Below are 113,007 nucleotides of genomic sequence, written 5' to 3'. Positions count from 1 at the left end.
TGCTGGCCACCACGCTCAAGCGCCTGTCGATGTTCGTGATGCGCGCCAAGGCCAAACTGACCGATGCGTCCGCGGACTTCGCCCTGTATGGCCTGGCGGGCGACACCGTCGTCGCCGTGGCCGGCAGCACGGCCCCGGCCTGGACCAAGGCAGACTTTGGCTCCGCCAGCGTGATCCACCTCTACCCTGCTGCCGGTCAGCCGCGCGCCCTGTGGGTGGCGCCCTCCTCCGAACCCGCTCCGGCAGGTCCTGCGCTCGACCCTGCCCTGTGGCAGTGGAGCGAGGTGCAAAGCGGCGTACCTACCTTGACCCAGCCGTTGTTCGAGGCGTTCGTGCCGCAGATGCTCAATTACGAGTCGGTCGGTGGCGTGAACTTCAAGAAGGGCTGCTACCCCGGCCAGGAGGTGGTGGCGCGCAGCCAGTTCCGCGGCACGCTCAAGCGGCGGGGGTACATCGCGCATGCCGGCAGTGCGGTGGCGGTGGGGGCGGAGGTGTTTGCGGCTAGTGATCTGGAGCAACCTTGCGGGACGGTGGTGCAGGTGGCTGCTGCACCTGGTGGGGGTTTTGACCTGATTCTCTCGATGCAGATTTCTGCGGCTGACAGTCCACTGCAGGTGGGTGCTCCGGAAGGGGTGGCGCTCACACTGCAGCCGTTGCCTTACGCTTTGCTTGACGATATCTGATCAGTTTGTAGGGAGGCATGCCGCATGCCTTGCTTGAGTGCGGAGGCCGGGTCTCGGCCCGGCGGCCGAGGCACTTGTTCTTTGCTTCGCCAAAGAGGGTGTAGAAGAAATCTATTTCAACCGCCCCAACAACATCCGAGCCTGCGCAAGCCACACCCACGCAGCCGCATAGAACGGCTTGCGGTCGTGGTGCATCACCAGCCTGCGGTTGCGCTCCAGCCATGCATGGGTGCGCTCCACGACCCAGCGCTTCTTGGCGATGGGGGCAGGCCGCTCGTCGCTCCACAGCGGCTGCTGGGCATCGTCCCAGCGGTGGCGGGCACTGTGGCGCACGATGCGCACCTGTACGTGGTGCGCCTTCTCGATCTGCTGGGCGCATTGCCCGGCGTACGCGCTGTCGGCCCACAACGTCTTGAACGAGCCATCTGTGCGCTTGCACGCCTGTGCTACCGCTTGCGCGGCCGCGTCGCGGTCCTGCACGGCTGCACTGGTGATCACCACCGCAAGCAGCAGGCCCAGCGTGTCCACGACCAGATGGCGCTTGCGCCCCTGCACCTTCTTGCCTGCATCGAAGCCCAAGGTACCACCCTGAGGGCTGCCCCGGTTGGACTGCGAGTCGATGATGGCCTCGCTGGGCTGCGCAGCGCGCTCCAGGCGTTGGCGCCATTGCTGGCGCAGACGCTCGTGCAGCGCTTCGAACTTGCCTTGGCGGGCCCAGTTGACGAAGGCCTTCTGCACGGACTGCCAGGGCGGATAGATCTGCACCGGCAGGTTGCGCCAGGACGAGCCGGTGCGCAGCACATAGCAGCAGGCATCGACAACGCTACGCCGCGAGTAGGTGGCCGGTCTGCCACGCGAGCCCCGTTGGGGCTCGAACAGGTCCTGCGCCAGCGCCCATTCGGCATCGGTCAGGGCACCGGCAATGGCGTTGCCGGATTGACTGGCGGGCCGATGCTGGGCGGTGTAGCCGTAGCGCGTGCCAGGCTGACCAGGCTGCGAGCGGGACAGCTGCGACTTGGGCCGCGCTCGCTGCAGGCCGGCAGCCTTCAGTGCTGCGCGCAGAGTCACCGTGCTGGGGGCGCTGCGGCCCATGTGATCGGCCCAGGCCAGCGCCAACTCGGGCAGCGTGGCCTGCGGGTTGTCGCGCACCACCTCGCGCAAGGTGGCGTACTCGCCAGGGGGGATCACGGGTGGTCGGCCTGTCTTTGCCATTGCGCTGCTCCTGCTTGGTCAATGCGGCGCTATTATAATTTATTTCTTCTACACCCTCAAAGAAAAGTATCCAAAAGAAAGGCGACCCCGCTGCCCGTGTCCCCACTCGCCCGTTGGGCGAGTGGGGCAGCCTGCGATGCTCGGTCCTGGGGTGACGCCGAAGAACTCCCTGCGCTGCCTCTGCGAGGCAGCTCCGGTCAAACAGCTTCGGCGAGCCAGACAACGATGCGCGTGTCCTTCGGCACGCGCTCACCCCAGGCCCTGCGCTTCTCGGCACGGTCAGAAGGGGGTGGGAGCGGGCTCCATTCGGGCCATTGCTTCGCTCGGCTCGGTGCGCCGTCGCTGCGCTCGGCCAGGGCAGAGCGATCGCGCCCAAATTGTCGGCAGCGCGCATCGCGCGCGTCCCCGACCCCAGGCGCAGCTGCGAAGCAGCAGCCGTGTTTGCCCCCGCTCCCCACCCCTGCTGGCTGCGCCGAGAAGCGCAGGAGCTGGGGTGGGCGTGTGCGCCGAAGGACACACACGCTTCGTCATCTGACTTGCCGCAGCTGTTTGAGCGGAGTTCGAAGAACGCAGCGAGTTCTGCGGCACCACCCCAGATCCGAGCATCGCAGGTTGCCCCCGTTCGCCCGACAGGGCGAATGGGGGACGCAGACTGGGGGCCGCCTTCTCTTTGGTGACTTTCTCTTGGCGGCCAAGAGAAAGTTACTGCGCCGCCGGGCGCACACCCCGGCCTCCGCCCTCACACCAGGCACACGCCATCAAAGCGAAGCGACACCCAAAAAAATCAGAACCGACGCGCCATCAGGACATGCGCAATCCCCGCCTCCTCATAAGGCTCCCCCACCACAGCAAACCCCGCCCTCCGATAAAACCCCTCCGCATTGCCCTGCGCATGCAACTGCACCTCCCGGTCCCCACGAGTACGTGAAGCATCCACCAACGCATCCAACAACTTGCGCCCCCACCGCGTCCCCCGCACCGACCGGTCCACCGCCAACCGCCCAATGCGCCCAACACCCGGTGCCTCCTGCAACAGCCGCCCCGCCGCAATCGGCTGCCCCAGCCGGTTGTAGACCACCGCATGGCGCGCAGTGGCATCGAGCGCATCGGCCTCGATCTCGGCGGGAATGCCCTGCTCCGTGACGAACACGGCAGTGCGCAAGCGGCCCGCATCACGGCCCAGCGCATTCCAGTCGCCGGTCCTGACCTCGGCCGTGTCCTCCCCGGCTTCGAAGGCGGTGATGATGTCGCGCAGCGCCTGGGGCACAGGGCGCGACTTCTGCGCCACCGGGTCGGCGAAAACGTAGACCAGCTCGCCCGAAACCAGCAGCCGGTCACCACTGAAGATACCCGCCTCGAACAAGCACGAGGAATTGCCCACGCGCGCGCAGCGCATGCCCACGTCCAGCGTGTCGTCCATGCGCGCCGAGGCGTGGTATTCGAGGCTCGCCTTCTTCACGAACATCTCGCCGTCGAGCGCGTGCATGCTGGCCTCGTAGGGCAAGGCCAGGGCGCGCCAGTATTCGGACATGGCGTTGTCGATGTACATCAGGTAGTGGCCGTTGAACACGATCTTCTGCATGTCCACTTCGGCCCACCGCACCCTCAGGCGGTGGAAACAACGGAAATCACGGCGTTGCATAGCTTGTGTCTCACTCCAATTGAAAAGCGTTGCGCAGAGCGCGCGCCGCGTCGGCATGGGCCTGGCGCGCCTCGGGTATGGCGCGGCCCATCTTGATGAATTCATGCGTCACGCCGCGGTAGATCTCCAGGTCCACCGCCACGCCGGCCGCACGCAGCTTGTCGGCATAGTCCACGCCCTCGTCCACCAGCGGATCGCACTCGGCCAGTCCCATCCACACCGGGGCTACGCCTTCCACATCATCGGCATGCAGGGGCGCGAAGCGCCAGTCCTCGCGCTGCTCGCGGGTGGTCACGTACTGGCCGAAGAACCAGGTGATGGCCGGCTCGTCGAGCACCAGGCCGCTGGCAAAGCGGGTGTGCGAGGGTGTGTCCTGGTGCGCCGCGCAGCCCGGGTAGATCAGCAACTGCAGCACCAGCGGCAGGCCCGCATCGCGCGCGAGGATGGCGCTCACCGTGGCCAGCGTGCCGCCGGCGCTGTCACCACCCACGGCGATGCGCGCCGGGTCGGCACCCAGGCCAGCCGCATTCGCGTGCAGCCAGGCCAGCGCGTCCCAGGCGTCGTTGGTGGCCGTCGGAAAGCGGTGCTCGGGTGCCAGCCGGTAATCAAGCGACACCACCATGCAGCCCGCCAGCCGCGCCAGTTCCCGGCACAGGATGTCGTGCGTAGCGATGCTGCCGATGGTGAAACCGCCGCCATGGGTGTACAGCAGCACGGGCAGCGGGCCCGCGTCCTGCAGCGAGGGGGCGTACAGGCGCGCAGGCAGCGGATGGCCGTCGCGTGCAGGGATGGAGAAGTCCTCCACGCGGGGCAGAACGGGCTTGGGAATCTCCAGCACATCCGCCCCCGCCGCATAGGCGGTGCGCGCGTCCTGCGGGGTGCGGGTGTACAGCGGCGGGTGGCCCGCACGCGCCATGCGTTCGAGCACGCTGCGCATCTGGGGGGTCAGGCGGTTGGCGTGGATGTGCAGATCGGTCAAAGGGCAAACTCGCTCATTTTCAAAAAAGGCAGGGACGAATCTACCCGAACGCCCTGCACCGTGCCGCAGCGCCCTGAAAAGCCGGCCACGCCGTTGTCACGGAGGTGACGAAAAAAGCGGCATCCATGAGGGTTTGCTTCAGGGCCATGCCGACCCCTGGGTTGTACAGTCGACAACCATCGTCCACGCAACTTCCCGCAACGCCATGGCCTTCATCTACTACGTCACCCAGATCCAGTTCGAGTTCGGCGCCGTGAAGCTGCTCCAGCAGGAATGCGAGCGCGTGGGCATCACCCGCCCTCTCGTCGTGACGGACCCCGGGGTCAAGGCCGCCGGCGTGCTGCAGAAGGCGCTCGATGCGCTCGCGGGCCTGCCCGTGGCGGTGTTCGACCAGACCCCGGCCAACCCTACCGAGGCCGCCGTGCGTGCCGCAGTGGAGGTGTACAAGCGCGAGGGCTGTGATGGCCTGATCGCCGTGGGCGGCGGCTCGGCCATCGACTGCGCCAAGGGCATCGCGATCGCCGCCACACACGAAGGCCCGCTCACGCACTACGCCACCATCGAAGGCGGCTCGCCACGCATCACCGAGCGCGCCGCGCCGCTGATCGCCGTGCCCACCACCAGCGGCACCGGCAGCGAGGTGGCACGTGGCGCCATCATCATCGTCGACGACCACCGCAAGCTCGGTTTCCACTCGTGGAACCTGGTGCCCCGAACCGCCATCTGCGACCCCGAACTCACGCTGGGCCTGCCGCCTGCGCTCACGGCCGCCACCGGCATGGATGCCATCGCCCACTGCATGGAGACCTTCATGTCGGCCGCCTTCAACCCGCCGGCCGACGGCATTGCCCTGGACGGCCTCACGCGCGGCTGGGCGAACATCGAGCCGGCTACGCGCAACGGCAGCGACCGCGATGCGCGCCTGCACATGATGAGCGCCAGCATGCAGGGCGCCATGGCCTTCCAGAAGGGCCTGGGTGCCGTGCATTCGCTGAGCCACAGCCTGGGCGGCGTGAACCCGCGCCTTCACCATGGCACGCTCAACGCCATGTTCCTGCCCGCCGTGGTGCGCTTCAATGCCGGGGCCGAATCCGTGCAGAAGGACAAGCGCCTGGAACGCATGGCCCATGCCATGGGCCTGGCCAGCGCAGGCGACATCCCCGAAGCCATCCGCGACATGAACGCCCGCCTGGGCCTGCCCACGGGCCTGGCGGCCATGGGCGTGACCGAAAGCATGTTCGACGACATCATCAAGGGTGCGATGGCCGACCACTGCCACAAGACCAACCCGCGCATCGCCACGCCCGAGGAATACCGGGACATGCTCACGCAGTCGCTCTGACCCCTTCAGCAGCCCGCCCGGCGGCCGGCAAACCAGGTCCGCAGCCGCCTGCCAGCCCCACGGCGGCCTCCCCCATACGGGCGGGGCACAGACAGCGCCCGTGCAGCTAAACTGCGAGCTGTCAAACAATAATTAACAAAGTAATTAACGGACCGGCGCCGCAGGGCGCCGTGGGCCGTTGCCACTGCTGAGCGAGGCGGCATGCATGGTGGAGTGCATGGCCGGCACGCGGGCCGGGCTGTCGGCTGTGCCACCGGAAACGGGCGGGCGCTCGCCGCTGGCGATCCCGCGCGCTCTTTCATCCAATCCATGAAATGACCGGCTGATCCATCCATGCGCGCAGAAAAATTCAGGGCCTGGCTGACACAGGGAACCATTCCCCGGCTGTATCTCGCGATCCTGGTGATCATCGTGGCGGTCGTGGCCGTGCGCTACCAGCAACTGGTGTCGTTGGAGGAGGAGGAAGCCAACGACCGTGCCGTGGCCGAACTGGCGCGTGTGGGCGACAGCCTGCTGCCCACCCTGGTGGCCCTGGACCCAGCGAACCGCGAGTCGGCCGCCCGCGTGCTGCAGACCACACCCACGCGCTTCGGCCCGGCCGTGCAGTCGCTGCTGTGGCAGGTCCCAGGCCAGGCGCCCCTGCAATGGACCGCGCCCCCCGTGGCCATGCAGGCCCCTGCCTGGTTTGCCCAGGTCCTGGACATCACCCCGCCCACGCAGCGCTTCGGCCAGGCGTTTGCGGACGGTCGCACCGGCGTGCTCACGGTCACCGCCGATCCCGGCATCCTGGTGGACCGGGTCTGGAAGACGGTGGTGGTGCAGGCCCGCATCTCGGCGCTGAACATCTTCACCATCCTGTTCCTGCTGACCCTGATCCTGCGCGCCAACGCCCGCATGCTGCGCCGCCTGACCGAGGCCACGGACCGCTTCCGCCAAGGGCACCTGGACACGCGCATGGACATCAAGGGCACCCTGGAATCGCGGGCGGTGGCCAACACTTTCAACGACATGGCGGGCAAGGTGCAGTCGCTGGTGCACTCGCTGCGCGAGACGCAGCAACTGCAGAGCGAGCAACTGCACTTCACGCGCCAGCTCATCGACGCCCTGCCCCTGCCGGTGTTCGTGCGCGAGGCGGACGGCACCTTCGTCGATGCCAACCGCGCCTGGCAACGGCTGTTCCAGAACGGCGACCCCGGCCTGCCCGGCCAGGGCATGTTCCCGGGGCTCACGGCGCCGCACCTGCTCTCACCCGCACAGTCCCGGCAACTGGCCATGTCGCAGGACAACGAGGTGCTGGTGCAGCCCCCCGGCCAACTGGCACGCACCATGGCCTACTATGAAGCGCCCTTCACCAGCACGAACGGCGCGGTGGCCGGCACCGTGGGCACGCTGGTTGACATCACCGAGCGCAAACGCGCCGAGCAGGCACTGCGCAACGAGAAGGACCGCGCCGAAGTCACGCTGGCCTCCATCGGCGATGGCGTGATCACCACCGACCTGGCCGGTTGCATCGAGACCATCAACGAGGCGGCCCAGCTCATGACCGGCTACACCGCCGATCAGGCCGTGGGTGAACTGCTGGACGACGTGTTCCGGCTGTACGAGGAGCCCGCGAGCCAGGCGGCCGGCCGTGCCACCGGGGAACAGGTCCATGCCAACGCCCATCGCCCGGCCATGCAGGAAGTGCTGCTGCACCGCTCGGGCGAGCGCTACGCCATCGAGTACACCGCATCGGCCATCCGCCAGGGCAGCGGGCGCGCATCGGGCTGCGTGCTGGTGTTCCGCGACGTGACCGAGGCCAGCCACCTGCGCCACCAGATCTCCTGGCATGCGCGGCACGATGGCCTGACCGGCCTGCTCAACCGCGCCGCCCTGGCCGAGCGGCTCACGCACGCCCTGTTCGTGACGGGCCGCAGCCCCACCCTGCTGGCCGTGTGCATGCTGGACCTGGACCATTTCCAGGCCATCAACGACGCCCACGGCCACCGCATGGGCGACCGCCTGCTCAAGGAGGTGGCCCAACGCCTGAACGCCTTTGCCACCGGCAGCAATGCCGCGGCGCGCCTGGGGGGTGACGAGTTCGTGCTGCTGCTCAACCACCAGACCGACGTGCCCGCCATCGAAGAGCATGTGCACCAGCTCATGCAACAGCTTGCCGCGCCCTATGCCATCGACGACCGCCTGCTGCACACCACCGCCAGCGTGGGCGTGGCCGTGTTCCCGCAGGACGACGTGAACCCCGACACCCTGCTGCGCCAGGCCGACCAGGCCATGTGCCAGGCCAAGCGCTCGGGCCGCAACCGCATGCACCTGTTCGACGTGCAGCTCGACCACGCGGTGCAGACCCAGCATTCGCAGCAGACCCGGGTGGCCCAGGGGCTGCAGGCCGGCGAGATGCGCCTGTACTACCAGCCCAAGGTGAACCTGCGCACCGGCGAGGTGCTGGGCATGGAAGCACTGCTGCGCTGGCAGCACCCGGAGCAGGGCCTGCTCGGACCCCAGCATGTGCTCCCCCTGCTGGAAGATGTGGAGGTGGTGGCCGAACTCGGCGAATGGGTGCTCAAGGAAGCGCTGGCTCAGATGCGGCAGTGGAGCCTGGCGGATGTGCAGTGGGAGGTCAGCGTGAACATCGCTGCACAGCACTTTCACCGCCCCGACTTCGTGGACCGGCTCAAGGACCTGCTGCTGACCTGCCCCGAAGTGTCCCCCGCCCGGCTGGAACTCGAGATCCTGGAATCCGCCGCGCTGCAGGACATGCGCAGCATGATGCACAGCTGCCAGGCACTGGGCGTGCGCTTCGCGCTCGACGACTTCGGCACGGGTTTCTCGTCGCTGTCCTACCTCAAACGCCTGCCGGCGGAAACCATCAAGATCGACCAGTCTTTCGTGCACGGCATCCTGCACGACGAGGACGACCTGACCCTGGTCAACGCCATCATCACCCTGGCCCGGGCCTTCAACCGCCACGTGATCGCCGAAGGCGTGGAAACGCAGGCCCATGGCGAGAAACTGCTGGCGCTGGGCTGCGAGCGGGCCCAGGGCTTCGGCATTGCGCCCCCCATGCCCGCGCACGAGGTGCTGGCCTGGACCCGGGCCTACGAGCAACGCCACCTCCAGCAGACTGCAGCGGCCCGGCCGGCCAGCATGGTCACGCCTTCTACCCCCACACCTGCCCGCTGAGCAGACCCGAGGCAGGGCTGGCTACAGTGCCTGCACGGCACCCATATCGGGCCGGTGCAACCACTCGGCCAGCTCATCGGCCAGTTGCTGGCTGGCCCCCGTGGCGGCCAGCCAGGCTTTGGCGCGGCCCGTGCTGTCGGTGCCGTAGTGCGTGAAGTCGTTGCGGTCAGGCAGCTTGCCGTGTGGCAGCGTTCGCACCCATTCGGGGTGCGGCGACAGCACCACCATGGAGTCGAGCGCCGCAGTGGAGCCGTGCCGCCACTTGAGCCCCTTGTCCAGCCAGCCGGGCACCACCTGGTGCTGGAAATGGGGGTACAGCACCAGGCCCCCGGCCCCTGCGGGTGCCAGGTGGTAGCCCATATGCAGGTGGTAGTCGGTGATGCCGCCATCCCAATAGGCGCCGCGCGGGGCGCCAGGAATGTCGTGCACGGCCTGCAGCACGAAGGGGATCGAACAACTGGCCTGCAGCGCGGGCATGAAGTTCTGCGCCGTGAGCTGTACCTGGCGTGTGCGGAAATCCGCCGTGCCGAATGGCAGCGCCGCGCCACCCGGGGCGGGGGCCGCGGCATCAGGGGACGAGAACACCACACGCTCCAGCCACGCGCCCAGGGCCTTGCGATGCACCGTATTGGTCAGAAAGGCGCCCAGGTAACCCAGCGGCGTGCCCACCCTGTGCTCGCGTGCCAGCACATGCCGGCCGCGCGAGGTGACGATGTGCAGGTGGTAGCGCGGGTGGCTCAGCACCTCGGCCACCCGCCCACCATAAAAAGCCTGCAGGTTCTGGCCAAAGCGTTCGCTCACATGGGACGCCGGGGGGCGCTTCTTGCCCGGGGGCAGCTCATAGCTCTGGTGGATGTAGTCGTGCTCCAGCCGCTCGAAGGCGGCCACCGACGACCCCAGGCAGGCCGTGGCCATGCGCCATGCGCCGATGGAGGCGCCCACCAGGTGCACCGGCTGGCTGGAACCGGTCAGCCAATCGCCGAAAAGGAAGCGGTCCAGCGGCCCCAGGATCAGCCCCTTGGGGCCGCCGGCCGCAGCCGGGATCACGCGCACGTCGCCCGGTTGCAGGCCATGTTGTTCGAGGTGCTGGCGGGCGCGCGGGCCCGCATGGATGCGCAGTGCTTTCATGCCCGGCATTGTCCCAGAGCGAAGGCTCAGACCACGTAATCTGCGGCGGCCTCGGGGCGCACGTTCCAGTCGATGGGGTCCTGTTGCAGCACCATGTCGATATCGAGGCCCAGCACCAGCCCCACTTCGCCCGGGAAGGAGACAGCCAGTTCGTTCTCGTTGAGCCCCGCCTCGCGCGCGCGGGCGCGCCAAGAGGCCAGATGGATCACGCCCGCCAGCGGCTCGTAGGCCTTGTTCTCGAAAGGCGCGTCCTGGTACTGCAGGGCGTCCACCACCACCTCGGGCAATTGCCAGCGCCGGGCCAGCCCCGCGGACACATTGGCGTAGCAGTAACCGAAGATGCGCTGCTCCACCTTGCTGCGGCGCATGTCGAGCGGCGGCACCAGGGTGTTGACCGAATGGGCCTTCTCGGGGTCGGCCAGGTGGATCACGAGCTCGCCCAGGCCGTGCAGCAGGCCGGCCGTGTAGGCCGCGATCTGGTCATGGTGCACCAGGCCCGCGAGCGAGCGCGAGAGCTTGGCGGTGTTCAGGCTGTAGCGCCAGAACTGCTGCATGTTGATCCCGGGCACGGAGCGCGAGGTGGTGCCCAGGGGCGCCGAGGTGACCAGCGTGCGCAACTGGCCGGTGCCCAGCAAGGCCAGGGCCTGGGGGATGCCCGCGATCTGGCGCGGCATCTGGAAGGCGGGGGAGTTGGCGAGTTCGAGCAGACGCGCGGCCAGGGCCGGGTCGGTGCCGAAGAGCTGGTTCATGCGCCGCAGGCTGGGCTCGGGCTGGGCCAGCTCGCTCATCAGCAGCGCAACGGTGCGCGGCAGGCTGGGCAGGGCCGCCGGCTGGGCCAGCAGGGCATTCAACTCCATGGGTGATCGGGCGTCTGATGGGACAAGCGGCGATTATGGCGCTGCCCGTACCAACAGCCCATCACCCATTTTGTCCATGCAGTCTTACCTGCACGGGCGGTTGCGGTGGCCGCATCAACGGTCAGCGGCCCTTGGCCTGCTGCAGCTTGGCAAAGGCCGAGGCCATGGCCGACTGCTGCACCGGTTCGGGACCCCGGCGCTGGGGCTGCTGCTGGTAGCCGCGCCCGGCCCCTTCGAAGCGGTTGTCGCGCGCACCGCCCCGGTCGCCGCCTTGGCGCGGGGGCGCATCGCCGAGCTTCATCGACAGGCCGATGCGCTTGCGCTCCACGTCCACCTCCATGACCTTGACCTTGACGATGTCGCCCGTCTTGACCACTTCGCGCGCATCGTTCACGAACTTGTGCGCCAGCTGGCTCACGTGCACCAGGCCGTCCTGGTGCACCCCGAGGTCGATGAAGGCGCCGAACTGCGCCACGTTGCTCACCGTGCCCTCCAGGATCATGCCTTCCTTGAGGTCCTTGATGTCTTCCACGCCATCGTTGAAGCGCGCCACCTTGAAGTCCGGGCGCGGGTCGCGGCCGGGCTTTTCGAGCTCGCCCAGGATGTCCTTGACGGTGATCACACCGAACTTCTCGTTGGCGAACAGCTCCGGCTTCAGCGTCTTGAGCATGTCGCTGCGGCCCATGATCTCGACCACGGGCTTGCCCGTCTTTTCCATGATCTGCTCGACCACGGGGTAGGTCTCGGGGTGCACGCCGGTCATGTCCAGCGGGTTGTCGCCGCCGCGGATGCGCAGGAAGCCCGCGCTCTGCTCGAAGGTCTTGGCGCCCAGGCCCGACACGTCCATGAGCTGCTTGCGGCTCTTGAAGGCGCCATTGGCCTCGCGCCAGCGAACCACCGCCTTGGCCACGCTGGGCGACAGGCCCGAGACGCGGCTGAGCAGCGGCACGCTGGCCGTGTTCAGGTCCACGCCCACGGAGTTCACGCAGTCTTCCACCACCGTGCCCAGGGTGCGGGCCAGCTCGCTCTGGTTCACGTCGTGCTGGTACTGGCCCACGCCGATGCTCTTGGGGTCGATCTTGACCAGCTCGGCCAGCGGGTCCTGCAGGCGGCGCGCAATGCTGGCGGCGCCGCGCAGGCTCACGTCCACGTCGGGCATCTCCTGCGAGGCGTACTCGCTGGCGGAGTAGACCGAGGCGCCGGCCTCGCTCACCACCACCTTCTCGATGGCGCGCTCGGCCTTGGCGGCCAGCTTGATCAGGTCGGCCGCCAGCTTGTCGGTCTCGCGGCTGGCCGTGCCGTTGCCGATGGCGATCAGGTTCACGCCGTGCTTTTCCGCCAGCTTGGCCAGCGTGTGCAGCGAGCCTTCCCAGTCGCGGCGCGGCTCGTGCGGGAACACCGTGGCGGTCTCCACCAGCTTGCCCGTGGCGTCCACCACGGCCACCTTCACACCCGTGCGGATGCCTGGATCCAGCCCCATCACCACGCGCGGGCCGGCAGGCGCCGCCAGCAGCAGATCGCGCAGGTTGTCGGCAAACACCTTGATCGCGACCTTCTCGGCATCGTCGCGCAGGCGGGCGAACAGGTCGCGCTCGGTCGACAGGCTCAGCTTCACGCGCCAGGTCCAGCTCACGCACTTGCGCAGCAGGTCGTCTGCCGGGCGGCCGGCATGGCTCCAGCCCAGGTGCAGGGCGATCTTGCCTTCGGCCAGGCTGGGCTTGCCCGGCTCGGGCTCGACCGGCAGCACCAGCTTGCCTTCGAGGATCTCAAGCGCCCGGCCGCGGAACACCGCCAGCGCCCGGTGCGAGGGCACGCGGCCGATGGGTTCGTCGTATTCGAAATAGTCGCGGAACTTGGAGACCTCGGGGTCGTTCTCGTTCTTGCCGTCCACCTTCTTGCTGCGCAAGAGGCCTTCGGACCAGAGCCACTCGCGCAGCGACTGCACCAGCACCGCATCCTCGGCCCAGCGCTCCGAGAGGATGTCGCGCACGCCATCAAGCACGGCCGGCACGGTGGAGAAGTCGGCGCCGGTCTTGCCGTCGTCCAGCACCTCGGGCGGTTTGGTGAAGGCGGCGGCCTCGGCTGCGGGGTCCAGCGTGGGGTCGGCAAACAGCTTGTCGGCCAGCGGCTCGATGCCGAACTCGCGCGCCATCTGGCCCTTGGTGCGGCGCTTTTGCTTGAAGGGCAGGTAGATGTCCTCCAGCTCCTGCTTGGTAGGGGCGCTGGCAATGGCCACGCGCAGGGCGTCGGTCAGCTTGCCCTGCTCGTCGATGCTCTTGAGCACGGTGGCGCGGCGGTCTTCGAGCTCGCGCAGGTAGGACAGGCGCGCTTCCAGCTCACGCAGCTGGATGTCGTCGAGCCCGCCGGTCACTTCCTTGCGGTAGCGGGCGATGAAGGGCACCGTGGCCCCCCCGTCGAGCAGCTCCACCGCTGCACGCACCTGGGATTCACTGACTTTGATTTCTGCGGCCAACTGCCGGACGATCTGCTGCATGGGTGGGCAAACTCTCTGAAACTCGAAAAAATACGCGAAGCGCGGGAGTTTGCCACAGCCACTTTTGGTAACAGCCCGGGCAACGCCCTGGCTTACCCTCGGAAATGCCGGAGCTTCTTAGAATGCAGGGACCACGCCGCTCGCCAGATCCGCCCCCCCCTCTCCCTCCATGAAGCCTGTCCCCTTCCCCGTCCGCACGGAGTGCCCGCCTGGCGCCTGTGTCTGCGACCGGGACGCCCTGCTCCAGGCCGCCGATGGCGACACGCGCATCCTGCAGCTGACCCAGACCGAGGAAAAGAAGCTGCTCACCCGGCTGGAAAACATCACCAGCCTGTCTGACCTGCGCCGCATGCAGGAGCGCATGGAGCAGCAGTTGGGCATCCGCATCACCGTCACACCGAGCCCCAACGAAGTGCGCACCCTGCGCGGCATCGCCATCCTGGTGCAGGAGCAGCCTGGCCTGTGCCGCAAGACGCGCCAGTCCATTCCGGCCGCGATCAAGAAGGGCATGGACCAGCGCCCCGAGATTGCCTACGAGTTGCTGGACGAGGGCGGCCTGTTCTCCAGCCCGTGAGGGGCCTTCCCCAGGCCTTGCAGGGCGCAGGATGACGCTACCATCTCCTTACCCCGCGTTTCGTTCCCTCTTGTTGTTGTCCCGGAGTCCCCATGGCCGCTGCTGAATCAGGCACCGAACTCGTCAAAGTCGTCGTGCTGCTGGCCGCTGGCGTCATTGCCGTGCCCCTCTTCAAGCGCCTGGGCCTGGGCTCGGTGCTGGGCTACCTGGCGGCGGGCCTGGCCATCGGCCCGTTCGGGCTGGGCTTTTTCAGCGATGCGCAGACCATCCTGCACGTGGCCGAGCTCGGCGTGGTGATGTTCCTCTTCGTCATCGGCCTGGAGATGCAGCCCACCCGGCTGTGGAACCTCAGGCGCCAGATCTTCGGCCTGGGCCTGGCCCAGGTGCTGGTGTGCATCGCCCTGCTCACCGCCACGGGCGTGCTGGCAGGGCTGTCGTCGGCCGTGGCTTTTATCGCGGCCTCGGGCTTTGTGCTCTCGTCCACGGCCATCGTGATGCAGTTGCTCGACGAGAGCGGCGACACCTCCACGCCGCGCGGCCAGCGCATCGTCTCCATCCTGCTGCTCGAAGATCTGGCCATCGTGCCCTTGCTGGCCATCGTCGCCTTCCTTTCGCCCGCCCCGACCGGGGAGGCCGTGTCTCGCTGGGTCACCGTGGGTGTGGCGCTGGCGGCCGTGGTCGGCCTGGTCGCAGTCAGCCGCTGGCTGCTCAACCCGCTGTTCAGCGTGCTGGCCCGTGCCAAGGCGCGCGAGGTGATGACCGCCGCCGCCCTGCTGGTGGTGCTGGGCGCGGCGCTGGCCATGCAGTGGGGCGGGCTGTCCATGGCCATGGGTGCTTTCGCGGCCGGCGTGATGTTGTCTGAATCCACCTTCCGCCACCAGCTAGAGGCCGATGTGGAGCCGTTTCGCGGCATCCTGCTGGGCCTGTTCTTCATGGGCGTGGGCATGGCGCTCGACATTCCGCTGGTGCTGCAGAATTGGCCTCTGCTGGTGGGGGGCGTGGTGGCCTGCATGGCCGTCAAGGGCATCGGCGTGTACGCCGTGGCACGCTTCACCAAGGCTGCGCACGGCGAGGCCCTGCAGCGCACCATGCTCATGGCCCAGGGCGGTGAATTCGCCTTCGTGCTCTATTCGGCTGCGGCTGCTGCGGGCATCGTGGAGGCACAGATGAATGCCGTGCTCACCGCTGCCGTGATCATCTCCATGGCGCTCACGCCGCTGGCCGTGCTCTCGCTGCGCTGGCTCATGCCACCCGAGCCCGCGCAGGACATGGCGGGCATCGACGCGGCCGATGGCCTCAAGGGCACGGTGCTGATCATCGGCTTCGGCCGCTTTGCGCAGATCGCCAGCCAACTGCTGCTGGCGCGGGGTGTCGACATCGCCATCATCGAGAACGACACCGACATGATCCGCGCGGCCGCGAAATTCGGCTTCAAGGTCTACTACGGCGACGGCACGCGCCTCGATGTGCTGCACGCCAGCGGCGCACACCACGCCAAATCCATTCTGGTCTGCGTGGACGATGCCAGGACCACCACGCGCATCGTCGAGCTGCTCAAGCACGAATGCCCGCTGATCCCGGTGCTGGCGCGCGCCTACGACCGCCAGCATGCCATCGAGCTGCTGCAGCTGGGCGTGGACTACCAGATGCGCGAGACCTTCGAGTCGGCCATGGGCTTTGGCATGCAGGCGCTGCAGACTCTGGGTGTGGACGCCGAAGAGGTGGCCGAAGTGGCTGAAAGCATTCGCCACCGCGATGCCGAGCGCCTGCAGCGGGAGCTGGCCGGGGACAAGGACGGCGCGCGCAACTTCTTCCAGGGCAACAAGTGGATTGCCACCCCGCTCACGCAACCCCAGCGCGAAGCCAGGGCACTCAACGAAGAAGCGGCCGATGCACTGGAGCAGCAGCCGCAGCCCGCAGTGGCTCCACAGGCCTGAACGCGAGAGGCGCCATGGGCATGCAGGACGATCTGTTCGGTGGCCCGCCTGAGCCACCGCCGCCGCCACCCGCAGCGCCCGCCGCCGTGCAGGATGAGAAGTCCCCTGCCCCGCCCGCACGCAAGAAAGGCCTGGGCGTCAGCGCGCAGCCGCAGGACGACGCTACGCACGCCCTGGCCGCCAGCCTGTCGACCCACCTGCGCCTGGGTACCTCCACCTGGACCTACCCGGGCTGGAAGGGCCTGGTCTGGGAGGGCGAGCATTCACCGGCGCAGCTCTCCAAGAACGGCCTGCCCATCTATGCCCAACACCCGCTGCTGCGCACGGTGAGCATCGACCGCAGTTTCTACCGCCCGCTCACGGTGAGCCAGTACGAGCGCTACGCCAGCCAGGTGCCCGACGACTTCCGCTTCGTGGTCAAGGCCCCGAGCCTGGTGACCGATGCATTGGTGCGCAGCGAAGATGGCCGGGGCCGCGAGCCCAACCCCGCCTTTCTGAATGCCGACCTGGCACGCACCGAGTTCGTGGAGCCCGCGCTGCAGGGTCTGGGCCACAAGATCGGGGCGCTGGTGTTCCAGCTCAGCCCCCTGCCCATGGACCAGCTCGACCGCCTGCCCGAGGTGCTGCAGCGCCTGCGCGCCATGCTGCTGGCGCAGCCCAAGCTGGCGCCCATCGCGCCCGACGGCATCCTGGCGGTGGAGGTACGCGACCCCGAATGGATCAGCTCGCACTGGATGGCCCTCGACTTCGCGGCCGTGCTGCGCGAGGCGGGCGCCACCTACTGCATCGACCTGCACCCCAAGATGCCGCCGCTGGCCGATCAGTTGCACATGCTGCGCGCGCTGTGGCCCGGCCCGCTGGTCTGCCGCTGGATGCTGAACCCGGTGCACGGCCCCTATGGGTATGAAGAGGCCGAAAAGCTCTACGAGCCCTTCGACAGGCTGCACCACCCCGACCAACAGAACCGCGAGGAGCTGGCGCGGCTGATCGCCGGCGTGACCGGTGCCGGGCAGAACGCCTACGTCTGCATCAGCAACCACGCCGAGGGCTCTGCCCCCATCACAATCCACGCACTGGCAGACCGGGTGGCCGCACAGCCCCCGGCCCGCAAGAAGGCCTGACGGAGATCAGGCGCTGGCTGCGGCCACCGACTGGTCGCTGTGGCCCGCAAGCGTGATCCAGGCCAGCGCCACGCCCACCAGCGCGCCCGTGGCCATGCCGATCACCATGGGCAGCGGCTTGCCGTTGGCGAACAGGCCCACGATGCCCATGGCGGCAGCGCCCGTGAGCATCTGCAGCGTGCCGAGCAGGGCCGAGGCCGTGCCCGCAATGGCGCCGTGCTTTTCCAGCGCCAGCACCGAGGTGGTGGGAATCACCAGCCCCATCAGCGCGCTGGCCACGAAGTACAGGCCGATCAGCACAGCGAGTTCATCACCGCCGAGCAGGTAGTAGCTGAGCATCGCCACCATGACCACGCCCGAGCCCGTGGCGGCGGCCTTGACCAGGCGCACCAGGCCAAAGCGCTCGCCCAGCGTGGCCGTGAACTGCGAGGTGCCGATGAAGGCTGCCGCATTCACCGAGAACGCCAGGCTGTACTGCGTAGGCGTCAGGCCATAGTGGTTGATGAGCACGAAGGGCGAGCCTGCCAGGTACACGAAGAAGCCCGCCATGGCGCAACCGCCGATGAACACCAGGCCCAGGTAGTGCCAGTCGCGCAGCAGCAATCCGTAGGCACCCAGGGCCCCGCCCAGGCTGCTCTCCACGCGGTCCGATGCAGGACGTGTTTCGCCCAGGCTGCCGTACACCAGCGCCAGGCCGGCCACGGCCGCCACCGCCACCACCCAGAACACGCCACGCCAGCCGGCCAGGGCGATCACGCCGCTGCCCGCCAGGGGTGCCAGGATGGGCGAGACGCTGAACACCAGCATCAACAGTGACATGAGCCGCGCCGCATCGGTGCCCGTGTGCAGGTCGCGCACCACGGCGCGCGGAATGGCCATGCCCGCCGCCGCGCCCAGGCCCTGCACGAAGCGCAGGGCGATCAGGGTCTCGATGTCGGTGGCCAGCGCGCAGCCCACGCTGGCCAGGGTGAACAAGGCCAGGCCGAAGTACAGCGGCGGCTTGCGCCCCACCATGTCCGATACCGGGCCGTAGAACAACTGGCCCGCGCCCAGCGACAGAAAGAACGCCGTGAGGCTCCACTGAACGGCCCCCACGGACGCCCCCAGGCTGGCCCCGATCTCGGGCAGCGCGGGCAAATACATGTCGATGGCAAACGGGCCGATGGCCGAGAGCAGGCCCAGGATCAGGGCCATCTTGAAGAAGCGGGAAAAATGCATAGCCTGCCATTGTCGCGGGCACCCGGAAAAACCCTTATCGGCAGACTGGACCGTTTCGAGGTAAGAGAACTGTTCAGTCGACCTGTGGCTCGACCCGGTTGCCGCCGGCCTGCCGTGCCCGGGCCAGGGCGCTGCTGGCGGCGCGCACCAGTTCGTCGGCGCGCTGGTCGCGCACAGGCACCAGCGCGGCCACCCCACCACCCAGGCTGAGCCGGCCCAGGGCCGAGCCCTCGTGGGGCAGTGCCAGCGAGCGCACCGCGACCACGGCGCCCTGCGCCAGGCTGTGGGCCTCATCGAAAGTCGCGCCGGGCAGCAGCAGGGCAAAGGCATCGCCCGCGAACCGCGCCACCAGGCCGCCTGGGCGCTCCTGCACGATCTGGGTGAGCGTGACGGCCAGGGTCTGCAGGCAGGCATCGCCCGCCAGGTGGCCATGGCGGTCCATGAAGTGGCGCAGCGCATCCACCTCCAGCAGCACCAGCGCCAGCGGGGTGGCGGCGCGCTGCGCGCGCTCCCAGGCCTGCTGCAGCACGTGGTCGAACTGGCGCCGGTTGCCCAGGCCGGTGAGGCTGTCGGTGCGGTCCATGGCGTCGATGCGCTGCTGCGCCTCGGCCAGGGCCCGGGAACTCTCCTGCAACTGGGCCTGCAGCACGCGGTGGTCGTTCTGCAGGCGCACCATGGCGGCAGAGCTACCCTGCGGCAAGGGGCCCGAGGGCACCGAGGTGCCGCTGTGCACGATCTTCCACTCCGCGCCTTCCAGGCGGAACACCAGCACCAGGCGCGCCACCGGCACCTGGCCGGCCGGGGTCTCGCCGGCATCGGGGCCACGCACATGCACCAGCGCCGTGGCCGAGACCACGTCCTCGGCCAGGTCCTGCAGGCACAGGTCGAGCACCTCGATGCGCATGTGCTGCGGCACCAGGGCAAAGTCCTGCAGGATGGCGGCCACCCACTCGCTGCGGGTGTGCACGAGGTGGTCGCTGCGGCTGGCGTAGCCGCTGAACTGGGTGCTCAGGCGCCCGATCAGGCGCTCGTCGCGTGTGGAGTACAGCGCGATGTAGTCGTCGAACAATTGGCGGATGAGGGGCTGGCGATCCGGTCGCATGCGTGCGGGTTCCTCGTCAGGGCATCCTGAAAAAACATGCGGTGCACCGCCATGCGGGCCCGCACGGCCCCCGGTCCATGTTCCGGGTGGCGCGCGATGCACTTTAGCACCCCGCACCCAGGGCGGCCATGCATACTGCACGCACTCCCATGCGAACATCGCCTGTATGACGCACATCCCCAACACACGGACGGGCCGCACCGCATCGCTGGTGCTGGCCTGCCTCATCGCCCCCCTGCCCAGCCTGGCGCAGGCACCGAACCCCGAGCCTGCTGCCGCCCTGGTGCTCTCGGCCGATGGCAGCCTCGTGATCGACACGCGCGCCAGGCTGGCCTGGCCGCGCTGCGTCGAGGGCATGCAGTGGACCGGCACCACCTGCACGGGCACGCCGCTGGAGATCGACCATGCCCAGGCCCTGGCCCATGCCCAGGCGCGCTGGAAGGCCGAGGGCCTGCCCTGGCGCCTGCCGCGCGCCGCCGAGCTGCGCCGGCTGGTGGACAAGTCGGCGCGCACGCCCGGGCTCGATGCACGGCTGTTCCCGGCCGCGCCCTCGGGCTGGTACTGGGCGGTCAACGCCAACGTCAAGGGGGGCCTGGCGGGCAACCAGTACAACTATGGCAACGTGGAAAAGGCCCAGCGCCAGGGCCAGGGCGGCGACAGCCTGGACACCACGCGCGTGAACCAGCGCTTTGCCGTGGACCTGGCGACCGGCGACATCCGCAGCGACGCCGCCAAGTTCAGCAAACTCCACATCCGCCTGGTGCGCACGCACACCGACTGACGGCACGGCGGGCACCGCCCGGCGCCACGCCGAGCCTTCTCTTTACGCTTTTTTTACGGCACGGCCCGCAGTCTGTGCCCTGTTTTTACGCGCGGATCCCGAGACTTCTCCCATCGCCCAAATGGAGAAGCAAACCATGGATTTCGTCTATATCGCGGCGGCCGCCGGCCTGTGGGGCCTGGTCCTGCTGCTCGTGCGCGGCTGCAGCCGCCTGGAACAAAAACCCGCAGGAGAGCGCGCATGATCGCCGTTGAACTGCTCTATGGGCTCAGCGGCCTGATCGCGGTGCTGCTGCTCGCGTACCTGGTGTACGCCCTGATCTGCGCGGAGCAATTTTGATGACCGCCGCTGCCTGGGCCCTGCTGGGCTCTTTTCTCGTACTGCTGGTGCTCATGGCCTGGCCGCTGGGCCGCTGGGTGGCCGTGCTCGCCACCGGCACGCCCCCGGCCTGGATGCAAAAGGCCGAATCCGGCCTGTACCGCCTGGCAGGTGTGGACCCGCAGCAAGGCATGGGCTGGTCGCGCTATGCCCTGTGCCTGATGGTGTTCAATGGTACCGGCCTCCTCTTCGTTTACACCGTGCAGCGCCTGCAGGGCCTGCTGCCCCTGAACCCGCAGGCCATGCCCGCCGTGTCGGCCGATTCGTCGTTCAACACCGCGATCAGCTTCGTATCCAACACCAACTGGCAGGGCTACGGGGGTGAAGCCACCATGAGCTACCTCACCCAGATGGTGGCGCTGGCCGGCCAGAACTTCTTCTCGGCCGCCACCGGCATCGCAGTGGCGTTCGCGCTGATCCGGGGCTTTACCGCCCGCTCCAGCGCCGTGCTGGGCAATTTCTGGGTGGACATCACGCGCATCACCGTGTGGCTGCTGCTGCCGCTGTCACTGGTGCTGGCGCTGTTCCTGGCTGGCAGCGGCGTGGTGCAGAACTTCAATGCCTACACCGACGTGGCCACCCTCGAATCCACCAGCTACCAGCAGCCGGCCGTGGACGGCCAGGGTGCTCCGCTGCTCGACGCGCAGGGCCAGCCCATCCTGCAGGCACTGACCACCCCCACCCAGACCCTGGCCATGGGCCCGGTAGCTTCGCAGGAGGCCATCAAGATGCTGGGCACCAACGGTGGCGGCTTCTTCAACGCCAACTCGGCCCACCCGTTCGAGAACCCCACGGCCTGGACCAACCTGGCGCAGATGCTGGCCATCTTTCTGATCCCGGCCGCGCTGTGCTTCGCCTTTGGCCGCAGCGTGGGCGACCAGCGCCAGGGCCTGGCGGTGCTGGCGGCCATGACCGTGCTGTTCGTGGCGGCGGTGCTGGCCATCCTGCCGGCAGAGCAGGCGGGCAACCCGCTGTTCGCACCGCTGGGCGTGGACCAGGTGGCCAGCGTGGCGCAGGCCGGCGGCAACATGGAAGGCAAGGAGACACGCTTTGGCATCACCGCCTCGGGCCTGTTCGCCGTGGTCACGACAGCCGCTTCGTGCGGTGCCGTGGTCGCCATGCATGACTCCCTCACACCGCTGGGCGGCATGGTCCCGATGGTGCTGATGCAACTGGGTGAGGTGGTGTTCGGCGGTGTGGGCTCGGGCCTGTACGGCATGCTGGTGTTCGCCATCCTGGCGGTGTTCATCGCCGGGCTGATGATAGGCCGCACGCCCGAGTACCTGGGCAAGAAGATCGAGGCGCACGAGATGAAGCTGGCCTCGCTGGCCATCCTGGCGACCCCGCTGCTGGTGCTGCTGGGCACGGCCATCGCGGTGTCCACCACCTCCGGCACCGCCGGCATGGTGCAGGCCGGCCCGCACGGCTTCAGCGAGGTGCTGTATGCGCTGAGCTCGGCCGCCAACAACAACGGCAGCGCCTTCGCGGGCCTGTCGGCCAACACGCCGTTCTACAACGTGCTGCTGGGCGTGGCCATGTGGCTGGGCCGGTTCGCGGTGATCGTGCCGGTGCTGGCGATTGCCGGCGCCCTGGCGCGCAAGAAGCGCCTGCCGGTGACGGCAGGCACCATGCCCACCCACGGCCCGCTGTTCGTGGTGCTGCTGATCGGCACCGTGCTGCTGGTGGGCCTGCTCAACTATGTGCCGGCATTGGCCCTGGGGCCCGTGGTCGAGCACCTGATGCTGGGAGTGGCCCCATGAACGCCCCGCGCAACCCCGCCCCTTCCACCCCCATTGGTACCCCTGCCATGCAAGCAACCCCTGCCCTGGCCTTGATGGACAAGGCCCTCGTGCTGCCCGCCCTGCGTGCCGCCTTCACCAAGCTCAACCCGCGCGTGCAATGGCGCAACCCGGTGATGTTCGTGGTCTACATCGGCAGCATCCTGACCACGCTGCTGTGGCTCAACGCCCTGGGTGGCCAGGGTGACCAGGGCGCCGGCTTCGTGCTCGCGGTGGCCGTGTGGCTGTGGTTCACCGTGCTCTTCGCCAACTTCGCCGAGGCCCTGGCCGAAGGTCGCAGCAAGGCCCAGGCCGCGTCGCTGCGCACGCTCAAGAAAAGCAACTGGGCCAAGAAGCTCAAGGAACCCCGCCACGGCGGCACCTGGCTGCCCGAGCAGGCCGAGAACCTGCGCAAGGGCGACGTGGTGCTGGTCGAGGCCGGCGACATGGTGCCCATGGACGGCGAGGTCATCGAAGGCGTGGCCTCGGTGGACGAATCGGCCATCACCGGCGAGTCGGCTCCCGTGGTGCGCGAATCGGGCGGCGACTTCTCCTCGGTCACCGGCGGCACGCGCGTGCTGTCGGACTGGCTGGTGGTGCGCGTGGCCGTGAACCCCGGGGATTCGTTCCTGGACCGCATGATCAGCATGGTCGAGGGCGCCAAGCGCCAGAAGACGCCCAACGAGATTGCGCTCAACATCCTGCTGGTGGCGCTGACCATCGTTTTCCTGGTGGTCACGGTCACCCTGCTGCCCTACTCGCTCTACAGCGTGAAGGCCGCCCAGGCCGGCACCGTGGTGAGCCTCACGGCCCTGGTGTCGCTGCTGGTGTGCCTGATCCCGACCACCATCGGCGGCCTGCTGTCGGCCGTGGGCGTGGCCGGCATGAGCCGCATGATGCAGGCCAACGTGATCGCCACTTCGGGCCGCGCCGTGGAGGCCGCGGGCGACGTGGACGTGCTGCTGCTGGACAAGACCGGCACCATCACCCACGGCAACCGCCAGGCCAGCGCCCTGCTGCCCGCACCGGGCGTCACGCAGGCCCAGCTGGGCACCTGCGCGGCCCAGGCATCCGCCGCTGACGAAACGCCCGAGGGCCGCAGCATCGTGGCGCTGGTGCAGGCCAGCGGCACGGTGGATGCGCCGGCCGGCAGTGTCACCCCGGTTGCCTTCACGGCCCAGACGCGCATGAGCGGGGTGGACATCGCCCAGGTGGACGGCAGCGTGCGCCAGCTGCGCAAGGGCGCGGTGGACGCCGTGCGCCGCCATGTGGAGGCCCTGGGCGCCCACATGCCCGCCGAGGTGCTGCGCGCCGCCGACGAGGTGGCACGCCGCGGCAGCACGCCGCTGGCCGTGGCCGACGGCAGCCGGGTGCTGGGCGTGGTGGAACTCAAGGACATCGTCAAGACCGGCATCCGCGAGCGCTTTGCGCAGCTGCGCCGCATGGGCATCAAGACCGTGATGGTGACCGGCGACAACAAGCTCACGGCCGCCGCCATTGCCGCCGAGGCCGGCGTGGACGACTTCCTCGCCGAGGCCACGCCCGAGGCCAAGCTGGCGCTGATCCGCCAGTACCAGGCCGAAGGCCGGCTGGTGGCCATGACCGGCGACGGCACCAACGACGCACCCGCCCTGGCCCAGGCCGACGTGGCCGTGGCCATGGGCTCGGGCACGCAGGCCGCGAAGGAGGCCGGCAACATGGTGGACCTGGACTCCAACCCCACCAAGCTCTTGGAAGTGGTGGAGACCGGCAAGGCACTGCTCATGACGCGCGGCTCGCTCACCACCTTCTCCATCGCCAACGACGTGGCCAAGTACTTCGCCATCATCCCGGCGATCTTCGTGAGCACCTACCCACAACTGGCGGCGCTCAACGTGATGCAGCTGACCAGCCCGCAGTCGGCCATCCTGGCCGCCGTGATCTTCAACGCCCTGGTCATCGTGTTTCTGATTCCGCTGGCGCTCAAGGGTGTGCGCTACCGCGCCGTGGGGGCCGCTGCCTTGCTGCGCCGCAACCTGGCCATCTACGGGCTGGGCGGGCTCATCGTGCCCTTCATCGGCATCAAGGCCATCGACCTGCTGCTCTCGGCCATGGGCCTGGTCTGAACACCCAAGGACATTTCTCCATGAACAATATTCTTCGCCCCACTCTGGTCCTGTTCGCCGCGCTCACGCTGGCGACGGGCGTGATCTACCCGATGGTCGTCACCGGCATTGCGCAAGCCGCCTTCCCGCACCAGGCCAATGGCAGCCTGGTAGTGAAAAATGGCGCGGCCGTGGGTTCCGAGCTCATCGGCCAGAACTTCACCGCACCCGGGCATTTCTGGGGCCGGCCCTCGGCCACCGCGCCCATGCCCTACAACGCCAGTGCCTCGGGTGGCTCCAACCAGGGGCCGCTGAACCCGGCGCTCAAGGACGCCGTCAGCGCCCGCATCGCCGCCCTGCGCGAAGCCGACCCCGGCAACACCGCGCCGGTGCCCGTGGACCTGGTCACCGCCTCGGCCAGCGGGCTCGATCCTCACATCAGCCCCGCCGCCGCACGCTACCAGGTGGCACGCGTGGCTACGGCCAAGGGCGTGAGCGCCGACAAGGTGGCGGCCCTCGTGGAATCACAGGTAGAGCTACCATGGCTGGGTTTCGTGGGCGAAGCGCGCATCAACGTGCTGCAGTTGAACCTGGCGCTGGACGCATTGCGCTGAGCCATGGCAGGCAATGATGTGCTCGCTGCGCTGTGCGCAGTGGCCGTGCTGCTGGTCCCGCTGGCGCTGGCCTGGCTGCTGGTGGCACGCCGGCCACGCGGCAGGCGGCCGCCCACAAACACATCCCAGGAACCTTGATGGCCTTGCACAGCGACAGCCGACCCGACCCCGACGAACTCCTGGAAAGTATCCAGCGCGACGCCCAGCAGGCGGCGAGCGGCCGGCTGCGCGTGTACTTTGGCGCCAATGCCGGCGTGGGCAAGACCTACGCCATGCTCAGCGCCGCCCAGCGCGCCCACCGCGCAGGCACCCAGGTGCTCGCCGGTGTGGTGGAAACGCATGGCCGCAGCGAGACAGCCGAGCTGCTCCAAGGCCTGCCGCGCCTGCCACCGCGCGAAGTGCCGTACCGGGACCGCACCCTGCCCGAGTTCGACCTGGATGCCGCGCTGGCAGCAAAGCCTGCGGTGCTGCTGGTGGACGAACTCGCCCACTCCAATGTGGAAGGCTCACGCCACCCCAAGCGCTGGCAGGACGTGCGCGAGCTGCTGGACGCCGGCATCGACGTCTGGACCACGCTCAACGTGCAGCACCTCGAAAGCCTGAACGGCGTGGTGGGCGCCATCACCGGCATCCGCGTGCACGAGACCGTGCCCGACACCGTGCTCGACAGCGCCGACGAGGTGGTGCTGGTGGACGTGACGCCCGACGAGCTGCTGCTGCGCCTGAAGGCCGGCAAGGTCTACCTGGCGCCCCAGGCTGAGCGCGCGGCGCAGAACTTCTTTCGCAAGGGCAACCTGATCGCGCTGCGCGAGATGGCGCTGCGGCGCACGGCCGAGCATGTCGAGGACGATGTGCGCAGCTACCGCATCGAGCAGTCCATCACCCCGGCATGGAACACCGATGGCGCCATCCTCGCCTGCATCGGTCCGCAGGCGGGCGCCGAGCAGACGGTGCGCACGGCCGCGCGGCTGGCGGGCCAGCTCAACGTGCGCTGGCATGCGGCCTATGTGGAAACGCCGCGCCTGCAGCGCCTGGCTGCGGCCGAGCGCGACCGCATCCTGGCCGTGCTGCAGCTCGCAGGCGACCTGGGCGCGCAGACCGCCGTGCTCACCGGGCATGACCTGCCCGCAGCCCTGGTGGCGCATGCCCAGGCGCTCAACTGCGCGACCCTGATCGTGGGCCGCCGCGCCGAAGCGCGCCGCCGCTGGCCGTGGCAGGTGGGCATGACCCAGAAGCTGGCCACCCTGGCGCCGGCCCTGGACGTGATGGAGGTGGGCCACACCCCGAGCACCCGGCGCCTTGCCCAGACCCTGCGCCAGGCAGACGGCGAAGAGCCTGACGCCGGCCTGCAGCCAGGCTGGCGACGCTATGCCTGGGCCGTGGCCGCCAGTGTGATGGCCACGGCACTGGCAGCGCCTTTGCATGGCTATTTCGAGCTGGCCAACATCGTCATGCTGTTCCTCATGGGGGTGGTGCTGGTCGCCGTGCGCCAGGGGCGCGGGCCGGCCGCACTCTCGGCCGTGCTCAACGTGGCGGCGTTCGACCTGTTCTTCGTGCCGCCGCGGTTTTCGTTCGCCGTGAGCGATGTGCAGTATTTCTTCACCTTCGCCGTCATGCTGGCCGTGGGCCTGCTCATCGGGCAGCTCACGGCGGGGCTGCGCTTCCAGGCGCGCATCGCGGCCAGCCGCGAGCAGCGTGCGCAATCGCTGTTTGAGCTCACGCGCGACCTGTCGGCCGCGCTCATGGCCTCGCAGGTGGTGGAGCTGGGCCGCACCGCCACCGAACGCAACTTCGGCGGTCAGGCCGTGGTGCTGCCCACCGATGCACGCGACCAGTTGGTGCTGCCCGACCCCGCGCCCGAAGGCTTCGATGCCTCCGTCGCGGACTGGTGCATGCGCAATGCCCAGCCCGCGGGCCTGGCCACGACCACGCTGGCCGCGCACAGCTGGCACTACGTTCCGCTGCAGGCACCGATGCGCGTGCGCGGCGTGCTGGCGCTCCAACCCGCCCAGCCGCGCTGGCTGCTGATCCCCGAACAGGCCAAGCAGCTCGATACCCTGGCGCGCCAGATCGCGATTGCGCTGGAGCGCGTGCACTACGTGGAGGTGGCGCAGGGCGCCGTGGTGGAGATGGAGTCCGAGCGGCTGCGCAATGCCCTGCTCGCGGCGATATCGCACGACGTGCGCACGCCGTTGACCAGCCTGATCGGCCTGGCCGAGTCGCTGCGCGACGCCATGCCGCCCCTGCCCGCGCACCAGGCCAGCGCCGCCGCCGCCATGGTGGCGCAGTCGCGCGAGCTCAACACCCTGGTCAACAACCTCCTGGAGATGGCACGCCTGCAAAGCGGTGCCGTGCACCTGCGCATGGACTGGCAGTCCACGGAAGAAGTGGTGGGCAGCGCCATCCGTGCCTCCGGCCCGGCCCTCGCAGGGCGCGAGGTGCAGGCACGCATCCCGGCCGACCTGCCCCTGGTGGAGTTCGACGCCGTGCTGATCGAGCGCGTGCTCGTGAACCTGCTGGAGAACGCGGCCAAATACGGTGCCCCACCCATCAGCGTACAGGCCCATGCGCAACCCGAGGCCCTGGTGCTGAGCGTGCGCGACCACGGCCCCGGCCTGCCGCAGGGCATGCAGGGCGATGCCGCCCTGCTGTTCGAGAAGTTCACGCGCGGGCAGGCCGAATCGGCCACGCCGGGCGTGGGCCTGGGCCTGGCCATCTGCAAGGCCATCGTGGATGCCCACCAGGGCCAGATCGAAGCCCGCAATGCCGATGGCGGTGGGGCAGAATTCATGCTGCGCCTGCCCCGCAGGCCTCCTCCACCCCTGAAAGAAGCCCCCGCATGGCCAGCCTAGCCCCCGTTGCCGTCGTGATCGAAGACGAGCCCCAGATCCGCCGCTTCGTGCGCGGTGCGCTCGAAGCCGAGGGCTGGCAGGTGCACGAGGCCGACACCCTGCAGCGCGGCCTGACCGAGGCCGGCACGCGCAAGCCCGACCTGCTGGTGCTGGACCTGGGCCTGCCGGACGGCGACGGCCTCACGCTGATCCGCGACGTCCGCCAGTGGTCCACCGTGGCGGTGATCGTGCTGTCGGCGCGCATCGACGAGGCCGACAAGATCGCCGCGCTGGACGCCGGTGCCGACGACTACCTGACTAAGCCCTTCGGCGTGGGCGAGCTCATGGCGCGCGTGCGCGCCAACCTGCGCCGGCCACGCGCCACGGGGACGTCCGAAGAGGAGGACACCACCTTCAGCTTCGGCGAGGTGGCCGTGGACCGCAAGGCGCGCCTGGTACGGCGTGCCGGGCAGGAGGTACACCTCACGCCCATCGAGTACCGGCTGCTGTCGGTGCTGGTGGCCAACGCCGGGCGCGTGCTCACCCACCGCCAGTTGCTGCGCGAGGTGTGGGGCCCTTCGCACACCGAGCAGAGCCACTACCTGCGCATCTACATGGGCCACCTGCGCCAGAAGCTCGAACCCGACCCGGCCCAGCCGCGCCACCTGCTGACGGAAACTGCGGTGGGTTACCGACTGATGCCATGAACCTCATCCGTGGAAGAGCTTGGCCGGCCAGGTCACCAACCACGGGAACAGCACCATCATGAACATGATGGCGAACTCCGCGATCATGAAGGGCACCACGCCCTTGGTCACGTCGTCCATCGACATCCTGCCCACCCCCGCGACCACGTTGAGCACCGTGCCCACGGGCGGCGTCACGAGGCCGATGGAGTTGTTGATGATGAACATCACGCCGAAGTAGACCGGGTCGATCCCCGCCGCATTCACCACCGGCATCAGCACGGGGGTGAGGATCAGGATGGTGGGCGTCATGTCCATCGCGGTCCCCACCGCCATCACCAGCACCATGATGGCCGCCATCAGCAAAATCTTGTTGTCCATGAAGGGCTGCAGCAGCCCCACCACCTTGGACGGCAGGTCGGCCACGGTGATGAGCCAGGCGCTCACCATGGCGGCCGCGATCAGGAACATCACGATGGCGCTGGTCTTGGCCGCAGCGACGAAGATGCCGTACAGGTCGCGCCAGCTTATCTCGCGGTAGATCACCGCCGAGACGAAGAGCGCGTACACCGCCGCCACCACGGCCGCCTCGGTGGGCGTGAACACCCCCATGCGCAGGCCCACGAGGATGATCACCGGCAGCATCAACGCCCAGAGGGCCTTGCGCAGGGCCGTGAGGATCTCTGCGGCCGACTTGCGCGGCGGCGGCACGATCTTCTCGCGCCGCACCAGGAAGGCCCAGGTCAGCCACAGCGCGGCACCGATCAGGATGCCCGGCACGATGGCCGCCAGGAACAGCTTGGAGATCGACACATTGGCCGCCACCCCGAAGATCACCAGGCCGATGCTCGGCGGGATCACCGGGCCGATGACGCCGGTGGCCGCGATCAGCCCGCCGGCACGCGACTTGTCGTGGCCGGCCTTGACCATCATGGGCAAGAGCAGCGCCGTGAGCGCGGCGGCATCGGCCACGGCCGAGCCCGACAGGGCCGACAGCAGGCAGCCGGCCATGATGGTCACGTAGCCCAGGCCGCCCTTGACGTGGCCCACCAGGGCCAGCGCGAAGTCCACGATGCGGCGCGACAGGCCGCCCACGTTCATGATCTCGCCCGCCAGCATGAAGAAGGGCACGGCCAGCAGCGGAAAGCTGTCGGCCCCGCCGATCAGGTTCTGCGCCAGAATCTGCGCGTCGAACAGGTCCAGGTGCCACATCAGCGCCACGCCGCTGGCCAGCAGCGAGAACGCGATCGGGATGCCCATGGCCATGGCCAGCAGCAGCGATCCGACAAAGACGAAGATGGTCATCGCGCGCCCTCCTTGCCGCGCGGCGCATCGGTCCCCGCAGAGCCCAGGATCTGCTGCAGCTGCACGGCTTCTTCGGACTCCTGCACCATGACCAGGTCCTCGTCGGCGATCTGGCCGCTGAGCAACCTGTACAGGTCGATGGCGAGGATCAGCGCCGCGCACACCGCGAACACCAGGCCCGCGCTGTAGACGATCGCCATGGACGCGCCCGTGGTCGGAGCCGTCACGTCCCAGTTGATGCGCGCCTGCGCCAGGCTGCCCTGGAACAGCAGCCAGACGATGTAGAGCATCACCATGCGGCCCAGCGCCAGGCAGATCTTCTTGCCCAGCGCGGGCAGGCGCTGCACCACCATGTCCACCCCCAGGTGGCCATGCTCGCGCAGTGCGACGATGGCCCCGAGGAAGGTCATCCAGATGAAAAGCCAGCGCGACACTTCTTCCGACACGGTGATGCCGGAGTTGAAGCCATAGCGCAGCACCACGTTGCCGAACACCAGCACCACCATCAGCGCCAGCATGGCGGCAATCACCGCCTCCAGCACGCGGCAGGCGCGGTCCATCCATCGATTCATGTTGTATTTCCTGTGATGGCGGAACGGGACTCAGGCCGTCTGGGCGGCTTCGCGCAGGCTTTCCACCAGCGAGCGCAGCGCTGCCAGGTAGGAATGCGGGCCAAAGCCCTGCACCGTGGCCTTGACCGCTGGCGAGATGATCGAATGCGCGCGCCAGGCCTCGCGCGCGGCGATGTTGGACATGTGCACCTCGATCACCGGGAAGGGCATGGCCTTGATCGCGTCGTGCAGCGGCACACCATGCTGTGTGAGGCCCGCAGGGTTCACGAGCGCGCCCTGCGCCGCGTCGATGTGCTCGTGCAGGAAGTCGATCAACGCGCCTTCGTGGTTGGACTGCAGGATGTCGAGTTCCACGCCGAGCTCGGTTGCGAGCGTCTGCAGGCGCTCGTTGATCTGCGCCAGCGTGGTGGTGCCGTAGATGTGGGGTTCGCGGCGCCCGAACAGGTTCAGGTTGGGGCCGTGGAGGACGAGGATTTTCATGGGTGTTCGCGCCGAATGTCTTACTTGCGGATGCGGGCCAGTTCGTCGTTGTAGAGCTTCACGATGGCCGGGTCGTAGGTGGCCGCGAACTTCTCGATCACCGGCTTGGCGATCTGCTGCATGCGCGCCAGTTCGGCGGGTGCGATCTCGTTGTAGGCCATGCCCTTGGCCTGCAGGTCGCCCACCGACTTCTGGGCCGCGGCGCGGCTCACCTGGCGCTGGTAGCCGCGCGCCTCGTTGGCGGCGTCGTTCATCATCTTCTGTTCGGCGGGCGTGAGCTGGTCCCAGAACTTCTTGCTCACCAGCACGATGTTGGCGGCATAGACGTGGTTGGTGGCGCTCACGTACTTCTGCACCTCGAACATCTTGTTCGACAGGATCACCGCATAGGGGTTCTCCTGGCCATCGACCGCCTTGGCTTCCAGCGCGCCATAGAGCTCGGCAAACGGCATGGGCACGGGGTTGGCCTTGAAGGCCTTGAAGGTCTCCAGGAACACGGGGTTGGGGATCACGCGCAATTTGAGGCCGTCGAAGTCATCTGCCTTGGTGATGGCACGCTTGCTGTTGGTCACGTTGCGAAAGCCCAGGTCCCAGTAACCCAGGGCGACCAGGCCCTTTTCGGGCAGCTTGGCGATCAGCGCCTGGCCCAGTGGGCCGTCGAGCAGCGCATCGGCCTGGGCGAAGCTGGCCACGGCGAACGGAAAGTCCACCAGCCCGAATTCCTTGACGATGCCGGCCAGCGAGGTGGTGGCCGGTGCCGACATCTGCTGCACGCCGCCCTGCAGGGCCGACTGCTGCTGCATCTCGTTGCCCAGTTGCGAAGCCGGGAACTCCATGACCTTCATCTTGCCGCCGCTCTTGGCGGCCAGCAGCTCGCCAAAGCGCTTGACGCCAAAGCTCACGGGATGGTCGGCGTTGTTCAGGTGGCCGAAGCGGATCACGCGCTCCTGCTGAGCGGCGGCGGGCAGCGCCATCAACAGGGACAGGCCGGCGGCCGCCAGGATGCAAGCAGTTTTTTTCACGGGACATCTCCATCAAAAGTCGAACCAGGGACATGCAGCCGGAAGACCGGTTGCGCCATGGGGATTGATGGTAGTTAAAAAGTGGAAACACTTTCCATAGTAGAAACCCTTTAACAATTTTTGGTACATTGACGACAGTACAAAGACGATCACCGAAAGAGACCCGCCATGAGCAGCATCCTCGAGCGCAGTTTCAAAGTCCTGGAGCACCTGGCCCCGCACCCCGAGGGCAAGGCCCTGTCGAGCCTGGCCTCGGAGCTCGACATGCCGCTGAGCGCCACCCACCGCCTGCTGGCCGAGCTGGTGCGCTGTGGCTATGTGCGCCAGGACCACAGCCAGGGCAACTACATGCTGACCATCAAGCTGGTGTCGCTGGGCCTGGGCTTTCTGAGCGCCACGGGCGTGGTGGACATCGCCCAGCCGCTGCTGGACCGGCTGGCCGCCGAATCCGGGGAGCTGGTGCGCCTGGCGGTGGTCGATGGGGACGAACTGACCTTCGTGGCCAAGGCGCAGGGGGCCATGCGCGGCCTGCGCTACGACCCGGACATGGGCCTGTCGGTCAACCTCTCATGCAGCTCGGCCGGCCATGCCTGGCTGTCCACCATGAGCGACGAGGAGGCGCTGGCCCTGGTTGCGCGCCAGGGCTTTGGCCAGCCCGAGGACTATGGCCCGAACGCGCCCACCACGGTGAAGGCGCTGCTGGCCTACCTGCGCACGGCGCGCCAGCAGGGTTTCAGCACCATCGTGGAGGTGTTCGCGCCGGCCATGACGGCCATGGCCGCGCCCATCCGCCGGGGCAACGGCACGGTGATCGGGGTGGTGACGATTGCCGGCCCGCTGGTGCGCCTGACGCCTGAGCGCATGCAGGCCCTGGGCCCGGCCCTCTTGAACACCACGCACGAGCTGGCCATGGCGAGCGGCGGGTCGGCTCTGTTGAAGAAACGGGGTTAGTGGCGCGGCGCGAACAAAGCCAGCGTGTCGTGGGCAAACGCGCCCTCGATCTCCAGCATGCGCATCTTGGTGGCGGCACCCCCGCCAGCCGAGAAGCCGCCGGTCTTGCCGCCTGCGGCGAGGATGCGGTGGCAGGGCACCACCGGCGCAAACGGGTTGTGGCCCAGCGCCTGGCCCACGGCGCGTGCGGCGCCGGGTTCGCCGAGCGCGGCGGCCATTTCGCCATAGGTCATGGTCTTGCCGGGCGGTATGCGCCGGGCCAGTTCGTACACGCGCGCATTGAAGGGCGGTACGCCCTCGGTGGCCAAGGGCACGTCGAGCAGATCGTCGTGCGCGCCTGCGAGCAAAGCCACCACGCGGGCCGCCCAGGTGGCCACTTCGGGTGGCATGGCCGACTCGGGCGCGCCCGGAAAGCGCCGCTGCATGCGCGCACGGGTGTGCGCCTCGCCCGCGTCCTCGGGCAGTTGCACACCGACCAGCAGGGGGCCATTCCAGGCCAGGCCGCAGTGCCCCACCGCCGTGGCAAACAGCGCGAAGCCCTGGGCCACTGCAGGCCCGCGTTTTTCAGTCTGCACGCAAGGCGGCCTTGAGTTGCTCGCCGATCTCGGGCTTGCCCGCGAAGGGATCGGTGGGGTTGCGCCCCAGCATGATGTCTTCCATGCGCGTCTGCACCGAGGCAATCGCCTTGGGGTGGCTGTAGATGTAGAACTGGCCGGCCGCAGCCGCGTCGAACACCTTTTGCGCCACTTCGGCCGCCGTCACCTTGCCGCTGCCCACGGCCTTGTCGCTCATGGCCTGGCCAATGAGCTGGCTGCGGGTGGGCTTGCCGGCCGGCAGTTCGCCGGGGCGGTTGCGGTGGCTCTGGGCGATGCCGGTGGGCACGAAGAAGGGGCACAGCACGCTGGCGCTGACCTGGTCGGTCACCAGGGCCAGGTCCTGGTACAGGGTTTCGGACAGGCTCACCACCGCGTGCTTGCTCACGTTGTAGATGCCCATATTGGGCGCATCGAGCAGGCCGGCCATGCTGGCCGTGTTGACGATGTGGCCGCGCCAGGCCGGGTCTTTCTTGGCGGCGGCGAGCATCATGGGGGTGAACAGGCGCACACCGTGCACCACACCCCAGAGGTTCACGCCCAGCACCCATTCCCAGTCCTTCAGGGAGTTCTCCCACACCAGACCGCCCGCGCCCACGCCGGCGTTGTTGAAAACCAGGTGCGGCGCGCCGAAGCGCTGCTCCACATCCACCGCCAGTTGCTCCATCTGCGCGGCGTCGGACACGTCCACCTTGCGCGCCAGCACCTGGGCTCCAGCATCTTGCGCCTCGGCAGAGGCTGCGTCGAGGGCGTCCTGCTGCACGTCCACCAGCACCAAATTCATGCCCAGGCGCGCGCCGATGCGCGCGCATTCGAGGCCGAAGCCCGAGCCCGCGCCGGTGAGAACGGCCGTCTTGCCTTTGAAGTCGTCGATCATGTGGGTTTCTCGGCCTTTCGCAATGTGTAGCCAATCCGGGGGAAGTGCACGTGCAGCGTGCCGGCACGCGGGTCGGTGCGGCGCAGGGTGTAGCGGGTGCGGGTGGCGGCGATCAGCTCGCCCTCCGTGGGTTCGGTGCCGAAGCTCTCGGCGGCAATCGTCACCAGGTTGCCCAGGGCAATGCCGTGGTCGTCCTGGAACAGGTCGTCGGCCAGCGGCAGTGGGTGCAGCCCCGCAGCCACGGTGATGGCGTCTTCGGAGTTCAGCTTTTCCATGCGGCCGTGGCCCAGCGCCGCCACGCGGTCCATCCATTCGAGCACGGCGGGCGTGGCGCTGAAGATGTCAGCCATCACCGGCACGCACTGGCGCGTGAACCACAGCGGGTGGTAGGCGGCAAAGTCGGCCAGGCAAGGCTCGGCGCCGAACAGAAAGTCATGCTCTTCGGCCATGTGCGCGATGCGGCGCAGGTACGAGCGGTAGGCCCCCGTGGCATCGGCCGGTCGCAGGCGCTGCATGCCGGCGCTCATCTCGCGGCGGTCCTCGCCAAAGGCCTGCGCTGCGGCAGGGGGCAGGTTGGCGAACATGGCCGACGCGCCCTTGGGCTGCAGGTTGTAGGCCATGGCGGCCCAGAACAGCGTGGTGTCGGCCCACTGCGCGAACACGCGCGCCACGCCCTTGAGGTGCGGCGGGTAGAGCACCGGCTCGGGCTGCACATGCTCGAGCACGTCGCAGATCAGGGCCGAGTCGCAGTAGATGTCGGCGCCGATCTGCAGGAACGGCGTCTTGCGGTAGCCGCCCGTGAGGGCCACCACGTCGGGCTTGGGCGCGATGCTGGGAATGATCACGGACTTCCAGGCCAGCTGCTTGTAGCCCAGAGCCAGACGGATCTTTTCCGAGAAGGGGGACGATGGGTAATGGTGCAGGATAAGGGGCGTGGTCATCGGGGGTTCTCCAGCAATGCAAGGGTTGTTTGGTGAGGGTCAGGCGGGCAGCGCGCGGTCGAGCAATGCATCGAAATCCACGCCCGCGCCCAGCGTGCCGAAGCTGTAGCCCCAGTCGCCGCCCAGGCGCGATGCGCAGAAGGCGCCGAACACGCTGGCCGGGGCGCTCTTGTACAGCAATGCGGCCTGCACGGCCAGGGCCACATCCTGCGCCAGACGCCGGGCCTCGACCTCGGTGGTCATGGCATCCACGCGCAGCGGCAGCGCGCTGGCCATGCGGTCCAGCGCCGGATGGGCGCCGCGTGCGGGGGCCAGTTCGTCGGCCAGGGCGGCGGCCGTATCAGCGCGGCGCACGGCGCGCAGCAGGTCCAGCGCCATGATGTTGCCCGCGCCTTCCCAGATGGAGTTGAGCGGCATCTCGCGGTAGATGCGGGCCATGGTGCCTTCGCCGCCCTCCTCCACGTAGCCATTGCCGCCCAGGCATTCCATGGCCTCCTGCGCAAAGGCGCTGCCGCGCTTGCAGACCCAGAACTTGGCCACGGGCGTGAGCAGGCGCGCCATCACGGCCTCGTGCGGGTCGGAGTCTTTCTTGTCGAAGGCACTTGCCAGGCGGATGGACAGGGCCGTGGCGGCCTCGCTCTCCAGCGCCAGGTCAGCCAGCACATTGCGCATCAGCGGCTGCTCGATCAGCTTCTTGCCAAACGCCATGCGCTGGCGCGTGTGGTGCAGCGCCAGCGACAGCGCCTGGCGCATGAGGCCGCTGGTGCCCAGCGCGCAGTCCAGGCGCGTCATGGTGCCCATCTCGAGGATCTGGGCCACGCCGCGCCCTTCTTCGCCCACGCGCCAGGCCGTGGCGTCGATGAACTCCACTTCGGAGCTGGCATTGGCATGGTTTCCGAGCTTGTCCTTGAGCCGCTGGATACGGATGGCGTTGAGCGTGCCCTCTGCGCCATCGCCAGGAAGCACCCGGGGCAGGAAAAAGCAGGTGAGCCCGCCCGGCGCCTGCGCCAGCACCAGGAAGGCGTCGCACATGGGGGCCGAGAAGAACCACTTGTGGCCCGTGAGCCGGTAGCGCGCACCCCAGGCGTCGCTGCCGTCGGCCACGGCCTGCGTGGTGTTAGCGCGCACGTCGGAGCCGCCCTGCTTCTCGGTCATGCCCATGCCCATGGTGAGCGCGGACTTCTGCGAGAACAGCGCCAGGCGAGGGTCATACCGGGTGCTGGCCAGGCCGGCATTCCAGTCGGCCCACACGGCAGGGTTGCCGCGCAGCGCCGGGGTGACGGCATAGCTCATCGAGACGGGGCACAGCACCGAGGGCTCGGTCTCGGTGAAGAGCATGAAGCCCGCCGCGCGCTCCACGTGTGCATGCGCGGCACCCGCATCCGTGCGCGACCAGGGCGTGGCGTGCAGGCCGTGGCGCAGCGCCGCGCCGATCAGCGCGTGGTAGCTGGGGTGGAACTCCACCGTATCGGTGCGGCGGCCCACGCGGTCGTGCGTGTGCAGTTCGGGCTTGTGGGTGTTGGCCAGGCGCGCGTGCTCCTGCATCGTGGCCGAGCCCATATCGGCGCCCAGGGCCGTGAGCGCGCTGCGGTCCAGGGCGGGTGCATGCAGTTGCACGGCATCCTGCAGGGGCCGGTTGGTAGTGAACAGGTTCACATCGGCCAGGGGCGCACTCTGGTTGAAGACGGTGTGCGTGGCCGAAACGGGTGCGGACAGGGGGGTCATGCGGGACTCCACAGCATTTCGATATGGGGGATGTCGTCCTCAAGGTACTCGTCTGACACCGCCACGAAACCCAGGCTGCCATAAAAACGCTGCAGGTGCGCCTGGGCACTGATGCGCACACTGCGGCCGGGCCAGGCCTGCGCACAGCGGGCCAGGCCCTCCTGCATCAACAGCCGCCCGGTACCGTCGCCACGGGCTTCCTTCGCGGTCACCACACGGCCGATGGAAGGCTCGGGGTAGTTCACGCCCGGGTCCACCACGCGCAGGCAGGCATGCAGTGCACCGGCACCATCGTAGCCCAGCAGGTGCCAGGATTGCTTGTCGGCCCCGTCCGGGTCCTGGTAGGGGCCCTGCTCCAGGATGAAGACCTTGCAGCGCAGGGCCAGCGCGTCGTGCAGCGCATGCACGCCGAGGTCATCGAAGCGGGCCCAGGTCCAGTGCAGGTTCAACGCCATAGGTGCACATTCCTCATGTCAACTACCCATACCACTTGCACCACCCGCAGCCCATGAAACAGGCGCGCCGAAGCCAGCGCCCCCGCGCAAGGGCCGCCCCGCCGCGCTGGGGGCGTCCCCCTCCCGCATTGCGCAGCAATGCGAGAGAGGGGGAAGGCGCGAAGCGACTCAGGGGGTGCTTCATTTCAGATCAGTTTGACCAGTTGCTTGCCGAAGTTCTTGCCCTTGAGCAGGCCCAGGAAGGCTTCGGGGGCGGCGGCAATGCCTTGCGCCACCGTCTCGCGCGGGCGCAGCTTGCCGGTGCCCACCAGCGTGCCCAACTCCTTCAAGGCATCGGGCCAGACTTCCATGTGCTCGCTGACGATGAAGCCTTCGATCTTCATGCGGTTGATCAGCATCAGCGCCGGGTTGGCCATGGGCAGGGGCTGGCCATCGTAGCCGGCGATCATGCCGCACAGGGCCACGCGGCTGAAGGCGTTCATGCGCAGCATCACGGCGTCCATGATCCAGCCGCCCACGTTCTCGAAGTAGCCGTCGATGCCCTTGGGGCAGGCTTCCTTCAGGGCCTTGGACAGTGCCTTCACGTCGCTGTGTTCCTTGTAGTCGATGCAGGCATCGAAGCCCAGCTCCTCGACCGCATAGCGGCACTTCTCGGCCCCGCCCGCAATGCCCACGGCACGGCAGCCACGGGCCTTGGCCAGTGCGGCGAAGGCGCTGCCCACGGCGCCGGTGGCGGCGCTCACCACCACGGTGTCACCTTCCTTGGGCGCGATGATTTTCACCAGGCCATACCAGGCCGTCACGCCGGGCATGCCCACGGCGCCCAGGTAGTGCGACAGGGGTACATGCGTGGTGTCCACCTTGCGCAGGGCACCGGGCGTGTTGGCGTCGACCACGCTGTACTCCTGCCAGCCGCCCATGCCCACGACCTTGTCGCCCACGGCGTACTTGGGGTTCAGGCTCTCGGCCACCTCGCCCACGGTGCCGCCGATCATGACCTCGCCCAGGCCTTGCGATGCCGCGTAGCTCTTGCTCTCGTTCATGCGGCCGCGCATGTAGGGGTCCAGGCTCAGGAAATGGTGGCGCACCAGCACCTGGCCGTCCTGCAGCGCGGGCGTGTCGGTGGCCACGAGCTTGAAGTTGCCGGCCACGGCCTCGCCCTGCGGGCGGTTGTCGAGCACGATCTGTTGGTTGCGGGCCATGGGGAACTCCTTGAAAAATGGATGGGCGTTGAAGGCTTGGGCCTTCGCAGGAAAAGTAGCAGCGTTCAGTCGCTGGAGATGGTCTTCAGCGACTGCCCGGTGGCAGGGTCCACCGCAGGGCGGCGCACGTATTTGAAAGTGCCGGTGGCATGGCTGCACAACCGGCCCTGGGCGTCATAGACCGACGCTTCGGTGAAAGCCAGCGACGCCGTGCGGTGCAGCAGGCGCCCCTTGGCCACCAGCGGGCCGCGCGCGGCCTGCATGAAGCTGGTCTTCATCTCGATGGTGACCACGCCGTGGTCCGGCGTCTCGCTGCGCGCTGCCGTGGCCATGGTCACGTCGAGCAAGGTCATGGTGGCGCCGCCGTGCGTGACCTCGAAGGAATTGAGGTGCTCGGGCGCCGCCTCGTAGTGCAGCTCCGACTCGCCCTGCTGCATGCGGTGCAGCGTGAAGCCCAGGTGGCTGACGAAAGGAATGGGAACACCGAAATTCAGCACAGGCAACTCCAGAATACAAAGGGGAAAACTGCAAGCATAGCCCCGCTGGAGCCGCTCCGCAGCCGGCCCGCGCACCGCCGGCGCGCAGGCGCGGGCCTCAGCCTCCCGTGACGATGCTCACGCCGCCATCCACCGCCAGCCATTGGCCGGTGATGTGCTTGCCGGCGTCCGAGGCATACAGCGCGCACAGCCCCTTGAGGTCTTCGTCATCGCCCAGGCGGCCCAGCGGGGCGTGGGCGGCCAGGGCTTCCTCGCCCATCGCCTTGAGCGTGCCCACCGTCATCTTGCTCGGGAAAAAACCCGGGCAGATGGCGTTGACGCGGATGTTGTACTGGCCCCATTCGGCCGCCAGCGCACGCGTGAAGTTGATCACCGCACCCTTGGAGGTGTTGTAAGCAATGGTGTTCATGCCCTTGGGGTTGCCGCCCAGGCCGGCGATGGACGCCACGTTGATGATGCTGCCGCTGCGCCGGCCGATCATGCTGTGCTTGGCAATGTGCTGCGACAGGATGAAGTAGCCCCGCACGTTGAGGTTCATGACCTTGTCCCAGGCTTCCACGGGGTGGTCTTCGGCCGGTGCGCCCCAGGCGGCGCCAGCGTTGTTGAGCAGAATGTCCACATGGCCCAGGCGCGCCAGAGTCTCATCGCCCAGGCGGCGGATATCGGCCTCGTTGGAGCAGTCGGCGGCGATCCACTGCGCATCGATGCCAGCGGCCTTCAATTCAGCAGCGGCCTCTTCCAGGTCGGACGCCTTGCGCGAACTCAGCAGCACCTTGGCGCCGGCCTCGCCCAGCGCCTGCGCCAGCTGCAGGCCCAGGCCGCGCGAGCCGCCGGTCACCAGGGCGGTCTTGCCGGTCAGGTCGAACAGTTGTTGGATGGTGCGGGTGGTCATGTTGTCTCCTTGGATGGTCGTTGGTGGGCTGAGCATGGCGTGGTCGCCATGCACATGTGAAATGGCGGTTGCGCAGTCATTGTGCGGCGCAACCAAAGAGGGCCGTGTCGCCTGCGCGATTGGCGCCCTGCAATTCTCAGGCGCCGGGCTGCATGCGCGAGCGCACGCCGATCAAAACCACGCCCACGGCCGCCAGCACACCGCCGGTGAGCCCCAGGGCCCAGCCCAGCGGCTCGTCCGCCGGGGCCGTGGCAATGCCCAGCACCAGCGTGAGCAGGCCGCCGTAGATCAGCGCCCAGATGAGCTGGTGCATGCGCTGCAGGGTGTGCGGTGCGGTCATCAAAATGCGTCCTCAGGGAACACCGCGCAGGTCGCGTCGCGCGTGCTGACGACCTGCAGCCAGGCGCCGATCTTGGGCAGTTCGTAGTGGAAGAAAAAGCGCATGGCGCCCATTCTGCCCACACCCGCGGATTGCTCCAGCGCAGGGTCGGCCTGCAGCGTGGCCAGGGCCACGTCCAGCCACACCCAGGCCAGCACCATGTGGCCAAAGGCCTGCATGTAGGGCACGGCATTGGCAAGCGCATCGGCCGGTTGGCCTGTGGACCAGGCAGCCTTGGTGGCGGCACCCACCTGCTGCAGCGCACTGCCCAGGGCATTGGCGTGCGCAGCCATGGCAGGCACCTGGATGGCGCGCTCGATGGTGCCGTTGATGCGCGCGGCCAGCAACTGCAGGCCCCGGCCGTTTTCCATCAGCACCTTGCGGCCCAGCAGGTCCATGGCCTGGATGCCGTGCGTGCCTTCGTGGATCATGTTCAGGCGGTTGTCGCGCCAGTACTGCTCCACCGGGAAGTCGCGCGTGTAGCCGTAGCCGCCGTGGATCTGGATGGCCAGGCTGTTGGCCTCCAGGCACCACTCGCTGGGCCAGCTCTTGGCGATGGGAGTGAGCACTTCCAGCAGCAGGCGGGCCTCGTCGGCGGCCGCTGAATCGCCGGTGGCCTGCTCGTCCACCAGGCGCGCGCAGAACAGGTTGAGCGCGAGCGCGCCCTCGCCGTACGACTTTTGCGCCAGCAGCATGCGCTTGACGTCAGCGTGCTCGATGATGCGCACCTGGGGCTGTGCCACGTCCTTGACCACGGCGGCAGCCGCAGCGTCCTTGTCCTTGGGGCCCTGCACCGGGCGGCCCTGGGGCCGGTTCTTGGCGTAGTCGAGGCTGGCGTAGTAGCCGGCCAGGCCGAGCATGGTGGCCGCCATGCCGATGCCGATGCGCGCCTCGTTCATCATGTGGAACATGCAGTGCAGGCCCTTGCCGGCCTGGCCCACGAGGTAGCCCACGGCGCCCGCCTGGCCATCGACCGGGTACTTGCCCTCGCCGAAGTTGAGCAGCGTGTTGGTGGTGCCGCGCCAGCCGAGCTTGTGGTTCAGGCCCGCCAGCGCCACGTCGTTGCGCACGCCGGTCAGTTGGCCATCGGTGTCCACCATCTTCTTGGGCACGATGAACAGCGAGATGCCCTTGGTGCCGGGCACCAGCTTGCCGTCGGGGCCGGGGATCTTGGCCAGCACCAGGTGGATGATATTCTCGGTGAGCTCATGCTCGCCGGCCGAGATCCACATCTTGTTGCCCTTGAGGCGATAGCGCGGGCCCAGCGGGTCGCTCTCGAAGCCATCGCCATCGGGCACGGCGCGCGTGGCCACATCGCTCAGGCTGGAGCCGGCCTGCGGCTCCGACAGGCACATGGTGCCCGAGAAGCGGCCCGAGAATTCATTGAGCGCGAACACCGTCTTCTGCGCCTCGGTGCCATGCACCATCAAGAGGTTGGCGTTGCCCACCGTGAGCAGGCCCGAGCCCATGCTGATCGATGCCACGGCAAAGAAGCTGTTGGCCGCCGCCTCCACCGTGTAGGGCAGCTGCATGCCGCCGATGTCGTAATCCTGTGCGGCGCTGAGCATGCCCGAAGCCGCATAGGCCCGGTTTGCGTCATGCGTGCACTGGGGCAGCGTGACCTTCTCGCCGTCGAAGTGCGGCTCCTGTGTGTCCACCGTGCGGTTGAAGGGCGCGTACTTCTCGCGCGCGATGCGCTCGCAGGTGTCGAGCACCGCGTCGAAGGTGTCGCGCGAATGGTCGGCAAAGCGCTCGCGCTCGGGCAGGGTCTGCGCGTGCAGCCACTGGTAGAGAAGGAATTCGACGGTGGGGCGAAGGCTCATGTGTGAAAACCCTGGAGAAAACGCGCGCAGGGCGCAGGAATGAACCACCGGGCCGCACCGCCGCCGCACGGGGCGGCGGTCGCATACCTGGCGGCTGCTACTTCTTGTTGGTCAGCACGACTTCGGCAAAGCACCAATAGTCCATGTCGTCGTCGGGTTTGGGCTGGCAGTTGTTCTCGCCCAGTTGCAGGCGCCGTGCAGTGGCAGGCAGGCCGGGGAACTCGATCTTCAAGGTCTTGCGCGCACCCGGCTTGATGGTGTCCATGCCCTGGTCGCAGGCCTTGAGGCCCGTGGAGCCCAACTGCTTGACGACCTTGCCGGTATCGAGGTCCTTGATCGAGAAGGACTCGGGCCGCGCGCTGGCATGGGCACAGGCCTCGATGGTTTCCTTGCTGGTGTTGCGCAGCAGGATGGTCGCGGTGACGCGGTCGGCCGCGATGGTGATTTCCTGCAGGATGGTGTCCCGGTCTTCCGGCAAGGCTTGGTTGAGCTTGTAGCTCTGTGCGTGGGCAGTGCCCGCAACGCCCAGGGTCGAGGCGACCAGGACGGCCAGTGCTGAGCAAACCTTCGTGAACATAGGTGGATCTCTCTTGATGGATGGTGATTGTTGTAGACCCGGGACGGGGCACGGCACTTGCCGCGCCTCGTCTGCAGGCCGGCCGCCGAAGCAGCCGGCCCGCATTGTCCCAAAGCTCCCTGTGAGCAAACGTAAGCACCACAACGCTTACGCCCCCACACACATCACCGGCGCATCAGAGCACTTCGAAGATGCCCGCAGCACCCATGCCGCCGCCGATGCACATGGTCACCGCCACGCGCTTGGCGCCGCGGCGCTTGCCTTCGATCAGGGCGTGGCCCGTCAGGCGCTGGCCCGACACGCCGTAGGGGTGGCCCACGGCGATGGCACCGCCGTTGACGTTCAGGCGGTCGGCCGGAATCCCGAGCTTGTCGCGGCAGTACAGCACCTGCACGGCGAAGGCTTCGTTCAGCTCCCACAGGTCGATGTCGTTGACCGTGAGGCCCAGCTTCTTGAGCACCTTGGGCACGGCGAACACCGGGCCGATGCCCATTTCGTCGGGCTCGCAGCCGGCCACGGCAAAGCCGAGGAAACGGCCCAGGGGTTTGAGGCCCTTCTTGCTGGCGTACTCTTCGCTCACCACCACGCAGGCACCGGCACCGTCGGAGAACTGGCTGGCGTTGCCGGCCGTGATCAGGCCGCCGGGCAGTGCCGAGCGCAGGCCGCTGATGGACTCGACCGTCGTGCCTTCGCGCGTGCCTTCATCCTTGCTCAGGGTGACCTGCCTGGTGATCAGGCCCAGGTTCTTGTCGGCCACGCCGGCCGTCACGGTGATGGGGGCGATCTCGGCATCGAACAGGCCGGCGGCCTGGGCTGCGCAGGCCTTTTGCTGGCTGGCGGCGCCATACTCGTCCATGGCTTCACGGCTGATGTTGTAGCGCTTGGCCACCTGCTCGGCGGTCTGCAGCATGCTCCAGTAGATCTCGGGCTTGACCTTGTCCAGGGCCAGGTCGCGCAGCATGTGGATGTTCATTTCCTGCTGCACGCAGGAGATGCTTTCCACACCGCCGGCAACATACACGTCGGCTTCGCCGGCGATGATGCGCTGTGCCGCCAGGGCGATGGTCTGCAGGCCCGAAGAGCAGAAACGGTTGACCGTGACGCCCGATGCCGTGACCGGCAGGCCGGCGGCCAGCGCGATCTGGCGTGCGATGTTGGCGCCGGTGGCGCCTTCGGGGTTGGCACAGCCCATGATGACGTCTTCGACGTCGGCGCCGTCGATGCCGGCGCGCTCGATGGCGTGCTTGACGGCATGGCCGCCCAGCGTGGCGCCATGGGTCATGTTGAGGGCACCCTTCCAGCTCTTGGCGAGCGGGGTACGGGCGGTGGAAACGATCACTGCGGAGGTCATGGGGAAAATCCTTTCAGGGGTGGAACGCACCGATGGCCGCCAAGGGCGTGCGCATCCGGTGCGGCTTCACTGCATCAATCAGTAGTTCGCTCAGGCGAACGCCTTGCCTTCGGCGGCCAGCTTGGCCAGCAGCGGCGCGGGCTTCCAGAACTCCGCATCATCGTTGGGGTTCTTGGCAAAGCGGTCCATGGCCTGCACCACGTTGAACAGGCCCACTTCGCTGGCGTAGTGCATGGGGCCGCCGCGGTAGATGGGGAAGCCATAGCCCGTGAGGTAGACCATGTCGATGTCGCCGGACTTGCTGGCGATGCCGTCTTCCAGGATGTGTGCGCCTTCGTTGACCAGTGCGAACACCAGGCGCTGCACGATTTCCTCGTCGGAGATCTTGCGCGGCGTGATGCCCAACTCCTTGCGGTGGTCTTCGATCATCTTGTTGACCAGCTCGCTCGGAATCGCATCTCGCTTGCCGGCCTGGTAGTCGTACCAGCCTGCGCCGGTCTTCTGGCCGAAGCGGCCCAGCTCGCACAGCTTGTCGGCGGTGCGGCTGTACTTCATGTCGGCGCGCTCGACGGAGCGGCGCTTGCGGATCGCCCAGCCGATGTCGTTGCCGGCCAGGTCACCCATGCGGAACGGGCCCATGGCAAAGCCGAACTTCTCGACGGCCTTGTCCACCTGCTGGGGCGTGCAGCCCTCGTCCAGCAGGAAGCCGGCCTGGCGGCTGTACTGCTCGATCATGCGGTTGCCGATGAAGCCGTCGCACACGCCCGAGACCACCGAAGTCTTCTTGATCTTCTTGCCGATGGCCATCACGGTGGCCAGCACGTCCTTGGACGTCTTGGCACCGCGCACCACTTCCAGCAGCTTCATCACGTTGGCGGGGCTGAAGAAGTGCATGCCCACCACGTCTTCTGGGCGCTTGGTGAAGGCAGCGATCTTGTCCACATCCAGCGTGGAGGTGTTGGAGGCCAGGATGGCGCCGGGCTTCATCACGGCGTCGAGCTGCTTGAACACGGTTTCCTTGACGCCCAGCTCCTCGAACACGGCCTCGATGACGAGGTCGGCGTCCTTGAGGTCGGCGTAGTCGAGCGTGGTCGTCAACAGGGCCATGCGCTGCGCGTACTTGTCTTCCTTGAGCTTGCCCTTCTTGACCTGCGCTTCGTAGTTCTTCTTGATCGTGGCCACGCCGCGGTCCAGGGCTTCCTGCTTGGTCTCCAGGATCTTGACGGGGATGCCCGCGTTCAGGAAGTTCATGGAGATGCCGCCGCCCATGGTGCCGGCGCCGATCACGGCCACGGACTTGATCTCGCGCTTCGGGGTGTCGGAGGGCACGTCGGGGATCTTGGAGGCAGCGCGCTCGGCCATGAACAGGTGGCGCAGGGCGCGCGACTCGGGCGTCCACATCAGGTTGATGAAGACCTCGCGCTCGAACAGCATGCCGTCGGCGAACTTGCGCTTGGTGGCGGCTTCGACCGCGTCCACGCACTTGGCGGGCGCGGGGTAGTTCTTGGCCATGCCCTTGACCATGTTGCGCGCGAACTGGAAGTACGCATCACCTTCGGGGTGCTTGCAGGGCAGGTTGCGCACCAGCGGCAGCGGACGCACGTCGGCCACGCTCTGGGCAAAGGCCAGGGCTTCGGCGGCCAGCGCCTCGGCGGATGCGGCCATCTTGTCGAACAGCTTCTGGCCGGGCACAGCGGCGATCAGCTCGCTCTTGACGGGCTCGCCGCTGACGATCAGGTTCAGGGCGGCTTCCACGCCCAGCACGCGCGGCAGGCGCTGCGTGCCGCCGGCGCCGGGGATCAGGCCCAGCTTGACTTCGGGCAGCGCAAGACTGCAGCCAGGCGCGGCGATGCGGTAGTGGCAACCCAGGGCCAGCTCCAGGCCACCGCCCATGGCAACCGTGTGCACGGCGGCCACGACGGGCTTGGACGAATTCTCGATGGCGGCGATCACCGACAGCAGATTGGGTTCCTGCAGGGACTTGTCGGTGCCGAACTCCTTGATGTCTGCGCCGCCGGAAAACGCACCGCCAGCGCCGGTGACGACGATGGACGTGACCGCTGCATCGGCATTGGCGCGGCCGAGGCCATCCACGATGCCTTGGCGGGTTGCCAAGCCCAGTCCGTTGACGGGGGGGTTGGCCAGGGTGATCACGGCAACGGAGCCGTGGACTTTGTATTCAGCGGTCATGCTGTTGTTCCTTGGAGAGTGAAAAAGAACGATCGTGCGTTTTTATTGTAGAGACTTCGCGCGGCCCTGGCGTGTCAATTTGTCCCGGTGGGGACATGGCTCTGGGCCACCAAACCGTCTCCTTGGGCAAAAAAAGAGGCGCCATGAGCTGTTGTCAGGCGCCTCTTTGTCATGCTTTGGCCGGAAGTCGTCAGACTTCAAGCCACTCCTTGCGGATGTAGTTGTCGGCCCGCAGGCTGTCGGGCGTGCCCTGGAAGACGATGGAGCCATGGCCCATCACCAGTGCCCGGTCCGAAATCTTCATGGCGATGGTGAGCTTCTGCTCGATCAGCAGCACCGAGATGCCGCGCGCCTTGATGGTCTGCAGGTACTGCCCCACCAGCTCGACGATCTTGGGCGCCAGGCCTTCGGTGGGCTCGTCGATGATGATCAGGTCGGGGTCGCCCATCAGCGTGCGGCACAGTGTGAGCATCTGCTGCTCGCCACCGGACATCACGCCCGCCTCGGTGTGCTGGCGCTCCTTGAGGCGCGGGAACATCTCGTACATGTCGTCGAACGACCAGCGGCTGCCCTTGCCGCTGCCCTTCTGGCCCAGCAGCAGGTTCTGGTGCACCGTGAGGTTGGGGAACACGTCGCGGCTCTCGGGCACATAGCCCAGGCCCAGGTGGGCGATCTCATAGGCCTTCTTGCCCGTGAGGCTCTGGCCCTTGAACTCGAGCGTGCCCTCCCAGTCCACCAGGCCCATGATGGCCTTGGCGGTGGTGGAGCGGCCCGAGCCGTTGCGCCCGAGCAGCGCCACGATCTCACCGGGCTGCACGTCGAAGCTCACGCCATGCAGCACGTGGCTCTTGCCGTAGTAGGCGTGGAGGTTGTCAATTTTCAGCATAAATCAGTGTCCCGCGCCCTGCTCGTCGGCCACGGCCGATCCCAGATAGGCCTCCTGCACGCGCGCATTGGCGCGCACCTTGTCGGGGGTGTCGAAGGCGATCACCTCGCCGTACACCACCACGGCGATCTTGTCGGCCAGGCCGAACACCACGCCCATGTCGTGCTCCACGGTCAGCAGGGTGCGGCCCTCGGTCACCTCCTTGATGAGGCCGATGAAGCGGGTGGTCTCGCTCTTGCTCATGCCGGCCGTGGGCTCGTCCAGCAGGATCACGTTGGCACCACCGGCGATGGTGATGCCGATCTCCAGGGCGCGCTGCTCGGCATAGGTCAGGTTCATGGCCAGCGTGTCGCGCTTCTTGTCGAGCTTGATCATCTCCATGAGCTCCCTGGCGCGCTGGTTGGCATCGTGCAGGTTCGACAGGAAGCGCAGGAAGGTGTACTTGTAGCCCATGCTCCACAGCACGCCGCAGCGCAGGTTCTCGAACACGCTCAGCTTGGGGAAGATGTTCGTGATCTGGAAGCTGCGCGACAGCCCCATGCGGTTGATCTCGTACGGGGCCAGGCCGTTGATGCGCTGGCCGTTCAGGATCACGTCGCCGCTGGTGGGGGCGAAGCGCCCGCTGATGAGGTTGAACAGGGTGGACTTGCCGGCGCCGTTGGGGCCGATGATGGCCACGCGCTCGCCGGGTGCCACCACCAGGTTGGCACCGCGGATGATTTCGGTCTTGCCGAAGCTCTTGCGCAGGTCACGCAGTTCGAGCGCGCAGGACGCTTGAGGGGTCATGGTATTGCTCACTGTGCCTCCCCCCGCTTGATGGCATGTTCGATCTCTTCCTGGATGGTGCTCCACTGACGCAGGAACTGGCGCCGGCACATCTCGAAGAGCGCCAGGCCGGTGAGGAACACGAAGCCCGCACCGAACCAGGCCGTGAGGCCCTTGGCATCGATCATGGCGCCCATGAACTTGAGCTCGGATCCCAGGGCCGCGTTGAGCTGCAGGTGGTAGGTCATCTCCACCATGCATGCAGCACCCAGCACGGCCACCAGGCCGGTACCGGCCAGGCCCATGTACGACACCCAGAGCTGGCGCAGCTTGCCGTACTTGGCCAGGCGCAGGTTCATCATGATCAGGCTGGCGATGCCGCCAGGGGCGTACATCACCATGAACAGGAACACCAGGCCCAGGTACAGCAGCCAGGCCTTGGATATCTCGGACAGCAGCACCGAGGCCAGCACCAGCAGCACGGCGCCGATGATGGGCCCGAAGAAGAACGTGGCCCCGCCCAGGAAGGTGAACAGCAGGTAGCCGCCCGAACGCAGCACGTTCACGCTGTCGGCACCGGTCACGATCTCGAAGTTGATGGTGGCCAGCCCGCCGCCGATGCCGGCGAAGAAGCCCGCGATGATGAACGCGAAATAGCGCACGCGCTGCGTGTTGTAGCCGATGAACTCCACGCGCTCCGGGTTGTCGCGCACGGCATTCAGAATGCGGCCGAGCGGCGTGCCCGTGAAGGCGAACATGGCCGCCGTGCAGACGAAGCAGTAGGCGGCAATCAGGTAGTACACCTGCATGCCAGAACCGAAGTTCAAGCCGAAGAAGGGCTTGCCGTAGACGCGGTCGGTGGTGATGCCGCCCTCGCCGCCGAAGAACTCGGGGAACATCAGCGCCATGGAGGCCACCAGTTCACCAATGCCCAGCGTGATCATGGCAAACGTGGTGCCCGACTTCTTGGTGGTCACGAAGCCCAGCAGGATGGCGAAGAACATGCCTGCCAGCCCGCCGACCAGTGGAATCAGCACCAGCGGGATGGGCAGCCCCCCCTTGGTCGCCATGTTCATGGCGTGGATGGCGATGAACGAGCCCAGGCCCGTGTAAACCGCGTGCCCGAAGCTGAGCATGCCGCCCTGCCCCAGCAGGATGTTGTAGGACAGGCAGATGATGATCAGGTAGCCGATCTGCGAGAGCATGGTCAGCGCCAGGCCGCTGCGGAACACGTGGGGGGCCACGATCAGCATCGCGGCGAACAGCGACCAGACGACGAAGCGGCCCACGTTCCACGGCTTGAACCGGTAGTGGGAGGTGCCCTGTGGGGCGCTGGCCTGTTGCGCAGCGCCGGAAACGGTGGTGGTGGATGAGGTCATGGCATCAGTCCTCGCGGGTGCCCAGCAGGCCCTTGGGACGGAAGATCAGGATGAGCACCAGGAACAGGTACGGAAGAATGGGCGCCACCTGGGAGATGGTGAGCTTGAGCAAGGGGTAGCCGAAGGTCTGGTCGGTCACCGCCACGCCCAGGGGTCGCAGCACGTGGATCATCGAATAGTCGAGCGCCACCGCGAAGGTCTGCACCAGGCCGATCAGCAGCGAAGCCAGGAACGCCCCAGCCAGCGATCCCATGCCGCCGACCACCACCACCACGAAGATGATGGAGCCGACCGAGCCCGCCATGGCCGGCTCGGTGACGTAGGTGTTGCCGCCAATCACGCCGGCCAGGCCGGCCAGGGCCGCGCCGCCGCCAAACACCAGCATGAACACACGCGGCACGTTGTGGCCCAGCGCCTCGACCATCTCGGGGTACTTGAGCGCCGCCTGGATCACCAGGCCGATGCGTGTGCGGGTGAGCAGCAGCCACACCGACACCAGCATCAGCAATGCGATCAGCATCACGAAGGAGCGCGACCTGGGGAACTGCGTGCCGTACAGGCTGAACAGCGGACCCTGCAATTGCGTGGGCAGACCGTAGGGCACCGTGGCACGGCCCCAGACGAGCTGCACCAGCTCGAGGATCAGGTAGGACAGGCCGAAGGTCACGAGCAGCTCAGGCACGTGGCCGAACTTGTGCACGCGGCGCAGGCAGTAACGCTCGAACGCAGCACCGAGCGCGAAAACGAGGAGCGGCGCCAGCACCAGCGCCGGCCAGAAACCGATGACGCCCGAGATGCTGTAGGCAAAGTAGGCACCCAGCATGTAGAAGCTGGTGTGTGCAAAGTTGAGCACACCCATCATGCTGAAAATCAGTGTGAGTCCCGAGCTCAGCATGAACAGCAGCAGCCCGTAGCTCACGCCATTGAGCAGGGAGATCACGAAAAACTCAGGATTCATTGGAATTTTTCAGGTCAAGGGTAAAAAAAGAGGCCCGAGCCAGGTCGGGCCTCGATACGCAGCAAAGGCCTGGTCAGGCCCCTGTGGGCGCTTATGGGCGCTTCATCTGGCACGAGGTGGGCGTGCTGGCCACGAAGGGCTCGTAGTACTTCACGGGCACAAAGGTGTAGCCGGTGCTTTCCGAGTCGAGCGGGAACTTGCCGCCGGCCTTCTCCCACTTGGAGATGAACAGGCCCTGCTGCAGCTGGTGGTCGGTCTTGCGCATTTCGACTTCGCCATTGAAGCTCTTGAACTTCATGCCTTCCAGGGCCGCAGCCACCTTCACAGGGTCGGTGGACTTGGTCTTCACGAAGGCTTCGGTGAGCATGGAGAAGGCGTGGTACACGGCTCCGGTGTACATATCGTCGTTGAACTTCTTCTTGTAGTCCACCACGATCTTGTTGATTTCGCCCGGCAGGTTGATGTGCGCGTAGGCCACCATGTACACGCGGCCAGCGGCGGCCGAGCCCATTGCGGTCGGGCTGCCGGTGACGGAGCCGTAGTAGGTATAGAAGTTGACGTTGTTCAGGCCGGCGTCGTTGGCGGCCTTGATCAGGAGCGCCAGGTCGGAACCCCAGTTGCCGGTGATCACGCTGTCGGCGCCCGACTGCTTGATCTTGGCGATGTAGGGCGAGAAGTCGCGCACCTGGGCCAGGGGGTGCAGGTCGTCGCCGACGAATTGCACGTCAGGGCGCTTGCGGGCCATCATTTCCTTGGCGTACTTCGAGACTTGGTGGCCGTGCGCGTAGTTCTGGTTGATCAGGTAGACCTTCTTGACTTCGGGCATGTCCTTCATGAAGGTGGTCAGCGCTTCCATCTTCATGGAGGTGTCAGCGTCCAGGCGGAAGTGCCAGTAGCTGCACTTGCTGTTGGTCAGGTCCGGGTCCACGGCGGCGTAGTTCAGATACACGACTTCCTTGCCGGGATTGCGTGCGTTGTGCTTTTCCAGCGCATCCATGATCGCCAGGGCCGGGCCCGAGCCGTTGCCCTGCACCACGTAGCGCGCGCCCTGGTCCATGGCCGAGCGCAGTGCGCTGGTGGTCTCTTGCGGGCTGAGCTTGTTGTCGATGCCGATGATCTCGAACTTCACTCCGGCAGCGTTCTTCTTGTTGAACTCTTCGGAGATGAACTGGAAGCTCTTGAGCTGGTTGGTTCCCACGGCCGCCATCAGGCCCGAAAGCGGGTCGAGCCAGGCGATCTTGACGGTCTCACCTTTTTGAGCGAATGCGGCGCCAGCGCTCGCCAGCAGGACGGTGGCTGCTACAGCCTTCATAGCGAATTTCATGGTTTTGTCTCCTTGTAAATCGACACGACGCAGCGTACCGCGTTGCAACACGACGCCCCTCAGGGATTGCCCCTACCGGCGTCGCCCACGTGACTGGCGGGCACTCCCCCGAGCGCCGCACCAGCCTGGGGCAGCGCTGACAACAGCCCTCGCGACCCTCGCGAAGACCTGTCCAGCGCAGCCCCGGATCACAGGCCCGGAAGCCTGTAATCCTTGAGTTGCTCACGCAACTTTGTCTTGAGCATCTTGCCCGTGGCACCGATCGGAATCGCCTCCACGAACACCACGTCATCCGGGATCTGCCACTTGGCCGTCTTGCCCTCGAAGAAGGCCAGCAGCTCCTCGCGCGTGACCTCGATGCCCGGGCGCTTGACCACGGCCACGATGGGGCGCTCATCCCACTTGGGGTGCGGCATGCCCACGCACGCGGCCATGGCGATGGCCGGGTGGGCCATGGCGATGTTCTCGATGTCGATGGAGCTGATCCACTCGCCGCCGGACTTGATCACATCCTTGCTGCGGTCGGTGATCTGCATGAAGCCGTCGGCATCGATGGTGGCCACGTCGCCGGTCGGGAACCAGCCGCGGCCCTGCGCATCCTTGACCAGCGGGTGGCCGCCCTCGCCCTTGAAGTAGCTGTCCACGATCCACGGGCCCTTGACCAGCAGGTCGCCGTAGGTCTTGCCATCCCACGGCAACTCTTCACCGTCGGCGCCGACGATCTTCATGTCCACGCCATAAATGGCGCGGCCCTGCTTGAGCAGCACCTTCATCTGCTCTTCCTTGGGCAGCGCCAGGTGCTTGTTCTTCAGGGTGCACAGGGTGCCCAGCGGGCTCATCTCGGTCATGCCCCAGGCGTGCAGCACTTCGACGCCGAAGTCTTCCTTGAAGGCGTGGATCATCGCGGGCGGGCAGGCCGAGCCGCCGATGACGGTGCGCTTGAGGGTGGAGAACTTCAGGCCCGCAGGCTTCATGTGGCCGAGCATCATCTGCCACACCGTGGGCACACCGGCGGCGTAGGTGACCTTCTCGGACTCGATGAGTTCGTAGATCGACTTGCCGTCCATGGCCGGGCCGGGGAACACCAGCTTGCAGCCAGTGAGCGCGGCCGAATACGGGATGCCCCAGGCGTTGACGTGGAACATGGGCACCACCGGCAGCACCGAGTCGCGGGCCGACAGGCACATCACGTCGGGCAGCGCAGCGGCGTAGGCATGCAGCGTGGTCGAGCGGTGGCTGTACAGCGCCGCCTTGGGATTGCCCGTGGTGCCGCTGGTGTAGCACATGCTCGATGCGGAGTTCTCGTCGAACTCGGGCCAGGCGTAGTCGGGCGAGTGGGCACCGATCCAGGCCTCGTAGCTCGTGAGGCCGGGGATGCCCGAATCCGCAGGCAGCTTGTCGGCGTCGCACAGCGCCACCCATTTCTTCACCGTGGGGCACTTGGCGTGCACCGCCTGCACCAGGGGCAGGAAGGTCATGTCAAAGCACAGCACCTGGTCTTCGGCATGGTTGGCGATCCAGGCGATCTGCTCGGGGTGCAGGCGCGGGTTGATGGTGTGCAGCACGCGGCCCGAGCCGGAGACGCCGAAGTACATCTCCATGTGGCGATAGCCATTCCAGGCCAGCGTGGCCACGCGGTCGCTTAACTGCAGGCCCAACCCGTCGAGCGCATTGGCCAGGCGGCGCGCGCGCTGACCCAGGTCCTTGTAGGTATAGCGGTGGATGTCGCCCTCCACGCGCCGCGAGACGATTTCGGCGTCGCCATGGTGGCGTTCGGCGAACTCGATCAGCGACGAGATCAACAGGGGTTGGCTCTGCATCAGGCCCAGCATGTGTGCTCCTTGAATGTTGTGGTGAAGTGGGCAATCATCGTAACGCGCGCTGGCCTGCTGCGGGGTCTCCGAAGCGCCCCTTTCGGCTGCGTGCCACGCGGGCTTCCTGGCTGCGCAGTGTGCGGCGTGGGCCGCTTGGCGCCAACACCTGTCGCCCGCCCGACAAAGGCCAAGGGATTACCCTGCATGCCGCTGTGCGCTGCGAGAATTGGCCGCATGCTCTGCCTCGCCCCGCACGCCCAGCGCTTCATCACCGCCCAGCCCTGGTTCGCCGGTCTGCCGGCGGCCATGCAGGAGCGCGTGCGCACCGAGGTGTGCGAGCACAGCGGCGACAAGGGCGAGGTGATGATGCCCGCCGGCAGCGCCGTGCAGGGCTGGCATGCCGTGCTCTCGGGCCTGGTGATGCTGCAGAGCCCCGCCAGCCGCGGCCGCGCGTCGGCCTTCATCGGCGTGCCCGATGGCGAGTGGTTCGGCGAGGGCTCGGCCATGAAGCCCGAGCCCCGCAGGTACCACGTGGTGGCCTTGCGCCCTACCCGCCTCATGTGCCTGCCGCTACCGGTCTTTGCCGCATTGCGCGAGACCAGCCTGGCCTTCAACCAGTTCCTGGTGCTGCACCTGAACATGCGGCTCGGACAGGCCATGACCATCATCGAGGCCGGCCGCACGCAGACCACCGAGCACCGCGTGGCGCTGTACCTGAGCCGCCTGTTCTGGCCCAGCACGCGCCGGCTCAATCTGACGCAGGACGAGCTGGGCCAGCTCGTGGGCCTGTCGCGCCAGACGGTCAACCGCGTGCTGCGCTCGCTCGAAGGCATGGGCATCGTGTCGCTGGATTTCGGTAAGGTGGCCATCGTGGACGACGATGCGCTCGGCGCATACCTCGCCGCCACGGCGGCTGCATGAAAGGACATGGGAAAGGACATCAAGGCCTTGGGCTTTACTGAAGGCCCAGGCGCGTGGCCTTCTGGTCGGCGTCGAAGATGAACTTGCGCGGCCAGGGCTGCCACTCCTGGCCCAGGCCCGCATGGTTGGGGTTGCCGGTGTGCACGAAGGCACGCACGCTGTCCATCATCACGCCCGAGAGCGCCAGCCGGCCCGGCTGGTTGGCCGTGCTGTTGGCTGCCTTGGCCAGCAGCGAAGGGCCGAAGTTGCCGAACACGAAGGGCAGGTCAAAGCCATGGGCCGCTCCGTACACGTCGTTCCAGGGAGCGGGCTGCTGGGCCCAGTTGAACTGGTAGCTCCAGACGTTGGCCTGCTGCGTGCGCAGGGTATTGAGCAGGCTGTCGCGGCTCGGCTCGATGAATACGCTGCCCAGCAGCTTCATGCGCGCGTTGTAGCCCGTGGCAGGGGCTGTGACCGGCAGGTAGGAGGCATCGACGATGTCCGCCACCGTGAGCATGGTGGGCGCATCGGGGTTGAAGGCCTGCGTCATCGCGAAGCGCTCGGCGTCGCTGATCTTCATGCCCGGCTTGCCGCCCAGGAGGGTGAGGAACGGGGCGAAGAGCTTGGCCTCGTCGGCCGTGTAACCCGAGAGCACCGGCACCTTGTGGTAGCGGCCGGCCGCCATCTCAGCGATCGGGTCCACCGGCAGCACCACGCCATCGGGGATGGGGCCCGAGCCCGTGAGCCCGCTTTTCAGCACCGTCTGCAGCACCACGCGGCCGTCCTTGCCACGCAGGTAGCCGGCGGTCTGTGCAGGTGTCCAGCCAGCCACCAGCGCCGCAGCGGCTGCAGCATCGGGCGCCAGGCCATCGGCCAGCGCCAGGGCCGCCAGCAGCGCAGCCGACTGGCCCGCGTATTTGGAGGCCGGGTTCAGCGTGGGGATGGAGCCTGCAGGCAACTGGCTCGCCAGCGAGGTGCCACCGCTGATCGGCAGGGCCTTGTGGAACAGGCCCGCCGCCTGGGGCGAGGTGAGCAGCGCCAGCACGTTGCCTGCACCGGCCGACTGCCCCATCAGCGTGACGTTGCCCGCATTGCCGCCAAAGTTGCCGATATTGCGCTGGATGAACGACAGGGCCTGCACGTTGTCGAGCAGCGCGTAGTTGCCGGTATAGGCCTGCGTACCGGTATGCAGCTGCGGCATCTGGAAGAAGCCCAGCACGTCGAGCCGGTAGTTGGCCGTGACCACCACCGCGTTGGCCGAGCGGGCCAGAGCCGCCCCGTCATAGACCGGGTCGGCCGTGTAGCCCGAGATGGCGCTGCCGCCGTGCAGGAACAGCAGCACGGGCAGGTTGTCCTGCGTGGTCGCAGGGCGCCAGATGTTCAGCGTCAGGCAGTCCTCGTTGCCCACGGGCGTGCCCAGGGTCTGGCCGATGCTGTCGTCAAAGCGGTTGTTGGCCCCGGGGCCATACAGGCGCCCCATCTGCAGGCAGGCATTGCCAAAGCGCGTGGCATCGCGCTCGCCGCTCCAGGCCACAGGCGCCACGGGGGGCTGCCAGCGAAGCTCGCCAACGGGGGGCCGGGCAAAGGGGATGCCCTTCCACGAATAGGTGCCCGTGGTGGCGCTGGCATCCACGCCGCGCACTGAGCCGTACGCGGTCTCACGCACCTCGGGCGCAGTGCCCGAACCACCGCCACAGCCGGCCACCGCCAGCACGGAAAGGACTGCTCCCAGGCATTGCATACGCCAGCGCACATCGACCATGTCTTGTCTCCTTTGGGGTTTTTTCAAAACGGGTCGGGCCTCTGTGTACAGTAACGTGACGCCAGGGCACAACCTCGACGCCGATTGTGGAAAGGAGCAGGCCTTTCGCTACTATCGCAACCTTGCCAAAACACTGACTTCAGCTCCCACCTCGCGTAAACCCTGAGCCCACCGTGACCTCGATCGCAACCCGATGACCCCCCGCACAAGTTCCGCCGCCTGGGTGCGCGGCACCACCGACATGATGGCCGCCGAGGGCCTGCCCGTGGCCGAGCTGTGCAGCGAGGCCGGCATCGACCTGGCGGCGCTGCAGCAGCCCCATGCGCGCGTGGATGTGGACCGGATCAGCCAACTGTGGGAGCTGGCCGTGGCGCGCTCCGGCAAGCTGGACCTGGGGCTGTGCCCCCAGCTCACCGCGCGCTATGGCAACGTGGACGTGGTGGGCTACGCGCTTGCATCGGGCCCGAACCTCATGGTCGGCTTTCAGCACCTCACGCGCCACATGGCGGTGATATCCGACTGCACCGCGTTCGAGCTGGAGCGCGAAGCGCGCGGCTACTGGTTCTCCATCGCGCACATCGGCGGTACGCGCCCGGTTCCGCGCCAGCGGGTCGAATACGCGCTGCTCACCCTGTTCACGCTGTGCGGCTGGCTCACGCGCCGCGAGCTCAAGCCCATCGCCGTGGAACTGACCACGCCGCAGCCGGCGCCTGGCAGCGAGGCACGCTACGAAAAAGCCTTCGGCCTGCTGCCCCGCTTCGCGCAGCCGGCCAGCCGCATCCTGCTGGCCGAGGCCGACATGCTGGCCGACATCCCCACGCACAACCCGAGCCTGTGGGCCATGCACGAGCGGCTGGTGGAGACCGAGCTTGATCACCTGGGCCACTCGCTGGCGAGCACGCGCGTGCGCGCTGAGGTGGCGCGCATCCTGCACAAGGGCGAGCCACGCCGCGACGACATCGCCGCGCGCCTGAACATGACCGACCGCACCCTGCAACGCCGGCTGCAGGCCGAATCGGCCACCTACCAGCAACTGCTGGACGACACGCGCTGCGAACTCGCACGCCAGTACCTGGCCGACCCGCGCCGCAACCTGACCGAAGTGGCCGACCTGCTGGGTTTTGCCGACCAGAGCAACATGTTCCGCGCCTGCAAGCGCTGGTTCGGCATGCCGCCCGGGCAGTACCGGGCGCAGCTGCAACAGGGGGTCTGACAGCTGCACCCGGAACGCACCCCAACGCTCAGGCGTCTTCCGGAATCAGCCCCTTGCTGTTGAACGCGATCTGGCCGTACATGAGTTCATAGACCAGTTGCTTGATCTCGATCTGGTTGAAAGGATCACCCTCCTTGAAACTGGCTTCCCACTCCCGCGTGCCCTCGTCGTTGAGCACCACCGCGTCGGGGCGCAGGCGCACCGCAAAGATGGGCAACCGGGTTCCGGTAAGAGGATTGAGCGTGAGAAACAAGACCCGGCCCCACACCGCCTCGGCACCATCGCTGCAGATCAGCAGGTAAGGCGACGATTCACCCGAGGGCGTGGTGATCACCACGTCCTGCCCCACATCGGCCACGAAGAAGCCCACATCGGGCAAGCCGCTGGCCTGCTTGAGCGAGGCAAGAAACGCGGTATACGCCTGCCGGATTTCATGGCAGTCGCGCGCCCTGCGCAAGGCAGTCTGGCTGTTGGAAGGCATCTTCTCTGTGAACATAGGCAATCTCCGGTAGATCACCGACCGTGGCAGGTGGGGAGGCTGCGGTCAAGAAAATTAAGACCATCGCACAGGCCGCCCTGGGCCAGCGCGAGGGAGTCGGCGCCTCAGAGGCTGGGAGTTTTTTGGCCGTGTCCGAATGGCGCGTCAAAACGCACTGGATCTAGGCGCAAAGCACAGCCATAGCTCGGGCTATGGCGAGCATTTGCAACGACGAGCCGGGGTGTTTTGGCGTGCAAGGCGGGCATGGACGAAAGACTCTTAGCCTCTCAGCCCTTGTGGCCCGGCACCATCTGGATGGTGGCCAGCCCCACCTGGCGGCGCGGTACCAGCCAGTGCACCCACAGGCCCCGCAGCCAGGCCAGGGTGAAGACCACCGCCAGCGCCAGCACACCCCAGTGCTGGGCCTGCCAGGCGATGTACAACGCAAATGGCTGCGCCATCAGCCCGGCCAGGCAGGCGAGACGGCGCGCAGGCTCATGCGCGGACTGGGACAGCCACACGGCCACGGCGCCGAGCACTGCGATGGCCCATTGATCGAGCGTCATGCCAGCGATCTCTGCGCCCGGCATCAGGCCAGGCGCACTTCGAAGTACGCGCCATCGACCTCGCCCAGGCCCTGGTAGCCGGCCTCGCGGGCGGCATTGGCCGCCTTCGTCCACTGGCCGGCCATGGCCAGGTCCTCGGCGCTGACATCATTGCCGTCAGACTCTTCCAGTTGCATCACGGCACGCAGCGCATCGGCCACCACGTCGGGGCCGCCCAGCTTGCGCTCCAGCACACGCAGGTAGCGGGCCTCGGCAGCTGTGCGCTCCTTGGCCGGCAGTTCAGGGTAGTCGCGCAGGGCGACGCTGTAGGTGGTTTCGATGGTGTCCATGGGTGGCTCCTTCTAGATACTGTAAAAATATACAGTATTTCAAAGACAAATGCACCCATGGCGGGCCGGTGTGGCGGCAATGCACCACGCGCAGTGCCTCAGGCCACGGCCATGGCAGCGCGGGCCACCTGGTTGCGCCCAGCCCGCTTGGCCTGGTACAGGGCCTCGTCGGCACTGCCGTAGGCCGCGTCGAAGCTGCTGCCACGCTCGTGCCAGCTCACGCCAAAGCTGGCGGTCACACGGCTGCCGTCCGGCAGCTGGAAATCATGGGCCGCAATCGCCCGGCGCATGCCTTCGGCGGCGTGGCCGGCAGACTCGAGCGAGAGACCGGGCAGCAACGCCGTGAACTCCTCCCCGCCCACGCGCCCGATCTGGGCGATGGAGGGTGCCACGCCCTTGAGGCAATCCACCACGCCGCAGATCACCGTGTCGCCCACCGGATGGCCGAACGAATCGTTGACGCGCTTGAAATGGTCGATGTCGAGCACGATCAGCGCCAGGCTGTCGCTGGCGAGGTAGCGGTTGGAGCGCTCGATGATGGCCGCACGGTTGAGCACGCCGGTGAGCGGGTCGTGCGTGGCGCGGTACTCCAGTTGACCGGTGAGGTCCTGCAGGCGCTGGTTGAGCTGGTTCATCTCCAGCTCGGCCCGGTCGCTGCGCCGCACCATGCGGCGCGTTTCGCGCAGCAGGCGCTCGTAGGAGGTCAGGAGCTCGCCCAGGGCATGGCGGTGCAGCCCCGGGGAGCCGGCCGCATCATCGAAGGCCAGGCGGGCCGCGAGCAAGGCACGGCTTTCGGCGTCGAACAGGTCAGGTGCTTCGGACATCGAAACCCGTCACGCCGATTTCACGGCGTGGTTGACGAACTGGATGGCCGTGAAGTCGTCCTTGAGCTCCTGGCCGAATTCGAAGATCGTGTCGTCCTCTTCATCGTGGAACCAGTTGAGCACCACCTGGTTACCCGCCTCGGCGGCATCGCTGAGCAGGCCGACCAGGTTGAACAGCATCTTGGTGCTGGAGCTGTTGAAATACGCCAGGGCAATGCTGACCTGGATCTTCTGGTCGCTGCGGGCGCCCAGGTAAGCCTGCAGCTGGCGCAGGATGTCGCCATAGAACGCGGCGGCATTCTCGGGGTACGACTCGCCGCGCAGGCTGAGCGTGTTCTCGTCGAACTTGAAGTCCACTTCCGGCGAGCTGGGTGTGGGGGGTATGTAGAGGTTGTCCATCCGGGATTTCAGGGTGTGGGGCCGGGGGTGTGAACCTGGGCCCGAAAACAGAAGAATGTCAGGTCATCGCGGCGCTGGTGGCTGCCTTGCCAATCCTGCAGCGCCTGCTGCATGGCGGCATTCAGTTGCGCGGGGGTCTGCTCGCGCTGGGCGACGATCACCTCCTGGATGCGGCGCTTGCCGAAAGTGATGGCCTTGGGGCCACCCACCTGGTCGATCAGGCCATCGGTAGTCACGAACACCAGGCTGCCAGGCGCCAGGGCCACCTTCTGGTTGGTCCAGGTGTGGTCGAAGTCACTGTCCACGTAGCCCACGCCCTTGCGCTCGCCAGCCACCACCTGCACCGCTTGCGCACCGGGGGCCAGCACGAAGAGCGAAAGGTTCGCGCCGGCAAAACGCAGCTCGCGCGTGGCAGGCTGGTACCAGAAGCAAGCGGCGTCCATGCCGTCGTCGGATCCCGGTGTGTCGTCCTGGCCGTCCATCTGGCCGAGCATCTGCTTGATGCTGCGGTTGACGCTGGAGAGCAGTTGCGCAGGATCGCGCGGCCCGTACTGCTCGATGGCCTTGCCCAGGGTGCTCGATGCGATCAGCGTCATGAAGGCGCCCGGCACGCCGTGGCCGGTGCAGTCGGCCACCATGGCGAACCAGCCGTCGGGCATGGCAGTGAACTGGTAGAAGTCGCCGCCCACCACGTCGCGCGGCTCCCATACCAGGTCGGCATCGGCCTGTGCCTGCACCAGGGCATCGCGCGATGCACGCAGCATGGAACGCTGGATCACGCTGGCGTACTCGATGCTGTGCATCACCTGGCGGTTGCGCGCGGCCTGCAGTTCGGCCACCACGCGCATCAGCTGCAGGCCATGGCCCACGCCGACGAAAGCGCCTTCGCGGGCGACGATGAAGCCGTCCGACAGCGCCTTCTCGCCGTATTCCACGGTCTTGAAGGTCAGTTCCTCGATGCCCATCTCGGCGTCGACGATCAGCGGCGCCTTGTCCATGAAGGCGATGCAGTTCTTGCGCCCGTAGATTTCCCAGCGGTAGGGCTTGCTCATCTCGGACATGAAGATGTCGCGGTTGATCAGGCCAATGGGGCGCCCGCCCTCCACGACCGGCAGGCTGATCAGGTCCTTGTGTTCGCTGAAGATCTCCATGACCTTTTCATTGGTCTCTTCCACCGCCATAAAGGGCACCTCGGTGCACATGTCTCCAGCGCTGGGCTGGCGAAAACGCGGGCGGCAGTCGTGCAGATAGGCGGGGAGTTCGGACATGAAGAGGGTGACCCATGCGGCAGGGAATGACACCAGAGCTTACAAGTCGCATATTGCGATTGCGTGACAAAAAGCCCTGGCCTGGGCGCCATGTCATTCACCTGGCGCCATGCGCGGCACCAGGCGGCCATGCCCTGCCTGCCATCGGCCGGCCAGGGCACGGGCCGGCGCCACCGGCGTGGCGGAGCGCGGATCGCGGCGCACCAGTTGCTGCAGGTACTGTGTCAGCGGCATGGGCCTGGCAATGCCAAAGCCCTGCACATAGTCCACGCCGTAGGCCGCCAGCAGCGACCGCTGGGCCGGCGTCTCGACAAACTCGGCAATGGTCGTGAGCCCCATGGTGCGGGCCACGTCGCAGATGGCCAGCACGATGCGCTGATCGACCCGCGAGGAGAGCACGTCGCGCACGAAGCTGCCGTCGATCTTCACGAAATCGAGCGGCAGCGACTTGAGGTAGTCGAAGGTGGCGAGGCCCGTGCCGAAATCATCGAGCGAGGTGCGCGCCCCCATGGCGCGCAGGCTGGCCAGCAGGTCCACCGCGCGGCTGCGCTGCACGATGCCGGCGGTCTCCGTGACCTCGAAGCAGAACATTGCGGGGTCGAGCCCGCTGGTGGCCAGGCACTGGTCGATGTGGGCCAGCAGCCGCGGGTCCGACACCGACGAGCCCGACAGGTTGATGGCCACCTTGCCCAGGTCCCTGTGGGTGATGCCATGGGCCACGAGGGCCGCGAACACCTGCGTGATGACCCACCGGTCCACCTGGGGCATGAGCCCATAGCGTTCGGCCAGAGGCAGGAACTCCCCAGGCAGGTGGTTCGATCCATTGCCCGACGCCCAGCGCAGCAGCACCTCGACCCCCAGGTCGCCATCGTGGTCGCCGTGCGCCGAGCGGATGGGCTGGCAGGCCAGCCACAGGCCACTGGTCTCGGGGTTGCCAGCCGGCAGGCGCAGCGCGTCCTTGAGCGCCTCGACCTGCGAAAGCTGCCCTCGGCGGATGCGCATCAGGTGGCCCGGCGCCAAGTCACCGCCGTGCGCATGGCGCTCGCTCAATGCGGGATCGCCGTCCACCTCGCACAGCAGCATCAGTGCCGCCAGGATGTCGTCGCCCAGGGCCTGCCCCTCGTCCAGCGGCAGCAGCCCGAGCGCGGCCTGGATGCGCACACTGTGCTCGGCAAAGACATAGCGGCGCCCGTCGAGCGCGGCGCGCAGCTGCAGCAGCCGCGCGTCCACATCCCCCCCTGCCAAAGGCACGGCCACCACGAAGAACCCATCGCGGGGCCGCGCGTAGATGCAGCTGCGGCCCCACTGGTTGCGCAGATAGATCGACATGTCCTGCTCGATCTCGCGCGTGCGGCCCAGGCCGATCAGGCCCACCACATGCTCCAGGTTGTGCAGGCTGATGCCAATCAGGTACAGGGGACCCGGCCCCGCCGCCTGGAGGGCCTTGAGCAGGCCGCGCTCATTGAGAAATCCCGTCAGGCCATCCTTGCTGGCGGCCTCGTGCAGGCTGCGCTCCATCTGCCGGCGATGCTCCATCGTCGCCGAGGCAAAGAAACTGAGTGCCGCCAGGCAGACCATGAGCACGGCCTGGTCCAGCACCGCCAGGTAGGGGCTTTGGCCGGCCACCAAAGGCGGGGCGAAGGCCAGCAGGGTCAGTGCCGAGAGCGCCGTGGTCAGGTGCACGAACAAGGGGCTGCCACGGTAGGCTGCCCAGGCCACCAGCAGAAAGACGATGTAGCGCGCCGACGGGCCCACGCCCATGCCTGCCAGGGAAGGGCCCCAGTGCGCAAGCGACATCACTGTCACCAGCCCAGCCAACCAGAAGGTCTGCCAGCGGGCCCAATGCAGCGGGCCTGCTCTCCAGCCGCCATCCAGGGCATGGGCGGCCAGCTCGGTCAGCCGGCAGAACAGCAGGATGCCGAACACCTCGGACATGCCCATGACCCCCGCCACGCGCAGGACACCGCCCGGCTGCTCGCCCGGCGTGAGCAAAAACTGCCAGCTGCCCAACGCCGTGAGGACCGCCGCCCCTGGCAGCACGGTCAGCGCGTGGAAGCGGATGGCTGTAGCGACCGGGTTGCGCTCGGCCTCGCTGCGCCGGTCACGCTGCACCAGCCACCACACCAGCGACACAGCGGCCACCAGGGCCACCACGCCGATCAGCGATTGCATCACGGGGATGCCATGCAGCGCATGCCACAAGGCCACCGCTGCCCCCAGGTACCACAGCATGCGCAGCCCATACGCCAGCACCAGCCCAATGGCGATGCCATCGGCCGGCCAGATGAGGCTCATGTCCAGGCTGCCAAACGCATAGGCCTGCGAGGCCTCGGCGACCAGCATCCACAGCAGTGCGCCCGCTAGGCCGCGCTTGTCGTCGAACGCCAGGGAATGGGAGGTTGCGGGAAAGGGTTGCGAAGGCATACGGGGCTTGCAGGAAGGAGCAACCTGCAAGTTGCCAGGTCACACGGCGGACCTACCCACCTTCGCAGGCCAATGTGACAGCAATGCGGCAAAGCCCGGTGTTTTCACGCAGTTCTTGCACCCTGGCACGCCCAGTTCGCACGCCCCAGGGCCTGCGCCCGCCACATCACTGCAATCAAACCGTCACAAATCCTCCCTAGCATCGTTGTCACAAACAACACGATCCAAGAGGCATCCACCGGTGGAAATCCGCAAGTTCGTCGCCCCGCTCCTCGCCGCCCTGTTGCTGGCCGGTGTCGCGGGGGGTATCTGGTTCTCCAACACCAGCGTGACCGGCGAACGCAATGCCCAGGAGGCTGCCCGCATCGAGCAGGCCCGGCAGGTCCAGGCGCGCGGCCTTATCGGCTCGGAGAAGGAGGCCTTCTTTGCCGACCCGCGCGTGCAGCAGGCCCTGGCCGCGCGCGGCATCACCGTGGTGATCGAGAAAGCCGGCTCGCGCGCCATTGCCGGACGCTACGACGCCAAGGCCTACGACTTCGGCTTTCCCTCCGGTGCACCCGCCGCCGCCCAGCTCAAGGCACAGGCCAAGGCCAGCGCGGTGTTCACGCCCTTCTACACCCCCATGGTGCTGGCCAGTTGGCGCCCCATCGCCGACATCCTGGTGGCCAACGGCATCGCCGAGCGCCAGGGCGACATCTATTACCTGGTGGACCTGCCGGCCCTGATGGACTTGATCGAGAAGGGCAAGCGCTGGCGTGACCTCAAGGGCAGCCAGGCGTTCTCGACCAACAAGTCGCTGCTGATCAGCTCCACCGATGTGCGCACCTCCAACAGCGCTGCCATGTACCTGGCGCTGGCCAGCTACCTGGCCAACAACCAGCAGATCGTGCAGAGCCAGGCCGATGTGGACCGGGTGCTGCCCACGGTGGCGCCGCTGTTCCTGCGCCAGGGTTTCCAGGAACAGTCCTCGTCCGGACCGTTCGAGGACTACCTGGCGCTGGGCATGGGCAAGGCACCGCTGCTCATGGCCTACGAGTCGCAGATGGTGGAGTTCTGGCTCAAGCACCCGAACAAGATCAAGAGCGACATGGTGCTCATGTACCCCAAGCCGACGGTATTTTCCAAACACGTGCTGGTGCCCTACACGCCCGCCGGCGCGCGCGTGGGCGAAGCGCTGGAGAACGACCCCGCCCTGCGCACACTGGCCAATGAGTATGGCTTTCGCACCGGTGGCGATACGCGCGGACCCGAAACCTGGGCCCAGCGCGGCATCGCGGTGCCCGAGGTGCTCGTCGACGTGATTGATCCGCCCAGCCATGAGTGGCTGGAGCGAATGATCGAGGCCATCGAAACCCGCTTCAAGTAAGGACTGCCTCATGACCGACACCATCTCCAGGCCCGATCCCCTGCAACCGCCCACCGCAACCGCAGCAGCGCAGGCCTTCGTGCTGGAGCCCCCTGCGCCGGTCGCGGCCGTGCCCATCGAATCGGCCAGCGGGCGCGTGCGCCTGAAACCCGAGGACGTGCAGGCCCTGGACACCCAGGTGCGCCAGTTCATCGACGACATCACGGTGAACGACAGCCAGCACCCCAAGTTCAAGGAAGCCGTGGAGCGCATCCATTCCATGGGCAACAAGGACATCGAGGCATCGGCCAGCGTGTCCAACCGCATGCTGGAGCGGCCCGTGCAGTCCATGCAGAACGGCCTGTTCGGCAAGGGCACGGAGATCGGCCAGGGTCTGATCGACCTGCGCCAGCAGATCGAGGAGCTCGACCCCTCGCGCCAGGGCGACCTTTTCTCGGTGCGCAAGCTGCTGGGCATCATCCCCATGGGCAGCAAGCTGGTGGCGTACTTCGACCGTTACCAGTCCTCGCAGGCGCATCTGAACGCGATCATCGAGACCCTCAAGCGCGGCAAGGACGAGCTGATGCGCGACAACGCCGCCATCGACCAGGAAAAGCAGAACCTGTGGTCGCTGATGGAGCGGCTCGAAAAGTACATCCACATCGGCAAGAAGCTCGACACCGAGCTGCAGGCCAAGGCCTACTCGCTGGACGCCGCAGACCCCGAGAAGGCCCGCGTGGTGCGCGAGGAGATGCTGTTCTACACGCGCCAGAAGGTCACCGACCTGCTCACGCAGATGAGCGTGAACATCCAGGGCTACCTGGCACTGGACATGATCCGCAAGAACAACCTGGAGCTGATGAAGGGCGTGGACCGCGCGACCACGACCACCATCTCGGCGCTGCGCACGGCGGTGATCGTGGCCCAGGCCCTGGCCAACCAGAAGCTGGTGCTCGACCAGATCAGCGCACTCAACACCACCACCGGCAACCTGATCGCATCCACCAGCGAGATGCTGCGCGACCAGAGCGCGGCCATCCACCAGCAGGCGGCCTCGGGCACCATCGACATCGCCAAGCTGCAGCAGGCCTTCCAGAACATCTACCAGACCATGGACACGATCGCCGACTTCAAGCTCAAGGCGCTGGACTCGATGCAGACCACGGTGAACACGCTGACCAGCGAAGTCGACAAATCGCGCGCCTACCTGGAACGTGCACGCGGCACGGCCGAGGCGGCCAGCGCCAGCACCGAGGTCCGGCTGTGAGCAGCCTGCGCCGCGCCTGGCGGCGGTTGGCGAGAGCCACCGGCCTGGCGCTGTGCATGGCCCTGGTCGCCTGTGGACAGCGCGAAGAGGCCGCACCGGCAAGCCCGGCCACAGGGCAGCAGGCGACGTTCAGTGTGCTCGCTGGCTCGGAGATCAAGGACATCGAACCCGCGCTGCTCAAGGCGGCAGCCGACGCCAACGTGCGCCTGCAGCTGTCCTACGCAGGTACGCTGGACATCGTGGAGCGCATCAACGCCGGAGAGCAGTTCGACGCCATCCTGCCGCCCAACGGCGCCTACCCGGCCCTGGCCCTTGCGGCCAAACCGCTGGCGCGCGAAAAGCTCTTTTACTCGCGCGTGGCTCTGGGCGTCAAGACGGCCAAGGCCGCCGCGCTGGGCTGGGACAGGCAGGCCCCAACCTGGGCCGACATCGCCAAAGCCGCAGGCGCCGGGCGCCTGCGCTACGCCATGACCAACCCGACGAGCTCCAACACCGGCATGAGCGCGCTGTTCGCCGTGGCCTCGGCCGTGGCCGGCAAGACCGAGGACCTGGACATCGCCGAGGTCAACACCCAGGTGCTGACCGCCTTCCTGTCGGGCCAGAAGCTCACGGCCGGCAGCTCGGGCTGGTTGGCCGAGGCCTTCTTGAAGGACCCCTCGGCGCTGGACGGCATGGTCAACTACGAGGCCGTGATCCTGCGCACCAACGAGAAGCTGGCCGCAGTAGACAGGCTCGCCCTCGTCTACCCCAAGGACGGCGTGATCTCCGCCGACTACCCGCTGATGCTGCTGCGCCCCGAGCAGCGCGGGGCCTATGACCGCCTGGTGGCCGCCCTCAAGGCGCCTGCGCTGCAGCGCCAACTGGCTGCCGATGCCTTCCTGCGCCCCACTGCGCCGGACATCGCCCTGCCCGCCAGCCTGCCCAGCGATGCGGTGGCGGAGCTGAGCTTTCCCAACCGGCTGGAAGTGATCGACGCAGTGCTCTCGGCCTACCAGGGCGAATGGCGCCGGCCCGCCACCTCGATATTCGTGCTGGACACCAGCGGATCGATGCAGGGCCCGCGCATCGACGCCATGCGCGAGGCCCTGAAGGTGCTGGCCGGCGGGCAGGCGAGCACGGCCAGCGCGCGCTACGCGCGCTTTCAAAGCCGCGAGCGGGTGGTGCTGCTGTCGTTCTCCGACACCGTGGGCGATCCGGTGCGGGTCAACTTCGAGCGCGCCTCGCTGGCAGGCAGCCAGGCCCAGGTCACCGCCTATGCCGATGCGTTGAGCGCCTCGGGTGGCACCGGCATCTATGCCGCCCTGCTGCAAGCCCAGGCCCTGGCCGCCAAAGAGCGCGCCAGCGACCCCGAGCGCTACGTGAGCATCGTGCTGCTCACCGACGGCGTGAACACCGATGGCCCGAACCTCGACGCCTTTCGCAACCGCATGGCCGGCAGCGGGCAGGCAACGCGCGTCTTCCCCATCCTGTTCGGCGAAGCCAGCAACGCGGACATGGGGGCCCTGGCCCAGCTCACGGGCGGGCGCGTGTTCGACGGGCGCAAGGCGGCGCTGGCGCTCGTCTTCAAGGAGATCCGGGGCTACCAGTGATGCCGGCCGCTTCCTCCACCGGCAAGGCCGCGCAGGGCCGCCGCCCGCTCAAGCTGCGGCTGCTGCTCACTCTGTACAGCAACGGCAACATCGCCGGCTGCGCGCTGGCGCTGCTCGGGCCGGTGCTGCTGTTCACGGGCGCCATCGGCCCTGGCTGGCTGTTCATTACCGCCGGGCTCTATGCGGGGGGCTGGCTGCTGGGCTGGGCCGGCCGCCAGGCGCCACAGATCGAGCGCCGCATCGAGGACACGCTCACAATCGAAGAGACGCTGGCCCAGCTGGACACCCTGGCCGCAGGCGTTGCGCCGCACCTCACGTCCGACATGAACGGCCACCTGCGCAGCGTGCGCACCTCCATTGCCGAGGTGCTGCCGCGGCTGCTCGGCGAGCGCAGCCACCACGACGCCAACCTGTTCACCGTGCGCGAGACGGTGCTGCGCTACCTGCCCGAGACACTGGCCAACTACGTGGCCCTGCCGCCCGCGTTTCGCACCACCCATGTGCTCACGGACGGCAAGACCGCGCGCCAGATCCTGGCCGACCAGTTGGCCCTGCTCGACGGCAAGATGCGCGAGATCGTGGCCAACGTCGCGGGCGCCGATGCGCAGGCGCTGCTGGCCAACGGCAAGTTCCTGGAGATGAAGTTCCAGCAGCCGGACTTCCTGGCGGGCATGGCCTGATAGCTGGATCGGAGCGGTCAAAAGGACATTGGCTGACAGGCCGCGCAGGCATCCTGCGCTACGCTGGCCGCGCCACTACCTCCATGCCGCCCATGCCCCCTTCCCTCGCCCACCCCCGCCTTCCTGCCAACCGCCGCGCACAGGCGCTCTCCACGGCATTCGCGGCGCTGGCCAGCCTGGCACCTTGCGCAGCCATGGCGCAGGCCAGCGAAGGCGGCACCCTGGCCCCCGTCGAAGTGCAGGGCAGCGCCCAGGCCCAGCGGCGCTTTGACAGCGCGGCCAGCCATACCAGCGTGCAGGTCGATGGCTTCACCGCGCCCACGCCACTGGTCAACCTGTCGGAGCTGCTGGCAGGCCAGGCCGGCGTGGTGGCACTGGACCGGCAGAACTACGCGCAGGACCTGCAGATCGCGGTGCGCGGCTTCGGCGCCCGCTCCACCTTCGGCGTGCGCGGCGTGCGCATCCTGGTGGACGGCATCCCCGCCACCATGCCCGACGGCCAGGGCCAGGCGGCCACGGCGCAATTGCAGTCCGCCGCGCAGGTGGATGTGCTGCGCGGCCCGCTGGCCCAGCTCTATGGCAATGCGGCTGGCGGCGTGCTGCAGGTGACCACGCGCGAGCCGCGCGAGGGCGGCGCAGCGCAGGCTTCCATCGCGGCAGGCTCGTTCGGCCAGCGCCTGGCGGATGTGTCGTTCGACTTCGGCGACCGCACGCTGGGGGGCTTGCTGGACGTATCGCGTTTCGAGACCGACGGCTGGCGCGCGCACAGCGCCGCGCGGCGCACCCACCTCAACGGCAAGCTGGTGGCGCGCCCCGATGCGGACACGAAGATCACCGCCCTGATCAACCTCTACGACCAGCCCGGTGCGCAGGACCCACTGGGCCTGACCCGCGCGCAGTTCAACGCCAATCCGCGCCAGGCACCCGAGGTGGCCGGCACCTTCGGCACGCGCAAATCAGTGGCGCAGAACCAGTGGGGCCTGGTGCTGGAGCGGCAACTGGGCGCGGCCGACAGCGTGCGCGCACGCGCCTATGGGGGCAAGCGCTCGCTCACCCAGTACCTCGCGTTCAGCGGCGCAGCCGAGAACAGCGCCGGCGGCGTGGTCGACCTTGACCGCGACTACCACGGCCTGGGGCTGGCCTGGACGCACAGCGCGAAGATGCCGTCGGGCCTGCCGCTCACCTGGACCCTGGGTGTGGACGCGGATCGGCTGGCCGAGCAGCGCCAGGGGCTGGTCAACCAGAACGGCGAGCCCGGCGCCCTGCGCCGCAACGAGCGCGACCGAGCGGGCAATACCGACCTGTTCGCGCAGGTGGACGCATGGATCACGCCCACCTGGCGTGCCGTGGCCGGCCTGCGCAGCAGTCGCGTGGACATGCGCGTGAGCGACCACTTCATCACCCCGACCAACCCCGACGACAGCGGTGCCCGCACCTGGCGCCAGACCAGCCCGGTGCTGGGCGTGGTGTGGAGCGCCAGCGACCAGCTCAACCTGTATGCCAACCTGGGCCGGGGCTTCGAGACCCCGACCCTGGCCGAAATGGCTTACAGCCGGGACAACACCGGACCCAACTTCGGCCTGGGCGCCTCGCGCAGCCGGCAGATGGAGATCGGCGCGAAGTGGCAGGCACAGGGGCACCAGTTGCAGGCGGCCTGGTTCGATGCCCGCAGCCGCAGCGAGATCGTGCCCGCCGCCACGGTGAACGGCCGCACCATCTTTCAGAACGCCGACAACGTGCGCCGCCGTGGGCTGGAGCTGGCGTGGAGCGCGCAGGCCGGCGCCTGGAAGCCGCGTGCCGCCTACACCTATCTGGAGGCGTTCTTTGGCGATGCCTACACCGGCGCAGGGGGCGCCCGCGTGGCGGCTGGCAACCGCCTGCCCGGCACCGCGCGCCATGTGGCGCAATTGGCGCTGGACTACACGCCCAGCGCCGCCTGGCAACTGGGCGCCACGCTGGATGTATCCGGCAAGGTGTTTGCGAACGATGTGAACAGCGAAGCCGCACCCGGCTTTGCGGTAGTGGGCCTGCGCGCCGGGTACACCTTCGGCAAAGCCACCGAGAGCCCGCGCTGGCAGGCCTGGGCGCGCCTGGATAACCTGATGGACCGGCGCTACGCCGGCTCGCTCATCGTGAACGACGGCAATGGCCGCTTTTTCGAGCCCGCCGCCGGCCGGCGATTCATGCTCGGACTCCGGGCCCAGTTCCTGTAACCGCCAGCGCGAAGACCCTGCCCCCTACCCTGCAGGAGAAAAGCCCGCAGGCGTATCCTGCCGCCCCTGGCGCCAGGTCTTCACATCGGGAAACTCGCGCGTGCAGCCCGTGCACAGCAGGCGCTCGGTGGCGCGCAGAACCCCAAGGGTGTCACGTGCCACGACGCGGCGGTAGCTAGTCGCACCGCAAAAGCCGCAGGAATTCGCAGGAGAGTATTTGGGGGATTGCATTACTGATTGCTTATACAGCACTGGCCCACTGCACCCCGGCGCCGGAATATTACCCCTTCTGCGCGCATCCATGGTTTCGCGAATTTTGACAACAAATGGCAGAAAAAGACATCGCCTTGCCATCTATTTGTCAAAAATTCACCGCCAGCGCCTATTTTTCGGCCAGCAGGGCATGTAACACCTGCAACGCCCGGGCCCCGCTTTTCAGGATGCTGGCCCATATGAACGAAAATACGCGGTTTTGCCCACCGGGGACTGCCCCCGATGCCAGCCCTCCCAAGGAGGCTTGGCGCAGTGGATTGGTTTTTTCCGGATGCCCCTACCCCACCGACTCGATAGTTCACGCCTCGTCGTCCTGCTTGCGCAATGGACGCAGGCGCAGCGCGCGTCGGTGGGCAGCGATGTGGCCGGGCAACTCGGCCAATGGCTGAGCGTGGTGGACGCGGTCGAGCTCAACGGCTCGCTGCGCTCCATAGAGACCCATGCCGCGCAGGCGCCAGTGCCGCAGGACCTGGCCCTGGATGTCCTGGCACTGGAGGAGATCTTCCAGAAAGCCAAGGCGGATCTCACGCGCCTGGCCACGGCACCCGCCAAACCGGCCAGGCCCGTGCGCGAGCGCGCAGACAACACGCCCGTCGAGCAGCCCGACCCGCAGGCCCAGGCCGATTTCGCGGCCCACGGGCCACGCTACCTGGAACAGCAAAAGCAGATGGACATGCGCTTGGTGGCACTGCGCGCCCAGGTGCGGGCCGGTCTGCTCAAGGGCTCGGCCACGCTCAGGCAGTTGGCAGCGCTGGACGGGGTGATGGAGCAGATGCTGGGCGCACGCGAGCAGCGGCTGTGGGCCTCGCTGCCCGGCCACCTGGAGCGGCGCTTCGTGCAACTGCGCAAAGCCCACCAGGCGCGGCTACAGGATTCAGGCCAGGCCGATGACCCGATGCGCTGGCGCCGGGCGGGCGGCTGGCTGGCCAGCTTCGAGCAGGACCTGCAGGCCCTGCTGCTGGCAGAGATGCAAGTGCGCCTGCAACCGATCACGGGGCTGCTGGAAGCAGCCCGCAACGAGACCAAAAGAACGGGTATTCAGGAATGAACAAGAGTGTGATGGCCGGCGTGTTTGCAGCCGGCCTGGCGGTGGTGGGATGGGTGGCCTGGGGGTTCGTGGGGACCAGCCCGCTGGCGCTGGCGATGACGGCGGTGATCGCCGGGGTGTACCTGCTGGGCGCCTATGAGTTGACGCAGTTCCGCTCGGCGAGCACCTCGCTGGCTGCGGCGCTGGCCGACGACCCGGCACCGCCGCAGGCGGACCTGGGTGCCTGGCTGGAGCGCCTGCACCCTGCCTTGCGCACGCCCGTGCGCCAGCGCATCGAAGGCGAGCGCGTGGCCCTGCCCGGTCCGGCCCTCACCCCCTACCTGGTGGGCCTCTTGGTCATGCTGGGCATGCTGGGCACCTTTCTGGGCATGGTGGTCACCTTCAATGGCGCCGTGTTCGCGCTGGAGGCATCGTCCAACCTGGAGGCCATCCGCGCGGCACTGGCCGCGCCCATCAAGGGCCTGGGCCTGGCGTTCGGCACCTCGGTGGCCGGCGTCGCCACCTCGGCCATGCTGGGCCTGATGTCCGCCATCGCCCGCCGCGAGCGCCTTCAGGTGCTGCGCCTGCTCGACACCCGCATCGCCACCGTGCTGCGGCCCTTCTCGGCGACCCACCGGCGCGAAGCGATGTTTGCCGCCTTGCAGGCCCAGGCCCAGGCCATGCCACTGATTGCCGAGCGCCTGCAGGGCCTGATGGAGGGCCTGGAGCGCCGCCATGGGCAGCTCAACGAGCAATTGGTCACCCAGCAGCAGGGCTTTCACCGCGATGCGGCCAGTGCGTACACCACGCTGGCCAGCACCGTGGGCGCGTCGCTGCAGGAGAGCCTGACCACCAGCGCCCGCCAGGCCGGCGAGACCATCCGCCCCGTGGTCGAACAGGCCATGACCGCCCTGGCACAGGAGGCCGAGCGCTCGCACCAGCGCCTGCGCGAGGCCACCGATGCGCAGATGCAAGCCCTGTCCGCCCAGTGGGAGGGCACAGCCCGCCAGGTCGCCGCCACCTGGACCGACGCGCTGCACAGCCACAAAGACACCCAGGGCCATCTGGTCGCGCAGCTCGATGGGGCGCTGCAATCCGTGACGCAGGGCTTCGAGCAGCGCACCGGTGCGCTGCTGGGTTCGCTCAAGGAAACCGTGGACCAATCCCACGCCGCCCAGGCCGCCGCCGACCAGTTGCGGCTGGAAGGCTGGAGCCGATCCATGGAGAGCACGGCCAGCGCGCTCACTGCCGAATGGCAGCGCGCAGGCGCCCAGGCCGCGGCACTGCAACGCGAAGTGGGCCAGGCAATGGCCGGCGCCGCCACGCAACTCGACCAGGCCCTGCAGAGCGCCAGCCAGGCCTTTGACCAACGGGCCGGCACCCTGCTCGTTTCGCTGCAGGACACCGTGGCGCAATCGCACACCGCCCAGGCGCAGGCCGACCAGCAGCGCCTGGAGGGCTGGAACCGCTCCATGGAAGGCATGGCCGGCACCCTCGCTGCCGAATGGCAACGCGCCGGCGCCCAGACAGTGGAGCAGCAGCGCGCCGCAGGCCAGGCCCTGGTGGGTGCTACCGAGCAGCTCGACCGGGCACTGCAGGCGGCCACACAGTCCTTCGAGCAACGCGCCAACGCCCTGCTGGCATCGCTGCAGGACACGGTCGCCCAATCCCACACGGCCCAGGTCCAGGCCGACCAGCAGCGCCTGGAGGGCTGGAACCGCTCCATGGAAGGCATGGCCGGCACCCTCGCTGCCGAATGGCAGCGCGCAGGCGCCCAGACGGTGGAACAGCAGCGCGCCGTGGGCCAGGCCCTGGAAGGCACGGCCACGCAGCTCGACCGCGCGCTGCAGGCGGCCACGCAGTCCTTCGAGCAGCGCGCCAACGCCCTGCTGGCATCGCTGCAGGACACGGTCGCCCAATCCCACACGGCCCAGGTGCAGGCAGACCAGCAGCGCCTGGAGACCTGGAGCCGCTCCATGGAAGGCATGGCCGGCACGGTCACCGCAGAGCTGCAGCGCGCAGGCGCCCAGGCCGCGGAGCAGCAGCAGGGCCTGTACCGCACCCTCGAAGACACCGCCGCCCAGCTCACCGAGCGCATGTCCGGCCAGGTGCAGCAGACCCTGGGCAGCACTGCCCGGCTGATGGAGCAGTCCGACGCGCTGCTGCGTACGCGCGTGGACGCCGAGGCCCGCTGGGAGCAGGCCCAGGGCGAGCGCATGGACGCACTCACCGGCGTGTGGCGCACCGAGCTGGCGGCCCTGCGCGACGACGAGGCCGCGCGCGGCCAGGCTGCGGTGGACCGCCTGGACACCCTGCAGGCCGCCGTGGCCGGGCACCTGGCCACGCTGGGCTCGGCCCTCGAAGCGCCGCTCACGCGGCTGCTGCAGACCGCCTCCGACGTGCCGCAGGCCGCGGCCGAGGTCATCACCCAATTGCGCCAGGAAATGACGCGCCTGGGCGAGCGCGACAACATCGCATTGGAAGAGCGCACGGCCATGATGGAGCAGCTCTCCGCCCTGCTGCATTCCGTGAACGAGGCCGCAGGGCAGCAGCGTGCGGCCATCGAGTCGATGGTGGGCTCGGCCACGCAGGTGCTGGAACAGGCCGGCCAGCAGTTCATCGAAGCGCTGGGCACGCAGGCCGGCAAGGTCGACGAGGTGGCCGTGCATGTGGCCGCCAGTGCCGTGGAGCTGGCCAGCCTGGGCGAGTCGTTCAGCCATGGCGTGGGCCTGTTCACCGCCAGCAACGACAAGCTGGTGCAGGGCCTGCAGGGCATCGAAAGCGCCATCGGCCAGTCCCTGGGCCGCAGCGATGAGCAACTGGCCTACTACGTGGCCCAGGCGCGCGAGGTGATCGACCTGAGCATCTCCTCGCAGCAGGGCATCGTCGAAGACCTGCGCCGCCTGCATGGCCAGGCGGCCGCCGCAGCATCGGCGCAGGGAGTGGCCGCGTGACCAGCTACGACGACACCCTGGACGACGCCACCGAACAGACCGCCCCGGTCTGGGCCGTCTTCGGTGACCTGATGGCCGGCCTGCTGGGCACCTTCGTGCTGATCCTGGTGGGCGTGCTGGTGGTGCAGATCGACCTGGTGGCCAGCCTCAAGCAGGAGGTGGAAAAGCGCCAGATGGAAGAGCAGCGCCGCATGGCCCTGGAGAAAGCCCTGGCCATCCCCCTGGCCAGCGGCCGCGTAACCGTGAGCAACGGCCGCATCGGCATCAGCGGCAGCGTGCTGTTCGGGGCCGGTTCGGCCGAGTTGCGGCCCGAAGGCCGCCAGTTGCTGACAAGCCTGGTGCAACCCCTGCTGGTTTACCTGCGCGAGCGTGACGAAATGCTGATGGTGAGCGGCTTCACCGACAACACCCTGCTGCGCAGCGGCGGCAACCAGCGCTTTGCCGACAACCTGGAGCTCTCGGCCCAGCGCGCATTGACCGTGACGCGCGCCCTGGCCGAAGAGGGCATGCCCTCCTCCCAGGTGTTCGCCGCCGCCTTCGGCGCTGAGCAGCCCGTGGCCGACAACGCCGACGAAAAGGGCCGCGCGCTGAACCGGCGTGTGGAGATGGCACCCGTGCCCAAGGCCCCCCAACCCAAGCCGCCATGAGCGAGCAGCCCACGCTGGAGTCATTGAAGGCGGATGGCAAGGATGGCCACGACGCCGCGCGCTTTCACTACCTGGAGGCGCTGGCGCGGCGCATGCAGGCGCAGCCGCCCGCCGTGCAGGCGCTGCTGCAGCAGCGGCTGCAGGCCGCCGTGGCCGACTACGCCGCGCGGGCCGGCACTGCGCCCGCCACACCTCCAGCACCACCCTTGGCCACTTGCACAACGGACTCGCCCCTGGCCCAGCTCAACCGCGACCTGGCCGCACGCGCCCAGGCCGAGGCCGACCACGTACGCACCAGCGAAAGCAGCAGCACCTCGGAGATGAAGAGCGTGCGCCAGTTCAGCGAGGTCTGGTCCAAGATCTCCGCCGAGCAGCAGGTAACGCAGGCACTGCACAAGGCGCCCGAAAACGCCGGCCCGCTCAACTCGCACAAGCTCATGCTGCGCTCGCTGGGCCTGATGCGCACCCTTTCGCCGGACTACCTGCGCCGGTTCATGGCACAGATGGATGCGCTGCTCTGGCTGGAGCAGACGAATGCCGATCTGGCGCGCCCGGCGCCCAGGGCCCCACGCACCAGCAAGCCCAGGCGATAGATACAGAGAGAGCGCGCGCGCGCATCGCCCGCAGCTACGATGGCAGGCATGCACCGACGACCCACCCCATCGAATCAGCCGCCTGCACGCCGCGATGGCGCCCCGCCCCATCGCCAGGCACTGCGCGCCATCGCCGCATTCGAGGCGCTCAAGGGCTTTGCAGCGCTGGCGGCGAGCCTGGGCTTCGTGGGCCTGCTGCACCACGACCTGCACCACGTCGTGGCATCGCTCATCGGCCATATTGGCCTCAAGCCCTGTGACCGCTACCCCGCCATGGTCCTCACCGACATCGACCAGTTGCTCAGCGCCGACCTCCGCCCCTTGTTGCTGGCCGCGACGGCCTATGTGCTGGTGCGCTTTACCGAAGCCTATGGCCTGTGGAAGGACCGGTGGTGGGGCGAGTGGCTGGGCGCTCTCTCGGGCGCGCTGTACATCCCGTTCGAGCTGTGGCACTTCGCGCACCACCCGAGCGTGGCATCGGCCGCCGTGGCGCTGGCCAACATGGCGGTCGTGGGATTCCTGGGGCAACAGCTGTGGCGGCGCCGGCAGGGGTGATCGTGCACCAATCCGCGCCAAATGGCACGAACTTGCAGGCAATGGCCAAGAAAAAAGGCGCTCATCCGATCAGGATGAGCGCCTTTGGTCGATAGGTGGTGGAGCTGGCGGGAATTGAACCCGCGTCCGCAAGCCTTCACCGGGCAGATCTACATGTTTAGCGGTCTGATTTGAGTCTCGCCACCTGTGTCGCGCAGTCGCACGCTACACAGGCCGCCAGTACCCTTAAGTCTCGCCCCAATCCAAGGTACCCGGATCGGAGCCAGCCCATGTAATTATCCTTGCAGCCGGGAGGCTCTGATTGCTCAGAACCCCCTTGCCCAGCCCATCGGCCAACTGTTGCAAGGCTCACTGGCAATTAAGCAGCGAGTGCGAAACGTTCGTCGTTTGCAGTTAGTTTGTTAAATCGAGATTTACGAGCGTGAATCAAGCTCGACATGCACCACACCGGCTCCGAACCCACGTCGAAACCAGGACAGCCCCAGACTTCCTATTTTAGGCCTGTCCCAGCAGTTGCAAGAGCTCGGAGGGAGATTTAATTGCAGCGTGCGCGCCCCAGGCATGCGGGGCCTGCGCGGAGCCCAGGTAGCCGTAGGTGGCGGCCACGGTGCCCATGCCGGCGGCCAGGCCCGCCACGATGTCGCGCTCGTCGTCGCCCACGTAGATGCATTGGCTGGCATCGATTTTCAAGCGGGCGGCCGCCTCCAGCAGTGGGGCCGGGTGCGGCTTGGCGTGCGGCGTGGTGTCGCCACTGACCACCGCGCCCGCGCTGGCAAACAGCGGCATGGCGCGCGTGAGTGGGTCGGTGAAGCGCATGGCCTTGTTGGTGACCACGCCCCAGACCAGACCCCGGGCCTGCAGCGCCTCGACCAGCGCGGGCACGCCGTCGAACACCTCGGTGAGCAGCGTCATGCGCGCTTTGTAGTTGGCAAAGAACTCCTCGCGCAGGGCCGCAAACTCCGCATCCTCGGGCTTGAGCCCGAAGGCCTCGCCCAGCATGCCGCGCGCACCGGCACCGGCCATGGGGCGGTAGCGCGCCAAAGGCAAGGATTCCAGGCCCCGGTCGGTGCGCATCTTGTCGGCGGCAGCAGCCAGGTCGGGGGCGCTGTCGATCAGGGTACCGTCCAGATCGAACAGCACGGCGCGGATGTTGTGGAAGATGGGGGTCACAGGGGAAGTCGTCACAGGCAAGGGTTGTCAGGTCGCATCAAGCGGGGCGCTGTGTAGCGAACATGTAGTTCACACTGGTGTCGCTGCTCAGCCAGTAACGCTTGGTGATCGGGTTGTACTCCAGCCCGCGGGTCTGCTGCACGTCCAGGCCGGCAGCACGGCAATGCGAGGCCAGTTCGCTCGGGCGGATCATCTTGGCGTACTCGTGCGTGCCGCGCGGCAGCATGTTGAGCACGTACTCGGCCCCGACGATGGCCAGCATGAAGGCCTTGGCATTGCGGTGGATGGTGGAGAAGAACACCCAGCCGCCGGGCTTGACGAGTTCGGAACAGGCCTTGACGACGGATGCCGGGTCGGGTACATGCTCCAGCATCTCCATGCAGGTCACCACGTCGAAGCTGGCGGGCTGCTCCGCAGCCAGCGCCTCCACGCTGATTTCGCGGTATTGCACCCCTTTGGTGCCGGCTTCGAGTGCGTGCAGCTGGGCCACGCGCAAGGCCTTGCTGGCCAGGTCGATGCCCATCACGTCGGCCCCCTTGCGGGCCATGGAGTCGGCCAGGATGCCGCCGCCGCAGCCCACATCGAGCACGCGCTTGCCGCCCAGCCCGCACAGGGCGTGGATCCAGTCCAGGCGCAAGGGGTTGATCTGGTGCAGCGGGCGGAACTCGCTCTCCGGGTCCCACCAGCGGTGGGCCAGTGCGGAAAACTTGGCCAACTCGGCCGGGTCGGCGTTGAGGGGAATGGTGGTCGTTTCTTCGCTCATGGTGTGCATTGTCAACGATGATGGCTGCCGCCATGACTTCGCGCCAAAGGCCGGGCTCCAGAGGGTTTTCAGACGCCGTCTATATACATGTGCAAAGTGCCATGGATTCACCCCAGGGCACTTCGTACCAGTACAAAACTCGAAAAGGTCCAGACGAAAAAAAGCCCCGTTGCCGGGGCTTCTTTGTGCAGAGCAATCGAAAGATTACTGAGCGCGGGTGCCAACCACTTCGATTTCCACGCGGCGGTTCTTGGCGCGGCCTTCAGCGGTCTTGTTGTCAGCCACTGGTTGCTTTTCGCCCTTGCCTTCGGTGTACACGCGGTTCTTTTCGATGCCCTTGGACACCAGGTAAGCCTTGACGGCTTCGGAACGGCGAACCGACAGCTTCTGGTTGTAAGCATCGGAGCCCACGGAGTCGGTGTGACCCACGGCGATGATGACTTCCAGGTTGATGCCCTTGACCTTGGAGACCAGGTCGTCCAGCTTGGCCTTGCCTTCTGCCTTCAGCACCGACTTGTCGAAGTCGAAGAATGCGTCGGCAGCGTAGGTCACCTTGCTGGCCATGACGGCAGGAGCTGGAGGCTTAGGAGCTGCAGCGGCAGGTGCTGGAGCAGCGCCAGGTGCTGGAGCAGCGGCGGGTGCAGCAGCTGGAGCGGCAATTGCGCCGTCGCAGCCTGGAGCAGCGGTGGCTGGCGTCCAGTTGGCATTGCGCCAGCAGTATTCGTTGGTGCCGTTCTTCCAGACCAGTTGGCCAGAAGCATCTCTCCAGTTGTCAACGGTTTGGGCGCCAGCGGCGGTTGCGAGCGCTGCAGAGGCAAACAACATCGCCACTTTGTTCAGTTTCTTCATGGTTCTCCTCTTGGGGAAAAAGCCGCAGCCTCGCTGCGAATCAGGACGCTTGAGGTGACCATCACCCAAAGCGTTCAAACGATTGTGCCATACGTAACTAGGCAAAAGCGCCCGCACCGCATTGGGGCCCGTAGGACAAAACCGTAATTGCGACGATATGTTGCGGGAGCGCGACACGCTTTCCCCTCTAAAATGATTCTCCTTCGCCGCCACCGCCGTCCTATGACCCAGTTTGCCAAAGAAACCCTGCCCATCAGCCTCGAAGAGGAGATGCGGCGCAGTTACCTCGACTACGCGATGAGCGTGATCGTGGGCCGGGCCCTGCCCGATGCGCGCGATGGACTGAAGCCCGTACACCGGCGCGTGCTGTATGCCATGCACGAGATGGGCAACAACTACAACAGCAAGTACCGCAAGAGTGCCCAGGCGGTCGGCGAAACGATGGGTAAGTACCACCCGCACGGTGACTCGGCCATCTACGACACCATCGTGCGCATGGCCCAGCCGTTCAGCTTGCGCCACCCGCTGATCGATGGCCAGGGCAATTTCGGTTCGGTCGATGGAGACAACGCCGCAGCCATGCGGTACACCGAAATTCGCCTGGACAAGATTGCACACGAAATGCTGGCCGACATCGACAAGGAGACTGTCGATTTCGGACCGAACTACGACGGCAGCCTGACAGAGCCGATCGTGCTTCCCAGCAAGCTGCCCAACCTGCTGGTCAATGGCTCGTCAGGCATTGCGGTGGGCATGGCCACCAACATCCCGCCGCACAACCTGAACGAAGTGGTCGACGGTTGCCTGCACATGCTGCGCAACCCCGATGCCACCGTCGATGATCTGATGGAGATCATCCCTGCGCCCGACTTCCCCACGGCAGGCATCATCTACGGCATCAACGGCGTGAAGGATGGCTACCGCACCGGCCGCGGCAAGGTGGTGATGCGCGCCAAGTGCCACTTCGAGGACATCGACCGTGGCCAGCGCCAGGCGATCATCGTCGACGAGCTGCCCTACCAGGTCAACAAGAAGACGCTGCAGGAGCGCATGGCCGAGCTGGTGCACGAGAAGAAGATCGAGGGCATCAGCCACATACAGGACGAGTCCGACAAGTCGGGCATGCGCCTGGTGATCGAACTCAAGCGCGGCGAAGTGCCCGAGGTGGTGCTCAACAACCTGTACAAGCAGACGCAGCTGCAGGACACCTTCGGCATGAACATGGTGGCGCTGATCGACGGCCAGCCCCGCCTGTGCAACCTGCGCGACCTGATCAGCGTCTTTTTGCAGCACCGCCGCGAGGTGGTCACCCGCCGCACGGTGTTCGAGCTGCGCAAGGCGCGCGACCGCGGCCACGTGCTCGAAGGCCTGGCCGTGGCGCTGGCCAACATCGATGACTTCATCGCCATCATCCGTAACGCCCCCACCCCACCGGTGGCCAAGGCCGAGCTGATGGCCCGCCCCTGGGACAGCAAGCTGGTGCGCGAGATGCTCACCCGCACGCGTGCCGACGGCGGCGTGATCAGCGCCGACGACTACCGCCCCGACTCGCTGGAGAAGGAATTCGGCATGGGCCAGGACGGCCTGTACCGCCTGTCGGAAACGCAGGCCCAGGAAATCCTGCAGATGCGCCTGCAGCGCCTCACCGGCCTGGAGCAGGACAAGATCGTGGCCGAGTACAAGGAAGTCATGTCGGTCATCGAAGACCTGCTGGACATCCTGGCCAAGCCCGAGCGCGTCTCGACCATCATCAGCGAAGAGCTCACCTCCATCAAGACGGAGTTCGGCCAGAACAAGCTGGGCGCACGCCGCAGCATCGTCGAGTACAGCGCGCAGGACCTCTCCACCGAGGACCTGATCACCCCCACCGACATGGTGGTGACGCTCAGCCACACGGGCTACATCAAGAGCCAGCCGCTGTCCGAGTACCGCTCGCAAAAGCGCGGCGGGCGCGGCAAGCAGGCCACAGCGACGAAGGAAGACGACTGGATCGACCAGCTCTTCATCGCCAACACGCACGACTACATCCTGTGCTTCTCCAACCGCGGCCGGCTGTACTGGCTCAAGGTCTGGGAAGTGCCCGCAGGCTCGCGCGGCTCGCGCGGCCGCCCCATCGTGAACATGTTCCCGCTGCAAGAGGGCGAGAAGATCAACGTGGTGCTGGCGCTCACGGGTGACATGCGCACCTTCCCGGCCGACCGCTACGTGTTCATGTCGACCAGCATGGGCACCGTGAAGAAGACGGCGCTCGACGAATTCAGCAACCCGCGCAAGGGCGGCATCATTGCCGTCAACCTCGATGACGGCGACTACCTGATCGGCGCCGCACTCACCGATGGCCAGCACGACGTGATGCTGTTCAGCGACGGCGGCAAGGCCGTGCGCTTCGACGAGAACGACGTGCGCCCGCTGGGCCGCCAGGCCCGCGGCGTGCGCGGCATGACGCTGGAAGACGGCCAGAGCGTGATCGCCATGCTCGTGGCCGAGGACGAAACGCAAAGCGTGCTCACCGCCACCGAGAACGGCTACGGCAAGCGCACCAGCATCGTCGAGTACACGCGCCATGGCCGAGGCACCAAGGGGATGATCGCCATCCAGCAGAGCGAGCGCAACGGCAAGGTCGTGGCCGCCACCCTGGTGCATGCCGACGACGAGATCATGCTGATCACCGACAAGGGCGTGCTGGTGCGCACCCGTGTCTCCGAGATCCGGGAACTGGGCCGGGCCACGCAGGGCGTGACGCTGATCGCCATGGACGAAGGCTCCCAGCTCAGCGGCCTGCAGCGCATCGTGGAGAACGACGCCAACGTGATCGATCCCGAGGGTTCGGATGAGGGTGGCGCTGGCACCGAAGGCGATGCGGCGCCAGGCGCCGACGGCACTCCCGAGTCCTGACGACGAACCGCTTGCAGGCTGCGGCACACCGGGGCGCCGGGTGCCGCAGGCCCTATCCATCGGGCAGCAGGCAACAGCAGTGCGGGCCACAGCGGGCAGCAAGCCGCCAGGCCCATCGAACGACAGTCCTATTTTTCGTTTTCAGATGAACCGCCCCTACAACTTCTCCGCCGGCCCCGCCGCCATCCCCGCCGAAGTGCTGCAGCAAGCCGCCTCCGAAATGCTGGACTGGCATGGCAGCGGCATGGGCGTGATGGAGATGAGCCACCGCGGCAAGGAGTTTCTGTCCATCTACCAGCAGGCCGAGGCCGACCTGCGCACGCTGCTGGCCGTGCCGGCGAACTTCAAGATCCTGTTCATGCAGGGCGGCGGCTTGGCCGAGAACGCCATCGTGCCGCTGAACCTCTCGCGCGCCGCCGCAGTGGACTTCGTGGTCACCGGCAGCTGGAGCCAGAAGTCGCAGAAGGAGGCGCGCAAGTACGCCTCCGAGGTCAACATCGCCGCCAGCAGCCAGGACAGCGACTTCACGACCCTGCCCGCCCCCTCCACCTGGAACCTAAGCCGGGGCGCCAGCTACCTGCACATCTGCAGCAACGAGACCATCAACGGCATCGAGTTCCACGAACTGCCCGATCTCAAGGCCCTGGGCTCGGATGCCCCCCTGGTCATCGACTTCTCGTCGCACGTGGCCTCGCGCAGCGTGGACTGGTCGCGCGTGGGCCTGGCCTTTGGCGGCGCACAGAAGAACCTGGGCCCCGCCGGCCTGACCCTGGTGGTGGTGCGCGAGGACCTGCTGGGCCATGCCCTGCCCGCCTGCCCAAGCGCCTTCGACTACAAGACCGTGGCGGACAACGAGTCCATGTACAACACCCCGCCCACCTGGGGCATCTACGTGGCGGGCCTGACCTTCCAGTGGCTGCTGCGCCAGCGCGAGGGCGAGCTGACCGGCGTGGCCGCGATGGAGCAGCGCAACATCGCCAAGGCCGAGTTGCTCTACAACGCCATCGACGCCTCGCAGCTTTATGTGAACAAGGTGGCCGCCAACTGCCGCTCGCGCATGAACATCCCGTTCTTCCTGCGTGACGAGTCGCGCAACGATGCCTTCCTGGCCGGCGCGCGCGAGCGCGGCCTGCTGCAACTCAAGGGCCACAAGTCCGTGGGCGGCATGCGCGCCAGCGTCTACAACGCCATGCCATTGGCCGGTGTACAGGCGCTGGTGGACTACATGCGAGAATTTGAACAAAAGCGCGCCTGAGCCCCTGCCCCTCCCTCTCATCCGGACGCCAGCCCGAAAAGTTGCCTCTTACATGACCCAACCGCAAGCCTCCCCTGATCTCGCCAGCCTGCGCGTGCAGATCGACTCCATCGACCAGCAATTGCTCACGCTGCTCAACCAGAGGGCCCTGGTGGCCGAACAGGTCGGCGAGGTCAAGAAGCGCGAGGGCACGCCGTTCTTTCGCCCCGACCGCGTGGCCCAGGTCATCGACAAGATCCAGACCGCCAACCCGGGCCCGCTCAAGGGCCCGCACGTGGCCGCCATCTGGCGCGAGATCATGTCGGCCTGCCTGGCGCTCGAATCGCCCCAGCGCGTGGCCGTGCTCGGCCCCGAGGGCACCTTCTGCGAGCAGGCGGCCATCGAGTTCTTCGGTGGTGCGGCCGACCTGATGTACTGCGCCAACTTCGACGAAGTGTTCCACGCCACGGCCGCAGGCAGCGCCCAGTACGGCGTGGTGGGCGTGGAGAACTCCACCGAAGGCGTGGTCACGCGCTCGCTCGACCTGTTCCTGCACACCCCCACCCATGTGGTTGGCGAGGTCAGCCTGCTGGTGCGCCACAACCTGCTGCGCACCAGCAATTCGCTGGACGGCATCGAGGCGGTGCTGGCCCACCCTCAGGCCCTGGCCCAGTGCCAGGCCTGGCTGTCCAAGCACCTGCCGCATGCCGAGCGCCGCCCGGTGTCGAGCAATGCCGAAGGCGCCCGGCTGGCCACGACCAACCCTGCCTGGGCCGCGCTGTCGAGCGAACGCGCTGCCACCCAGTTCGGCCTGCACATCGTCTCGCATGCCATCCAGGACGATGCCTACAACCGCACGCGATTTGCCATCATCTGCCTGCCGCACACGCTGCAGACGCCCCCTCCCTCGGGCAAGGACTGCACCAGCCTGGTGGTCTCGGTACCCAACCGGCCCGGCGCCGTGCACGACCTGCTAGTGCCGCTCAAGACCCACGGCGTGTCCATGACGCGCTTCGAATCGCGCCCCGCGCGCACCGGCCAGTGGGAGTACTACTTCTACATCGACCTGGACGGCCACCCCGCCCAGCCCCACCTGGCGCGCGCGCTCGAAGAGCTGCGCAGCCTGTGCGCCTTCTACAAGGTGCTGGGCACCTACCCGGTCGCGCCATGACGCCAGCGCGCACCGCCCGATGCCTGGCCACCGCCCCCCTGGGGACGGCTGCGCTCTCGCGGGGAACAGTCCCGCACCGATACATGCCGGAATCGCACCATGTTTGAACAATTGGGACTCATCGGCTGCGGCCTCATGGGCGGCTCCTTCGCCCTGGCGATGAAAAAGGCCGGCCTGGTCAAGCGCGTGGTCGGCTACAGCAAGTCGCCCTCCACCACCGACCGTGCGCGCCAGATGGGCGTGATCGACGTGGAGGCCCCCTCGGCCCTGCTGGCCGTGGCCGGCGCCGACATCGTGCTGGTGGCCGTGCCCGTCTCCGCCACCGAAGCCACGCTCAAGGCCATCAAGCACCTGGTCACGCCCAACATGCTGATCATGGACGTAGGCTCCACCAAGGCCGACGTGGTGCAGGCCGCACGCCGCGCGCTGCGCGACCAGGTGGGCTCGTTCGTGCCCGCCCACCCCATCACGGGCCGCGAGGTCGCGGGCGTGGAGCATGCCGATGCCGAGCTGTACACCGGCCGCCAGGTCATCCTGACCCCTACCGAGAAAACGCTGACCACCCAGCTCAGCCAGGCCGAGACCGTGTGGACTGCGCTGGGCTGCCGCGTGAGCAGCATGTCGCCCGAATCGCACGACGCGGCCTTTGCCGCCGTGAGCCACCTGCCCCACCTGCTGGCCTTTGCCATGATGAACAGCATCACGGGCCAGAACGATGGTGACGACTTCCTGTCGCTGGCCGGCCCCGGTTTTCGCGATTTCACGCGCATTGCCGCCAGCGACCCCAAGGTCTGGCGCGACATCCTGCTGTCCAACCGCGAGGAATTGCTGGCCCAGTCGCGGCTGTTCCAGCAGACCCTGCAGAACATCGAGCAGGCCATGCAGAAGGGCGACGCACAGGCTCTGGAAGACATGATCACCCTGGCCAGCGAGACCCGCGCGCACTGGCGCATGGGCGCGCAGCGCACGAGCAAGGGGCGCTGATGTTCAGCACGCCCTATCTCGACCTGCCGGCCCTGGACGCGGCAGGCGGCGAAGTCCACCTGCCCGGCTCCAAGAGCATCTCCAACCGCGTGCTGCTGCTGGCCGCACTGAGCGCAGGCACCACCACCGTGCACGACCTGCTGGCCTCGGACGACACGCGCGTCATGCTCGATGCCCTGCGCCAGATCGGCTGCACGGTGGACGAGGACGGCAGCAGCACCGTGCGCATCACCGGCCTGGGCGGCGCCACACCCCGCTCACCGGCCAAGCTGTTCATGGGCAATGCCGGCACGGCCATGCGCCCGCTCACCGCCGCGCTGTCGCTGCTGGGCGGCGAGTTCGAGCTGTCCGGCGTGCCGCGCATGCACGAGCGCCCCATCGGCGACCTGGTCGATGCGCTGCGCCAGCTCGGTTGCCAGATCGACTACCTGGGCAATGATGGCTACCCGCCGCTGCGCATTGCGCACGGCCAGGGTGTGCCAGCCCTGGCGCTGGCCGCGCCCATCCGCGTGCGCGGCGACGTGTCCAGCCAGTTCCTCACGGCCCTGCTCATGGCGCTGCCCCTGGCGGCACGCGACCAGGACATCGTGATCGACGTGGTGGGCGAGCTGATCTCCAAGCCCTACATCGCCATCACGCTGCAACTGCTGACCCGCTTCGGCATCGAGGTCACGCACCAGGACTGGCAGCGCTTCACCATTGCCGCTGGCAGCCAATACCGTTCGCCCGGCGACATCCATGTGGAGGCCGACGCCTCCTCGGCCAGCTACTTCATCGCGCTGGGCGCCATTGCCGCGGGACACGAAGGCCTGCCCGAAGGCATCCGCATCCATGGCGTGGGACTCGACTCCATTCAGGGCGACATCCGCTTTGTGGAGGCCGCGCGCGCCATGGGCGCGCACGTCACCGGCGGCGCCAACTGGCTGCACATCCGCCGGGGTGAGCCCGGCGAGGGCTGGCCGCTCCAAGCCATCGACCTCGATTGCAACCACATTCCCGACGCGGCCATGACATTGGCGGTGATGGCACTGTACGCAGAGGGCACCACCACGCTGACCAACATCGCCAGTTGGCGCGTGAAGGAAACCGACCGCATCGCCGCCATGGCCACCGAGCTGCGCAAGCTCGGCGCCTCGGTGGAAGAAGGCGCCGATTTCATCCGCGTGACCCCGCCCGCGCAGTTGGCCGACTGGAAGGCCGCCAGCATCCACACCTACGACGACCACCGCGTGGCCATGTGCTTCTCGCTCGCGGCGTTCAATCCGGCCAGGTTGCCGGTGCGCATCGAAGACCCCAGGTGCGTGGCCAAGACCTTCCCGGACTATTTCGAGGCACTGTTTTCGGTGGCGCATGCCGCCACCGAGCGCACCCCGGTGATCTGCATCGACGGCCCCACTGCGTCGGGCAAGGGCACCGTGGCGGCGGCCGTGGCCCAGCGCCTGGGCTACCGCTTCCTAGACTCGGGTGCCATGTACCGCATCACGGCGCTGGCGGCCATCCGCCAGGGCCTGGCCATCGACGCGGCGCACGAAACCCGCATTGCCGACATGGCCAAGACCCTGCCCGTGCACTTCGAGGGCGGGCGCGTGCTGCTCGGCCAGGACGACGTCACCGACGATATCCGCACCGAAGAGGCGGGCATGAACGCCTCGCGCGTATCGTCCCTGCCCGCCGTGCGCGAGGCCCTGGTGGACCTGCAGCACAGCTTTCGGCGCCTGCCGGGCCTGGTGGCGGACGGCCGCGACATGGGCACGGTGATCTTCCCCGAAGCCCCGCTCAAGGTGTATTTGACGGCCAGCGCCGCGTGCCGCGCGGAGCGCCGGTATAAGCAGTTGATTTCAAAGGGATTTTCAGCTAACATAGCCGACCTTCGTGCAGACCTAGAGGCGCGCGATGCGCGGGACAGTTCCCGCAGCGTCGCCCCCTTGAAGCCCGCGCAGGACGCCCTGGTGCTGGACAACTCCGAATTGACGATTGATGAAGCCGTCGATCAGGTACTTGTCTGGTGGCAGGAGCGGCAGCCTTTCGCAGCCCCGGCCGCGCAGGGCTGACTGGCAGGGCCGCAAGGCGCTGCAAGCCAGGGCGCAAGCCCTGCACGGCCCCAATGGCACCGCTCGCTCACCAGCGCACGGGCCCTGTGGATCAACCACCACCTAACCGCGGCTTTGCCGCAAAAAACCACCGCAAGCAGCTATAAAAACGGAAGCAATGGTGCTCCCGGAATCCTGTTTGTGGCAAGGAAACACATGTCAGAATCTTTTGCCGCCCTTTTTGAAGAATCCCTGCAGCGTACCGAAATGCGCCCAGGCGAAGTGATCACCGCCGAAGTCGTGCGCGTGGAACACAACTTCGTCGTGGTCAACGCCGGCCTCAAGTCTGAAGCCTACGTGCCGCTGGAAGAATTCAAGAACGACAAGGGCGAAGTCGAAGTCCAAGTGGGTGACTTCGTGTCGGTGGCCATCGGCTCCATCGAAAACGGCTACGGCGACACCATCCTGTCGCGCGACACCGCCAAGCGCCTGGCTTCGTGGATGAGCCTGGAAAAGGCCCTGGAATCCGGCGAATTCGTCACCGGCACTACCAGCGGCAAGGTCAAGGGCGGCCTGACCGTTCTGGTCAACGGCATCCGCGCGTTCCTGCCCGGTTCGCTCATCGACACGCGTCCTATCAAGGACCTGACGCCTTACGAGAACAAGACCCTGGAATTCAAGGTCATCAAGCTCGACCGCAAGCGCAACAACGTGGTGCTGAGCCGCCGCGCCGTGGTGGAAGCCTCCATGGGCGAAGAGCGCGCCAAGCTGATGGAAACCCTCAAGGAAGGCTCCATCGTTCAAGGCGTGGTCAAGAACATCACCGAATACGGTGCGTTCGTGGACCTGGGCGGCATCGACGGCCTGCTGCACATCACCGACATGGCATGGCGCCGCGTGCGTCACCCATCGGAAGTGGTGACGGCTGGCCAGGAAATCACCGCCAAGATCCTCAAGTTCGACACCGAAAAGAACCGTGTTTCGCTGGGTCTGAAGCAAATGGGCGACGATCCATGGATGGGCGTGAACCGCCGCTACCCCCAGAGCACGCGCCTGTTCGGCAAGATCACGAACATTGCCGACTACGGCGCGTTCGTCGAACTCGAGCCGGGCATCGAAGGCCTGGTGCACGTCTCCGAAATGGACTGGACCAACAAGAACATCGCTCCCGCCAAGCTGGTTTCGCTGGGCGACGAAGTCGAAGTCATGGTTCTGGAAATCGACGAAGACAAGCGCCGCATCAGCCTGGGCATGAAGCAGTGCAAGGCCAACCCATGGCAAGAATTCGCACAGGACACGAAGCGCGGTGACCGCGTCAAGGGTCCGATCAAGTCGATCACCGACTTCGGCGTGTTCGTGGGTCTGGCTGCCGGCATCGACGGCCTGGTTCACCTGTCCGACCTCTCGTGGAACGAACCTGGCGAAGCCGCCGTTCGCAACTACAAGAAGGGCCAGGAAGTGGAAGCCATCGTGCTGGCCGTGGACGTGGACCGCGAACGCATCTCGCTGGGCATCAAGCAGCTCGACGGCGACCCGTTCACCACGTTCGTGACCGTGAACGACAAGGGCCAGACGGTGACCGGCAAGGTCAAGACCGTGGACGCCCGTGGCGCTGAAATCGACCTCGGTGAAGACATCGTGGGCTACCTGCGCGCTTCGGAAATCTCCCGCGACCGCGTGGAAGATGCCCGCAACGTGCTCAAGGAAGGCGACGAAGTCACCGCTGTGGTGGTCAATGTGGATCGCAAGACCCGCAACATCCAGCTGTCGATCAAGCAAAAGGACATGGCCGACGAGCAAGGCGCCATGGCCAACCTGAGCCAGCAATCGAGCCGCGAAAGCGCCGGTACGACCAGCCTGGGCGCCCTGCTGCGCGCCAAGCTGGACAACTCCGACAAGTGATAATCTGACCCCTTGAAGGTCAGTCAGCGGGCGCCTAGTGCGCCCGCTGCTCATTCACCCCTACATTGACGCCATGACCCGCTCTGACCTTGTTGAAGAACTGGCCGCCCGCTTTGGCCAGCTCACCCACCGCGATGCCGAATACGCCGTCAAGACCATTCTTGACGCGGTGGGCGACGCGCTGGTGCGCGGCCATCGCATCGAGATCCGGGGTTTTGGCAGCTTCTCGGTGAACCACCGTCCACCGCGCATGGGCCGCAACCCACGCAGCGGCGAAGCCGTGGCGATCCCGGAAAAGCGCGTGCCCCATTTCAAGCCAGGCAAGGCCCTGCGCGAAGCCGTGGACAAGCGCACAGCGGAAATGGAAGACAGCACGCCCGTGGTGCAGGCCCCCGCGAAAGGCACTGGCACGTCGGGTTGACGCACCAGACGGGCGCGACGCTGCCAGATGGCACACTCCCCATGGGGGTGCACACCATTTTGGCGCCGTAGAATCTCCCCACCACCGGGGAGCCCCATGAAATACCTCCTGTGGCTGCTCAAGGCAGCCATTTTTTTTACCCTCTTCGCTTTCGCGCTGAACAACCAGCAAGACGCCACCGTGCACTTCTTCTTCGGCACGCAGTGGCGCGCGCCGCTGGTGCTGGTCGTGCTCACGGCCTTCTCTGCCGGCCTCATCGTGGGCGTGCTGGGCATGGTGCCGCGCTGGTGGAAGCACCGCAGCGTGGCACGCCAGGCCCTCAAGCAGGCCCCACCCGCCACCCCCGCCAAGGCCGCCGTCCCCGCCGAAGCCGCACCTGCCGAGATGCCGCCCATCCATGGAATTTGACCTCAGCTGGATTTTGCTGGGCCTGCCGCTGGCCTTCGTGCTCGGCTGGCTGGCATCGCGCTTCGACCTGCGCCAGTTGCGTGCCGAGAACCGCCGCGCACCCAAGGCCTACTTCAAGGGCCTGAACTTCCTGCTCAACGAGCAGCAGGACCAGGCCATCGATGCCTTCATCGAGGCCGTGCAGAACGACCCCGACACCTCCGAGCTGCACTTTGCCCTCGGCAACCTGTTTCGCCGCCGCGGCGAGTACGACCGGGCCGTGCGCGTGCACGAGCACCTGCTCTCGCGCGGCGACCTGGGCCGCACCGACCGTGAGCGCGCCCAGCACGCCCTGGCGCTCGACTTCCTCAAGGCCGGCCTGCTTGATCGTGCAGAAGACGCGCTGAACCGCCTGGAAGGCACGCCCTTCGAGGCCCAGGCCCGCCTGGCGCTGCTGGCCATCTACGAGCGCTCGCGCGACTGGCCCCATGCCACCTCCATTGCGCGCAAGATGCACGACGCCGACCAGGGCGATTTCAGCACCCGCCAGGCGCACTACCTGTGCGAGCAGGCGGCGGCGCTCAGCAGCAAGGCCGACCATGCCGGCGCCCTGGCTCTGCTGGAGCAGGCCGTGGCCGCCGCCCCGGGCGCCGCACGGGCCCGCATCGACATGGCGCGCCTGCAGCACCTGATGGGCCAGCCTGCGGCCGCGCTGGCCACCCTGAAGGCGCTGGGTGAGCACAACCCCGCCGCCCTGCCCCTGGCCGCCCCGCTGATGGTCGAGGCCGCAGCCAGCACAGGGCGCAGCACGGAAGCCCAGGCACTGCTGCAGGAACACTACGACAGCGCGCCCTCGCTCGACGTGCTGGAGAGCCTGGTCGCCATCGACACAGCCCAAGGCGCAGGCGAAGGCGCCCGCCAGCGCTATGTGGACCACCTGGACAAGGAGAAATCCCTGGTGGCCGCCGCCAAGTGGCTGGCGGGCGAAAAGCTGGAGCACGAGGCCTTCCACCCGCAGGTCCAGCGCGCACTGGACCACGCCGTGAAACCCCTCACCCGCTACCGCTGCGCGGCCTGCGGCTTCGAGGCGCGCCAGCACTTCTGGCAATGCCCGGGCTGCCAGACCTGGGACAGCTACCCGGCTCGGCGCGTGGAAGAGCTGTAGCGGCGGCACAAGCGACTTGATCCCCGGGCGCCGACCGATATGATGATCGGCACCACAACACCGAGGGAGTCGTATCCATGTTCAAGAAATTCCTGCTCATCATCGCCCTGCTGTTTGCCGGCACCGCATTTGCGGCCGTGGACGTGAACAAGGCCAGCGCGGCCGAGCTGGACGGCATCAAGGGCATCGGCCCGGCCATGTCCGAGAAGATCATCAACGAGCGCAAGGCCAGCGAGTTCAAGGACTGGAACGACTTCATCGGCCGAGTCGGCGGCGTGGGCGAGAAGACGGCGGCCAGGTTTTCGGCCGAGGGTCTGACCGTCAACGGCAAGCGCTTCAGCGCCGCAGCCCAGGCCAAGGCCGACAAGAAGAAGAAAGGCGCAGAAACCAAGGCGAGCAAGACCGCCAAAGCCGACGACAAGCCCGCCAGCAAGAAGAAGGACAAAGCGGCAGCACCTGCAACCGCTGCGTCCGCCCCCCAGGCGGCTGCCAGCGACGCGAAGAAGTAAGGCATGGGCTGCGCACAGGGCGCACCCGCACGCCCACCAGCCCGCTTCGGCGGGCTTTTTCATGGGCGCAGCCGGCGCCGCGAAGGCGCAGCCTCTCCGGACCTTACAAAGGGACTTTCGAGGCACACCCTAAAATCGTTCGGGCATGCCCCTGATCACCCTCATCCTTCTCCCCTTCATCGGCAGTCTTCTGGCGGCCATCCTACCCGCCAACGCCCGCAACACCGAGTCCACCCTGGCCGGGCTCATCGCCCTGTTCTGCACGGTGCAGGCCGCGCTGTACTTCCCCCAGATCGCGGGCGGCGAGGTGCTGCGCCAGGAGATCACCTGGCTGCCCGCGCTGGGCCTGAACCTGGTGATACGGCTCGACGGCTTTGCCTGGATGTTCTGCATGCTGGTGCTGGGGGTCGGCTCGCTGGTGGTGCTGTATGCGCGCTACTACATGTCTGCGGCCGACCCGGTGCCGCGCTTCTTCTCGTTCTTTCTGGCCTTCATGGGCGCCATGGTGGGCGTGGTGCTCTCGGGCAACATCATCCAGATCGCCCTGTTCTGGGAACTGACCAGCCTGTTCTCCTTTTTGCTGATCGGCTACTGGCACCACCGCAAGGATGCGCGGCGCGGCGCGCGCATGGCGCTCACCGTCACCGGTACGGGCGGGCTGTGCATGCTGGCCGGCATGCTGGTGCTGGGCCACATCGTGGGCAGCTACGACCTCGACCACGTGCTGGCCGCAGGCGCGCTGATCAAGGCGCACCCGCTGTACCTCACGGCGCTGGTGCTGATCCTGCTGGGCGCCTTCACCAAGAGCGCCCAGTTCCCGTTCCACTTCTGGCTGCCGAACGCCATGGCGGCGCCCACGCCGGTGTCTGCCTACCTGCACTCTGCCACCATGGTCAAAGCCGGCGTGTTCCTGCTGGCACGGCTGTGGCCGGCGCTGGCAGGCACGGAGCAGTGGTTCTGGCTGGTGGGTGGCGCGGGCCTGTGCACGCTGCTGGTGGGTGGCTATGCGGCCATGTTCCAGAACGACCTCAAGGGGCTGCTGGCCTACTCCACCATCTCGCACCTGGGGCTCATCACGCTGCTCTTGGGCCTGAACAGCCCGCTGGCGGCCGTGGCGGCGGTGTTCCACATCATGAACCACGCGACCTTCAAGGCCTCGCTGTTCATGGCGGCCGGCATCGTCGACCATGAAAGCGGCACGCGCGACATCCGGCGCCTGTCGGGCTTGGTGCGCATGATGCCCATCACCGGCACGCTGGCCATGGTGGCCAGTGCCGCCATGGCGGGCGTGCCGCTGCTCAACGGCTTTTTGTCCAAGGAGATGTTCTTTGCCGAAACGGTGTTCGTGAACACCGTGCCCTGGCTCGAGGTTCTGCTGCCCGTGGCCGCCACCGTGGCCGGCATCTTCAGCGTGGCCTACTCGCTGCGCTTCACGGTCGACGTGTTCTGGGGCCCGCCCGCCACCGACCTGCCCCGCACCCCGCACGAGCCCCCGCACTGGATGCGCGTGCCGGTCGAGCTGCTGGTACTGGCCTGCCTGGTGGTGGGCACCCTGCCTGCCTGGTCCGTGGGCGCCGTGCTGCAGGCCGCTGCACGCCCCGTGGTGGGGGGCGAGCTGCCCACGTACAGCCTGGCGGTCTGGCATGGCTTCAACACCCCGTTCGTGATGAGCCTGGTGGCGCTGGCGGGCGGCATTGCGCTGTACCTGCTGCTGCGCTGGCTGCGTGCGCGCGGCGCGCTCGACGCACCACCGCTGATGCGCCACATCAGCGGTCAGCAGTTGTTTGACGGCACCCTGGCGCGGCTTTCGCTGGCCGGGCGCAACGGCCGACGCCTGCTGGGCACCCAGCGCCTGCAGTGGCAGATGCTGTGGCTGGTGGCTGCGGCCCTGGTGGCCGGCACACTGCCGCTGTGGGTGCGCGGCCTGCCCATCGGTGCGCGCGAGCAGTTGCCCCTGTCGCCCGCGTTCGCGGTGCTGTGGTTCCTGGGCTCCATGTGCGCGGTGGCCGCTGCCTGGCAGGCCAAGTACCACCGACTGGCGGCACTGACCTTGCTGGGCGGCGCGGGGCTGTGCACCTGCCTGACCTTCCTGTGGTTCTCGGCACCCGATCTGGCGCTCACACAGATCGTGGTGGAGGTGGTGACCACCATCCTGATCCTGCTGGGCCTGCGCTGGCTCCCCCGGCGCGACGAGAGCCTGCGCGTGCCCACGCTGGCGCAGGAGCGCCGCACGCAGCTGCGCCGCTACCGCGACATGACCCTGGCCCTGCTCACCGGCGGCGGCATGGCGCTGCTGTCGTTCGCCATGATGAGCCGGCCTTTCCCCGAGAGCACCTCCACCTTCTTCCTGGAGCGTGCGCTCACCGACGGCGGCGGCACCAACGTGGTCAACGTGATGCTGGTGGACTTCCGCGGCTTCGACACCTTCGGCGAGATCGTGGTGCTGGGCATCGTGGCCCTCACGGTGTATGCGCTGCTGCGGCGCTTTCGCCCGGCGCGCGAGGTGATGGACCTGCCGCCCCAGCAGCGCGCCGTACCCGCCGACGTGGCCACCGACCTGGCCAACCCGCGCCAGACCATGGACACCGCCGTGGGCTACCTCATGGTGCCCGCAGTGCTGGTGCGCCTGCTGCTGCCATTTGCGACCCTGGTGGCCGTGTACCTCTTCATGCGCGGGCACAACGAGCCCGGCGGCGGCTTCGTGGCCGGGCTGGTCTTCTCGGTAGCGCTGGTGTTGCAGTACATGGTGTCCGGCACCTCGTGGGTCGAAGCCCACCTGCCGCTGTACCCGCGCCGCTGGATCGGCACCGGCCTGCTGATCGCCCTGGCCACGGGCCTGGGTGCGCTGTTCTGGGGCTACCCCTTCCTCACCAGCCACACGGCGCACCTGCACCTGCCGGTGGTGGGCGAGGTGCACGTGGCCAGCGCCTTGTTCTTCGACATCGGCGTGTTCACGCTGGTGGTGGGCTCCACCTTGCTGATTCTCACGGCCATTGCCCACCAGTCGGTGCGCAGCCACCGCTACAACGCCCGCGCTGCCGAGGAAGCGCTGGAGGAGCAGGCCGCCGCCATGGCCGCCGCATCGGTCGCCACCGCCCCCCACAACAACGTCCAAGGAGCCCACTGATGGAACTGATTCTGGCCCTGGCCATCGGCATACTCACCGGCTCGGGCGTGTGGCTGCTGCTGCGCCCGCGCACCTTCCAGGTCATCATGGGGCTGGCGCTGCTGTCGTACGCCGTGAACCTGTTCATCTTCAGCATGGGCCGCCTGGGCCTGGCGATCAACAAGGAGCCGGTCCTGCGGGCCGGCCTGCCGCAGGACCTGGCCCACTACGCCGACCCCATGCCCCAGGCGCTCACGCTCACGGCCATCGTCATCGGCTTTGCCATGACGGCGCTGTTCCTCGTGGTGCTGCTGGCCTCGCGCGGCATGTCGGGCACCGACCATGTGGACGGCACGCGCGCCAAAGACGCGCAGGAGATGCCATGACGGGCGAGCTGACCGCACATGTCACGGCGCTGCTGATGCCGCACCTGATCCTGGCGCCGATCGCGCTACCGCTGCTCACGGCCGGCCTCATGCTGCTGCTGCGCGAAGAGCGCCAGCGCACCAAGGTGGCCATGAACGTGGGCTCCACCTTCCTCGGCCTGGTCATCGCCGTGCTGCTGCTGGTGCAGGCCAAGCAGCCTGGCGTGCAGACCAGCCTGGGGGTCTACCTGCCCGGCAACTGGCCGGCGCCCTTCGGCATCGTGCTGGCGCTCGACCGCCTCTCGGCCATGATGCTGGTGCTGGCCAGCACGGTGGCGCTGGCCACGGTGCTGTTTTCGGTCGCACGCTGGCACAAGGCGGGGGTGCACTTCCACCCGCTGTTCCAGTTCCAACTCATGGGGCTGGCGGGTGCCTTCCTCACGGCCGACCTGTTCAACCTGTTCGTGTTCTTCGAGATCATGCTGGCGGCCTCCTACGGCCTGTTGCTGCATGGTTCGGGCCGGCCCCGCGTGTCGGCGGGCCTGCACTACATCGCCATCAACCTCGCTGCCTCGTCGCTGTTCCTGATCGGCGTGTCCATGCTCTACGGCATCACCGGCACGCTGAACATGGCCGACCTGGCGCGCGGCATCGCAGGCATCGACCCGTCCGACCGGGGGTTGCTGCATGCGGCGGCCGGCATCCTGGCCGTGGCCTTCCTCATCAAGGCTGCGGTGTGGCCGCTCAACTTCTGGCTGGTGCCGGCCTACAGCGCGGCAACCGCGCCCGTGGGTGCGCTGTTCGCGCTCATGACCAAGGTGGGGGTGTACAGCATCCTCAGGCTGTGGACGCTGATGTTCAGCAGCGATGCCGGCGACTCGGCCCAATTCGGCAGCCAGTGGCTCATCGGCGCTGGCCTGGTGACCATGGCCTTTGGCGCCGTCGGCATGCTGGGCTCGCAGCGCCTGGGACACCTTGCGGGCTACGCGGCCATCCTCTCGTCGGGCACGCTGCTGGCGGCCCTGGGCTTCGGGCAGACCCTGCTCACGGCCGGTCTGCTGTACTACCTGCTGGGCTCCACGCTGGCCGTGAGCGCCCTCTTCTTGCTGACCGATTTGATCGACCGCTGGCGCAACGACGGCTCCAACCTCGCCCCCTACGAGCAGACCGATGACGCCCCCTTCCTCACCCCCGACCTGGTGCCCGCCCAGGGGCTGAACCTGGACGACAAGGAGGAGGTGCTGATCGGACGGGTCATCCCCGCCGCAGTGGCCTTCCTGGGCCTGGCCTTCATGGCCTGCACGCTGGTGATCGCCGGGTTGCCGCCGCTGCCCGGCTTCGTGGGCAAGTTCGCGATGATCCACGCCCTGCTCAACCCGCTCGGCCTGGGACCATCGGGCGGCTTCGTGCTCGGGTCTGCGGGCTGGGCGCTGCTGGCACTGATGGTGGGCACGGGCCTGCTGGCGCTGATTGCACTCACCCGTGCCGGCATACGGCATTTCTGGGCATCGCACGGGCGTGCGTCGCCCAAGCTGCTGGTGCTCGAAGGCCTGCCCATTGCCCTGCTGCTCACCGGCTGCGCGCTGCTGACCTGGCAGGCCGGCGCCGTGATGCGCTACACCCAGGCCACGGCCGATGCCCTGCACGCGCCCAGCACCTATGTGCAGGCCGTGATGTCCGCCAGGCCCGTCCCCAACCCGCCCGGCACGGCACCGGGCGCCAACGGAAGGCCGCAGTGATGATCAAGCGCATCCTCCCCGCCCCCCTGCTGTCGCTGGCGCTGCTCGCCTTGTGGCTGCTGCTCAACCGCTCGGTCAGCGCCGGCCACATCGTGCTGGGTGGCGTGCTGGCGCTCGCCATACCGCTGCTCACGGCCGGCCTGCGCCCCCTGCCCGTGCGCATCCGCGCGCCAGGAGCGGCGCTGCGCCTGGCGCTGACCGTCATGGCCGACACTGTGCAATCGAACATCGCCGTCTCCCGGCTGCTGCTGTCGCCCGGCCGCAGGCGCCACCCCTCGGGCTTCGTGCAGATTCCCCTGGAGTTGCGCGATGCCAATGCCCTTGCGGTGCTGGCCGTCATCGTCAGCATCGCCCCGGGTACGGCCTGGGCCGAACTCTCGGTGGACCGCAGCATGCTGATGCTGCACGTGCTGGAGGTGGACGACGCCCAGGCCGTTGCCGCGCAGATCAAGCAGCGCTACGAGCGCCCCCTGATGGAGATCTTTGAATCATGACCCCGATACTCGACTGGGCCCTGCCCGCCGCCCTCTTCATGCTGGTGCTGGCCATGGGCTGTGCGCTGGCCCGCCTGCTCAAGGGCCCGTCGGCGCAGGACCGGGTGCTGGCGCTGGACTGCATGTACCTCAACGGCATGCTCGCCATGCTGGTGCTGGGCCTCTTGTACGGCAGCAAGAACTACTTCGAGGCGGCACTGCTGCTGGCACTGTTCAGCTTCGTCGGGTCCATGGCCATGGCCAAGTTCCTGCTGCGCGGCGAGGTGATCGAATGACCAACACCACCGCCCTGCTGCCCCTGTGGCTGGAGATCGTGGTGGCGGCCCTGGTGCTGCTGGGCGCGGGCATGGCCCTGCTCGGCGCCACCGGCCTGCTGCGCCTGCCGACCTTCTTCGAGCGCCTGCATGCGCCGTCCATCGCTGCCACCATGGGTTGCTGGTGCATCATGCATGCCACCGTGATCTATTTCTCCGTCGCGGACGGCAGCCTGGCACTGCACGCCCTGCTGATCGCGGGCTTCGTGGCCGTCACCGTGCCGGTGACCTCGATCTTCCTGATGCGCGCAGCCCTCTTCCGGGCCCGCCAGGCCGGGCAGGACGTGCCGCCCAGCCTGAGCAGCGTCACGCCTGCCGGCCGCAAGGACCTGTAGGCCCCGGCGGTCAGCCCGGGGTTCCGAAGCCTCCACCCCCGGGGGTGTGGATTTCGAACACATCGCCGGGCTGCATCTGCGCTTGGCCAATGTGGTCCAGAGCTTCCACCTTGCCATTGGCCCGCACCACCTTGTTGACGCCCACGGCCCCCGGCGAGCCGCCGGCCATGCCGAAAGCACCGTGGTGGCGGCCATTGGAGAGGATGCTGGCCGTCATGGGCTCGAGGAAGAGCACGCGGCGCACGCCGCCATCGCCACCCGCCCAGCGCCCCGCGCCGCCCGAGCCCTTGCGGATCTCGTAGCCTTCCAGCCGCACCGGGAAACGGAACTCCAGCACCTCAGGGTCCGTCAGGCGCGAATTGGTCATATGGCACTGCACCACGCTCGTGCCGGCAAAGCCGTCCACCAGCGTGCCTGAGGCATCCCACACGCCGCCGGCACCGCTGCCGCCCGAGATGGTCTCGTAGTACTGGTAGCGCTCACTGCCGAAGGTGAAGTTGTTCATGGTGCACTGCCCCGCCGCCATCAGGCCCAGCGCGCCATAAAGGGCGTTGGTGATGCAGGTGGAGGTCTCCACGTTGCCTGCGACCACCGACGCCGGTGGATTGGGGTTGAGCATGGAGCCCTGCGGGATGATGACCTTGAGCGGCTTCAGGCACCCAGCGTTGAGCGGAATGTCGTCCTGCACCAGGGTGCGGAACACGTAGAGCACGGCCGCCATGCACACCGCCGTGGGCGCATTGAAGTTGTGCGTCTGCTGCGCGCTGGTGCCCGTGAAGTCGATCTCGGCGCTGCGGTTCTTGGCATCCACGCGCACGGCAACGCTGATTTGCGAGCCATTGTCCAGCGGCAAGGTGAACTGGCCATCCTTCAGGCGCGTGATCACGCGGCGCACCGATTCCTCGGCGTTGTCCTGCACATGGAGCATGTAGGCCTGCACGACATCGAGGCCGAACTCGCTCACCATGCGGCGCAGCTCCTGCTGGCCCTTTTCGTTGGCGGCGATCTGCGCGCGCAGGTCGGCCATGTTCTGCTGGGGGTTGCGCGAAGGGTACTCGCCGCTCTCGAGCAGCGCGATCATCTCCGCCTCACGCAGCACGCCGCGCTCGACCAGCTTCACATTGTTGATCTGCACGCCCTCTTCCTCGATGCGCGTGGAGAACGGAGGCATGGAGCCCGGCGTGATGCCGCCCACGTCCGCATGGTGGCCGCGGCTGCCCACGTAGAAGGTGGGCTCGGCCTCCTCGCCGATATAGACCGGCGTGATCACCGTGATGTCGGGCAGGTGCGTGCCGCCGTGGTAGGGGTCGTTGAGCACGTACACGTCGCCCGGCTGCATGCGGCCCGCGTTGTCGCGGATCACCGTCTTGATGCTCTCGCCCATGGAGCCCAAGTGCACCGGCATGTGCGGCGCATTGGCGATCAGGTTGCCCGCCGTGTCGAACAGTGCGCAACTGAAGTCCAGGCGCTCCTTGATGTTGACCGAGTAGGCCGTGTTCTGCAGCTGCAGGCCCATCTGCTCGGCGATGTTCATGAACAGATTGTTGAACACTTCGAGCAGCACCGGGTCCACCGTGGTGCCTACGGCGTGCTGCACGGCACGCGCCACGCGGCGCTCCAGCAGCAGGTGGTCCAGGTCGGTGAGCTGCGCCTCCCAGCCGGGCTCGACGATGGTGGTGGCGTTCTTCTCGGCAATGATGGCCGGGCCGGGGATCACGTCGCCGGGGCGCAGGTCCTCGCGCACCACCAGGGCGGCGTCGTGCCAGGCGGCCACGCCGTCGGTGCCGCCGGTGTACATGCGCACCGTGCTGCGGCGCGGCACCTCGCGCGCGGGCTGCAGGGCATACCGCGGCTCCTCGGGCGCATCGCCGGGCACCACGGCCTCGACCGACACGGCCTCCACCACCAGGCCCTTGCCTTGCATCAGGAAAGCAAAACGCTGGCGGTACGCAGCCTCGAAGCTGGCTGTGATGGCCTCGATGCCGCCAAATGGAACAATCAAAGCAGAGTCGCTGCCCTCATAGCGCACATGCACGCGCCGATGCACCGTGGCAGTGCCGTCGCCGGCCTGCTGCTCCAGTTCGGAGCGCGCGGCCGTGGCCAGGCGCTCCAGCGTGGACTCGATGCCCGCCAGGGCCTCGGGTGCCAGCTTGCACTCCACTGCCTGCTCGCGTATCACGTTCTGGTCCGCCAGACCCATGCCGTAGGCGCTGAGCACGCCCGCCAACGGGTGTACGAACACACGCGTCATGCCCAGCGCATCGGCCACCAGGCAGGCGTGCTGCCCACCCGCCCCGCCAAAGCACTGCAGGGTGTAGCGCGTCACATCGTAGCCGCGCGCCACCGAGATCTTCTTGATCGCATTGGCCATCTGCTGCACGGCGATCTGGATGAAGCCGTGGGCCACATCTTCTGCGGCACGGCCCGTCTGGCCAGACAGGTCGGCGAACTTCTGCACGACCGCGTCGCCATCGAGCGCCTCATTGGCCCCATGGCCGAACACGCGCGGAAAGTGCGCCGGCTGGATCTTGCCGACCATCACATTGGCATCGGTCACGGCCAGCGGGCCGCCGCGGCGGTAGCTGGCCGGGCCGGGGTTGGCACCGGCACTCTCGGGGCCCACGCGAAAGCGTGCGCCATCGAAGCCGAGGATGGAACCGCCGCCCGCCGCCACGGTGTGGATGCTCATCATGGGGGCGCGCATGCGCACACCGGCCACCTGGGTCTCGAACTCGCGCTCGAACTCCCCCGCATAGTGGCTCACGTCGGTGGAGGTGCCGCCCATGTCGAAGCCGATCACGCGCTGGTGCCCGGCCAGGCCGGCCGTGCGTGCCATGCCGACAATGCCGCCGGCCGGGCCCGAGAGGATGGCATCCTTGCCCTGGAAGGCATGCGCGTCGGTCAGCCCGCCCGAGGACTGCATGAAGAACAGCGGCACGCCCGGCATCTCGCTGGCCACCTGCTCCACATAACGGCGCAGGATGGGCGAGAGGTAGGCGTCCACCACCGTGGTGTCACCGCGGCTCACCAGCTTCATCATGGGGCTGGTGGCGTGCGATGCGCTCACCTGCGTGAAGCCGGCTTCGCGCGCCAGGCGGGCGGCCGCCTCCTCGTGCGCGGTGTAGCGGTAGCCGTGCATGAAGACCACGGCCGCGCTGCGCAGGCCGGCGTCATAGGCGGCCCACAGGCGCTCCTTCAGGTGCGCCTCGTCCAGCGCCTCGATCACCTCGCCATGCGCGCCCATGCGCTCCTGCGCCTCGATCACGCGGGTGTACAAGAGCTCGGGCAGCACGATGTGGCGGTCGAACAGGCGCGGGCGGTTCTGGTAGGCGATGCGCAGCGCATCGCGAAAGCCCTTGGTCGTGATCAGGAGCGTGGGCTCGCCCTTGCGCTCGAGCAGCGCATTGGTGGCCACCGTGGTGCCCATCTTCACGCACTCCACCACCTCAGGCGTCACCGGCTCGCCCGCCTTCAGGCCCAGCAGGTGGCGGATGCCGGCCACGGCCGCGTCCTTGTACTGCTCGGGGTTCTCGGACAGCAGCTTGTGCGTGACCAGACTGCCGTCGGGCCGCTTGCCGACCACATCGGTGAAAGTGCCTCCCCGGTCGATCCAGAACTGCCAGCGTGCGGGGTGGGTGGAGGCGGAAGATGCCATCGTCATGAAGTCTGTGTGTAGAAAGGAATGAACAATCGGGTGGCGTCGTTACCGACGGTGCGCACCCATTCGCGTGAAAAACGTTCGCCCAGGCGGCCGATCTCGCGGCCCAGGTCCAGCGACAGGCGCTCGACGGCCATGCCATGGGACTTGAGGTCGCCCACGGCATTGCGCAGCGCCGCCTCGCTCATGGTCCAGCCCCGGTCCTCGGCCACCTTGGCCGAGTCCAGCAGCCCCTTGCGCGCCGCGGGAGACAGCGCATCCATGGCCTTCTTGCTGGCAAACACCATGTTCTTCGGAATCCAGGCATTGAGCTCGTAGTAGAACTTGGCGTGCGTCCACACCTGGCTTTCGGCCCCGGTGGCCGACGACGTGATCATGGCTTCGATTTGGCCCGAGGCCAGGGCCTTGGGAATGTCGGCCGTGGCCACATCCACCGGTGTGGCGCCGAGCAGCTCGGCAATGCGCACCGTCGTGGCGTTGTAGGTGCGCATCTTCAGGCCCTGAAAGTCTGATTTGGTGCGCACCGGCTTGACCGAGAACAGGCCCTGCGGCGGCCAGGCCACGGCATACAGCGGCACCAGCCCCTTGGCGGCCAGAGCCGTCTCGATCAGCGGCGCCTGGTACTGCCACAGGCGCCGCGCATCCTTGTAGGTAGACAGCACGAAGGGCACCGAGTCGGCCCCGGCCAGGGGCACGTCCTTGACGATGCCAGCCATCAGCACTTCGCCTGCCTCGGCCTTGCCCGACTGCACCGCCCCGAAGATCTCGGGCAGCTTGACCAGGCTGTTGTTGGAATGCACGGCGATGGCCAGTTCCCCGCCCGAGGCCTTGCCCACGTCCTGTGCGAAAAGTTCCGCATTCTGGGTGTGGAAGGTTTCCGGCTTGTAGCCGGTGGCCAGCTTCCATTGCACCGCGGCGCGCGCCCCCACGCCCACCAGACCCAGACAACCGCCCAATACGGTGGCACCTGCGCCACCCAGCCAATCACGTCGCTGCACAGACATACATGCTCCCTTGAAGTGGATGAACATGCACCACCACAGCGCACACGGCCATCACAGGGATGCCGCCGAACGTGCTGCCTGGTCGTACATGCCCGAGAGCACACGCAGCAAACGGGCCAGCTCGCCGATGTCGCGGTTCAGGGCATCGTCGGCATGCAGCGCATCGATCAGGCAGCGCTCGCGGATCTCGCGGTAGCGCTGCACGTAAGCCCGGCCCACATCGGTGGCCGCATAGGTCACCTCCTTGCCGTTCTTCTGCGAGGCCACCACGCCCAAGTTCTGCAGCTTTTTCAAAGCGTAGTTCACCAGGTGTGTGTCTTCCACGTTCATGATGAAGCAGATGTCGGCCAGGCGCTTGTCACGCGCCCGGTGCGTCACATGGTGCAGCACCACCACGTCCAGCGGTGTCAGGTCCTTGAGGCCCGCGGCGGACATGCAGTGCACCACCCAGCGATGAAAGGCATTGCCCGCGACGATGAGCCCGAACTCGAACTCGCTCATTTCGGCGCTCTGCGCAGACACCAGGTGCGCTGACGAGACGATGGGGCCGGAATCGCCCTTGGCCCGGGCCGCAGGTTTCATGGAAAGAGCCTTTGCAGAAGTCGAAACTGGCACGGGATGTGCATGCGCTCATTGTAGGCAAGTCACCAATGATTTGTTGGCAATTTGTCAACGTTCAGGCAAACACCTATGCCGTAACGAATTGCTTCCTATACAGTGGCATACCCCCCGTTTTCTACCTTGCGGAGCTATCAATGAAGCGTCGAATCCTCCCCCTCACTGCGCTGGCCCTGGCCTGTACTCTGTCCGTTCCCTCGGCTTTCGCCCAGACCAAGTGGGACTTGGCGGCCGCCTATCCGGCCACCAACTTCCACACCGAGAACATGATGCAGTTGGCCACCGATGTGGACAAGGCCACGGGGGGCAAGCTCAAGATCACGGTGCATGCGAATGCGGCACTGTTCAAGGCTCCTGAGATCAAGCGCGCCGTGCAAGGCGGCCAGGCACAGATGGGAGAGATCCTGCTGGCCAACTTCCAGAACGAATGGCAACTCTTCGGCGTCGATGGCCTGCCCTTCCTGGCCGACAGCTACGACGAATCCAAGAAGCTCTACGCCGCGCAAAAACCCTTCCTTGAAAAGAAACTGGGCGAGCAGGGCATGACGCTGCTGTACGCAGTGGCATGGCCACCGCAAGGCATCTACACCAAGAAGGCCCTGGCGACCGCAGCCGACCTCAAGGGCATCAAGTGGCGCGCCTACAGCCCGGCCACTGCACGCATCGCCGAACTGGTGGGTGCGCAGCCAGTCACCGTGCAGGCTGCTGAGTTCTCGCAGGCGCTGGCCACGGGTGTGGTCGAGTCGACCATGACCTCCGGCGCGACCGGCGTGGACAGCAAGCTGTACGAACACCTCAAGTTCTACTACGACACCCAGGCCTGGCTGCCCAAGAACGCCGTGCTGGTGAACAAGAAGGCCTTCGACGCCCTCGATAAGCCCCTGCAGGACGCCCTGCGCAAGGCGGGCGCCGATGCCGAGGCTCGCGGCTGGGCGGCCAGTGCCAAGGTCAACGCAGACACCCTGGCCAAGCTCAAGGCCAACGGCATGGAAGTGCTGCCGCCCCCCGCCGCACTGAAAGCGGACATGACCAAGGTGGGCGACACCATGCTCAAGGAATGGCTGGAAAAAGCCGGGCCTGATGGCAAGGCGCTGATCGACGCATATCGCAAGTAAGCAAGCCGCCGACATGCGCCGACTGCTTGATTTCTTGTACGACAGCGCCGCCGCACTGGCGGCGCTTTTCATGGTTGGCCTGCTGGGGATGGTGCTGCTGTCCATCGTCAGCCGACAGCTGCATTTCCACGTCCCCGGAGCCGATGCCTATGCCGGCTACCTGATGGCCGCAGCGGGTTTTCTGGCGCTGGCGCACACGCTCAAGCGGGGTGAGCACATCCGCGTGACCCTGCTGCTCAACGCGCTCAAGGGCAAGGCCAAGAAGGCCTTCGAGATCTGGGCGCTGGCCATCGCCTGCCTGCTGGCGCTGCTGTTTGCCGCCTACAGCTGCAAGCTGGCCTGGCAGTCCCACGAGTTCCACGACATATCCACCAGCAACGATGCCACACCACTGTGGATCCCCCAGATCGCCATGGCCCTGGGCACCGTGATCCTGGCCATCGCCTTCATCGACGAGCTGGTGCTCGAGATCCTGGACAGGCGCAGCCAGGCATCGCCTGGCGAAGCCCTGCGAAACGAATGACACAAGGCCGCCCCCATGAGTGATATCGCCATTACCGGCCTGTTGGTTCTTTCGCTGTTCCTGATCCTGGGCAGCGGTGTCTGGATAGGGCTCACGCTGTCCGGCGTGGCCTGGATCGGCATGCAGTTGTTTGCCGCGCGCCCTGCGGGCGATGCCATGGCAGTGACCATCTGGGGCTCAGCCTCCAGCTGGACGCTGACGGCCCTGCCCCTGTTCATCTGGATGGGCGAAATCCTGTTCCGCACCCGGCTGTCGCAAGACATGTTCAAGGGCCTTGCACCCTGGGTCCAGTCGCTGCCCGGGCGACTGCTGCACACCAACGTGGTGGGCTGCACCATCTTCGCGGCCGTCTCCGGCTCCAGCGCCGCCACCTGCGCCACCATCGGCAAGATGACGCTGCCCGAGCTCACGCGACGGGGCTACCCGGAAAAGATGGTCGTAGGCACGCTGGCGGGCGCCAGTACCCTAGGGTTGCTGATCCCGCCATCGATCATCATGATCGTCTACGGCGTATCGGCCGAGGTCTCGATCTCGCAGCTGTTCATCGCGGGGGTATTCCCGGGCATTCTGCTGGCGGCCCTGTTCTCGGGCTACATCATGGTGTGGGCGCTGCGCAATCCCGACCAGGTTCCCGCTGCGGACAAAAAGATGACGTTCATGGAGAAACTCTCGGAGTCGCGCAGCCTGATTCCGGTGGTGCTGCTGATCGTGGCGGTGTTGGGGTCCATCTACACCGGCTTTGCCACCGCCACCGAAGCCGCAGCCGTGGGCGTGGTCGGCTCGCTGGTGCTCTCCACGGTACAGGGCTCCATGAGTTGGAGCACCTTCAGGGATTCGCTCATGGGGGCCACGCGGCTGTACTGCATGATCGCACTGATCCTGGCGGGCGCCGCCTTCCTGACGCTGTCCATGGGCTACATCGGTCTGCCCCGGCACCTGGCCGAATGGATCGCGTCGCTGGGGCTGAACAAGGCCCAGCTGATCGCTGCGCTGGCCGTGTTCTTCATCATCCTGGGCTGCTTCCTGGACGGCATCTCGATGGTGGTGCTGACCATGGGTGTGCTCATGCCCACGGTACAGGCGGCTGGCATCGACCCCATCTGGTTCGGCATCTTCATCGTGCTGGTGGTGGAGATGGCTCAGATCACGCCGCCGGTGGGCTTCAACCTGTTCGTGCTGCAGGGCATGACCAATCGCCAGTTGCCCTGGATCGCCAAGACGGCCATGCCGATGTTCCTGCTCATGTGCGGCGCCGTGGCGCTGATCTACATCTTCCCGGGCATCGTCACCTGGTTGCCGCAGCAGATGGCAACGACGCGCTGAACGCGCTGCCGCCGCGCTGGTACATTGGCGCCATGCTGCCCATTCTCGCCATCTGTATCGGTGCCAGCCTAGGCGCGCTGGCCCGCTGGCGCTTGGGCCTGTGGCTCACCACAGGCACCTCCCTTCTGCCCTGGGGCACGCTGGCGGCCAACCTGGTGGGCGGCTACCTCATCGGCGTGGCCGTGGCGGTGCTCCAGGCCCTGCCGCAGCTTGATCCGGCCTGGCGCCTGGCGCTGGTCACGGGCTTCCTGGGCGGGCTCACCACGTTCTCCAGCTTTTCGGCCGAGGTGGTGGCCATGCTGATGCAGCAGCGCTATCTGCTGGCACTGGGCACCACAGGCCTGCATGTCGCGGGCTCCCTGGTACTCACGGTGCTGGGCATCCAGAGCGCCACCTGGTTTCTGGCCCAGCGCGCCTGATCCACCAGGTCTGCCTTGCAGGCGGGTCGGATTTCCTCACAAAAGAGCGACCCTGCACCGGAAACTGCCATGGAACCTCGGCACAATGGCCCCATGGACGCCAATACCCAACTCAACGAGAGCCGCCTGGCCGATGCCTGGGCCGAACTGCAGACCCATGCCTCCCAAGGCAACCCGCTGCATGCCGATGCCTACCGCCTGGCGTTTGCCGACCCCGAATTTTTGTTCCGCCGCGAGACGCGCGGCATCCGCTTCCAGCTGGAGATGCTCAAGCCCGACCTGGGCCAGGCCGCGCAGGGCATCGAGAGCACCGTGGTGGTCTATGGCAGCGCCCGCTTCGTTGCCCCCGACGAGGCCGCCGAACAGCTGACCGCAGCCGAGGCCAGCGGCGACGAGGCCCTCATTGCCAAGGCCCGGCAGGCCGTGCGCAATGCGCGCTACTACGATCTGGCGCGCCAGTTCGCCCGCCTGGTGGCCGAGCACAGCGAACGCAATGCGCCGGCCGACCGCATCTACGTGTGCACCGGCGGCGGCCCCGGCATCATGGAAGCCGCCAACCGCGGCGCCCACGACGTGGGCGCGCTCAACGTGGGCCTGAACATCGCCCTGCCCCACGAGCAGAGCGGCAACCGCTTCATCTCGCCCTCGCTGTGCTACAAGTTCCACTACTTCGCGCTGCGCAAGATGCATTTCATGATGCGTGCCAAGGCGCTGGTGGCCTTCCCTGGCGGCTTCGGCACGCTGGACGAGCTGTTCGAGGTGCTGACCCTGGTGCAGACCGGCAAGGCCAAGCCCGTGCCCATCGTGCTCTTTGGCACCGACTACTGGAAGCGGCTGGTCAACTTCGACGTGCTGGTGGAAGAAGGCACGATCTCGGAGCAGGACCTGAAGCTCTTTCACTACACCGACGACCCCCAGGAAGCCTGGGACCTGATCAAGTCGTTCTACAAGATCTGAACGCTTCGCGCCCCGGCGCGGCCGGGGGCGGCAGCGGCAACCCTTGGGGCCGTCAAGTGGTGCGCGCCACTGCGCCTGCCCTGCTGGAACGGAATCAGCGTATCGGGGGCGGTGACGGAGGCAGCAAGATCACCCCTGGCGGCAGCACGAAGATGGGCGTGAACGTTGGCGGCGGCGGCACGGGTCGGGGTGGCGTTGTGGCGGGCGGTGTCGTCGTGGCGCCTGGCGTGGTGCCCGTGCCGGTACTGGGCGGTGGCGGCGCAGGCACGACCTCCGGAGGCGGCACCGGTACCGGCGCGGGACCCGGTGCAGGTATCGGCGGCTGAACCGGCCCCGGTGGCGGCGGTGGTGGCACCGGAACAGGGGCTGGCGGTGGCAGTGGCGGCGGAGGTGGTGGCAAGGGCACGACCGGATCCACCACCGGCGGCGGAGGCGGCACGTGCACCGGCGGTGGGGGAGGAGGAGGTGGTGGCGGCGGCGGAATGACGAACACGCTGGTGCGGTGGCCATCGCCGCCCAACTGATCGCCCGCCATCTGCGGCAGGGGCAGCGCGGGCAAGGGCAGCAGTGCGCGCGTGTTCGTGTACACCGGCAGCTTCTGGCTGGACAGCACCAGTACCGCCTCGCCGGCCTTCACGCCGACGCAGCCAGCCTCGGTACAGACCTCGATTTCGTCCTGTTCGCCGGCCACCGTGAGCTGGCCCTGCGCATTGAAGCCCACCAGGAAGGCCGAGCCCCGGATGCCCACCACGGCCGTGGGTGTGATGACCTTGTAACTGCCCGGGTTGCGCTTGCCGATCAGGCCCGTGATCGCACGCATGCCGCCGCGCAGCAAGGTCACCGCAAAGCCGTCCTGCGCCAGGTCGCCGCTGTCGGAATACCGGGTCACGGTGAACTGCGAATCCGGGTACAGCGCCACCAGGCCACCGTCTGTGAAGCGGATCTGGGCCCGCCCCGCACTGCCGGTGAGGAGCACATCGCCCGTGTCCACTTCGGCGCCCTTGGCCACGCCGCTGGTGGCATCGCCCCGGCGCAGGCTGACCTCGCCGGTGGCAAATTGCACCAGGCCAGCCGCAGCCAGGCCCGATGCCGGCCAGGCGGCCACCATGGCCATGAGCAGGGCAATACGGGACAGGCGAGGTTCGGTTTTCATGGCTGCACCTCTTCTGTGTTCAAAACTCGCGCCGAACGGTGACGGACCAGATGCGCCGCCGGTACTCCGACACGGGCAGCGTGGAATCGTTGTGCGTGCCGGTCCACTGCGGTGTGATGCGCCAGGCCGTGGTGGGAACCCATGACACCCCCAGCGAGGCATTCACCTGCCGGTCACGCCGCACCACGGCGAAGAACGGGTCGGCCGCGCCATAGCGGCGCCGCTCCCAGTCCAGGTTGGCGAACAGCGCCCAGTTGCGGGCCAGCGCCAGTTGCCCGCCCGCACGCATGCCCACCAGCCGGTGGCCGAGGTAGTCCACACCGGCCGCATCGGGCTCCTCGCGCCCACCATGCACGCCCGCATAGGCCACGCTGCCTTCGCGGAACACATGGGCGTAGGTGGTACCCAGCACCGTGCGCTGCACGTCGCGCAGCGGCTGCGTGGGGTAGTGCAGGCGCGCCGACTGCACAAAACTGCCCCACTGGCGAAAGCCATCGAGCCGGTAGATCCACTCGCCCAGCACCCCGCCGATGCTGCGCAGCCGCGTGCCATCGAGCGCGTAGTAGGCGCCCTGCCCCTGCACGATGAATTCATGGCGCTCCGAGCGCCAGGACACACCGGCGCTGGCATCGAGCTGGTCGGAATCGAATGCGCCGGCGCCGCCCTCGTTGCGGCGCGGCGTGCCTGCCGCAGCGCCGACCAGGGACCAGCGTGCGTCCATCACGTAGCGCCCGCGCACCGCCACCAGCGCCGCCAGGAAATCGGTCGACCGCGCCAGGGCCGAAGGCGCCAGCGTCCATGCCGGCGTGCCCGGCACCGGAGACGGCAGCAGCATCGAGGCCGGCCCTGCGTTCACATTGGAGTCGTGGCCCAGCGCCAGCTCGGCATAGCCCTTGAGGCTGGAGCCGCCATCGCTTGCGGCCCGGTCGTAGGAGACCAGGAACTGGTCGATGCTGAGTGCTGCATCCACCGGTGTGCCCTGTGACCGGGCGAGTTCGGACAGGGCCAGCACGCCGCGCTGGTCCCCCACGGCATACAGGGCACGGGCCAGTGCCACCTGTGCGGCCATGTTGTCCGGCTGTGCGGCCACCACGCGCTCCCAGGCCATCACGGCGCGGCTGTACTGGCCTGCGGCATGGGCGGCGCTGCCCATGGCGGCGTCAAAGGCGGGGTCGCCCGCGCGGGCCGCCTCCTGCGCATCGAGCAGGTCAAAGGCCTCGCGGGCAGACCCACGTTGCACCAGGGCTGACGCCTGGTCGATCAGCGCGTCGGCCTGCGCCGCCACCACGGGCGCCAGCCACAGCAGGGATGAGAGGGCCAGCGGCCCCGCGCCACAGCGGGCGAGACGAAAAACACCCATGGGAAGTCTCCTCATGCGGGTTGGGCGTCTTGCCCCGAGAGAGCCGCAAGGCCACCAGGCCGGCACCCCAAAGCCGGGCCGGCCATGCAGCTTTTTGCAAACGATGTGAGCAGACGCTACCGAAATCTACTCCGATTTCAGCAGCAGAGGCGTTTTTTTACAAAAGGGCCGCCATCAGTGCACGGCCTGCGGCTTGCCCATGTTCCAGGCCAGGCGCGCACCGGCCCCCACGGCGGCGCCTACCACCCAGAACACCCCGCCCACGCCGATCACGGCACCGGCGGTGCCGAACAGCATGGGCATGAGCACGCTCGATGCGTTGATGGCCATCAGGCGCAAGCCCAGCGCCTCGCCATGGCGGTGGGAGGGCGTGATCTGGTGCAGCAGGCTCATCACCATGGGCTGCACCGAACCCAGCGCAAAGCCCAGCAGCACCGAGCACACGCCCATGGTGAGCGCGGTGGGCATCACCGGGTAAACCGCAAACAGCGCCGCCGTGGCGACCATGGCCGCGGCCACCACCACGCGCTCGCGCAGGTGCTCGGCCACCAGGGGCATCAGCACGCGGATGACCGCAGCGGCAATCGCAAACGCCCCCAGGATGGAGCCAATGACCGATGCCGACAGCCCGCGCTCATGCCCGATCAGCGGCACCACGAAGGTGTGCACATCCCAGCACGAGGAGAGGATCCAGTTGACGATGAGCAGGCGCCGGAACGGCACCTCGTTCATCAGGTCCCAGGCGCGCTGGGGCGGACCGCCGGCCGCAGCGATCACCGGGGGCAGCTCCACCGTGTCGCGCACCCAGAACCAGGTGGCCAGCGGCAGCAGCGCCATGAGCGCGAACGCAGCGCGGTAGCCCTGGGTGTCGCCGGCGATGACGCCTGCATGGTCGATCATGAGCCCGGCGCAGAACGGCCCGATGAAGTTGGACACTGCCGGCCCGATGGCCAGCCAGCTGAACACCTGCTTGAGCGCCGTGGCATCGTGCGCGGCGCGCCCCACATGGCGCTGCAGCGCAATGGTGGCCGCGCCCGTGGCGCCCCCGGTGGCCAGTGCCGCCAGGCACAGCACGGGGAACACCGGGAACACCAGCGCGGCTGCAGCGCCCGCAGTGGCCACGGCTACAGCATAGCCCACCGGGCGCTTGAGGCCATGGCGGTCGGCATAGCGGCCGGCCGGCAGCGCCAGGAACACCTGGGTGAGCGCGAACAAGGCCAGCAGCACCCCCACGGCGGCGGCGCTGTATCCTTCGCGCAGGGCCAGCAAGGGGGCGGCCAGGCGCATGCCCGCCATGCAGGCGTGCACGCAGATCTGGCCGGCGATCAGGCGGGCCAGCGCCGCGTTCACAGCAGGTCGTCCTGCGCGTCAGCGGCCGACATCGGGGGCCGCAGCTTGGGCACGGCGCCGGCCACGTCAGGTGCGGGCAGGTCCTGCACGTCGCGCAGGCGCTTCTGGATGGCGCGGGTGCGCACACCGACTTCTTCAAAGCGCTTGGCGGCCGAGTCGATGGACTTCTTGGTGGCCTCGACCACGTCGCCGAACTTGGCGAACTCGGTCTTGACCATGCCCAGCAGGCTCCAGACCTCGGACGACCGCTTCTCGATGGCCAGGGTCTTGAAGCCCATCTGCAGGCTGTTGAGCATGGCCGCCAGGTTGGCGGGGCCGGTGATCATCACGCGGCAGTCGTTCTGCAACGCTTCCACCAGGCCGGGGCGGCGGATGACTTCGGCGAACAGCCCCTCGGTGGGCAGGTAGAGCACCGCGAAATCAGTGGTGTGCGGGGGCGAGACGTACTTGGCAAAGATCTTCCTGGCTTCGAGCTTGATCGAGGTCTCGAAGGCGTTGCCGGTCGAGGCGATGAGCCCCTTGTCCGCTGCGTCCTGTGCATCCATCAGGCGCTGGTACTGCTCCACCGGGTACTTGGAGTCGATGGGCAGCCACACGGGGTGCTCGTCGCTCTTGCCTGGCAGGCGGATGGCGAACTCCACCAGGTCGTCGCTGCCTGGCACGGTCTTCACGTTGCGCGCGAACTGGTCGGGCGTGAGCACGTTCTCGATGATGGCGCCGAGCTGCATTTCGCCCCAGGTACCGCGCGACTTCACGTTGGTCATCACGCGCTTCAAGTCCCCCACACTGCCGGCCAGGGTCTGCATCTC

99 protein-coding genes and 1 other RNA gene (2 of these 100 cut by a window edge) are annotated in these 113,007 nt (G+C 67.4%); 49 read left to right on the top strand and 51 right to left on the bottom strand.

From position 1 onward, the window contains the following. Positions 1-683: the 3' portion of a CAF17-like 4Fe-4S cluster assembly/insertion protein YgfZ gene (gene ygfZ / locus ACSQ3Y_RS12355; RefSeq protein WP_057206034.1), read on the top strand. The gene continues 235 nt to the left of window position 1, outside the view; only the last 683 of its 918 coding nucleotides appear in the window; its start codon lies beyond the left edge, outside the window; it ends in the stop codon at positions 681-683. Positions 684-794: 111 nt separating this feature from the next. On the opposite strand, the gene ACSQ3Y_RS12350 is transcribed toward ygfZ, so the two are convergent. The 3 genes from ACSQ3Y_RS12350 to ACSQ3Y_RS12340 all read right to left on the bottom strand — a co-directional run bounded on the left by ACSQ3Y_RS12350 (position 795) and on the right by ACSQ3Y_RS12340 (position 4,474). Then, positions 795-1,895 (bottom strand): IS5 family transposase, encoded by a 1,101-nt coding sequence (locus ACSQ3Y_RS12350; protein WP_436177452.1) that lies wholly within the window; start codon positions 1,893-1,895, stop codon positions 795-797. A gap of 784 nt (positions 1,896-2,679) precedes the next feature. Continuing rightward, a complete protein-coding gene (locus ACSQ3Y_RS12345) occupies positions 2,680-3,537 on the bottom strand; it encodes a YbgC/FadM family acyl-CoA thioesterase (protein ID WP_436177451.1) in 858 nt (285 codons plus the stop codon). A 10-nt stretch (positions 3,538-3,547) separates the two neighbouring features. Then, complete coding sequence (locus tag ACSQ3Y_RS12340; RefSeq protein ID WP_428003812.1) at positions 3,548-4,474, bottom strand: alpha/beta hydrolase; 927 nt, start codon at positions 4,472-4,474, stop codon at positions 3,548-3,550. Positions 4,475-4,721: 247 nt separating this feature from the next. On the opposite strand from ACSQ3Y_RS12340, the gene ACSQ3Y_RS12335 reads away from it, so the two are divergent. Further along, positions 4,722-5,858: an iron-containing alcohol dehydrogenase gene (locus ACSQ3Y_RS12335; RefSeq protein ID WP_057206028.1), complete on the top strand. Its 1,137-nt coding sequence runs from the start codon at positions 4,722-4,724 to the stop codon at positions 5,856-5,858. Between the two features lie 333 nt (positions 5,859-6,191). Next, positions 6,192-9,038 (top strand): EAL domain-containing protein, encoded by a 2,847-nt coding sequence (locus ACSQ3Y_RS12330; RefSeq protein ID WP_436177450.1) that lies wholly within the window; start codon positions 6,192-6,194, stop codon positions 9,036-9,038. Between the two features lie 21 nt (positions 9,039-9,059). On the opposite strand, the gene ACSQ3Y_RS12325 is transcribed toward ACSQ3Y_RS12330, so the two are convergent. From ACSQ3Y_RS12325 to ACSQ3Y_RS12315, 3 genes are all read right to left on the bottom strand, one after another. Then, complete coding sequence (locus ACSQ3Y_RS12325; RefSeq protein WP_436177449.1) at positions 9,060-10,166, bottom strand: patatin-like phospholipase family protein; 1,107 nt, start codon at positions 10,164-10,166, stop codon at positions 9,060-9,062. Between the two features lie 26 nt (positions 10,167-10,192). After that, entirely contained in the window at positions 10,193-11,023 is an 831-nt protein-coding gene (locus ACSQ3Y_RS12320; RefSeq protein WP_057206022.1) for an HDOD domain-containing protein, read from the bottom strand. A gap of 121 nt (positions 11,024-11,144) precedes the next feature. Further along, entirely contained in the window at positions 11,145-13,517 is a 2,373-nt protein-coding gene (locus ACSQ3Y_RS12315; protein WP_436177448.1) for a Tex family protein, read from the bottom strand. Between the two features lie 169 nt (positions 13,518-13,686). On the opposite strand from ACSQ3Y_RS12315, the gene ACSQ3Y_RS12310 reads away from it, so the two are divergent. The 3 genes from ACSQ3Y_RS12310 to ACSQ3Y_RS12300 all read left to right on the top strand — a co-directional run bounded on the left by ACSQ3Y_RS12310 (position 13,687) and on the right by ACSQ3Y_RS12300 (position 17,149). Continuing rightward, positions 13,687-14,091, top strand: a complete 405-nt coding sequence (locus ACSQ3Y_RS12310; RefSeq protein ID WP_436177447.1) for a hypothetical protein — start codon at positions 13,687-13,689, stop codon at positions 14,089-14,091. Between the two features lie 92 nt (positions 14,092-14,183). After that, the gene (locus ACSQ3Y_RS12305; RefSeq protein WP_436177446.1) at positions 14,184-16,028 is read left to right on the top strand and encodes a monovalent cation:proton antiporter-2 (CPA2) family protein; all 1,845 of its coding nucleotides are present in this window, start codon (positions 14,184-14,186) and stop codon (positions 16,026-16,028) included. A gap of 20 nt (positions 16,029-16,048) precedes the next feature. Further along, positions 16,049-17,149, top strand: a complete 1,101-nt coding sequence (locus tag ACSQ3Y_RS12300) for a DUF72 domain-containing protein (protein ID WP_436180114.1) — start codon at positions 16,049-16,051, stop codon at positions 17,147-17,149. A 6-nt stretch (positions 17,150-17,155) separates the two neighbouring features. Here the strand turns inward: ACSQ3Y_RS12300 and ACSQ3Y_RS12295 are convergent, their stop codons facing one another. Together ACSQ3Y_RS12295 and ACSQ3Y_RS12290 are read right to left on the bottom strand one after the other, a co-directional pair. Beyond that, positions 17,156-18,367, bottom strand: coding sequence for a multidrug effflux MFS transporter (locus tag ACSQ3Y_RS12295; RefSeq protein WP_057206014.1), 1,212 nt, complete (start codon positions 18,365-18,367; stop codon positions 17,156-17,158). 73 nt (positions 18,368-18,440) lie between these two features. After that, a complete protein-coding gene (locus tag ACSQ3Y_RS12290; RefSeq protein WP_436177445.1) occupies positions 18,441-19,469 on the bottom strand; it encodes a GGDEF domain-containing protein in 1,029 nt (342 codons plus the stop codon). Positions 19,470-19,635: 166 nt separating this feature from the next. On the opposite strand from ACSQ3Y_RS12290, the gene ACSQ3Y_RS12285 reads away from it, so the two are divergent. The 9 genes from ACSQ3Y_RS12285 to kdpE all read left to right on the top strand — a co-directional run bounded on the left by ACSQ3Y_RS12285 (position 19,636) and on the right by kdpE (position 28,642). Beyond that, on the top strand, positions 19,636-20,250 hold the full coding sequence (locus ACSQ3Y_RS12285) for an Lcl domain-containing protein (RefSeq protein ID WP_436177444.1): 615 nt from the start codon (positions 19,636-19,638) through the stop codon (positions 20,248-20,250). A gap of 121 nt (positions 20,251-20,371) precedes the next feature. Beyond that, the gene (locus ACSQ3Y_RS12280) at positions 20,372-20,494 is read left to right on the top strand and encodes a hypothetical protein (protein WP_436177443.1); all 123 of its coding nucleotides are present in this window, start codon (positions 20,372-20,374) and stop codon (positions 20,492-20,494) included. Further along, positions 20,491-20,589 (top strand): K(+)-transporting ATPase subunit F, encoded by a 99-nt coding sequence (kdpF, locus tag ACSQ3Y_RS12275; RefSeq protein ID WP_057206008.1) that lies wholly within the window; start codon positions 20,491-20,493, stop codon positions 20,587-20,589. Before ACSQ3Y_RS12280 ends, kdpF begins: the two co-directional genes overlap by 4 nt. Further along, on the top strand, positions 20,589-22,388 hold the full coding sequence (gene kdpA, locus ACSQ3Y_RS12270; RefSeq protein ID WP_436177442.1) for a potassium-transporting ATPase subunit KdpA: 1,800 nt from the start codon (positions 20,589-20,591) through the stop codon (positions 22,386-22,388). Before kdpF ends, kdpA begins: the two co-directional genes overlap by 1 nt. Before the next feature lie 47 nt (positions 22,389-22,435). After that, a complete protein-coding gene (gene kdpB / locus ACSQ3Y_RS12265) occupies positions 22,436-24,511 on the top strand; it encodes a potassium-transporting ATPase subunit KdpB (protein ID WP_436177441.1) in 2,076 nt (691 codons plus the stop codon). 20 nt (positions 24,512-24,531) lie between these two features. Next, entirely contained in the window at positions 24,532-25,104 is a 573-nt protein-coding gene (gene kdpC, locus ACSQ3Y_RS12260) for a potassium-transporting ATPase subunit KdpC (RefSeq protein ID WP_057206001.1), read from the top strand. Between the two features lie 3 nt (positions 25,105-25,107). After that, positions 25,108-25,242, top strand: coding sequence for a hypothetical protein (locus ACSQ3Y_RS12255; RefSeq protein WP_436177440.1), 135 nt, complete (start codon positions 25,108-25,110; stop codon positions 25,240-25,242). Beyond that, positions 25,242-27,956: a DUF4118 domain-containing protein gene (locus tag ACSQ3Y_RS12250; RefSeq protein WP_200961175.1), complete on the top strand. Its 2,715-nt coding sequence runs from the start codon at positions 25,242-25,244 to the stop codon at positions 27,954-27,956. The genes ACSQ3Y_RS12255 and ACSQ3Y_RS12250 overlap by 1 nt, the downstream gene beginning before the upstream one ends. Continuing rightward, positions 27,944-28,642, top strand: a complete 699-nt coding sequence (gene kdpE / locus ACSQ3Y_RS12245; RefSeq protein WP_057269486.1) for a two-component system response regulator KdpE — start codon at positions 27,944-27,946, stop codon at positions 28,640-28,642. The genes ACSQ3Y_RS12250 and kdpE overlap by 13 nt, the downstream gene beginning before the upstream one ends. Positions 28,643-28,645: 3 nt before the next feature. On the opposite strand, the gene ACSQ3Y_RS12240 is transcribed toward kdpE, so the two are convergent. Genes ACSQ3Y_RS12240 through ACSQ3Y_RS12225 form a run of 4 tightly spaced genes read right to left on the bottom strand, consistent with a single transcriptional unit; the run spans position 28,646 to position 31,952 of the window. Next, complete coding sequence (locus tag ACSQ3Y_RS12240) at positions 28,646-29,926, bottom strand: TRAP transporter large permease (protein WP_436177439.1); 1,281 nt, start codon at positions 29,924-29,926, stop codon at positions 28,646-28,648. Next, positions 29,923-30,498: a TRAP transporter small permease gene (locus tag ACSQ3Y_RS12235; RefSeq protein WP_436177438.1), complete on the bottom strand. Its 576-nt coding sequence runs from the start codon at positions 30,496-30,498 to the stop codon at positions 29,923-29,925. Before ACSQ3Y_RS12235 ends, ACSQ3Y_RS12240 begins: the two co-directional genes overlap by 4 nt. A gap of 30 nt (positions 30,499-30,528) precedes the next feature. Next, positions 30,529-30,978 (bottom strand): type II 3-dehydroquinate dehydratase, encoded by a 450-nt coding sequence (locus ACSQ3Y_RS12230; protein ID WP_057205991.1) that lies wholly within the window; start codon positions 30,976-30,978, stop codon positions 30,529-30,531. A 20-nt stretch (positions 30,979-30,998) separates the two neighbouring features. Continuing rightward, on the bottom strand, positions 30,999-31,952 hold the full coding sequence (locus ACSQ3Y_RS12225; RefSeq protein WP_057205990.1) for a TRAP transporter substrate-binding protein: 954 nt from the start codon (positions 31,950-31,952) through the stop codon (positions 30,999-31,001). A 216-nt stretch (positions 31,953-32,168) separates the two neighbouring features. Between ACSQ3Y_RS12225 and ACSQ3Y_RS12220 the strand changes: the two genes are divergently transcribed. Then, positions 32,169-32,951: an IclR family transcriptional regulator gene (locus tag ACSQ3Y_RS12220; RefSeq protein WP_057205988.1), complete on the top strand. Its 783-nt coding sequence runs from the start codon at positions 32,169-32,171 to the stop codon at positions 32,949-32,951. Here the strand turns inward: ACSQ3Y_RS12220 and ACSQ3Y_RS12215 are convergent. The 19 genes from ACSQ3Y_RS12215 to ACSQ3Y_RS12125 all read right to left on the bottom strand — a co-directional run bounded on the left by ACSQ3Y_RS12215 (position 32,948) and on the right by ACSQ3Y_RS12125 (position 53,597). Beyond that, positions 32,948-33,526, bottom strand: a complete 579-nt coding sequence (locus ACSQ3Y_RS12215) for a methylated-DNA--[protein]-cysteine S-methyltransferase (protein ID WP_436177437.1) — start codon at positions 33,524-33,526, stop codon at positions 32,948-32,950. The genes ACSQ3Y_RS12220 and ACSQ3Y_RS12215 overlap by 4 nt on opposite strands. Further along, on the bottom strand, positions 33,516-34,421 hold the full coding sequence (locus ACSQ3Y_RS12210; RefSeq protein WP_057205984.1) for an SDR family oxidoreductase: 906 nt from the start codon (positions 34,419-34,421) through the stop codon (positions 33,516-33,518). Before ACSQ3Y_RS12210 ends, ACSQ3Y_RS12215 begins: the two co-directional genes overlap by 11 nt. Further along, positions 34,418-35,362 (bottom strand): glutathione S-transferase family protein, encoded by a 945-nt coding sequence (locus tag ACSQ3Y_RS12205; protein WP_436177436.1) that lies wholly within the window; start codon positions 35,360-35,362, stop codon positions 34,418-34,420. The genes ACSQ3Y_RS12210 and ACSQ3Y_RS12205 overlap by 4 nt, the downstream gene beginning before the upstream one ends. A 39-nt stretch (positions 35,363-35,401) precedes the next feature. Next, on the bottom strand, positions 35,402-37,087 hold the full coding sequence (locus ACSQ3Y_RS12200; RefSeq protein WP_436177435.1) for an isovaleryl-CoA dehydrogenase: 1,686 nt from the start codon (positions 37,085-37,087) through the stop codon (positions 35,402-35,404). After that, positions 37,084-37,542, bottom strand: coding sequence for a GNAT family N-acetyltransferase (locus tag ACSQ3Y_RS12195; protein ID WP_436177434.1), 459 nt, complete (start codon positions 37,540-37,542; stop codon positions 37,084-37,086). The genes ACSQ3Y_RS12200 and ACSQ3Y_RS12195 overlap by 4 nt, the downstream gene beginning before the upstream one ends. A gap of 185 nt (positions 37,543-37,727) precedes the next feature. Beyond that, the gene (locus ACSQ3Y_RS12190; protein ID WP_436177433.1) at positions 37,728-38,744 is read right to left on the bottom strand and encodes an NADP-dependent oxidoreductase; all 1,017 of its coding nucleotides are present in this window, start codon (positions 38,742-38,744) and stop codon (positions 37,728-37,730) included. Between the two features lie 65 nt (positions 38,745-38,809). Then, positions 38,810-39,241 (bottom strand): PaaI family thioesterase, encoded by a 432-nt coding sequence (locus tag ACSQ3Y_RS12185; RefSeq protein ID WP_436177432.1) that lies wholly within the window; start codon positions 39,239-39,241, stop codon positions 38,810-38,812. A 97-nt stretch (positions 39,242-39,338) separates the two neighbouring features. Further along, positions 39,339-40,133: an SDR family oxidoreductase gene (locus tag ACSQ3Y_RS12180; protein WP_057205971.1), complete on the bottom strand. Its 795-nt coding sequence runs from the start codon at positions 40,131-40,133 to the stop codon at positions 39,339-39,341. Between the two features lie 136 nt (positions 40,134-40,269). Next, positions 40,270-40,473: a hypothetical protein gene (locus ACSQ3Y_RS12175; RefSeq protein ID WP_057205969.1), complete on the bottom strand. Its 204-nt coding sequence runs from the start codon at positions 40,471-40,473 to the stop codon at positions 40,270-40,272. After that, positions 40,473-42,335, bottom strand: a complete 1,863-nt coding sequence (locus ACSQ3Y_RS12170; protein ID WP_436177431.1) for an acyl-CoA dehydrogenase — start codon at positions 42,333-42,335, stop codon at positions 40,473-40,475. Before ACSQ3Y_RS12170 ends, ACSQ3Y_RS12175 begins: the two co-directional genes overlap by 1 nt. A gap of 97 nt (positions 42,336-42,432) precedes the next feature. After that, positions 42,433-42,912: a hypothetical protein gene (locus ACSQ3Y_RS12165; protein WP_436177430.1), complete on the bottom strand. Its 480-nt coding sequence runs from the start codon at positions 42,910-42,912 to the stop codon at positions 42,433-42,435. A gap of 175 nt (positions 42,913-43,087) precedes the next feature. Then, complete coding sequence (locus ACSQ3Y_RS12160) at positions 43,088-44,263, bottom strand: acetyl-CoA C-acyltransferase (RefSeq protein ID WP_436177429.1); 1,176 nt, start codon at positions 44,261-44,263, stop codon at positions 43,088-43,090. A gap of 90 nt (positions 44,264-44,353) precedes the next feature. After that, positions 44,354-46,453: a 3-hydroxyacyl-CoA dehydrogenase NAD-binding domain-containing protein gene (locus ACSQ3Y_RS12155; RefSeq protein ID WP_057269500.1), complete on the bottom strand. Its 2,100-nt coding sequence runs from the start codon at positions 46,451-46,453 to the stop codon at positions 44,354-44,356. Positions 46,454-46,643: 190 nt separating this feature from the next. Next, positions 46,644-47,339, bottom strand: a complete 696-nt coding sequence (locus ACSQ3Y_RS12150; protein ID WP_057205959.1) for an ABC transporter ATP-binding protein — start codon at positions 47,337-47,339, stop codon at positions 46,644-46,646. 3 nt (positions 47,340-47,342) lie between these two features. Further along, a complete protein-coding gene (locus tag ACSQ3Y_RS12145; protein WP_057205957.1) occupies positions 47,343-48,125 on the bottom strand; it encodes an ABC transporter ATP-binding protein in 783 nt (260 codons plus the stop codon). Positions 48,126-48,133: 8 nt separating this feature from the next. Beyond that, positions 48,134-49,483, bottom strand: coding sequence for a branched-chain amino acid ABC transporter permease (locus ACSQ3Y_RS12140; RefSeq protein WP_436177428.1), 1,350 nt, complete (start codon positions 49,481-49,483; stop codon positions 48,134-48,136). A gap of 4 nt (positions 49,484-49,487) precedes the next feature. Next, complete coding sequence (locus ACSQ3Y_RS12135; RefSeq protein ID WP_057205953.1) at positions 49,488-50,441, bottom strand: branched-chain amino acid ABC transporter permease; 954 nt, start codon at positions 50,439-50,441, stop codon at positions 49,488-49,490. 91 nt (positions 50,442-50,532) lie between these two features. Continuing rightward, a complete protein-coding gene (locus ACSQ3Y_RS12130) occupies positions 50,533-51,765 on the bottom strand; it encodes a branched-chain amino acid ABC transporter substrate-binding protein (protein ID WP_057205952.1) in 1,233 nt (410 codons plus the stop codon). Between the two features lie 188 nt (positions 51,766-51,953). Next, positions 51,954-53,597 (bottom strand): 3-(methylthio)propionyl-CoA ligase, encoded by a 1,644-nt coding sequence (locus ACSQ3Y_RS12125; RefSeq protein WP_436177427.1) that lies wholly within the window; start codon positions 53,595-53,597, stop codon positions 51,954-51,956. 216 nt (positions 53,598-53,813) lie between these two features. Between ACSQ3Y_RS12125 and ACSQ3Y_RS12120 the strand changes: the two genes are divergently transcribed. Beyond that, positions 53,814-54,500, top strand: coding sequence for a Crp/Fnr family transcriptional regulator (locus tag ACSQ3Y_RS12120; protein WP_436177426.1), 687 nt, complete (start codon positions 53,814-53,816; stop codon positions 54,498-54,500). Positions 54,501-54,534: 34 nt separating this feature from the next. Here the strand turns inward: ACSQ3Y_RS12120 and ACSQ3Y_RS12115 are convergent, their stop codons facing one another. Beyond that, complete coding sequence (locus tag ACSQ3Y_RS12115) at positions 54,535-56,241, bottom strand: carboxylesterase/lipase family protein (RefSeq protein ID WP_436177425.1); 1,707 nt, start codon at positions 56,239-56,241, stop codon at positions 54,535-54,537. 193 nt (positions 56,242-56,434) lie between these two features. Here ACSQ3Y_RS12115 and ACSQ3Y_RS12110 point away from each other — a divergent pair, with 193 nt between their 5' ends. Continuing rightward, entirely contained in the window at positions 56,435-57,454 is a 1,020-nt protein-coding gene (locus ACSQ3Y_RS12110) for an AraC family transcriptional regulator (RefSeq protein WP_436177424.1), read from the top strand. A 28-nt stretch (positions 57,455-57,482) separates the two neighbouring features. Here the strand turns inward: ACSQ3Y_RS12110 and ACSQ3Y_RS12105 are convergent, their stop codons facing one another. The 7 genes from ACSQ3Y_RS12105 to ACSQ3Y_RS12075 all read right to left on the bottom strand — a co-directional run bounded on the left by ACSQ3Y_RS12105 (position 57,483) and on the right by ACSQ3Y_RS12075 (position 63,742). Then, on the bottom strand, positions 57,483-57,950 hold the full coding sequence (locus ACSQ3Y_RS12105) for a hypothetical protein (RefSeq protein ID WP_057205943.1): 468 nt from the start codon (positions 57,948-57,950) through the stop codon (positions 57,483-57,485). 269 nt (positions 57,951-58,219) lie between these two features. Next, positions 58,220-58,498 (bottom strand): hypothetical protein, encoded by a 279-nt coding sequence (locus ACSQ3Y_RS12100; protein ID WP_436177423.1) that lies wholly within the window; start codon positions 58,496-58,498, stop codon positions 58,220-58,222. Between the two features lie 23 nt (positions 58,499-58,521). After that, complete coding sequence (locus ACSQ3Y_RS12095) at positions 58,522-58,827, bottom strand: hypothetical protein (protein WP_057205941.1); 306 nt, start codon at positions 58,825-58,827, stop codon at positions 58,522-58,524. Positions 58,828-58,925: 98 nt separating this feature from the next. After that, a complete protein-coding gene (locus ACSQ3Y_RS12090; RefSeq protein WP_057205940.1) occupies positions 58,926-59,651 on the bottom strand; it encodes a GGDEF domain-containing protein in 726 nt (241 codons plus the stop codon). 9 nt (positions 59,652-59,660) lie between these two features. Next, entirely contained in the window at positions 59,661-60,050 is a 390-nt protein-coding gene (locus tag ACSQ3Y_RS12085; protein WP_057269507.1) for a DUF1987 domain-containing protein, read from the bottom strand. Between the two features lie 8 nt (positions 60,051-60,058). Then, positions 60,059-61,318 (bottom strand): SpoIIE family protein phosphatase, encoded by a 1,260-nt coding sequence (locus tag ACSQ3Y_RS12080; protein WP_057269508.1) that lies wholly within the window; start codon positions 61,316-61,318, stop codon positions 60,059-60,061. Positions 61,319-61,411: 93 nt separating this feature from the next. Then, complete coding sequence (locus ACSQ3Y_RS12075; RefSeq protein WP_436177422.1) at positions 61,412-63,742, bottom strand: EAL domain-containing protein; 2,331 nt, start codon at positions 63,740-63,742, stop codon at positions 61,412-61,414. Between the two features lie 241 nt (positions 63,743-63,983). Here ACSQ3Y_RS12075 and ACSQ3Y_RS12070 point away from each other — a divergent pair, with 241 nt between their 5' ends. From ACSQ3Y_RS12070 to ACSQ3Y_RS12050, 5 genes are all read left to right on the top strand, one after another. After that, positions 63,984-65,108 (top strand): hypothetical protein, encoded by a 1,125-nt coding sequence (locus tag ACSQ3Y_RS12070; RefSeq protein ID WP_436177421.1) that lies wholly within the window; start codon positions 63,984-63,986, stop codon positions 65,106-65,108. A 10-nt stretch (positions 65,109-65,118) separates the two neighbouring features. After that, the gene (locus ACSQ3Y_RS12065) at positions 65,119-66,354 is read left to right on the top strand and encodes a toxic anion resistance protein (protein ID WP_436177420.1); all 1,236 of its coding nucleotides are present in this window, start codon (positions 65,119-65,121) and stop codon (positions 66,352-66,354) included. After that, the gene (locus tag ACSQ3Y_RS12060) at positions 66,351-67,943 is read left to right on the top strand and encodes a substrate-binding domain-containing protein (RefSeq protein ID WP_436177419.1); all 1,593 of its coding nucleotides are present in this window, start codon (positions 66,351-66,353) and stop codon (positions 67,941-67,943) included. Before ACSQ3Y_RS12065 ends, ACSQ3Y_RS12060 begins: the two co-directional genes overlap by 4 nt. Further along, positions 67,943-68,623: a hypothetical protein gene (locus tag ACSQ3Y_RS12055; RefSeq protein ID WP_436177418.1), complete on the top strand. Its 681-nt coding sequence runs from the start codon at positions 67,943-67,945 to the stop codon at positions 68,621-68,623. The genes ACSQ3Y_RS12060 and ACSQ3Y_RS12055 overlap by 1 nt, the downstream gene beginning before the upstream one ends. A gap of 92 nt (positions 68,624-68,715) precedes the next feature. After that, complete coding sequence (locus tag ACSQ3Y_RS12050) at positions 68,716-70,836, top strand: TonB-dependent receptor family protein (protein ID WP_436177417.1); 2,121 nt, start codon at positions 68,716-68,718, stop codon at positions 70,834-70,836. 24 nt (positions 70,837-70,860) lie between these two features. On the opposite strand, the gene ACSQ3Y_RS12045 is transcribed toward ACSQ3Y_RS12050, so the two are convergent. Then, a complete protein-coding gene (locus tag ACSQ3Y_RS12045) occupies positions 70,861-71,067 on the bottom strand; it encodes a hypothetical protein (protein ID WP_436177416.1) in 207 nt (68 codons plus the stop codon). A 313-nt stretch (positions 71,068-71,380) separates the two neighbouring features. On the opposite strand from ACSQ3Y_RS12045, the gene ACSQ3Y_RS12040 reads away from it, so the two are divergent. The 5 genes from ACSQ3Y_RS12040 to ACSQ3Y_RS12020 are packed head-to-tail and all read left to right on the top strand — an operon-like array spanning position 71,381 to position 76,885. Further along, the gene (locus tag ACSQ3Y_RS12040; RefSeq protein WP_057269513.1) at positions 71,381-72,157 is read left to right on the top strand and encodes a DUF3348 family protein; all 777 of its coding nucleotides are present in this window, start codon (positions 71,381-71,383) and stop codon (positions 72,155-72,157) included. Continuing rightward, entirely contained in the window at positions 72,154-75,090 is a 2,937-nt protein-coding gene (locus ACSQ3Y_RS12035; protein ID WP_428000002.1) for a DUF802 domain-containing protein, read from the top strand. The genes ACSQ3Y_RS12040 and ACSQ3Y_RS12035 overlap by 4 nt, the downstream gene beginning before the upstream one ends. Beyond that, positions 75,087-75,737 carry an OmpA family protein gene (locus ACSQ3Y_RS12030; protein WP_436177415.1) on the top strand — a complete coding sequence of 217 codons (651 nt, stop codon included), beginning with the start codon at positions 75,087-75,089 and terminating at the stop codon, positions 75,735-75,737. The genes ACSQ3Y_RS12035 and ACSQ3Y_RS12030 overlap by 4 nt, the downstream gene beginning before the upstream one ends. After that, positions 75,734-76,330, top strand: coding sequence for a DUF2894 domain-containing protein (locus ACSQ3Y_RS12025; RefSeq protein ID WP_057269516.1), 597 nt, complete (start codon positions 75,734-75,736; stop codon positions 76,328-76,330). The genes ACSQ3Y_RS12030 and ACSQ3Y_RS12025 overlap by 4 nt, the downstream gene beginning before the upstream one ends. A gap of 48 nt (positions 76,331-76,378) precedes the next feature. Next, complete coding sequence (locus ACSQ3Y_RS12020; RefSeq protein ID WP_235516244.1) at positions 76,379-76,885, top strand: DUF2127 domain-containing protein; 507 nt, start codon at positions 76,379-76,381, stop codon at positions 76,883-76,885. Between the two features lie 96 nt (positions 76,886-76,981). On the opposite strand, the gene ssrA is transcribed toward ACSQ3Y_RS12020, so the two are convergent. The 4 genes from ssrA to ompA all read right to left on the bottom strand — a co-directional run bounded on the left by ssrA (position 76,982) and on the right by ompA (position 79,667). Further along, positions 76,982-77,368: a transfer-messenger RNA gene (gene ssrA / locus ACSQ3Y_RS12015) on the bottom strand. A 12-nt stretch (positions 77,369-77,380) separates the two neighbouring features. Further along, on the bottom strand, positions 77,381-78,046 hold the full coding sequence (gene gph, locus ACSQ3Y_RS12010; protein ID WP_436180113.1) for a phosphoglycolate phosphatase: 666 nt from the start codon (positions 78,044-78,046) through the stop codon (positions 77,381-77,383). 46 nt (positions 78,047-78,092) lie between these two features. Beyond that, entirely contained in the window at positions 78,093-78,818 is a 726-nt protein-coding gene (gene ubiG / locus ACSQ3Y_RS12005; RefSeq protein WP_436177414.1) for a bifunctional 2-polyprenyl-6-hydroxyphenol methylase/3-demethylubiquinol 3-O-methyltransferase UbiG, read from the bottom strand. 204 nt (positions 78,819-79,022) lie between these two features. Further along, positions 79,023-79,667: an outer membrane protein OmpA gene (ompA, locus tag ACSQ3Y_RS12000; RefSeq protein ID WP_436180112.1), complete on the bottom strand. Its 645-nt coding sequence runs from the start codon at positions 79,665-79,667 to the stop codon at positions 79,023-79,025. 222 nt (positions 79,668-79,889) lie between these two features. On the opposite strand from ompA, the gene gyrA reads away from it, so the two are divergent. From gyrA to mnhG, 16 genes are all read left to right on the top strand, one after another. After that, on the top strand, positions 79,890-82,562 hold the full coding sequence (gene gyrA, locus ACSQ3Y_RS11995) for a DNA gyrase subunit A (protein WP_436177413.1): 2,673 nt from the start codon (positions 79,890-79,892) through the stop codon (positions 82,560-82,562). Between the two features lie 145 nt (positions 82,563-82,707). Continuing rightward, positions 82,708-83,817 carry a 3-phosphoserine/phosphohydroxythreonine transaminase gene (gene serC / locus ACSQ3Y_RS11990; protein WP_436177412.1) on the top strand — a complete coding sequence of 370 codons (1,110 nt, stop codon included), beginning with the start codon at positions 82,708-82,710 and terminating at the stop codon, positions 83,815-83,817. Between the two features lie 52 nt (positions 83,818-83,869). Next, complete coding sequence (gene pheA / locus ACSQ3Y_RS11985; protein WP_057205911.1) at positions 83,870-84,967, top strand: prephenate dehydratase; 1,098 nt, start codon at positions 83,870-83,872, stop codon at positions 84,965-84,967. Between the two features lie 99 nt (positions 84,968-85,066). Next, a complete protein-coding gene (locus ACSQ3Y_RS11980; protein ID WP_057205909.1) occupies positions 85,067-85,951 on the top strand; it encodes a prephenate dehydrogenase in 885 nt (294 codons plus the stop codon). After that, positions 85,951-88,002: a bifunctional 3-phosphoshikimate 1-carboxyvinyltransferase/cytidylate kinase gene (locus ACSQ3Y_RS11975; protein ID WP_436177411.1), complete on the top strand. Its 2,052-nt coding sequence runs from the start codon at positions 85,951-85,953 to the stop codon at positions 88,000-88,002. Before ACSQ3Y_RS11980 ends, ACSQ3Y_RS11975 begins: the two co-directional genes overlap by 1 nt. A 195-nt stretch (positions 88,003-88,197) precedes the next feature. Continuing rightward, a complete protein-coding gene (gene rpsA / locus ACSQ3Y_RS11970; RefSeq protein ID WP_057205905.1) occupies positions 88,198-89,883 on the top strand; it encodes a 30S ribosomal protein S1 in 1,686 nt (561 codons plus the stop codon). A gap of 73 nt (positions 89,884-89,956) precedes the next feature. Next, complete coding sequence (locus ACSQ3Y_RS11965; protein ID WP_427999985.1) at positions 89,957-90,304, top strand: integration host factor subunit beta; 348 nt, start codon at positions 89,957-89,959, stop codon at positions 90,302-90,304. A gap of 96 nt (positions 90,305-90,400) precedes the next feature. Then, entirely contained in the window at positions 90,401-90,712 is a 312-nt protein-coding gene (locus ACSQ3Y_RS11960; protein ID WP_179681181.1) for a LapA family protein, read from the top strand. Continuing rightward, a complete protein-coding gene (gene lapB / locus ACSQ3Y_RS11955; RefSeq protein ID WP_436177410.1) occupies positions 90,702-91,856 on the top strand; it encodes a lipopolysaccharide assembly protein LapB in 1,155 nt (384 codons plus the stop codon). The genes ACSQ3Y_RS11960 and lapB overlap by 11 nt, the downstream gene beginning before the upstream one ends. Before the next feature lie 77 nt (positions 91,857-91,933). Continuing rightward, positions 91,934-92,365, top strand: coding sequence for a ComEA family DNA-binding protein (locus ACSQ3Y_RS11950; protein WP_436177409.1), 432 nt, complete (start codon positions 91,934-91,936; stop codon positions 92,363-92,365). A 145-nt stretch (positions 92,366-92,510) separates the two neighbouring features. Beyond that, positions 92,511-95,492, top strand: a complete 2,982-nt coding sequence (locus tag ACSQ3Y_RS11945; RefSeq protein WP_436177408.1) for a monovalent cation/H+ antiporter subunit A — start codon at positions 92,511-92,513, stop codon at positions 95,490-95,492. Further along, on the top strand, positions 95,492-95,857 hold the full coding sequence (locus tag ACSQ3Y_RS11940) for a Na+/H+ antiporter subunit C (protein ID WP_057205897.1): 366 nt from the start codon (positions 95,492-95,494) through the stop codon (positions 95,855-95,857). Before ACSQ3Y_RS11945 ends, ACSQ3Y_RS11940 begins: the two co-directional genes overlap by 1 nt. Continuing rightward, a complete protein-coding gene (locus ACSQ3Y_RS11935; RefSeq protein WP_436177407.1) occupies positions 95,854-97,575 on the top strand; it encodes a monovalent cation/H+ antiporter subunit D in 1,722 nt (573 codons plus the stop codon). Before ACSQ3Y_RS11940 ends, ACSQ3Y_RS11935 begins: the two co-directional genes overlap by 4 nt. Further along, entirely contained in the window at positions 97,575-98,069 is a 495-nt protein-coding gene (locus ACSQ3Y_RS11930; protein WP_436177406.1) for a Na+/H+ antiporter subunit E, read from the top strand. The genes ACSQ3Y_RS11935 and ACSQ3Y_RS11930 overlap by 1 nt, the downstream gene beginning before the upstream one ends. Next, positions 98,066-98,344, top strand: coding sequence for a K+/H+ antiporter subunit F (locus ACSQ3Y_RS11925; protein WP_179681188.1), 279 nt, complete (start codon positions 98,066-98,068; stop codon positions 98,342-98,344). Before ACSQ3Y_RS11930 ends, ACSQ3Y_RS11925 begins: the two co-directional genes overlap by 4 nt. Continuing rightward, positions 98,341-98,718, top strand: a complete 378-nt coding sequence (mnhG, locus tag ACSQ3Y_RS11920) for a monovalent cation/H(+) antiporter subunit G (protein WP_436177405.1) — start codon at positions 98,341-98,343, stop codon at positions 98,716-98,718. Before ACSQ3Y_RS11925 ends, mnhG begins: the two co-directional genes overlap by 4 nt. 10 nt (positions 98,719-98,728) lie before the next feature. Here mnhG and ACSQ3Y_RS11915 read toward each other — a convergent pair whose 3' ends face one another. The 3 genes from ACSQ3Y_RS11915 to ACSQ3Y_RS11905 are packed head-to-tail and all read right to left on the bottom strand — an operon-like array spanning position 98,729 to position 103,962. Then, entirely contained in the window at positions 98,729-102,373 is a 3,645-nt protein-coding gene (locus ACSQ3Y_RS11915; RefSeq protein ID WP_436177404.1) for a hydantoinase B/oxoprolinase family protein, read from the bottom strand. Between the two features lie 2 nt (positions 102,374-102,375). Then, a complete protein-coding gene (locus ACSQ3Y_RS11910) occupies positions 102,376-103,380 on the bottom strand; it encodes a TRAP transporter substrate-binding protein (protein ID WP_082604398.1) in 1,005 nt (334 codons plus the stop codon). 51 nt (positions 103,381-103,431) lie between these two features. After that, a complete protein-coding gene (locus ACSQ3Y_RS11905) occupies positions 103,432-103,962 on the bottom strand; it encodes a winged helix DNA-binding protein (protein ID WP_057205885.1) in 531 nt (176 codons plus the stop codon). Between the two features lie 173 nt (positions 103,963-104,135). Between ACSQ3Y_RS11905 and ACSQ3Y_RS11900 the strand changes: the two genes are divergently transcribed. The 5 genes from ACSQ3Y_RS11900 (at position 104,136) to ACSQ3Y_RS11880 (ending at position 108,335) form a co-directional block, all read left to right on the top strand. Continuing rightward, the gene (locus ACSQ3Y_RS11900; protein ID WP_057269527.1) at positions 104,136-105,113 is read left to right on the top strand and encodes a TRAP transporter substrate-binding protein; all 978 of its coding nucleotides are present in this window, start codon (positions 104,136-104,138) and stop codon (positions 105,111-105,113) included. A 13-nt stretch (positions 105,114-105,126) separates the two neighbouring features. Further along, positions 105,127-105,636, top strand: a complete 510-nt coding sequence (locus tag ACSQ3Y_RS11895) for a TRAP transporter small permease (protein ID WP_057269528.1) — start codon at positions 105,127-105,129, stop codon at positions 105,634-105,636. A gap of 15 nt (positions 105,637-105,651) precedes the next feature. Beyond that, the gene (locus ACSQ3Y_RS11890; RefSeq protein ID WP_057269529.1) at positions 105,652-106,959 is read left to right on the top strand and encodes a TRAP transporter large permease; all 1,308 of its coding nucleotides are present in this window, start codon (positions 105,652-105,654) and stop codon (positions 106,957-106,959) included. A 32-nt stretch (positions 106,960-106,991) separates the two neighbouring features. Then, positions 106,992-107,378 (top strand): fluoride efflux transporter CrcB, encoded by a 387-nt coding sequence (gene crcB, locus ACSQ3Y_RS11885; RefSeq protein ID WP_057269530.1) that lies wholly within the window; start codon positions 106,992-106,994, stop codon positions 107,376-107,378. Between the two features lie 93 nt (positions 107,379-107,471). After that, positions 107,472-108,335 carry a TIGR00730 family Rossman fold protein gene (locus tag ACSQ3Y_RS11880; RefSeq protein WP_057269531.1) on the top strand — a complete coding sequence of 288 codons (864 nt, stop codon included), beginning with the start codon at positions 107,472-107,474 and terminating at the stop codon, positions 108,333-108,335. A 94-nt stretch (positions 108,336-108,429) separates the two neighbouring features. Here ACSQ3Y_RS11880 and ACSQ3Y_RS11875 read toward each other — a convergent pair whose 3' ends face one another. The 4 genes from ACSQ3Y_RS11875 to rmuC form a co-directional block, all read right to left on the bottom strand. Continuing rightward, complete coding sequence (locus ACSQ3Y_RS11875; RefSeq protein ID WP_436177403.1) at positions 108,430-109,488, bottom strand: FecR family protein; 1,059 nt, start codon at positions 109,486-109,488, stop codon at positions 108,430-108,432. Positions 109,489-109,507: 19 nt separating this feature from the next. Next, positions 109,508-110,848, bottom strand: coding sequence for a surface lipoprotein assembly modifier (locus ACSQ3Y_RS11870; RefSeq protein ID WP_436177402.1), 1,341 nt, complete (start codon positions 110,846-110,848; stop codon positions 109,508-109,510). A gap of 174 nt (positions 110,849-111,022) precedes the next feature. Next, positions 111,023-112,198 carry an MFS transporter gene (locus ACSQ3Y_RS11865; protein ID WP_057205866.1) on the bottom strand — a complete coding sequence of 392 codons (1,176 nt, stop codon included), beginning with the start codon at positions 112,196-112,198 and terminating at the stop codon, positions 111,023-111,025. Continuing rightward, positions 112,195-113,007, bottom strand: the 3' end of a protein-coding gene (rmuC, locus tag ACSQ3Y_RS11860; protein ID WP_436177401.1) for a DNA recombination protein RmuC. It continues 972 nt past the right edge of the window; only the last 813 of its 1,785 coding nucleotides appear in the window; its start codon lies off the right edge, out of view; the stop codon is at positions 112,195-112,197. Before rmuC ends, ACSQ3Y_RS11865 begins: the two co-directional genes overlap by 4 nt.

Source organism: Acidovorax sp. LjRoot66 (assembly GCF_964253305.1).
Lineage (GTDB): Bacteria > Pseudomonadota > Gammaproteobacteria > Burkholderiales > Burkholderiaceae_C > Acidovorax.
The sequence above is the reverse complement of the archived record's forward strand: the minus strand, read 5'-3'. Positions and strand labels throughout refer to the sequence as shown.

Coding starts and splice junctions, on each gene's coding strand:
- ACSQ3Y_RS12350 (WP_436177452.1), bottom strand. CDS start 1,895: ATGGCAAAGACAGGCCGACCACCCGTGATCCCCCCTGGCGAGTACGCC.
- ACSQ3Y_RS12345 (WP_436177451.1), bottom strand. CDS start 3,537: ATGCAACGCCGTGATTTCCGTTGTTTCCACCGCCTGAGGGTGCGGTGG.
- ACSQ3Y_RS12340 (WP_428003812.1), bottom strand. CDS start 4,474: ATGCGCAGCGTGCTCGAACGCATGGCGCGTGCGGGCCACCCGCCGCTG.
- ACSQ3Y_RS12335 (WP_057206028.1), top strand. CDS start 4,722: ATGGCCTTCATCTACTACGTCACCCAGATCCAGTTCGAGTTCGGCGCC.
- ACSQ3Y_RS12330 (WP_436177450.1), top strand. CDS start 6,192: ATGCGCGCAGAAAAATTCAGGGCCTGGCTGACACAGGGAACCATTCCC.
- ACSQ3Y_RS12325 (WP_436177449.1), bottom strand. CDS start 10,166: ATGAAAGCACTGCGCATCCATGCGGGCCCGCGCGCCCGCCAGCACCTC.
- ACSQ3Y_RS12320 (WP_057206022.1), bottom strand. CDS start 11,023: ATGGAGTTGAATGCCCTGCTGGCCCAGCCGGCGGCCCTGCCCAGCCTG.
- ACSQ3Y_RS12315 (WP_436177448.1), bottom strand. CDS start 13,517: ATGCAGCAGATCGTCCGGCAGTTGGCCGCAGAAATCAAAGTCAGTGAA.
- ACSQ3Y_RS12310 (WP_436177447.1), top strand. CDS start 13,687: ATGAAGCCTGTCCCCTTCCCCGTCCGCACGGAGTGCCCGCCTGGCGCC.
- ACSQ3Y_RS12305 (WP_436177446.1), top strand. CDS start 14,184: ATGGCCGCTGCTGAATCAGGCACCGAACTCGTCAAAGTCGTCGTGCTG.
- ACSQ3Y_RS12300 (WP_436180114.1), top strand. CDS start 16,049: ATGCAGGACGATCTGTTCGGTGGCCCGCCTGAGCCACCGCCGCCGCCA.
- ACSQ3Y_RS12295 (WP_057206014.1), bottom strand. CDS start 18,367: ATGCATTTTTCCCGCTTCTTCAAGATGGCCCTGATCCTGGGCCTGCTC.
- ACSQ3Y_RS12290 (WP_436177445.1), bottom strand. CDS start 19,469: ATGCGACCGGATCGCCAGCCCCTCATCCGCCAATTGTTCGACGACTAC.
- ACSQ3Y_RS12285 (WP_436177444.1), top strand. CDS start 19,636: ATGACGCACATCCCCAACACACGGACGGGCCGCACCGCATCGCTGGTG.
- ACSQ3Y_RS12280 (WP_436177443.1), top strand. CDS start 20,372: ATGGAGAAGCAAACCATGGATTTCGTCTATATCGCGGCGGCCGCCGGC.
- kdpF (WP_057206008.1), top strand. CDS start 20,491: ATGATCGCCGTTGAACTGCTCTATGGGCTCAGCGGCCTGATCGCGGTG.
- kdpA (WP_436177442.1), top strand. CDS start 20,589: ATGACCGCCGCTGCCTGGGCCCTGCTGGGCTCTTTTCTCGTACTGCTG.
- kdpB (WP_436177441.1), top strand. CDS start 22,436: ATGCAAGCAACCCCTGCCCTGGCCTTGATGGACAAGGCCCTCGTGCTG.
- kdpC (WP_057206001.1), top strand. CDS start 24,532: ATGAACAATATTCTTCGCCCCACTCTGGTCCTGTTCGCCGCGCTCACG.
- ACSQ3Y_RS12255 (WP_436177440.1), top strand. CDS start 25,108: ATGGCAGGCAATGATGTGCTCGCTGCGCTGTGCGCAGTGGCCGTGCTG.
- ACSQ3Y_RS12250 (WP_200961175.1), top strand. CDS start 25,242: ATGGCCTTGCACAGCGACAGCCGACCCGACCCCGACGAACTCCTGGAA.
- kdpE (WP_057269486.1), top strand. CDS start 27,944: ATGGCCAGCCTAGCCCCCGTTGCCGTCGTGATCGAAGACGAGCCCCAG.
- ACSQ3Y_RS12240 (WP_436177439.1), bottom strand. CDS start 29,926: ATGACCATCTTCGTCTTTGTCGGATCGCTGCTGCTGGCCATGGCCATG.
- ACSQ3Y_RS12235 (WP_436177438.1), bottom strand. CDS start 30,498: ATGAATCGATGGATGGACCGCGCCTGCCGCGTGCTGGAGGCGGTGATT.
- ACSQ3Y_RS12230 (WP_057205991.1), bottom strand. CDS start 30,978: ATGAAAATCCTCGTCCTCCACGGCCCCAACCTGAACCTGTTCGGGCGC.
- ACSQ3Y_RS12225 (WP_057205990.1), bottom strand. CDS start 31,952: ATGGCGCTGCCCGCCGCCGCTCAGCAGGAGCGCGTGATCCGCTTCGGC.
- ACSQ3Y_RS12220 (WP_057205988.1), top strand. CDS start 32,169: ATGAGCAGCATCCTCGAGCGCAGTTTCAAAGTCCTGGAGCACCTGGCC.
- ACSQ3Y_RS12210 (WP_057205984.1), bottom strand. CDS start 34,421: ATGATCGACGACTTCAAAGGCAAGACGGCCGTTCTCACCGGCGCGGGC.
- ACSQ3Y_RS12205 (WP_436177436.1), bottom strand. CDS start 35,362: ATGACCACGCCCCTTATCCTGCACCATTACCCATCGTCCCCCTTCTCG.
- ACSQ3Y_RS12200 (WP_436177435.1), bottom strand. CDS start 37,087: ATGACCCCCCTGTCCGCACCCGTTTCGGCCACGCACACCGTCTTCAAC.
- ACSQ3Y_RS12195 (WP_436177434.1), bottom strand. CDS start 37,542: ATGGCGTTGAACCTGCACTGGACCTGGGCCCGCTTCGATGACCTCGGC.
- ACSQ3Y_RS12190 (WP_436177433.1), bottom strand. CDS start 38,744: ATGGCCCGCAACCAACAGATCGTGCTCGACAACCGCCCGCAGGGCGAG.
- ACSQ3Y_RS12180 (WP_057205971.1), bottom strand. CDS start 40,133: ATGACCACCCGCACCATCCAACAACTGTTCGACCTGACCGGCAAGACC.
- ACSQ3Y_RS12175 (WP_057205969.1), bottom strand. CDS start 40,473: ATGACCGCACCGCACACCCTGCAGCGCATGCACCAGCTCATCTGGGCG.
- ACSQ3Y_RS12170 (WP_436177431.1), bottom strand. CDS start 42,335: ATGAGCCTTCGCCCCACCGTCGAATTCCTTCTCTACCAGTGGCTGCAC.
- ACSQ3Y_RS12165 (WP_436177430.1), bottom strand. CDS start 42,912: ATGTTCACGAAGGTTTGCTCAGCACTGGCCGTCCTGGTCGCCTCGACC.
- ACSQ3Y_RS12160 (WP_436177429.1), bottom strand. CDS start 44,263: ATGACCTCCGCAGTGATCGTTTCCACCGCCCGTACCCCGCTCGCCAAG.
- ACSQ3Y_RS12155 (WP_057269500.1), bottom strand. CDS start 46,453: ATGACCGCTGAATACAAAGTCCACGGCTCCGTTGCCGTGATCACCCTG.
- ACSQ3Y_RS12150 (WP_057205959.1), bottom strand. CDS start 47,339: ATGCTGAAAATTGACAACCTCCACGCCTACTACGGCAAGAGCCACGTG.
- ACSQ3Y_RS12145 (WP_057205957.1), bottom strand. CDS start 48,125: ATGACCCCTCAAGCGTCCTGCGCGCTCGAACTGCGTGACCTGCGCAAG.
- ACSQ3Y_RS12140 (WP_436177428.1), bottom strand. CDS start 49,483: ATGACCTCATCCACCACCACCGTTTCCGGCGCTGCGCAACAGGCCAGC.
- ACSQ3Y_RS12135 (WP_057205953.1), bottom strand. CDS start 50,441: ATGAATCCTGAGTTTTTCGTGATCTCCCTGCTCAATGGCGTGAGCTAC.
- ACSQ3Y_RS12130 (WP_057205952.1), bottom strand. CDS start 51,765: ATGAAATTCGCTATGAAGGCTGTAGCAGCCACCGTCCTGCTGGCGAGC.
- ACSQ3Y_RS12125 (WP_436177427.1), bottom strand. CDS start 53,597: ATGCTGGGCCTGATGCAGAGCCAACCCCTGTTGATCTCGTCGCTGATC.
- ACSQ3Y_RS12120 (WP_436177426.1), top strand. CDS start 53,814: ATGCTCTGCCTCGCCCCGCACGCCCAGCGCTTCATCACCGCCCAGCCC.
- ACSQ3Y_RS12115 (WP_436177425.1), bottom strand. CDS start 56,241: ATGGTCGATGTGCGCTGGCGTATGCAATGCCTGGGAGCAGTCCTTTCC.
- ACSQ3Y_RS12110 (WP_436177424.1), top strand. CDS start 56,435: ATGACCCCCCGCACAAGTTCCGCCGCCTGGGTGCGCGGCACCACCGAC.
- ACSQ3Y_RS12105 (WP_057205943.1), bottom strand. CDS start 57,950: ATGTTCACAGAGAAGATGCCTTCCAACAGCCAGACTGCCTTGCGCAGG.
- ACSQ3Y_RS12100 (WP_436177423.1), bottom strand. CDS start 58,498: ATGACGCTCGATCAATGGGCCATCGCAGTGCTCGGCGCCGTGGCCGTG.
- ACSQ3Y_RS12095 (WP_057205941.1), bottom strand. CDS start 58,827: ATGGACACCATCGAAACCACCTACAGCGTCGCCCTGCGCGACTACCCT.
- ACSQ3Y_RS12090 (WP_057205940.1), bottom strand. CDS start 59,651: ATGTCCGAAGCACCTGACCTGTTCGACGCCGAAAGCCGTGCCTTGCTC.
- ACSQ3Y_RS12085 (WP_057269507.1), bottom strand. CDS start 60,050: ATGGACAACCTCTACATACCCCCCACACCCAGCTCGCCGGAAGTGGAC.
- ACSQ3Y_RS12080 (WP_057269508.1), bottom strand. CDS start 61,318: ATGTCCGAACTCCCCGCCTATCTGCACGACTGCCGCCCGCGTTTTCGC.
- ACSQ3Y_RS12075 (WP_436177422.1), bottom strand. CDS start 63,742: ATGCCTTCGCAACCCTTTCCCGCAACCTCCCATTCCCTGGCGTTCGAC.
- ACSQ3Y_RS12065 (WP_436177420.1), top strand. CDS start 65,119: ATGACCGACACCATCTCCAGGCCCGATCCCCTGCAACCGCCCACCGCA.
- ACSQ3Y_RS12055 (WP_436177418.1), top strand. CDS start 67,943: ATGCCGGCCGCTTCCTCCACCGGCAAGGCCGCGCAGGGCCGCCGCCCG.
- ACSQ3Y_RS12050 (WP_436177417.1), top strand. CDS start 68,716: ATGCCCCCTTCCCTCGCCCACCCCCGCCTTCCTGCCAACCGCCGCGCA.
- ACSQ3Y_RS12045 (WP_436177416.1), bottom strand. CDS start 71,067: ATGCAATCCCCCAAATACTCTCCTGCGAATTCCTGCGGCTTTTGCGGT.
- ACSQ3Y_RS12040 (WP_057269513.1), top strand. CDS start 71,381: ATGCCCCTACCCCACCGACTCGATAGTTCACGCCTCGTCGTCCTGCTT.
- ACSQ3Y_RS12035 (WP_428000002.1), top strand. CDS start 72,154: ATGAACAAGAGTGTGATGGCCGGCGTGTTTGCAGCCGGCCTGGCGGTG.
- ACSQ3Y_RS12025 (WP_057269516.1), top strand. CDS start 75,734: ATGAGCGAGCAGCCCACGCTGGAGTCATTGAAGGCGGATGGCAAGGAT.
- ACSQ3Y_RS12020 (WP_235516244.1), top strand. CDS start 76,379: ATGCACCGACGACCCACCCCATCGAATCAGCCGCCTGCACGCCGCGAT.
- ubiG (WP_436177414.1), bottom strand. CDS start 78,818: ATGAGCGAAGAAACGACCACCATTCCCCTCAACGCCGACCCGGCCGAG.
- ompA (WP_436180112.1), bottom strand. CDS start 79,667: ATGAAGAAACTGAACAAAGTGGCGATGTTGTTTGCCTCTGCAGCGCTC.
- gyrA (WP_436177413.1), top strand. CDS start 79,890: ATGACCCAGTTTGCCAAAGAAACCCTGCCCATCAGCCTCGAAGAGGAG.
- serC (WP_436177412.1), top strand. CDS start 82,708: ATGAACCGCCCCTACAACTTCTCCGCCGGCCCCGCCGCCATCCCCGCC.
- pheA (WP_057205911.1), top strand. CDS start 83,870: ATGACCCAACCGCAAGCCTCCCCTGATCTCGCCAGCCTGCGCGTGCAG.
- ACSQ3Y_RS11980 (WP_057205909.1), top strand. CDS start 85,067: ATGTTTGAACAATTGGGACTCATCGGCTGCGGCCTCATGGGCGGCTCC.
- ACSQ3Y_RS11975 (WP_436177411.1), top strand. CDS start 85,951: ATGTTCAGCACGCCCTATCTCGACCTGCCGGCCCTGGACGCGGCAGGC.
- rpsA (WP_057205905.1), top strand. CDS start 88,198: ATGTCAGAATCTTTTGCCGCCCTTTTTGAAGAATCCCTGCAGCGTACC.
- ACSQ3Y_RS11965 (WP_427999985.1), top strand. CDS start 89,957: ATGACCCGCTCTGACCTTGTTGAAGAACTGGCCGCCCGCTTTGGCCAG.
- ACSQ3Y_RS11960 (WP_179681181.1), top strand. CDS start 90,401: ATGAAATACCTCCTGTGGCTGCTCAAGGCAGCCATTTTTTTTACCCTC.
- lapB (WP_436177410.1), top strand. CDS start 90,702: ATGGAATTTGACCTCAGCTGGATTTTGCTGGGCCTGCCGCTGGCCTTC.
- ACSQ3Y_RS11950 (WP_436177409.1), top strand. CDS start 91,934: ATGTTCAAGAAATTCCTGCTCATCATCGCCCTGCTGTTTGCCGGCACC.
- ACSQ3Y_RS11945 (WP_436177408.1), top strand. CDS start 92,511: ATGCCCCTGATCACCCTCATCCTTCTCCCCTTCATCGGCAGTCTTCTG.
- ACSQ3Y_RS11940 (WP_057205897.1), top strand. CDS start 95,492: ATGGAACTGATTCTGGCCCTGGCCATCGGCATACTCACCGGCTCGGGC.
- ACSQ3Y_RS11935 (WP_436177407.1), top strand. CDS start 95,854: ATGACGGGCGAGCTGACCGCACATGTCACGGCGCTGCTGATGCCGCAC.
- ACSQ3Y_RS11930 (WP_436177406.1), top strand. CDS start 97,575: ATGATCAAGCGCATCCTCCCCGCCCCCCTGCTGTCGCTGGCGCTGCTC.
- ACSQ3Y_RS11925 (WP_179681188.1), top strand. CDS start 98,066: ATGACCCCGATACTCGACTGGGCCCTGCCCGCCGCCCTCTTCATGCTG.
- mnhG (WP_436177405.1), top strand. CDS start 98,341: ATGACCAACACCACCGCCCTGCTGCCCCTGTGGCTGGAGATCGTGGTG.
- ACSQ3Y_RS11915 (WP_436177404.1), bottom strand. CDS start 102,373: ATGGCATCTTCCGCCTCCACCCACCCCGCACGCTGGCAGTTCTGGATC.
- ACSQ3Y_RS11910 (WP_082604398.1), bottom strand. CDS start 103,380: ATGTCTGTGCAGCGACGTGATTGGCTGGGTGGCGCAGGTGCCACCGTA.
- ACSQ3Y_RS11905 (WP_057205885.1), bottom strand. CDS start 103,962: ATGAAACCTGCGGCCCGGGCCAAGGGCGATTCCGGCCCCATCGTCTCG.
- ACSQ3Y_RS11900 (WP_057269527.1), top strand. CDS start 104,136: ATGAAGCGTCGAATCCTCCCCCTCACTGCGCTGGCCCTGGCCTGTACT.
- ACSQ3Y_RS11895 (WP_057269528.1), top strand. CDS start 105,127: ATGCGCCGACTGCTTGATTTCTTGTACGACAGCGCCGCCGCACTGGCG.
- ACSQ3Y_RS11890 (WP_057269529.1), top strand. CDS start 105,652: ATGAGTGATATCGCCATTACCGGCCTGTTGGTTCTTTCGCTGTTCCTG.
- crcB (WP_057269530.1), top strand. CDS start 106,992: ATGCTGCCCATTCTCGCCATCTGTATCGGTGCCAGCCTAGGCGCGCTG.
- ACSQ3Y_RS11880 (WP_057269531.1), top strand. CDS start 107,472: ATGGACGCCAATACCCAACTCAACGAGAGCCGCCTGGCCGATGCCTGG.
- ACSQ3Y_RS11875 (WP_436177403.1), bottom strand. CDS start 109,488: ATGAAAACCGAACCTCGCCTGTCCCGTATTGCCCTGCTCATGGCCATG.
- ACSQ3Y_RS11870 (WP_436177402.1), bottom strand. CDS start 110,848: ATGGGTGTTTTTCGTCTCGCCCGCTGTGGCGCGGGGCCGCTGGCCCTC.